99 protein-coding genes and 1 tRNA gene (2 of these 100 cut by a window edge) are annotated in these 115,343 nt (G+C 71.6%); 62 read left to right on the forward strand and 38 right to left on the reverse strand.

Annotated features, from left to right (window positions below):
- Positions 1-698, reverse strand: partial view of a Maf family protein gene (locus EDF33_RS11660; protein WP_132100103.1) — the 5' portion only. Its footprint begins 97 nt before the window's first position; 698 of the gene's 795 nt are visible here — the first part of the coding sequence; it begins with the start codon at positions 696-698; the stop codon falls past the left edge of the window.
- 14 nt (positions 699-712) lie between these two features.
- On the opposite strand from EDF33_RS11660, the gene EDF33_RS11665 reads away from it, so the two are divergent.
- The 4 genes from EDF33_RS11665 to EDF33_RS11680 all read left to right on the forward strand — a co-directional run bounded on the left by EDF33_RS11665 (position 713) and on the right by EDF33_RS11680 (position 5,275).
- Positions 713-1,972: a TRAM domain-containing protein gene (locus EDF33_RS11665; RefSeq protein WP_132100104.1), complete on the forward strand. Its 1,260-nt coding sequence runs from the start codon at positions 713-715 to the stop codon at positions 1,970-1,972.
- A gap of 131 nt (positions 1,973-2,103) precedes the next feature.
- Complete coding sequence (locus EDF33_RS11670; RefSeq protein ID WP_111086608.1) at positions 2,104-2,820, forward strand: response regulator transcription factor; 717 nt, start codon at positions 2,104-2,106, stop codon at positions 2,818-2,820.
- A gap of 242 nt (positions 2,821-3,062) precedes the next feature.
- A complete protein-coding gene (locus EDF33_RS11675) occupies positions 3,063-4,229 on the forward strand; it encodes a sensor histidine kinase (protein ID WP_132100105.1) in 1,167 nt (388 codons plus the stop codon).
- A complete protein-coding gene (locus EDF33_RS11680) occupies positions 4,226-5,275 on the forward strand; it encodes a hypothetical protein (RefSeq protein WP_123292196.1) in 1,050 nt (349 codons plus the stop codon). Before EDF33_RS11675 ends, EDF33_RS11680 begins: the two co-directional genes overlap by 4 nt.
- A gap of 659 nt (positions 5,276-5,934) precedes the next feature.
- Here the strand turns inward: EDF33_RS11680 and EDF33_RS11685 are convergent.
- Both EDF33_RS11685 and EDF33_RS11690 read right to left on the reverse strand, forming a co-directional pair.
- Positions 5,935-6,189, reverse strand: coding sequence for an acyl-CoA carboxylase subunit epsilon (locus tag EDF33_RS11685; RefSeq protein ID WP_123292197.1), 255 nt, complete (start codon positions 6,187-6,189; stop codon positions 5,935-5,937).
- Positions 6,190-6,202: 13 nt separating this feature from the next.
- On the reverse strand, positions 6,203-7,798 hold the full coding sequence (locus EDF33_RS11690) for an acyl-CoA carboxylase subunit beta (RefSeq protein WP_123292198.1): 1,596 nt from the start codon (positions 7,796-7,798) through the stop codon (positions 6,203-6,205).
- A gap of 74 nt (positions 7,799-7,872) precedes the next feature.
- Here EDF33_RS11690 and EDF33_RS11695 point away from each other — a divergent pair, with 74 nt between their 5' ends.
- The 4 genes from EDF33_RS11695 (at position 7,873) to EDF33_RS11710 (ending at position 12,027) form a co-directional block, all read left to right on the forward strand.
- A complete protein-coding gene (locus EDF33_RS11695; RefSeq protein WP_123938696.1) occupies positions 7,873-8,673 on the forward strand; it encodes a biotin--[acetyl-CoA-carboxylase] ligase in 801 nt (266 codons plus the stop codon).
- 4 nt (positions 8,674-8,677) lie between these two features.
- A complete protein-coding gene (locus EDF33_RS11700) occupies positions 8,678-9,226 on the forward strand; it encodes a PH domain-containing protein (protein WP_123292200.1) in 549 nt (182 codons plus the stop codon).
- A gap of 66 nt (positions 9,227-9,292) precedes the next feature.
- Complete coding sequence (locus EDF33_RS11705) at positions 9,293-10,600, forward strand: UDP-glucose/GDP-mannose dehydrogenase family protein (RefSeq protein WP_132100106.1); 1,308 nt, start codon at positions 9,293-9,295, stop codon at positions 10,598-10,600.
- Positions 10,601-10,641: 41 nt separating this feature from the next.
- Positions 10,642-12,027 carry a hypothetical protein gene (locus EDF33_RS11710; RefSeq protein WP_132100107.1) on the forward strand — a complete coding sequence of 462 codons (1,386 nt, stop codon included), beginning with the start codon at positions 10,642-10,644 and terminating at the stop codon, positions 12,025-12,027.
- On the opposite strand, the gene EDF33_RS11715 is transcribed toward EDF33_RS11710, so the two are convergent.
- On the reverse strand, positions 11,994-13,181 hold the full coding sequence (locus EDF33_RS11715) for a glycosyltransferase (protein WP_132100108.1): 1,188 nt from the start codon (positions 13,179-13,181) through the stop codon (positions 11,994-11,996). The two genes, EDF33_RS11710 and EDF33_RS11715, sit on opposite strands and share 34 nt — an antisense overlap.
- A gap of 48 nt (positions 13,182-13,229) precedes the next feature.
- On the opposite strand from EDF33_RS11715, the gene EDF33_RS11720 reads away from it, so the two are divergent.
- The gene (locus EDF33_RS11720) at positions 13,230-14,453 is read left to right on the forward strand and encodes a polysaccharide pyruvyl transferase family protein (RefSeq protein WP_165918798.1); all 1,224 of its coding nucleotides are present in this window, start codon (positions 13,230-13,232) and stop codon (positions 14,451-14,453) included.
- Positions 14,454-14,750: 297 nt separating this feature from the next.
- Here the strand turns inward: EDF33_RS11720 and EDF33_RS11725 are convergent, their stop codons facing one another.
- Complete coding sequence (locus tag EDF33_RS11725) at positions 14,751-15,776, reverse strand: GH25 family lysozyme (RefSeq protein WP_207906680.1); 1,026 nt, start codon at positions 15,774-15,776, stop codon at positions 14,751-14,753.
- Between the two features lie 107 nt (positions 15,777-15,883).
- Positions 15,884-17,176, reverse strand: coding sequence for an acyltransferase (locus EDF33_RS11730; protein ID WP_165918799.1), 1,293 nt, complete (start codon positions 17,174-17,176; stop codon positions 15,884-15,886).
- A 107-nt stretch (positions 17,177-17,283) separates the two neighbouring features.
- Here EDF33_RS11730 and EDF33_RS11735 point away from each other — a divergent pair, with 107 nt between their 5' ends.
- A complete protein-coding gene (locus EDF33_RS11735) occupies positions 17,284-19,155 on the forward strand; it encodes a hypothetical protein (RefSeq protein WP_132100110.1) in 1,872 nt (623 codons plus the stop codon).
- A 72-nt stretch (positions 19,156-19,227) separates the two neighbouring features.
- Positions 19,228-20,259 carry a lysylphosphatidylglycerol synthase domain-containing protein gene (locus EDF33_RS11740; protein ID WP_165901173.1) on the forward strand — a complete coding sequence of 344 codons (1,032 nt, stop codon included), beginning with the start codon at positions 19,228-19,230 and terminating at the stop codon, positions 20,257-20,259.
- A 179-nt stretch (positions 20,260-20,438) separates the two neighbouring features.
- Here EDF33_RS11740 and EDF33_RS11745 read toward each other — a convergent pair whose 3' ends face one another.
- Together EDF33_RS11745 and EDF33_RS11750 are read right to left on the reverse strand one after the other, a co-directional pair.
- The gene (locus tag EDF33_RS11745; protein ID WP_131922412.1) at positions 20,439-21,992 is read right to left on the reverse strand and encodes a DUF2142 domain-containing protein; all 1,554 of its coding nucleotides are present in this window, start codon (positions 21,990-21,992) and stop codon (positions 20,439-20,441) included.
- Complete coding sequence (locus EDF33_RS11750) at positions 21,989-22,474, reverse strand: GtrA family protein (protein ID WP_131881413.1); 486 nt, start codon at positions 22,472-22,474, stop codon at positions 21,989-21,991. The genes EDF33_RS11745 and EDF33_RS11750 overlap by 4 nt, the downstream gene beginning before the upstream one ends.
- Before the next feature lie 113 nt (positions 22,475-22,587).
- Between EDF33_RS11750 and EDF33_RS11755 the strand changes: the two genes are divergently transcribed.
- The 6 genes from EDF33_RS11755 to EDF33_RS11780 all read left to right on the forward strand — a co-directional run bounded on the left by EDF33_RS11755 (position 22,588) and on the right by EDF33_RS11780 (position 28,987).
- Complete coding sequence (locus EDF33_RS11755; protein ID WP_132100111.1) at positions 22,588-23,724, forward strand: 5-(carboxyamino)imidazole ribonucleotide synthase; 1,137 nt, start codon at positions 22,588-22,590, stop codon at positions 23,722-23,724.
- 122 nt (positions 23,725-23,846) lie between these two features.
- Positions 23,847-25,517 carry a glycoside hydrolase family 6 protein gene (locus EDF33_RS11760; RefSeq protein ID WP_165918800.1) on the forward strand — a complete coding sequence of 557 codons (1,671 nt, stop codon included), beginning with the start codon at positions 23,847-23,849 and terminating at the stop codon, positions 25,515-25,517.
- A 353-nt stretch (positions 25,518-25,870) separates the two neighbouring features.
- A complete protein-coding gene (locus EDF33_RS11765) occupies positions 25,871-26,968 on the forward strand; it encodes a hypothetical protein (RefSeq protein WP_132100113.1) in 1,098 nt (365 codons plus the stop codon).
- A 9-nt stretch (positions 26,969-26,977) separates the two neighbouring features.
- Complete coding sequence (purE, locus tag EDF33_RS11770; protein WP_111086008.1) at positions 26,978-27,490, forward strand: 5-(carboxyamino)imidazole ribonucleotide mutase; 513 nt, start codon at positions 26,978-26,980, stop codon at positions 27,488-27,490.
- A 212-nt stretch (positions 27,491-27,702) separates the two neighbouring features.
- Complete coding sequence (locus EDF33_RS11775; RefSeq protein ID WP_132100114.1) at positions 27,703-27,981, forward strand: hypothetical protein; 279 nt, start codon at positions 27,703-27,705, stop codon at positions 27,979-27,981.
- A gap of 250 nt (positions 27,982-28,231) precedes the next feature.
- Entirely contained in the window at positions 28,232-28,987 is a 756-nt protein-coding gene (locus EDF33_RS11780; protein ID WP_132100115.1) for a glycoside hydrolase family 16 protein, read from the forward strand.
- Positions 28,988-29,025: 38 nt separating this feature from the next.
- Here the strand turns inward: EDF33_RS11780 and EDF33_RS11785 are convergent, their stop codons facing one another.
- The 6 genes from EDF33_RS11785 to EDF33_RS11810 form a co-directional block, all read right to left on the reverse strand.
- The gene (locus EDF33_RS11785) at positions 29,026-30,168 is read right to left on the reverse strand and encodes a glycosyltransferase family 1 protein (protein WP_132100116.1); all 1,143 of its coding nucleotides are present in this window, start codon (positions 30,166-30,168) and stop codon (positions 29,026-29,028) included.
- 179 nt (positions 30,169-30,347) lie between these two features.
- Positions 30,348-31,199, reverse strand: coding sequence for a dTDP-4-dehydrorhamnose reductase (gene rfbD, locus EDF33_RS11790; RefSeq protein ID WP_131922427.1), 852 nt, complete (start codon positions 31,197-31,199; stop codon positions 30,348-30,350).
- Positions 31,196-32,182, reverse strand: coding sequence for a dTDP-glucose 4,6-dehydratase (gene rfbB, locus EDF33_RS11795; protein WP_111086003.1), 987 nt, complete (start codon positions 32,180-32,182; stop codon positions 31,196-31,198). The genes rfbD and rfbB overlap by 4 nt, the downstream gene beginning before the upstream one ends.
- Positions 32,179-33,843, reverse strand: coding sequence for a glycosyltransferase family 39 protein (locus tag EDF33_RS11800; protein ID WP_132100117.1), 1,665 nt, complete (start codon positions 33,841-33,843; stop codon positions 32,179-32,181). Before EDF33_RS11800 ends, rfbB begins: the two co-directional genes overlap by 4 nt.
- The gene (locus EDF33_RS11805; RefSeq protein WP_132100118.1) at positions 33,840-35,399 is read right to left on the reverse strand and encodes a glycosyltransferase family 39 protein; all 1,560 of its coding nucleotides are present in this window, start codon (positions 35,397-35,399) and stop codon (positions 33,840-33,842) included. The genes EDF33_RS11800 and EDF33_RS11805 overlap by 4 nt, the downstream gene beginning before the upstream one ends.
- Entirely contained in the window at positions 35,389-36,330 is a 942-nt protein-coding gene (locus EDF33_RS11810; RefSeq protein ID WP_111086000.1) for a glycosyltransferase family 2 protein, read from the reverse strand. Before EDF33_RS11810 ends, EDF33_RS11805 begins: the two co-directional genes overlap by 11 nt.
- A gap of 98 nt (positions 36,331-36,428) precedes the next feature.
- Here EDF33_RS11810 and rfbC point away from each other — a divergent pair, with 98 nt between their 5' ends.
- From rfbC to EDF33_RS11825, 3 genes are read left to right on the forward strand one after another with little or no spacing between them, the layout of a single operon-like run.
- Positions 36,429-37,037, forward strand: a complete 609-nt coding sequence (rfbC, locus tag EDF33_RS11815) for a dTDP-4-dehydrorhamnose 3,5-epimerase (protein ID WP_123292220.1) — start codon at positions 36,429-36,431, stop codon at positions 37,035-37,037.
- A 21-nt stretch (positions 37,038-37,058) separates the two neighbouring features.
- Positions 37,059-37,922 (forward strand): glucose-1-phosphate thymidylyltransferase RfbA, encoded by an 864-nt coding sequence (gene rfbA / locus EDF33_RS11820; protein WP_111085998.1) that lies wholly within the window; start codon positions 37,059-37,061, stop codon positions 37,920-37,922.
- A gap of 8 nt (positions 37,923-37,930) precedes the next feature.
- The gene (locus tag EDF33_RS11825) at positions 37,931-39,778 is read left to right on the forward strand and encodes a glycosyltransferase (protein WP_132100119.1); all 1,848 of its coding nucleotides are present in this window, start codon (positions 37,931-37,933) and stop codon (positions 39,776-39,778) included.
- 233 nt (positions 39,779-40,011) lie between these two features.
- Here EDF33_RS11825 and EDF33_RS11830 read toward each other — a convergent pair whose 3' ends face one another.
- The 5 genes from EDF33_RS11830 to EDF33_RS11850 form a co-directional block, all read right to left on the reverse strand.
- Positions 40,012-40,866 (reverse strand): glycosyltransferase family 2 protein, encoded by an 855-nt coding sequence (locus EDF33_RS11830; protein WP_123292223.1) that lies wholly within the window; start codon positions 40,864-40,866, stop codon positions 40,012-40,014.
- Positions 40,863-42,017, reverse strand: coding sequence for a glycosyltransferase family 1 protein (locus EDF33_RS11835; RefSeq protein WP_243692440.1), 1,155 nt, complete (start codon positions 42,015-42,017; stop codon positions 40,863-40,865). Before EDF33_RS11835 ends, EDF33_RS11830 begins: the two co-directional genes overlap by 4 nt.
- A gap of 74 nt (positions 42,018-42,091) precedes the next feature.
- Positions 42,092-43,231, reverse strand: coding sequence for a glycosyltransferase family 2 protein (locus tag EDF33_RS11840; protein WP_132100121.1), 1,140 nt, complete (start codon positions 43,229-43,231; stop codon positions 42,092-42,094).
- Complete coding sequence (locus tag EDF33_RS11845) at positions 43,150-44,379, reverse strand: ABC transporter ATP-binding protein (protein ID WP_132100122.1); 1,230 nt, start codon at positions 44,377-44,379, stop codon at positions 43,150-43,152. Before EDF33_RS11845 ends, EDF33_RS11840 begins: the two co-directional genes overlap by 82 nt.
- A 3-nt stretch (positions 44,380-44,382) precedes the next feature.
- The gene (locus EDF33_RS11850; RefSeq protein ID WP_123292227.1) at positions 44,383-45,285 is read right to left on the reverse strand and encodes an ABC transporter permease; all 903 of its coding nucleotides are present in this window, start codon (positions 45,283-45,285) and stop codon (positions 44,383-44,385) included.
- Between the two features lie 190 nt (positions 45,286-45,475).
- Here EDF33_RS11850 and EDF33_RS11855 point away from each other — a divergent pair, with 190 nt between their 5' ends.
- Entirely contained in the window at positions 45,476-46,069 is a 594-nt protein-coding gene (locus EDF33_RS11855; protein ID WP_132100123.1) for a hypothetical protein, read from the forward strand.
- Positions 46,069-48,618 (forward strand): hypothetical protein, encoded by a 2,550-nt coding sequence (locus EDF33_RS11860; protein ID WP_132100124.1) that lies wholly within the window; start codon positions 46,069-46,071, stop codon positions 48,616-48,618. Before EDF33_RS11855 ends, EDF33_RS11860 begins: the two co-directional genes overlap by 1 nt.
- Before the next feature lie 168 nt (positions 48,619-48,786).
- Here EDF33_RS11860 and EDF33_RS11865 read toward each other — a convergent pair whose 3' ends face one another.
- Positions 48,787-50,103 (reverse strand): glycosyltransferase, encoded by a 1,317-nt coding sequence (locus EDF33_RS11865; protein ID WP_165918801.1) that lies wholly within the window; start codon positions 50,101-50,103, stop codon positions 48,787-48,789.
- A gap of 137 nt (positions 50,104-50,240) precedes the next feature.
- Between EDF33_RS11865 and EDF33_RS11870 the strand changes: the two genes are divergently transcribed.
- Entirely contained in the window at positions 50,241-52,730 is a 2,490-nt protein-coding gene (locus EDF33_RS11870; RefSeq protein ID WP_132100125.1) for a glycosyltransferase, read from the forward strand.
- Positions 52,727-53,473: a polyprenol monophosphomannose synthase gene (locus tag EDF33_RS11875; RefSeq protein WP_132100126.1), complete on the forward strand. Its 747-nt coding sequence runs from the start codon at positions 52,727-52,729 to the stop codon at positions 53,471-53,473. The genes EDF33_RS11870 and EDF33_RS11875 overlap by 4 nt, the downstream gene beginning before the upstream one ends.
- A gap of 260 nt (positions 53,474-53,733) precedes the next feature.
- Here the strand turns inward: EDF33_RS11875 and EDF33_RS11880 are convergent, their stop codons facing one another.
- Positions 53,734-55,020, reverse strand: a complete 1,287-nt coding sequence (locus tag EDF33_RS11880) for an O-antigen ligase family protein (protein ID WP_123938722.1) — start codon at positions 55,018-55,020, stop codon at positions 53,734-53,736.
- A gap of 131 nt (positions 55,021-55,151) precedes the next feature.
- Here EDF33_RS11880 and EDF33_RS11885 point away from each other — a divergent pair, with 131 nt between their 5' ends.
- The gene (locus EDF33_RS11885; RefSeq protein ID WP_132100127.1) at positions 55,152-56,510 is read left to right on the forward strand and encodes a hypothetical protein; all 1,359 of its coding nucleotides are present in this window, start codon (positions 55,152-55,154) and stop codon (positions 56,508-56,510) included.
- A 44-nt stretch (positions 56,511-56,554) separates the two neighbouring features.
- Here EDF33_RS11885 and EDF33_RS11890 read toward each other — a convergent pair whose 3' ends face one another.
- Complete coding sequence (locus tag EDF33_RS11890; protein WP_132100128.1) at positions 56,555-57,934, reverse strand: O-antigen ligase family protein; 1,380 nt, start codon at positions 57,932-57,934, stop codon at positions 56,555-56,557.
- Positions 57,935-57,999: 65 nt separating this feature from the next.
- Here EDF33_RS11890 and manA point away from each other — a divergent pair, with 65 nt between their 5' ends.
- From manA to EDF33_RS11915, 5 genes are all read left to right on the forward strand, one after another.
- Complete coding sequence (manA, locus tag EDF33_RS11895; protein WP_132100129.1) at positions 58,000-59,208, forward strand: mannose-6-phosphate isomerase, class I; 1,209 nt, start codon at positions 58,000-58,002, stop codon at positions 59,206-59,208.
- 75 nt (positions 59,209-59,283) lie between these two features.
- A complete protein-coding gene (galE, locus tag EDF33_RS11900) occupies positions 59,284-60,246 on the forward strand; it encodes a UDP-glucose 4-epimerase GalE (RefSeq protein WP_132100130.1) in 963 nt (320 codons plus the stop codon).
- Between the two features lie 197 nt (positions 60,247-60,443).
- Positions 60,444-60,767: a WhiB family transcriptional regulator gene (locus EDF33_RS11905; protein ID WP_111085981.1), complete on the forward strand. Its 324-nt coding sequence runs from the start codon at positions 60,444-60,446 to the stop codon at positions 60,765-60,767.
- A 180-nt stretch (positions 60,768-60,947) separates the two neighbouring features.
- The gene (locus tag EDF33_RS11910; RefSeq protein WP_132100131.1) at positions 60,948-63,785 is read left to right on the forward strand and encodes a glycosyltransferase family 2 protein; all 2,838 of its coding nucleotides are present in this window, start codon (positions 60,948-60,950) and stop codon (positions 63,783-63,785) included.
- Positions 63,782-65,185, forward strand: a complete 1,404-nt coding sequence (locus tag EDF33_RS11915) for a DUF5719 family protein (RefSeq protein WP_123938727.1) — start codon at positions 63,782-63,784, stop codon at positions 65,183-65,185. Before EDF33_RS11910 ends, EDF33_RS11915 begins: the two co-directional genes overlap by 4 nt.
- A 37-nt stretch (positions 65,186-65,222) precedes the next feature.
- Here EDF33_RS11915 and EDF33_RS11920 read toward each other — a convergent pair whose 3' ends face one another.
- The gene (locus tag EDF33_RS11920) at positions 65,223-65,663 is read right to left on the reverse strand and encodes a metallopeptidase family protein (RefSeq protein WP_123938728.1); all 441 of its coding nucleotides are present in this window, start codon (positions 65,661-65,663) and stop codon (positions 65,223-65,225) included.
- A 78-nt stretch (positions 65,664-65,741) separates the two neighbouring features.
- On the opposite strand from EDF33_RS11920, the gene EDF33_RS11925 reads away from it, so the two are divergent.
- Positions 65,742-65,957, forward strand: a complete 216-nt coding sequence (locus EDF33_RS11925; protein ID WP_111085977.1) for a DUF3499 family protein — start codon at positions 65,742-65,744, stop codon at positions 65,955-65,957.
- Between the two features lie 104 nt (positions 65,958-66,061).
- Positions 66,062-67,540: an adenosylhomocysteinase gene (gene ahcY / locus EDF33_RS11930; RefSeq protein ID WP_111086022.1), complete on the forward strand. Its 1,479-nt coding sequence runs from the start codon at positions 66,062-66,064 to the stop codon at positions 67,538-67,540.
- Between the two features lie 16 nt (positions 67,541-67,556).
- On the opposite strand, the gene EDF33_RS11935 is transcribed toward ahcY, so the two are convergent.
- Complete coding sequence (locus EDF33_RS11935; RefSeq protein WP_132100132.1) at positions 67,557-68,426, reverse strand: RDD family protein; 870 nt, start codon at positions 68,424-68,426, stop codon at positions 67,557-67,559.
- Positions 68,427-68,468: 42 nt separating this feature from the next.
- Between EDF33_RS11935 and EDF33_RS11940 the strand changes: the two genes are divergently transcribed.
- Positions 68,469-69,467 carry a stage II sporulation protein M gene (locus tag EDF33_RS11940; RefSeq protein WP_132100133.1) on the forward strand — a complete coding sequence of 333 codons (999 nt, stop codon included), beginning with the start codon at positions 68,469-68,471 and terminating at the stop codon, positions 69,465-69,467.
- Between the two features lie 13 nt (positions 69,468-69,480).
- Here EDF33_RS11940 and EDF33_RS11945 read toward each other — a convergent pair whose 3' ends face one another.
- From EDF33_RS11945 to EDF33_RS11965, 5 genes are read right to left on the reverse strand one after another with little or no spacing between them, the layout of a single operon-like run.
- Positions 69,481-70,833, reverse strand: a complete 1,353-nt coding sequence (locus tag EDF33_RS11945) for a DUF58 domain-containing protein (protein WP_123292241.1) — start codon at positions 70,831-70,833, stop codon at positions 69,481-69,483.
- Complete coding sequence (locus tag EDF33_RS11950) at positions 70,833-71,861, reverse strand: MoxR family ATPase (RefSeq protein WP_132100134.1); 1,029 nt, start codon at positions 71,859-71,861, stop codon at positions 70,833-70,835. Before EDF33_RS11950 ends, EDF33_RS11945 begins: the two co-directional genes overlap by 1 nt.
- Complete coding sequence (locus EDF33_RS11955) at positions 71,858-73,090, reverse strand: DUF4350 domain-containing protein (RefSeq protein ID WP_132100135.1); 1,233 nt, start codon at positions 73,088-73,090, stop codon at positions 71,858-71,860. Before EDF33_RS11955 ends, EDF33_RS11950 begins: the two co-directional genes overlap by 4 nt.
- Entirely contained in the window at positions 73,087-73,728 is a 642-nt protein-coding gene (locus tag EDF33_RS11960; protein WP_132100136.1) for a DUF4129 domain-containing protein, read from the reverse strand. The genes EDF33_RS11955 and EDF33_RS11960 overlap by 4 nt, the downstream gene beginning before the upstream one ends.
- Positions 73,725-74,921 (reverse strand): glycerophosphoryl diester phosphodiesterase membrane domain-containing protein, encoded by a 1,197-nt coding sequence (locus EDF33_RS11965; protein WP_165918802.1) that lies wholly within the window; start codon positions 74,919-74,921, stop codon positions 73,725-73,727. The genes EDF33_RS11960 and EDF33_RS11965 overlap by 4 nt, the downstream gene beginning before the upstream one ends.
- 328 nt (positions 74,922-75,249) lie before the next feature.
- Here EDF33_RS11965 and mtrA point away from each other — a divergent pair, with 328 nt between their 5' ends.
- The 6 genes from mtrA (at position 75,250) to secA (ending at position 83,988) form a co-directional block, all read left to right on the forward strand.
- Positions 75,250-75,924: an MtrAB system response regulator MtrA gene (gene mtrA, locus EDF33_RS11970; protein ID WP_123292246.1), complete on the forward strand. Its 675-nt coding sequence runs from the start codon at positions 75,250-75,252 to the stop codon at positions 75,922-75,924.
- Positions 75,925-75,929: 5 nt separating this feature from the next.
- Entirely contained in the window at positions 75,930-77,651 is a 1,722-nt protein-coding gene (gene mtrB, locus EDF33_RS11975) for an MtrAB system histidine kinase MtrB (protein ID WP_243692441.1), read from the forward strand.
- A complete protein-coding gene (locus EDF33_RS11980) occupies positions 77,651-79,345 on the forward strand; it encodes a GerMN domain-containing protein (protein WP_123292247.1) in 1,695 nt (564 codons plus the stop codon). The genes mtrB and EDF33_RS11980 overlap by 1 nt, the downstream gene beginning before the upstream one ends.
- 100 nt (positions 79,346-79,445) lie before the next feature.
- The gene (locus tag EDF33_RS11985) at positions 79,446-80,174 is read left to right on the forward strand and encodes a phosphoribosyltransferase family protein (RefSeq protein ID WP_132100138.1); all 729 of its coding nucleotides are present in this window, start codon (positions 79,446-79,448) and stop codon (positions 80,172-80,174) included.
- A 160-nt stretch (positions 80,175-80,334) separates the two neighbouring features.
- Entirely contained in the window at positions 80,335-81,036 is a 702-nt protein-coding gene (gene raiA, locus EDF33_RS11990) for a ribosome-associated translation inhibitor RaiA (protein ID WP_123292249.1), read from the forward strand.
- Positions 81,037-81,207: 171 nt separating this feature from the next.
- Entirely contained in the window at positions 81,208-83,988 is a 2,781-nt protein-coding gene (gene secA / locus EDF33_RS11995; protein WP_123938737.1) for a preprotein translocase subunit SecA, read from the forward strand.
- A 151-nt stretch (positions 83,989-84,139) separates the two neighbouring features.
- Here secA and EDF33_RS12000 read toward each other — a convergent pair whose 3' ends face one another.
- Positions 84,140-84,580 (reverse strand): Rv3235 family protein, encoded by a 441-nt coding sequence (locus EDF33_RS12000; RefSeq protein ID WP_123938738.1) that lies wholly within the window; start codon positions 84,578-84,580, stop codon positions 84,140-84,142.
- Between the two features lie 118 nt (positions 84,581-84,698).
- Between EDF33_RS12000 and EDF33_RS12005 the strand changes: the two genes are divergently transcribed.
- Positions 84,699-86,198: a PAS domain-containing sensor histidine kinase gene (locus EDF33_RS12005; RefSeq protein ID WP_111085963.1), complete on the forward strand. Its 1,500-nt coding sequence runs from the start codon at positions 84,699-84,701 to the stop codon at positions 86,196-86,198.
- 264 nt (positions 86,199-86,462) lie between these two features.
- On the opposite strand, the gene EDF33_RS12010 is transcribed toward EDF33_RS12005, so the two are convergent.
- Complete coding sequence (locus EDF33_RS12010) at positions 86,463-86,711, reverse strand: WhiB family transcriptional regulator (protein WP_017888820.1); 249 nt, start codon at positions 86,709-86,711, stop codon at positions 86,463-86,465.
- Between the two features lie 260 nt (positions 86,712-86,971).
- Here EDF33_RS12010 and EDF33_RS12015 point away from each other — a divergent pair, with 260 nt between their 5' ends.
- On the forward strand, positions 86,972-87,394 hold the full coding sequence (locus EDF33_RS12015) for a hypothetical protein (RefSeq protein WP_111085962.1): 423 nt from the start codon (positions 86,972-86,974) through the stop codon (positions 87,392-87,394).
- A 73-nt stretch (positions 87,395-87,467) separates the two neighbouring features.
- Here the strand turns inward: EDF33_RS12015 and bcp are convergent, their stop codons facing one another.
- The gene (gene bcp / locus EDF33_RS12020) at positions 87,468-87,938 is read right to left on the reverse strand and encodes a thioredoxin-dependent thiol peroxidase (protein ID WP_123672221.1); all 471 of its coding nucleotides are present in this window, start codon (positions 87,936-87,938) and stop codon (positions 87,468-87,470) included.
- Positions 87,939-88,031: 93 nt separating this feature from the next.
- Here bcp and EDF33_RS12025 point away from each other — a divergent pair.
- Positions 88,032-88,107: transfer RNA gene (locus EDF33_RS12025), tRNA-Lys, on the forward strand.
- A 103-nt stretch (positions 88,108-88,210) separates the two neighbouring features.
- Here the strand turns inward: EDF33_RS12025 and EDF33_RS12030 are convergent.
- A complete protein-coding gene (locus EDF33_RS12030; protein WP_132100179.1) occupies positions 88,211-88,867 on the reverse strand; it encodes a YigZ family protein in 657 nt (218 codons plus the stop codon).
- A 70-nt stretch (positions 88,868-88,937) separates the two neighbouring features.
- Here EDF33_RS12030 and EDF33_RS20185 point away from each other — a divergent pair, with 70 nt between their 5' ends.
- The 8 genes from EDF33_RS20185 to EDF33_RS12065 all read left to right on the forward strand — a co-directional run bounded on the left by EDF33_RS20185 (position 88,938) and on the right by EDF33_RS12065 (position 94,864).
- Positions 88,938-89,378, forward strand: coding sequence for a hypothetical protein (locus EDF33_RS20185; RefSeq protein ID WP_159573933.1), 441 nt, complete (start codon positions 88,938-88,940; stop codon positions 89,376-89,378).
- Positions 89,375-89,836, forward strand: coding sequence for an ImmA/IrrE family metallo-endopeptidase (locus EDF33_RS20190; protein WP_111085958.1), 462 nt, complete (start codon positions 89,375-89,377; stop codon positions 89,834-89,836). Before EDF33_RS20185 ends, EDF33_RS20190 begins: the two co-directional genes overlap by 4 nt.
- On the forward strand, positions 89,833-90,759 hold the full coding sequence (locus tag EDF33_RS12040; RefSeq protein ID WP_132100139.1) for a hypothetical protein: 927 nt from the start codon (positions 89,833-89,835) through the stop codon (positions 90,757-90,759). Before EDF33_RS20190 ends, EDF33_RS12040 begins: the two co-directional genes overlap by 4 nt.
- 140 nt (positions 90,760-90,899) lie before the next feature.
- Positions 90,900-91,112 (forward strand): hypothetical protein, encoded by a 213-nt coding sequence (locus tag EDF33_RS12045; RefSeq protein ID WP_123938741.1) that lies wholly within the window; start codon positions 90,900-90,902, stop codon positions 91,110-91,112.
- Between the two features lie 82 nt (positions 91,113-91,194).
- A complete protein-coding gene (locus tag EDF33_RS12050; protein ID WP_123938742.1) occupies positions 91,195-91,872 on the forward strand; it encodes a response regulator transcription factor in 678 nt (225 codons plus the stop codon).
- A gap of 34 nt (positions 91,873-91,906) precedes the next feature.
- On the forward strand, positions 91,907-93,223 hold the full coding sequence (locus EDF33_RS12055; protein ID WP_207906681.1) for a HAMP domain-containing sensor histidine kinase: 1,317 nt from the start codon (positions 91,907-91,909) through the stop codon (positions 93,221-93,223).
- Positions 93,224-93,271: 48 nt separating this feature from the next.
- Positions 93,272-93,916, forward strand: coding sequence for a PepSY domain-containing protein (locus EDF33_RS12060; protein WP_132100141.1), 645 nt, complete (start codon positions 93,272-93,274; stop codon positions 93,914-93,916).
- Between the two features lie 108 nt (positions 93,917-94,024).
- Positions 94,025-94,864, forward strand: coding sequence for a VOC family protein (locus EDF33_RS12065; protein ID WP_123938745.1), 840 nt, complete (start codon positions 94,025-94,027; stop codon positions 94,862-94,864).
- 19 nt (positions 94,865-94,883) lie between these two features.
- Here the strand turns inward: EDF33_RS12065 and EDF33_RS12070 are convergent, their stop codons facing one another.
- Both EDF33_RS12070 and EDF33_RS12075 read right to left on the reverse strand, forming a co-directional pair.
- Positions 94,884-95,201, reverse strand: coding sequence for a hypothetical protein (locus tag EDF33_RS12070; RefSeq protein ID WP_131881479.1), 318 nt, complete (start codon positions 95,199-95,201; stop codon positions 94,884-94,886).
- Positions 95,202-95,271: 70 nt separating this feature from the next.
- Complete coding sequence (locus EDF33_RS12075; protein ID WP_132100142.1) at positions 95,272-96,834, reverse strand: amino acid permease; 1,563 nt, start codon at positions 96,832-96,834, stop codon at positions 95,272-95,274.
- Between the two features lie 430 nt (positions 96,835-97,264).
- Here EDF33_RS12075 and EDF33_RS12080 point away from each other — a divergent pair, with 430 nt between their 5' ends.
- From EDF33_RS12080 to EDF33_RS12095, 4 genes are all read left to right on the forward strand, one after another.
- The gene (locus tag EDF33_RS12080) at positions 97,265-98,632 is read left to right on the forward strand and encodes a glycine betaine/L-proline ABC transporter ATP-binding protein (protein WP_216834478.1); all 1,368 of its coding nucleotides are present in this window, start codon (positions 97,265-97,267) and stop codon (positions 98,630-98,632) included.
- A complete protein-coding gene (locus EDF33_RS12085) occupies positions 98,629-99,570 on the forward strand; it encodes an ABC transporter permease subunit (protein ID WP_132100143.1) in 942 nt (313 codons plus the stop codon). Before EDF33_RS12080 ends, EDF33_RS12085 begins: the two co-directional genes overlap by 4 nt.
- A gap of 131 nt (positions 99,571-99,701) precedes the next feature.
- Positions 99,702-100,616 carry a glycine betaine ABC transporter substrate-binding protein gene (locus tag EDF33_RS12090; RefSeq protein WP_123292260.1) on the forward strand — a complete coding sequence of 305 codons (915 nt, stop codon included), beginning with the start codon at positions 99,702-99,704 and terminating at the stop codon, positions 100,614-100,616.
- Between the two features lie 110 nt (positions 100,617-100,726).
- Positions 100,727-101,890, forward strand: coding sequence for a mechanosensitive ion channel domain-containing protein (locus EDF33_RS12095; RefSeq protein WP_123338999.1), 1,164 nt, complete (start codon positions 100,727-100,729; stop codon positions 101,888-101,890).
- Between the two features lie 82 nt (positions 101,891-101,972).
- Here the strand turns inward: EDF33_RS12095 and EDF33_RS12100 are convergent, their stop codons facing one another.
- On the reverse strand, positions 101,973-102,164 hold the full coding sequence (locus EDF33_RS12100) for a hypothetical protein (protein WP_111085947.1): 192 nt from the start codon (positions 102,162-102,164) through the stop codon (positions 101,973-101,975).
- 93 nt (positions 102,165-102,257) lie between these two features.
- Here EDF33_RS12100 and EDF33_RS12105 point away from each other — a divergent pair, with 93 nt between their 5' ends.
- Positions 102,258-103,409, forward strand: coding sequence for an SLC13 family permease (locus EDF33_RS12105; RefSeq protein WP_132100144.1), 1,152 nt, complete (start codon positions 102,258-102,260; stop codon positions 103,407-103,409).
- A gap of 43 nt (positions 103,410-103,452) precedes the next feature.
- Here EDF33_RS12105 and EDF33_RS12110 read toward each other — a convergent pair whose 3' ends face one another.
- Positions 103,453-104,424, reverse strand: a complete 972-nt coding sequence (locus tag EDF33_RS12110; RefSeq protein ID WP_123292263.1) for a magnesium transporter CorA family protein — start codon at positions 104,422-104,424, stop codon at positions 103,453-103,455.
- Positions 104,425-104,492: 68 nt separating this feature from the next.
- Positions 104,493-106,982 carry a hypothetical protein gene (locus EDF33_RS12115; RefSeq protein WP_132100145.1) on the reverse strand — a complete coding sequence of 830 codons (2,490 nt, stop codon included), beginning with the start codon at positions 106,980-106,982 and terminating at the stop codon, positions 104,493-104,495.
- A 135-nt stretch (positions 106,983-107,117) separates the two neighbouring features.
- Here EDF33_RS12115 and otsA point away from each other — a divergent pair, with 135 nt between their 5' ends.
- The 7 genes from otsA to EDF33_RS12150 form a co-directional block, all read left to right on the forward strand.
- Positions 107,118-108,710: an alpha,alpha-trehalose-phosphate synthase (UDP-forming) gene (otsA, locus tag EDF33_RS12120; RefSeq protein WP_123292265.1), complete on the forward strand. Its 1,593-nt coding sequence runs from the start codon at positions 107,118-107,120 to the stop codon at positions 108,708-108,710.
- Positions 108,703-109,485 carry a trehalose-phosphatase gene (gene otsB / locus EDF33_RS12125; protein ID WP_132100146.1) on the forward strand — a complete coding sequence of 261 codons (783 nt, stop codon included), beginning with the start codon at positions 108,703-108,705 and terminating at the stop codon, positions 109,483-109,485. Before otsA ends, otsB begins: the two co-directional genes overlap by 8 nt.
- 92 nt (positions 109,486-109,577) lie before the next feature.
- Positions 109,578-111,272, forward strand: a complete 1,695-nt coding sequence (gene ilvD, locus EDF33_RS12130) for a dihydroxy-acid dehydratase (RefSeq protein WP_123292267.1) — start codon at positions 109,578-109,580, stop codon at positions 111,270-111,272.
- A 47-nt stretch (positions 111,273-111,319) separates the two neighbouring features.
- Positions 111,320-113,143, forward strand: a complete 1,824-nt coding sequence (locus tag EDF33_RS12135) for an acetolactate synthase large subunit (RefSeq protein WP_132100147.1) — start codon at positions 111,320-111,322, stop codon at positions 113,141-113,143.
- Positions 113,140-113,640, forward strand: a complete 501-nt coding sequence (gene ilvN / locus EDF33_RS12140) for an acetolactate synthase small subunit (RefSeq protein ID WP_022907763.1) — start codon at positions 113,140-113,142, stop codon at positions 113,638-113,640. The genes EDF33_RS12135 and ilvN overlap by 4 nt, the downstream gene beginning before the upstream one ends.
- Positions 113,641-113,691: 51 nt before the next feature.
- Entirely contained in the window at positions 113,692-114,717 is a 1,026-nt protein-coding gene (ilvC, locus tag EDF33_RS12145; protein ID WP_111085939.1) for a ketol-acid reductoisomerase, read from the forward strand.
- Positions 114,718-114,929: 212 nt separating this feature from the next.
- A protein-coding gene (locus EDF33_RS12150; protein ID WP_123292269.1) for a mannitol-1-phosphate 5-dehydrogenase crosses the window boundary here: on the forward strand, positions 114,930-115,343 show its start. It continues 777 nt past the right edge of the window; 414 of the gene's 1,191 nt are visible here — the first part of the coding sequence; its start codon is at positions 114,930-114,932; the stop codon falls past the right edge of the window.

A 115,343-nucleotide genomic window follows, 5' to 3' on the forward strand; every position in this document is an offset into this window, starting at 1 on the left:
CCGTCGATGCGCGAGATGTACGCCGCCGCCCGCCCGTCGATGGTGAACGCCCCCGCGACCTCGAGCGGCTCGCCCGTCGCCACGTACGCGTCGATCTCCTCGGCGGACAGGTCGTCGGCGAACGTCAGCACGGCGCTGTCCACGGCGACCACGCGGTCGCCACCGGCGGCCAGGGCCGACCCGCCGGGCGCGACGTCCCCCAGCTCCGGCACGCCGGCAGGAGACGTCACCAGGCTGCGGACGGGAGGCGCGGGGCGGGCCGCATCCGGGCCTCCCGTCCGCCCCGTGGCCGGGTCCAGGTCGCGGCGCCGGTCGTCGCGTCGTCGATCGATCACGCAGTGTCCACTCCACAGCGTCCCGCCGCCGGCGGCGAGCATCTGCCGCCAGCGCTCCCGGGCCACCGACGGGTCGTGCGGCTTGCCGTACAGGCGCCCGTCGACCTCGAAGGCGGAGTCGCCGCCGAACACGAAGCCGTCGACCGGCGACCCGGCGACGTCGGCGTCCGCGACGGCCGACGCCTTGGCGACGGCCAGCAGCGACACGAGCTCCGGGCCGGTCAGGTCACGGCCGAGTGCGGCGGCGGCCGCGGACGCCGTGGCGTCCTCGTCGACCCCGGGCGACACGAGCACGGGCTCGATCCCGGACTGGGCGAGGAGTGCTCGGCGGGCGGGGGATGTACTCGCGAGGTACAGACGCATGGGACCATCGAACCATGGGTGAATCCGTCGGAACGCTGCTCGAACTCGACGTCACCGGGATCGCCCACGGCGGCATCTCGGTGGCACGGCACGAAGGCCGGGTGGTCTTCGTCACGGACGCGATCCCCGGGGAGCGCGTCGTCGCCCGGGTGACCGAGGACCGGAAGAAGTCGTTCTGGCGCGCCGACACCGTCAGCGTCGTCACCCCGAGCGAGCACCGCGTCGACCACGTCTGGGCCGAGGCCGCGCTCGACCGCGACCCCGAGACGCGCCCGGGCGGTGCCGAGTTCGGCCACATCGCCCTCGCACACCAGCGCACGCTGAAGCACGACGTGCTCGTCGACTCGTTCTCGCGGTTCGCGCACACGGACCTGGCATCGGTGCTCGGCTCGGACGTCGTCGTCGAGGCCGCACCCGGTGACGACGCCGCGAACGGCCTCGGCTGGCGCACCCGGGTCCGGCTGCACGTCGACGAGCACGGCACCGCCGGCCCGTTCGCCGCGCGCTCGCACTCCGTCATCCCCGTCACCAGCCTGCCGCTCGCGAACGACGCCGTGCAGGAGAGCGCGCCGCTCGGCCGTGGCGTGATGCCCGGCTCGACGGTCATCGACGTGCTGGCACCGAGCGGCTCCGAGGGGGCGCGCCTCGTCATCGACGAGCAGAAGCCCACCGTGGTGACCGAGGTCGTGGGGGAGCGCACCTTCGCGGTGGACGACAACGGCTTCTGGCAGGTGCACCGTGCCGCGGCGTCGGTGCTCACCGAGGCCGTGCAGGACCTGGTCGACCGCGACCGACTCGACCCCGAGGGCACCCATCTGGACCTGTACGGCGGCGTCGGCCTGCTCGCCGCCGCACTCGGCGACCTCGTCGGCCCGAAGGCGCGCCTCACGAGCGTCGAGAGCGCCGCACGCGCGACCGAGCACGCGCAGGAGAACCTCGCCGAGTGGCTCGGCGCGCGCGCCGAGACCGGCCGGGTCGACCGCTGGCTCGCGAACACGGTGGCGAACGCCTCGCGCGCCGAGAAGGACCGGTTCCGCGCCGGCACGATCGTCCTCGACCCGCCGCGCGCCGGTGCCGGTCGTCAGGTCGTCGAGCAGATCGCGGCCCTGCACCCGTCGCAGGTCGTCTACGTCGCCTGTGACCCGGTCGCGCTCGCCCGCGACGTCGCGACGTTCGCCGACCTGGGGTACAAGCTCGAGGCGCTGCGGGCGTTCGACCTGTTCCCGCACACCCACCACATGGAGGCCGTGGCGCGCCTGACGCCCGCGCGCTGACGGGCAACCGGGCGGTTTCGTCCGCGTGGCGCGTCCGGTTTCCCCGGACCTGAGTCCAGCCTGGGTATCCTGGGCGCTGATGGCGATCCGGTTTCAGGGGCCGGGGACGCACATCGGAACGAGAGGCCACAGTGGGAGCAGGAACGACAACCGCAGCCGAGACGTCGGGCACGGCCACCAGGCCGGTCCGGGTCGCGATCGTGGACGACCACGAGTCCGTGCGACTCGGGATCCAGGCGGCGTGCCAGAACGAGGGCTTCGAGGTGGTGCTCACCGCCGCGAGCGTGCCCGAGTACGTCCAGAACCTCGACGGGCGCGAGGTCGACGTCGTCGTCCTCGACCTGTCCCTCGGTGACGGCTCGACCGTCACCGAGAACGTCAAGGGTGTGCAGGGGACCGGCTCCGCCGTGCTCGTGCACTCCATCGCGGACCGCGTCGCCAACGTCCGTGAGGCACTCGCAGCAGGGGCTGCCGGTGTCATCCCGAAGTCGTCCGCCACGAAGACGGTGATGGCAGCGGTCGCCACCGTTGCGCGTGGTGACGTGCTGAACAACCTCGAGTGGGCGAGCGCCATCGACGCCGACCGCGACTTCGCGAAGGCCCAGCTCGGCCGGCGCGAGCGCGAGATCCTGCACCTGTACGCCTCGGGCCTGCCGCTCAAGCTGGCGGCGCAGCAGCTCGGCATCGGGTACTCGACGGCTCGTGAGTACCTCGACCGCATCCGCGTGAAGTACGTCGAGGTCGGTCGCCCGGCCCCGACGAAGGTCGACCTCCTGCGGCGGGCGGTCGAGGACGGCATCCTCCCCGGGCTCGACTCGGGCATCGACCCCGACGGTGACGGTCGCTGAACACGATGGCGAGCGCGGCTGAGCCGGCGTCGCGCCGGGGGAGCGGCCCGGGGACCGGTCGGGGGACCGGTCGGTGGTTCGGCCGCGGGTCGGGCGGCGCTGGTGCGGCGTCTGGCCATGCCGGCCGCGTCCCAGCAGGCTCGGGTCGTGCTCCCGGTGGCGACCCGGTCGGCTTCGGGGACGGCGCGCCGTTCGGTGCCGACCCGTCGCGCAGCGTCCGCGCGTCGATCACGCAGGCGTCGGTGGAGCGTGCCTTCGCGATCCTGCTGGCGATGACCGCGGTCGGCCTCGGCATCGTCGACACCCCGGCGGTCCTCGCCCAGTTGCCGTACCTCGACCCGTTCTGGGGCCCGGTCGTCGCGATCGCGCTCGGGGCGTCGTTCGTCCTGGTCGGGGTCTCGGCGTTCGTGCCGCGGGTGGCGCAGTTCGCGCAGATCCTCTGCGCCCTGCTCTTCCTGGTCGCGTTGACCACGTGGCCGCTCACGGTGCAGGACTCGATCCCGTCCACGCAGCAGCCGTGGCCGTGGTGGTTCTGCACCGTCGGCTCGACCGCGGCGGCCATGGGCTTCGCCACCTGGCGGGCCACGATCTACACCGCACTGGTGCCGGCGATCTACGTCGTCCTCCGGCTCACCCCGGTCGGCGGCGACGCCGGGCTCGTCCGTGCGCTGCTCGACGGCGTCTACACGGCGCTGCTCAGCGGTGCGGTGCTCGTCATCGCCGTGGTCCTGCGCCGTGCCGCTTCGTCGGTCGACACGGCGCAGTCGACCGCGGTCCGCCGGTACTCGCTCGCCATCCGCGAGCACGCGGTCGAGGTGGAGCGCGTGCAGGTCGACGCGATCGTGCACGACAGTGTGCTGACGACGCTGCTCTCTGCCGCACGGGCCGACACGCTCGAGGCGAAGACCCTCGCCGCCCGCATGGCACGGAACGCCATCGACCACCTCGAGGCCGCAGCGGCCGACGGCCCGGACGACGACACCCCGGTCACGCTCGCCGACCTCCGCACCCGCATCGGCGAGGCGATCGGTGCCCTCGCGGCGCCCGTCCGGCTCGTCCCTGCCCCGTCCGGGTCGGTCCGGCTGCCGGCGTCGGTCGCCGATGCCCTCGCGTCAGCAGCACTGCAGGCGGCCGTCAACAGCGTCCAGCACGCCGGTGGGCCCGACGTCGCCCGGTGGGTCCGCGTCGAGCAGCACGACGACGGCGTGCACATCGAGGTCGGTGACGACGGTCGCGGGTTCGACGTCGCGACGATCCCGTCCGAACGACTCGGGGTGCGGCGGTCGATCATCGAGCGCGTCGCCTCCGTCGACGGCCGTGCCGAGGTGCACACCGCCCCGGGCGAGGGCACGCGCATCGAACTGACCTGGTCGCACGTGACGCCCACGACGACGGGAGCCGCAGCGTGAAGGTCTCCCTGCCCGCGAGCATCGCGCTCGGCCTGGCATCGCTGTTCTCCGTCTACCACCTGGTCCTCGCCGTCGCGTCGCTGCAGCGCGTGCACGACGTCGGCCCCGTGATCGCCTGCATGGTCCTCTACGCCGCGGCCACCGGCACCGCGTTGTTCGTGCCCGGCAAGGTCCTGCCGGTCTGGACGGCGTGCTTCTCGCTCGCAACCGCGATCATGATGCCGCTCGTCGCGGCGCCGGTCGTCGACCTGGCGAAGGGCCCGGGGTCCGCCACGTGGTGGATCGCCGCCGTCGGCACCCTGATGGTCGTTCTCGTCGTGCGGGGACGCGGCCCGTTCGCCTGGGCAGGGGTCCTGTTCCTCGCCGTGTACACGGTCGCCTGGGCCGGTCTCGATGCGCTCGGCACACTCGGGGTGCTCGGGAGCGTGGCCTGGGTCGCGATCGCCACGGTGTTCGCCATCGCTATGAACCGCGCCATCCGGAACACCCGCGAGCTCATGCGCGCCGAACAGGAGACCGCCGACTGGCAGGCGGCGCAGGACGCCCACGTCTTCGAGCGGCAGTTCCGCCTGAGCCAGACCACGCGGATGGCCCTGCCGATGCTGCAGCGGATCATCGACTCGTGCGGTGACCTCGACGACGCGGACCGGGCCGAGTGCCTGCACCTCGAGCAGGCCATCCGCGACGAGATCCGCGGTCGCTCCCTGCTGTCCGAGGACGTCCGCGACGAGGTCATGCGCCTGCGCCGCCGGGGTGCGACGGTGCAGCTGCACGACGACGGCGGTCTCGACGAGCTCGAGGTCGACGACGTCCGCCGCATCCACGCCCGCATCGCCGAGGCGCTCCGCCAGGCCCGCGAGGCCGACAACGTCATCGTCCGCACCGTCAGCGAGGGGTCCGACTCCGCGGTGACGGTCGTCGGGCTCAAGCTCGACACGGCCGCGAGCGAGTCCGCCGCCCTCGGCGCGGGCATGGAGGACGACGACGGCGACGAGGACGACTCCGTGGCCCTCTGGCTCGAGATCCCGCGGCACGAGCCCGCCTGAGGCGCGCTGCGCCCGGTGCGTGCACATCTTGCGACGGACCACGAGGTGATCGACGCGTGGAATGTCGGAACATGCGCACGCATGCGGTGCGTACGCATGTTCCGACGGACCACGAGGTGATCGACGCGTGGAGTGTCGCGAAAGTGGCGCGCGCGGCGGTGGACGCGGGGCGTGGCGGCCGGGAGGCACGGGGCGGCGCCGCCACGGGCCTCCCGGCCGCACCGTGGTCGCGCCGGGCTGGCGCCGACGGCTGACGCGACCATTCCGACAACACACGAGTCGTTCGACGCGTGGAGCGTCGCGAAAGGGTTGCGCGCGCACGCCCCCGGAAACGGGGAACGGGCCGGTCGTATCCGACCGGCCCGTTCACGACCCGAGGCTGAGCGACAACCCGAATGTCGCCCTGCCTCGCAGCGGGCGGTGGCGTCGTACCCTAGTCGGCCACCGACCTGCGATGTTCTTCGTTGAAGGACACCGAACACCAGTAACTATGCCAACCCACAACCCCTGTGTCAGTCGTCATTATGGGGGACAAATTCGGCATTTCCGGTCCTCTTCGGCGTTTCGTGTCCCCCGTGCGAGGGGATACCGACCGGGAAGTGCAGCCTGCAACGTCCGCCGGGTCGGGGACACCAGGGGTACAGGGAAGCCAAGGTCCGTCAGCGGAGCGAGCGGCCCCAGGCGCCGGGGCCGTGGTCGAGCGGGCGACGCAGGCCGCGGGCCGAGGCCTGCCACCCGGTGCGCGGCTCGTCGACGACCTCGGCGCGACCGGCTGCCGCAGCCTCGTCGGCCTGACGCTGCAGCACGGCGACGACCGCTGCGAGCTCCTCGGGGGTGGGCTCACCGGAGACCACCCGGACGTCGGCCACCGAGGCGGGCTCGTCCGAGGGGACCGGAGCTGCGTGACGACCCATCAGTGCGCACCCATCAGAGGGGGATGTTCCCGTGCTTCTTGGGCGGCAGCGTCGCACGCTTGCCGCGCAGGGCACGCAGGGCCTTGATGACCGAGACGCGGGTGGCGTGCGGCTGGATGATGCCGTCGAGCTCACCGCGCTCGGCCGCCAGGTACGGCGACGCGACGTTGTAGGTGTACTCGTTCGCGAGCTTCGTACGGACCGCAGCGACGTCCTCGCCGGACTCCTCGGCGCGCTTGATCTCGGCGCGGTACAGGATGTTGACGGCGCCCTGACCACCCATGACGGCGATCTCGGCGGTCGGCCAGGCCAGGTTGATGTCCGCGCCGAGCTGCTTCGACCCCATCACGATGTACGCGCCGCCGTAGGCCTTGCGCGTGATGACGGTGACGAGCGGGACGGTGGCCTCGGCGTAGGCGTACAGGAGCTTCGCGCCGCGGCGGATGACGCCGGTCCACTCCTGGTCGGTGCCGGGCAGGTAGCCGGGCACGTCGACCAGGGTCAGGATCGGGATGCCGAACGCGTCGCAGAACCGCACGAAGCGGGCTGCCTTCTCACCGGCGTCGATGTTCAGCGTGCCGGCCATGGCCTGCGGCTGGTTCGCGATGATGCCGACGGTGCGGCCCTCGACCCGGCCGAAGCCGATCAGGATGTTCGGCGCGAAGAGCGGCTGGACCTCGAGGAACTCGCCGTCGTCGACGACGTGCTCGATGATCGTCGTGACGTCGTACGGCTGGTTCGTCGAGTCCGGGATCACGAGGTCGAGCTCGTGGTCGGCGTCGGTGGTCTCGAGCTCCGGGGCGACGTCGTAGGCGGGGGCGTCGGACAGGTTGTTGTCCGGCAGGAACCCGATGAGCGAGCGGGCGTAGTCGAGCGCGTCGGTCTCGTCCTCGGCCAGGTAGTGGGCCACGCCGGAGACCGCGTTGTGGGTCTGCGCGCCGCCGAGCTCCTCGAAGCCGACGTCCTCGCCGGTGACGGTCTTGATGACGTCGGGGCCGGTGACGAACATGTGGCTGGTCTTGTCGACCATGATCACGAAGTCGGTGAGGGCGGGGGAGTACACCGCGCCGCCGGCCGCCGGGCCCATGATGATCGACAGCTGCGGGATGACGCCGGACGCCTGGGTGTTGAGGCGGAAGATCTCGCCGTACTTGCCGAGCGCGACCACGCCCTCCTGGATCCGGGCCCCGCCGGAGTCGAGGATGCCGATGATCGGCACGCCCGTCTTCAGCGCGTGCTGCATCACCTTGATGATCTTCTCGCCGGCGACCTCGCCGAGCGAGCCGCCGAAGACGGTGAAGTCCTGCGCGTACACGGCGACGTTGCGGCCGTGGATCGTGCCGACGCCGGTGACGACCGCGTCGCCGTAGGGGCGCTTGGCGTCCATGCCGAACGAGGTGGTGCGGTGGCGGACGAACTCGTCGAACTCCACGAAGGAGTTCTCGTCGAGCAGCTGCTCGATGCGTTCGCGCGCGGTGCCCTTGCCCTTGGCGTGCTGCTTGGCGATCGCGGACTCGCCCGCAGCGGTCACGGCCTCGTGGTACCGCTCGCGGAGGTCGGCCAGCCGGCCTGCCGTCGTCGAGAGATCGGGGGTGTCTCCTGAAGTCACCCGCTCACCCTACCGGCGGCGACGTCGGGGCCGGTTGGAGGACCCCCACGGTTCCTGCCCGTACATTTGCGTGCATGTCCACATCCCCGTCGTCGTCGTTCCCCGCCACCAGCGAAGCGGTCCGGTCGACGGGCGCGACCCTCACCGTCCCCGACGAGACCGGCTCCACCAACGCCGACCTGCTCGCCGTGGCACCCGAGCAGCAGCACGGCAGTGTGGTCGCGACGCTCCACCAGACCGCGGGCCGGGGGCGCCTCGACCGCACGTGGAGCGCACCGGCGGGCGAGGCGCTGGCCGCGAGCCTGCTCGTGCGCGCCTCCCTCGCCGACCACGACCGTGGCTGGCTGCCCCTCGTCGCGGGTGCCGCCATGCGTGACGCGATCGCACGGGTGCTGCCCGCCGGCGCCGACGTCGCCGTCAAGTGGCCGAACGACGTCCAGGTCGCGGGCGACAAGGTGTGCGGCATCCTCTGCCAGGTCGCCTCCGACCGCAGCATCGTGGTCGGCGCCGGCGTGAACCTCACGATCCCTGCCGACCGCCTGCCGACCCCGACGTCGACGTCCCTGCTCGTGGCGGGCGCGGTCGACGACGCCTCCGCGTTGGCCGACGCGGTCCTGTCCGCCTTCCGGGCAGCCGTCCTGGAGGCCGTGGCCGGCCTGGTCGCCGGTGGTCCCGCCGCCGAGTCGGTCCGGTCCCACGTCCGCGCCGCGTGCGGCACGATCGGTCGCCGCATCCGCCTCGAGCTGCCCGACGGCACCGTGGAAGAGGCCGACGCCACCGGCATCGACGACGAGGGCCGCATCACGATCCGGGATCGAGCGGGTGACTCCAGGGGCGTCGCCGTGGGGGACGTCACCCACCTGCGGTATGCATGACGGCATGACCGCCGAGCCGCCGCCCGAACGCGTCGTCGCTCGCCTGCGACCGCACGCTCGTCGGCTCGTGCGCCCGGCGGTGTTCGTCGTGCTGGTCGTGGTCGCCGGCGGGTTCGGGTTCGGGGTGTTCCAGGCGCAGCTGGCGTGGCTGAACGCCGTCGTCGCCGGACTCGTCGTGGTGCTCGTGGTGTTCGGCGGCGCCGTGCCGCTCTTCCGCTGGATGTCCGAGCGGTACGTCGTCACGACCCGGCGGCTCGTCGTCGTGCACGGGCTCGGCACCCGTACCCGGCAGGAACTCCTGCACTCCCGCGGGTACGACGTGACGGTGCGCCGGCGCGGGCTCCAGGGCGTGTTCCGCTCCGGCGACGTCCTGGTGTTCCCGGGCGACGACCCCGCCGTCGTGCTCGCTGATGTCCCGCACGCCGACCTCGTGGTGGCCGTCCTGCACGACCTGGTCGAGGCGTACGAGGCCCGGCGGCGGCACCGCGAGCCGGACTGGGACGAGATCGTCGGCGGCCCGGACCGACCGCCGTGGGGCGACGTCCGCGCCTGACGCCGCCGCGACACCCTGGCTGCCGGGGTGCTGGAACTCCCACGAGAAACCGGTACCTTCTTCGTCGTGCGTATCTCTGTCATCGGCTGCGGGTACCTCGGTGCCGTGCACGCCGCCTCCATGGCCAAGCTCGGACACGAGGTCGTCGCCGTCGACGTCGACCCGGCGAAGATCGAGCGGCTCGCTGCCGGCGAAGCCCCCTTCTTCGAACCCGGGCTCCCGGAGATCCTGACCGAGGCGCTCGCCTCCGGCCGGATCCGCTTCACCACCGACATGGCCGAGGTCGCCGGTGCCCGCGTGCACTTCCTCGCCGTCGGAACCCCGCAGAGCCCGACCGGTGCCGCGGACATGACCTACGTGAACGCCGCGGTCGCCGCGCTCACCCCGCACCTGTCCGCCGGCGAGTTCGTCGTCGGCAAGTCGACCGTCCCCGTCGGCACCGCCGCACGCCTCGCCGCCGAGGTGTCCGAGGCCGTACCCGGGGCGACGCTCGTCTGGAACCCCGAGTTCCTGCGAGAGGGCTTCGCCGTGCAGGACACCATCAGCCCGGACCGCTTCGTCTACGGTGTGCCGGACGGTGCGGCCGGGCAGGCCGCCGTCGACGCCCTCGACGAGGTCTACGCCGAGGCGCTCGCGTCCGGCACCCCCCGGCTCGTCGTCAACCTGCCCACCGCCGAGCTCGTCAAGATCAGCGCGAACGCGTTCCTCGCCACGAAGATCTCGTTCATCAACTCGATGGCCGAGATCGCCGAGGTCGCCGGCGCCGACGTCACCGCGCTCGCCGACGCCATCGGCCACGACGCCCGCATCGGCCGCAAGTTCCTCAACGCCGGCCTCGGCTTCGGCGGCGGCTGCCTGCCCAAGGACATCCGGGCGTTCCAGGCCCGGGCGAACGAGCTCGGCGTCGGGGAGTCCCTGGCGTTCCTGGCCGACGTCGACGCCACGAACCTGCGTCGTCGTGCGCACGTCGTCGAGCTGGCGCAGGAGATGCTCGGCGGGGTCGTCAGCGGCAAGCGCGTCGCGGTCCTCGGTCTGGCCTTCAAGCCGAACTCGGACGACGTCCGTGACTCGCCCGCCCTCGACATCGCTGCGCGCCTGCACGAGCTCGGTGCCACGGTGTCCGCCTACGACCCCGAGGCCGTCGTCACCGCGCGTCGCGTGCACCCGGAGCTCGACTTCGTCGAGACGGCGGCGGACGCGCTGTCCGGCGCCGACCTGGTCCTGGTGCTGACCGAGTGGACCGAGTTCCGCGAGCTCGACGCGACCACGGTGGCGTCCCTGGTGTCGAGCCCGGTCGTCATCGACGGCCGCAACTGCCTCGACCGCGACGCCTGGACCGCCGCCGGGTTCACGTACCGCGGCATGGGGCGCTGACGCCGATCGTCGCGGACCGGCTCCGGCTGCTGTCCTCCGCCGTGCTGCGTCCCGCCGGGAGACTCCGCGGGCGCGACTGGGCGACCCCGGTCGTGCTCGCCGCCACCCTGCTCGTCCTGACGGCCTCGGTGGCGCGGACGTTCTCGTCGATGCCGCTCGCGAGCGTCGACGAGTCGGCCCACGTCGACTACGTCCTGCGCGTCTGGCACGGCCAGCTGCCGGTCCTGTCCGACGGCATCCGGTTCCGTCCGGGCTTCGGCGGGACACCGCCCGTCCAGTGGGTCGCACAGCACCCCCCGCTCTACTACCTGCTGCTCGCCCCGGTGATGGGCCCGCTCGTCGACGCCGGGCACCCGGTGCAGGCCGTGGTGCTCGGCCGTCTGGCGAACGCCGTGTTCGTCGCCGCGATCGTGCCGGTCGCGGCGTGGGCTGCGGCCCGGTGCTTCCCCGGGGTCGTGCGGCTCCCCGGCACCATGGCCGTCGTGACCGCGTCGACGAGCGTCCTCGTGGTGCAGGGCGGTGTCGTGTACAACGACTCGCTCGCAGCGCTGACCTGTGCGCTGGCGTGCGGCGTCGCCGGAGCAGCGCTGCGGTCCGGCGTGGGACCGGGGCTCGCCGTCGGGGGAGCGCTCGTGGCGGCGGCCGGCACGACCACCCGCCTGTCGTTCGCCCTGTGGCTCGTGGCGATCGTCGTCGCGTTCGCACTGGCCCGCACGGTCCGGTTCGGCCGGCTCCGCAGTGTCTGGGCCCGCGTCGTCGTCGCGGCGGTCCCGGTGCTCGCCGCCGCGGCCGCCTCCGGGTGGTTCTGGCTGCGGAACCAGGCCTTGACGGGCTCGTTCAGCGGCCGGCCGACCGCCTGGCCCGGGTACACCCCGCGGCCGCACTACTCCGAGGCCGAGGTCGTCTCGATGCTCGGCTTCTGGCGGCAGCTCTTCGCCCTGTACCGCGGCTCGTTGCCGATCGCGAGCCCGCTGCCATGGGTGCTGCTGCTCATCCCGGTGCTGTTGTTCGCCGCGGCCCTCGTGCTGCGGCGACTGCGCCCCTGGGCGCCCGCCGACGACGACCGGTGGCCGCGCCGCCTCGTCGTCGCGATGCTCGTCGTGGTCACGCTGCTGTTCGTCGTCGTCGAGATCCGTTACACCGCGGGGGGTGGCGCACCGCTCAACCGGTACACGCTCACGGTGCTGCTGCCGATCGCGTTCGCGATGGCGGCGGGCTTCCTCGCCTGGCGTCGTGCGGCGACGTGGCTCGTGCTGGTGTGGGGTGCCGCGGCCGTCGTGCCGACGTGGTCGCTCGTCCGGTTCGAGGGCTCCGAGCTCGTCGGGCACTCCGGTGCCGTCGTCGTGGTCGCGTTCGCAGCGGCGGTCGTGTGCGCCGCCGGGATGCTGGTGGCCTACGCGATGGCCGCGCGCAGCACCGCCCGGTAGCGCTCGCCGATCCGTTCGGTGGAGAACTCCGCCGCCGACACCACGGCCTGCTCCTGGTAGCGCGCCCGTGCGGCGTCGTCGGTGAGCACGCGCTGCAGTGCTGTCCGCAGCGCGGGGACGTCACCGGGGGGCACGAGGACCCCGGACACGTCGTCCTGCACGACGTCGCGGATGCCGGGCAGGTCGCTCGCGACGATCGCGGCACCGACGGCAGCGGCCTCGAGCAGGGTGACGGGCAGTCCCTCTTGGTCGCCGTTCGCCGCGGGGATCGACGGCACCGCCACGACGGTGGCCGCAGCCAGGGTCTCGAGCACCTCGGTGCGCCCGCGCTGGCCCAGGAACGTCACGGGCAGTCCGGCGGCCTGCTGCTCGAGCTGTGCCCGGTACGGACCATCACCGACGACGGTGAGTCGCCACGGCACGTCGTCGCCGAGGCTCCGCAGCGCCTCGATCAGGTTGCCGAAGCCCTTCTTCTCGACGAGCCGGCCGACCGCCACGACGTGGTGCTCCTGCGCGGGGACGCGGGCGCGGGTGTCACGGGCCGGGCCGAGGTCGACGCCCATCGGGATCACGGTCGACCGGGCCTCGGGCACGCCCCACTCGGTCAGCCGCTCGCGCATCTCGGAGTTCACGGTGGTGACGTGCGCCGAGCGGCCGAACACCCAGCGCTTCAGGCGGACCAGGGGAGCGGCACGGAGGGCGTAGATGTCCCCGCCGTGCGTCGTGACGACGATGGGGACGCCTGGGGCCGCCAGCGTCGCGACGAGTGCCTGCGGGATCGCCCAGTGCGCGTGGATGACGTCGGGTTTCGCGGAGCGGACCACGCGGCGGATCGCGAACCACTGCGCGAGCACCAGGGCCGGCACCTGCACGATGCGCGACCGGCGTTCCTTGAGGTTGTCGAGGATCGCGCCGTCGGCCAGGTCCTCGAACGCCTTCGGGAAGTACGGGAACCGCCGGACGCCGACGTCGCCGATGCGTTCGGTGGTGGCACCGCCCGGGACCCGCGGCGTGAGCACCATCGTGTCGAACTCGAGCGCCTCTTGGTGCGCGAGGTCGAGCACGAACGCCGGCACGCCGTCGTCCGGACGGGCCGGGAACGTCGAGCCGAGGACGAGCAGGCGGGGACGGGCGGAGGGGGTGGGGCGGGACATCGTGCCTTTCCGGGGGTCGCGGGGGACGGTCCGGTAGGCTCTCCACCCGTGCGCGTTCTGATCCACAATAGCGATTCGCCCCACAACCGCGGGGACCGGGCGATCCTCGCCGGCAACGTCGAGCTGGTCCGCAGGCGGTGGCCGGACGCCGAGATCGTCTCCCTGTCGCAGTACCCCGAGCGGGACGCCGCCTGGTTCGGGATCCGGTTCCTGCCGGTCTCGCCGTACAGCACCGGCATCGGCGACCTGTTCGCCCTGCTGCGTGCCGCGCGCAGCGCCGACGTCATCCTGTGGGGCGGCGGCGAGATCCTCAAGGACTACACGAACAAGCTCGGCCTCGTGTACTGGTTCGGCAAGATGCTGCTCGTCCGCGCGGTCAACAAGAACCTGATCGGAGCCTTCCAGGGCATCGGTCCGACCACCGCCGGCGTCAGCAAGCGCCTGATCCGCGCCACCGTCGACCTGTGCCGCTCGTTCGCCGTCCGCGACGACGAGTCCCGCGAGAAGCTCCTGGCGTGGGGCGTCCGCACGCCGATCGTGTCGTCGTTCGACCCGGCCGTCGTCGGGACCGTCACCACGCCCGACGCCGACGTGCTCGGACGGCTCGAGCGCACCACCGGACTGACCGCCGAGCGCCTCGAGGGCTCGATCGGCTTCGGCGTCCGCCGCTGGTTCCACTACAAGCGCAGCGGCTGGATCCCGTTCCGCTTCCTGCCGAAGCGCTTCCGACAGACCGGCGTCGACAGCGACAAGCTCGTCACCTACCGCCAGGCCGTCGCCGACCTGGCCGACCGCGTCATCGACCGGTGGGACGCCGACGTCGTGTTCTACCCGATGCACATGGAGGCGTCGGAGGGCGACGCCGCCTTCGCCCGCGAGGTCATCGCCCTCATGCGGCACGCCGACCGCACCCACGTGGTCGAGGCCGACGAGTTCTCGCCGTCCGAGTACGCGGGCCTGATGTCCCGCAGCCGCCTGTTCCTGGCGAGCCGCCTGCACTCCGCGATCGTCGCGACCATCGCCGGCGTCCCCGCCGCGGTGCTCTACTACGTCGACAAGGGCCGGCTGTTCTTCGAGCAGATGGGCCAGCAGGAGTTCTCGAAGCCGATCGAAGCAGCACTCGAGCCGACGTTCGTCGACGACGTGACGGCGCAGCTGGAGCGGCTCGACGCCGACCGCGACGCGGTCCGCGCGCAGCTCGCCGAGGGCGTGGCCCGGATGGCGACCGCGCTCGACGCCGACTTCGCCGAAGCGACCCGCGACGTCCGCTGACACCAGCGGCTCGCGATCGTGAGCCGATGACGGACGGGAGGCCCGTGGCGACACCGCCACGGGCCTCCCGTCCGTCCGGGCGAAGCTCGCCGGCGCGTGGTGCGTGGGCTGCGCACCGTGCGTGCATGGTCGTTTGGTGCGGGCTTGCCCGCTTGGTGCGCGGTTGTGTGTCGGCATGGGGCGTGCAACGGCGCACCGGGTGTCGGAGTCCGCACCGTGCGGCGGACGGGAGGCCCGTGGCGACACCGCCACGGGCCTCCCGTCCGTCATCCGCACCCGTTCAGGGCGTGACGCGCGTCACTCGGTCTTGGCCGCGAAGCGCTTCAGGTACGTGATGTCGTTCCGGTAGACGTCCTGGTCACCCGGGAGCACCCCGCTGGACGCCCACTGCCAGAAGGTCCACTTCGACCAGCTGCGCCCGAGCGTACCCGGCGTGGTGAAGTTCTTGACCGGGTAGATCGCGACGAACAGCGGGTTCTTCGAGAACTGGTTGCTGTTGTTCGTGCAGCGCTTCCACCAGTCGGTGGTCGTGTAGATCGCGGGGTAGCGGTGGATCTTCTTGTAGACGGTGTTCGAGAAGTCCTTGATCCAGCTGCGCATCTGGCCCCAGGTCTTGCCGTAGCAGGTGCCCTGGGCCGCGCTGCCGTACTCGATGTCGAGCAGGGGCGGCAGGGTCTTGCCGTCCTTGCTCCACTGCCCGCCGTGCGCGAAGAAGTAGTTCGCCGTCGCGGCGCCGCTCGCCTGGCTCGGCTGCGCGTACACGTAGCCGCCGCGGTACAGGTTCCGCTGCTTGGCGGTGGCGTACTGCTGCTTGTAGGTCGAGCTGACGTACGAGGTGCCCTCGGTCGCCTTGACGTAGGCGAACCGGGCGCCGTTGCGGTACGCCTGCAGGAAGTTGACGCTCGGCTGCCAGGCGCTGATGTCGAAGCCCTGGACGCGTCCTGGTGGTGGGCCGGAGGCGGTGGCGGCGGAGGAGGTGCTCAGCGACTGGGCGCTCACGCCACCGGCGGCGCTGTCCGGCGCGGTGACCGTGACGTGTGACTCTCCGGCGTGGGCGGCGATGCCGGCCCCCATGGTGTGGTTCCCGGTGCGGTCCATCTCGGCGATGGAGAGCTGCTCGGCTGCGGGTGCAGCGGGTGCAGCGGGTGCAGCAGGTGCAGCGGATGCAGTGGGGGCGGGGGTCGCCGCCGCTGTCGTCGTGGCAGTCGGTGCCGGCGTTGCCGGGGCGGTCTCGGCGACCGCCGTCCCGCTGCCGAAGGTGATGGCCCCGGCGACGGCGGCAGCGGTGCTGAGTCCGAGGATCTTGGTGATCGGTGCGCGCATGTGGTCTCGTCTTCCCTGTCGAGATGCCGTGGGCCCCTGATCACCCACGCCGCGGTCCGAGCGATGCTACCTGGCGAGCGACCGTGCTGTCCGCCACGCGCAGGACGTCAGCGCGCGGTGCGGCTGCTCGCGTCGGTGGCGGCGTCGTCGCTCTCGACCTCGGGCAGGCGGCCGCGGTGCGAGACCTCGGCCGTGGCGTGCTTCTGCCGGCGGTTCATGAAGTTGCGCTCGACGAGCCACCAGAAGCCGATGCAGATGCCGATCACGACCGGGATCACGACGAACACCATCATCAGGAACTGGTACTTCGGGTACAGGCCGAGGGGCAGGAGCAGCAGGTTGCCGAGGCCCAGCAGCGGGCTGTGGAACAGGTAGATCGAGTACGACACCAGACCGGCGAGCACGAACGGCTTCCAGGCGAAGAAGCGGGCGAGCCAGGTGTGGTTGCCGGTGACCGCCTGGCGTCCCATCCAGGTGAGCAGGATGCCGGCGAGGATGCCGGTGACGACCTCGGACGGCCAGGTCTGGTGCTGCCAGTAGTCGCGGTTGCGGAAGAACACGAGCAGGGTCCCGAGGGCCATCGCACCGACGAACGCGCCGCTCGCCCACCGCGGGCCACCGAGCTTCGAGCGCTCGCGGACCACGCCGGACAGGTGCTCGTCGCGGGCCTTGACGGTCAGTTCGGCGGCGAGCATCCCCACCGCGAACAGGCCGACGAACCACGGGTGCATGAACGAGTAACGGCTCTCGGCGCCCATCCACATGCCGATGAGGACCAGGCTCGACGCCGTCGCCCACCCGCCGAAGACCCGCCACAGCGGCAGGATCAGCAGCGGCATCAGGAAGTAGATCTGCCACTCGACCGCGACCGTCCACATCGGGCCGTTGATCTTGCCGATGTACTGCGGGAAGAAGTCGTGCACCAGGAAGAAGTGCGTCAGGAACGTGCCCCAGCCCATCGGCAGCTTCGTGTCCCACTGCGTGCCGCCGGGCTGGCCGAGCACGGGGACGAACAGGATCAGCAGGGCGAACAGCACGAGCGACGCCCAGTACGGCGGGATGATGCGGCGGGCGCGACGCCAGACGAACTTCCAGAACCCGCCGGGCAGACGGTAGCGGTCGAAGCGGGTCAGCACCGGCAGCATGAGCACGTAGCCGGACAGCACGATGAAGAGCGGGACGCCGAGGTAGCCCCAGCCGATGATCGGGCGCAGCCAGGGCAGCTCGGTCGGGCCGGTGCCGGTCGTCCCGGTGAAGAGGTACGCGTGGTAGAAGACCACCGCGAGTGCGGCCAGCCCCCGGAGTCCGTCCAGGTAGGGGAACTCGAGTCGGCCGCCGGCGCGGGGCGCGGGGGCAGCGGAGTCGGCTGCGGGTACTGCGGCGCGGGTTTCGGTGGCCAACGATCGTCCTCGTGGTGGTCGGAGCGGGGTCGCAGGCAGTCTCCCACACGCCGACCCGGCGCCGCGATCAGGCACCCTGTGCCTGGTGTTTCGGTTCGGATGTCATGATGAAGCACGTGACCTCGACGAGCGCAGCCGCAACGCAGATCACCCACGAGCCCGTCCACCGGCGTTCGGGGGCGGTTCCGAGGCGGTACAAGCACGTCGTCGCGCCGGTCATCCTGGCGGTGCTCGTCGTCGTCGGCGTCGGGCTCAGCGCCGCCGTGGCGTACCACAACCGCCTCGGCGTGACGAACGTCGACGGCATCTCCTACATGGGCATCGCGCGCGAGTACGCGAACGGCTGGCTGCCCGACGCGATCAACGCCTACTGGTCGCCGATGGTGTCCTGGATGATGGCGCCGTTCATCGCGGCCGGCCTCGGCATGCAGACGGCCTTCGCGGTCGTGAACTGCTTCGCGGTCGCCGTCGTGCTCGGCATCGGCGGCTGGCTGGTGTGGTCGCAGAACCACCGCATCGTGCCGGCCGTCCTCTTCATGGTCACCGCGATCCCGGCACTGATGAGCGCGGTGTCGGTGCAGACCCCCGACCTGCTCGTCGTCGCGTGGGTCGTCGGCTACCTGTGGGCACTCCGGTGGGCCGACCAGGCGCTGCACGGTTCGACGCGGGCCCGGTTGGTCTCCGGTGGGGTGCTCGGCGCGGTCGCGGCCATCGGGTACTTCGTCAAGCTGTTCCTGCTGCCGGTGGCGGTCGGCGCGGTGATCCTGTGGCTGCTGCTCCGGGTCTGGTCCGCCCGACGCCGTCGCGAGCCGGTACTGCACTGGTGGACGTCGCCCGTGGCCACGATCGTGGTCTTCGCCGTCGTCATCGCGCCGTGGGTGGGTGCCCTGACCATGAAGTACGGCTCGCCGACCCTGGGCTCGTCGCTCTCGGTGAACATCGGCTCGAAGTTCGACGACGGCGGGCGTGCGACCGACTGGCCGTTCCTGCCCGTGCCGCCGAACTCGCACGCGTTCTCGCCGAACGAGGACTTCACCCCGTCGGTCTACAAGCAGGGCCCGATGGAGAACCCGGACCCGTCCGTGGTGCCGCCGACGACCGAGTCGACCACCGAGGACACCGCGCCGAAGGTCACCAAGGACTCCGGCATCGCTGCCCGCGCCGGCTACTACCTGCACGAGCGCATGCTCGCGCTGCCCTACTACCTGCAGAAGATCAGCACGTTCGCGCCGTTCGCGGCACCGATCGCCCTGCTCTTCGCCGCCGCCCTGGTGATCGGCGTGGTCCGGTTCCGCCGGTACGCGTTCACCTGCATCGTCGCGGCGACGACCCTGGTCTACTTCGTCGGCTACGGCATGATCACGTCGTCGTCGAGCGGTGGCGGGAACGCGCGGTACTACTGGCCGCTGTTCTACCTGACGGCGATGATCGGCGCGCTCATGCTGCCGGCCGTCTGGCGGTTGGTCCGACGACGCGGCGTGGTCCGGACGATCGTGGCGTGCGTCGCGATCGCCGTCGTCCCCGTGGCGTCGTTCACGCAGAACTGGATCGGGTCGCCGGCGCCCTTCTACCCGTCGGTGAACCGCACCGAGGCGCTTCGTGTCACCGGCCCGACCGACGTCCCCGAGATCGTGCGGCTCGCCGACCAGATCCGGGCGAGTGGTGCCCTGCCCGAGGACGCCACCGTCATCGGCTCGAACTACCGGTCGCTGTCCTCGTTGGCGTTCCTGACCGACACGCGTGTGTACGGTCGTTCAGGTCAGGGCTACACGTACCACTCGGACGCGATGCGCAAGCTGTTCATCGACGAGGGCGTGCAGTACTTCGTGCAGTTCGACCCCGCCAACGCGCCGGCACGCGACTACTCGATGGCCGGGAAGCTCGTCGGCACGTACAACGCGACGATCTCGTGCAGCGCCGACCGGTCCACCGATCCCGAGATCCCCTGCCGCGTCCAGATCGTCAAGTTCGCCAAGTAGCCGCCGCTCCAGGGAGCGCGCCACACCAGCGTCTACGATGACCTGGTCCCGAAGCCCGGCAGGAGACCACGTTTGTCAGGAACCACCAGCGACACCCCCGCGCCCGAGGGGAAGCGTCCGCCGACCTGGCGACGGTTCCTCGGCAAGGCGATCCCCATCGTCTTCTACGTGCTGCTCGCGGTCTTCCTCGTGCTGTACGTGCGGAGCGTCGACTGGGGACAGCTCGCCGGGCTGGACTGGCAGTGGGGCTGGGTGATCCTGGCGACCGTGATCAGCCTGGGCTTCCGCTACTGGGGCGTCGGCATCTGGTTCTACCTGCTGCGGCGGCTCGGTGCGACCGGCCTGAAGGGCAGCGGCGTCACGCTGACCTACGTGTACGCGAAGTCCTGGATGGGCCGCTACATCCCGGGGGCCGCGACCTGGATCATCGGCAAGGTCTACTTCGCCTCGAAGCACGGCGTCTCGAAGGCCCGGCTCGGCGTCAGCGGCCTGCTCGAGGGCGCGCTGCAGATCGCCGCCACCCTCGCCCTGGCGCTCGTCCTGCTGCTCATCGACCCCCGCACGCACGCGCTCAGCCCGTGGCTCATCGCCCTGATGATCGCGGCGTTCGTCGCCTGCGTCGTGTGCCTGATCCCGCGGGTCTTCGTGTTCCTGATCGGCATCGCGCTGAAGATCCTGCGTCGCAAGCCGCTCGAGGCCGACGTCCGCCCGAACCTCGGCACCGTCCTCGGCGGCGCCGGTCTGTACGTCGCCGGTGCGATCCTGTCGGGCACGGCGTACTACTTCATCACCCTCGGGGTGTACCCGTCGCTCAAGCTCAGCGACGCGGCGTTCGTCATCGGTGCCGCGAGCATGGCCTCGGCGATCAGCATGCTGGCCGTGTTCGCCCCCGGCGGCCTCGGCGTCCGCGAGGGCGTGCAGGCCCTGCTCCTCACCCTCGTCATGCCGCCGGGGATCGCCCTGGTCGTGGTCGTCGTCACCCGCGTGTGGAGCCTGGCGGTCGACGGCCTGTTCCTGCTCTGCGCCGCAGCGCCGACCTGGTTCCGCCGTGGTCGTCCGACCGACGACCCGTCGGCCGTCGAGGGCAGCGCCCCCGCCGCCTGACGCGCACTTCGTGAGCAGGAATGGTCGGGTCCGCGGTGCGCGACCCGACCATTCCTGCTCACCATCCGGGGGCACGCGACGCGCGTGACGACCGACGGGAGGCCCGGTGCCAGCTGGCACCGGGCCTCCCGTCCGTCTGGTGGGGCGTCCACCCCGTCAGCCGCACGCCCGACGTGTGGTCAGGACGCGGGGGCGTCCACTCGACGGTCGGCACGGGCGACCTGGACGACCGACGCGACCAGGCCGACGGCCACCAGCGCGACCACGGCCACGAGCACTGCGGGCGGCACCGGCCCGATCTCCGTGTAGCGGAGCAGCCCGCGCCCCGTCACCGGGAACAGGGCGGCGTTCCAGAACCACGCCGACGCCACCGCGAAGCCGTACACGCCCACGGCGGGCAGCAGGACGGCCAGCGCCACCGCGACCCACGAGCGTGCGCGTCCGGCGGGCACCAGGCGACGCCAGGCCAGGGCGCTCAGCACGATCAGGCAGACGATCGCGGGGAAGTAGTAGCGCCCCTGGGTCGCGGCGACCTCGGTGGTGGTGAGGTACGAGTGCGCGCTCGTCCGGTTCTGGATGCCGATGAGCAGCGCCGGGAACACCGCCAGGCACAGGGCCACCCGCAGGTCGGGGCCGCGCCGGAACGCCCAGCCGACGAGCACGACGAGCGCGATGACCGTCAGGACGGCCGTGAGCAGGTCGCCCATGCTGACCTGTGCCCGACCGCCGAAGCTGCCCCAGAACGTGCGCGCGAGCGTGCCCCAGCTGACGTCGAGGAAGTGCCCGAGCGTCGGGTGCTCGCCGGGCGGGAAGTCCTTCGGCGGACGCATCGCCGTGTAGCCGTTCGGCTGGATCCGGCCGTAGGCGAACCAGTTGTGCACCCACCACCACGCCCCGATACCACCGGACACGGCCATCGTCACCACGGTGCGGACCACCCGTTGCCGCAGCGACAGCACCCCGGCGCCGGCGAAGAGCACGACCACCGCCACGAACGGCACGGCGGGCAGCCCGGTGCCCTTGATCCAGACCAGGGCGCCGAGCACCACCGCGAGCGCGATGGTGGTGCGCCACCGGGTGTCACCGGTGAGCAGCCGGGTGGCGAGCCACACGACGATCCCGGCGACGAGCAGGACGGGGGCGTCGTTCGAGAACGAGGAACCGATGGACGCGAGCTCGGGCGTCGCGAACACGGCGAGCCCACCGACGAGCGCGGCCCGCGGCGACCGGGTCACCCGGCGGACGGACGCCCACGCCAGCAGCGGCAGTGCGGTGACGGCGAGGACGTCGGCGAGCCGCAGCGCGGTGAACGCCCGGTCCCACCGCAGGTCGCCGAAGTCCACGGCACGGAGCACGGCGGCACCGGCGAGGTAGGCGGTCGGCGGGTGCTGTGTCATCTGGTTGACGGTCGACGACGGCCCGGGGGCGTTCTGCAGCAGCTCGCTGACGGTCGACCACTCGCTGGACGGCTTCGTCGCCTGCTCGACCTTCGCGGCCTGCACCGCGTTGGTGACGTACAGGTCGCCCGGGGCGGCCCAGGCGTCTCCGAGCGCGACGTGCACGGCGGCGTCGATGTGCGCCGTCTCGTCCGGGGCCTCGAAGACCGGGACGATCAGCGCCCAGGCGACGAGCCACAGGCCGAAGGTCGCCGTGACGACGGCGATCGCCACACGCTCCCAGCGGGCGGTGCGGGGTGGTGCGGTGGTGCTGGTGGTGGTCTCGTGGGCCGTCACCCGGTCGAGTCTAGGGCGCGTCCCTCGGGTGCGACGTCGGCGGCCGCGGGCTCGGAGCCGGTCCGCTCGGGGTGGTACACCCACACCTTGTAGAGCCAGAAGCGGAAGACCGTGCCGAGCACCAGGCCGACGATGTTCGCGACGTTGTCGGCGAAGACGGAGGTCAGTCCCATCACGTAGTGGGACACCCCGAGGCACGCGAGCGCGATGACCATGCCGCCGAGCGAGACGACGACGAACTCGATGCCCTCGCGGGTGGCGACGGCTCGGCGCTGCTCGCGGAACGTCCAGTACCGGTTGCCCATCCAGTTGACGAAGATGGCGATGACGGTGGAGATCACCTTCGCCCAGAACGGCCCGGAGTGCACCTCGTCGGGGTTCAGGACGGTGATGCGCAGCACGTTGAACACCGTGGTGTCCACGACGAAGCCGACGGCACCGACCACGCCGAAGCGTGCCAGTTGGGCAATGAGGCGCCGCACGTGCCCTCCAGGATCCGTAGAGTTGTCGCGGGCCGTGCACAACGCGACCCGAACAGCGATTGTAGACAACGCGTTCACCCCGGATGGTGCGAACGCCGGAAGGATCACACAGCATGGCGTTGCGCGTCGGGGTCATCGGTGGGGGACAGCTGGCACGGATGATGGTGCCGGCGGCCGTCGAGCTGGGGATCGACATCCGGGTCCTCGCCGAGGGGCCGGGCATGTCGGCCGCCATCGCCGCCACGGCCGAGGGCGACTACCACGACGCCGCGACGGTGCTGGCGTTCGCCCGCGACGTCGACGTGGTGACGTTCGACCACGAGCACGTGCCCCAGGACGTCCTGCGCGCCCTGGTCGACGCCGGCGTGGCCGTCCGCCCCGGACCCGGACCGCTGGCCGTCGCCCAGGACAAGATCACGATGCGCACGAAGCTCTCCGAGCTCGGCCTGCCGGTGCCGGACTGGGCCGCGGTGCACGACCCCGACGAGCTCCGGGCCTTCCTCGACGAGCACGGCGGCCGCGCGGTCGTGAAGACGCCCCGCGGTGGCTACGACGGCAAGGGCGTCCGGGTCGTGTCCGACCCCTCGGACGTCGACGACTGGTTCATCGCCGTCGCCGAGGCCGGCGGCGGGCAGGCGCTGCTCGCCGAGGAGCTCGTCCCGTTCACCCGCGAACTCGCGCAGTCCGTCGCCCGCCGCCCCTCCGGCCAGGTGGTGGCGTGGCCGCTGGTCGAGACCGTGCAGCGCGACGGTGTCTGCGCCGAGGTCATCGCCCCCGCGCCCGACAGCGCTGGACGCATCGCCGACGTGACGGAGTCGATCGCGGTCCGGATCGCCGAGGAGCTCGGGGTCACCGGGGTCCTGGCCGTCGAGCTGTTCCAGACCGCCGACGAGCGCATCCTCATCAACGAACTCGCGATGCGACCGCACAACACCGGTCACTGGACCATCGACGGTGCGACGACGAGCCAGTTCGAGCAGCACCTGCGTGCCGTCCTCGACCTGCCGCTCGGTGCCACCGGGTCGTTCGCCCCGGCCGCCGTGATGATCAACGTGCTCGGCGGACCGGCCGACGGCGACCTCGCCGCCCGGTACCCGGCCGCGCTCGAGGCGTTCCCCGAGGCGAAGTACCACTTCTACGGCAAGGCCCCCCGGCCGGGTCGGAAGATCGGCCACGTGACGGTGATCGGCGACGACGTCGACGACGTCGTCTACCGGGCACGCGCGGCCGCGGCGCACTTCGACGACTGACAACGGGTGTCGGCACTGTTGCCGACACCCGCTCGGGTGCCACCCGCACTGGCGGCTGGCCGCCACTGCGGGCGCATGGTGCCATGGACGGGTCAGGGGTCCGATCGTCCAGGGGAGTGTCCATGCGCCGCCGTCCGCGCCGTGTCGTCGTCTGCGGCGCCGCCGTCGCACTCACCGCCCTCGTCGGCGGGCTGCTGCCCGTCGCGTTCGGGTCGAGCGCCACCGCCGCGACGTCCGCGACGACCATCCGCTCCGCATCGGCTGCGTCGCTGTACGGTGCCGGTCCGTACCGGTCGCCCACGAGCGAAGCAGCGAAGGCGGCCACCGCGCTCGCCGCCTCGGACCCCGCTGGTGCCGCCGCGGCGTCGACCATCGCCCGGTACCCCGTCGCGACGTGGCTCGGCGAGTGGACGCAGGGGACCCAGCTGACCAAGACGATCAGCACGGCGGTCTCGGGGGCCGAGCAGTCCGGCACCACCCCGGTGTTCGTGCTGTACGCGATCCCGGACCGGGACTGCGGCGGGTACTCCGCCGGCGGGTTCTCCGAGGCCTCCTACGACGCCTGGGTCGACCAGGTCACCGCGGCACTCGCCGGACACCGCGCCGCCGTGATCGTCGAGCCGGACTCCCTCGCGATGCTCAGCAACGCGAAGTGCAGCACCACGCTCGACGAGCAGCGCTACCGGATCCTGTCCCGCACCGTCGCCGGGCTCACCGCCGCCGGGGTGCCCGCCTACCTCGACGCCGGCAACTCGAACTGGGTGCCGCCCGCGACGATGGCCGCACGGCTGAACAGTGCCGGCGTGCAGCGGGCCCGCGGGTTCTTCACGAACGTCGCGAACTACTACCCGACCGCGCAGGAACAGGCCTACGCGCAGAAGGTCTCCAGTGCGACCGGGGGATCGCACTACGTGATCGACACTTCGCGGAACGGGCAGGGCTGGCGGGGAACCTGGTGCAACGGACCCGGCGCCGGACTCGGCACCTCGCCCCGGGTCGCCACCGACGGCACCGCGCTCGACGCCCTGCTGTGGGTGAAGACCCCCGGCGCGAGCGACGGCACCTGCAACGGTGCCCCCACCGCGGGCAAGTGGTGGTCCTCCTACGCCCAGGCCCTCGTCGCGAACGCCCGGCTCGGGGTCCCCGCGGCCGACCTCGCGCCGCAGGGTTCGCTCGAGGTCGTCGCCGGCACCGGTGGCGGCGTCCGGGTCCGGGGATGGGCCTTCGACGAGGACGACCCCACGCAGCCCGTCCGGGTCCGTGCCACCGTCGACGGCGTCGCCGCTGGAGCCGTGACCGCCGGACTCCGCCGCACCGACGTCGACGCCGCCGCGGGCGTCGGGGCGACCCACGGCTTCGAGGCCGTCGTCCCGACTGCCGCCGGCGCTCGCCGGGTCTGCGTGACCGCGGTGAACATCGGCGCCGGGTCGGACACCACGCTCGGGTGCGCCACCGTCCGCGCCTTCCGGCACGACCCCTACGTCGCGCTCGATTCGGTGACGGGGAAGAAGGGCGGCATCAGCGTCCGTGGCTGGGCCTTCGACGGTGACGCCGTGTCCGCCGCCAGCACGGTCGCGATCACGGTCGACGGTAAGCGGGTGACGTCGTTGTCGGCGGGACGCGTGCGCGCCGACGTCGACCGGACGTGGGGCTCTGGCACGAAGCACGGCTTCGCCGGCACCGTCGCGCTCAAGGCCGGCAAGCGGACCGTCTGCGCGGTCGCGCGCAACACCGGCACCGGGAAGGACCGGAAGTCGAGCCCCTGCCGGACGGTGACGGTGGCGCGGCGCTGACCGCTCGGGCCCGTTCCGCTGGCAACCCCGCACCGTGCGAGGTGCGAGGTGCCGGTGCTGCCGTCGCACGGTGCGGCACTGCTCAGTCGGTACGAGGTTGATCGCTGGGTGCGGTCATGCAGGCTCGCACGGAGCGGTCAGCGACGACAGGAGTGGCGAACGTGCCACGGTGCTCGCCTGTTCTCCTCCCTGCGCACGGTGCGGCACTGCTCACTCGGTGCGAGGTTGATCGCTGGGTGCGGTCATGCAGGCTCGCACGGATCGGTCAGCGGGCTCCCCGGCGACGAACTCCGCACGGTGCGCGTCCGATCACTGCGTACGAGCCCGGTCGTCCGGTGCGAGAGGATGGGCACATGCCGCGTGATCTCGTCCGCCGGGCCGCTCGTCGACTCCGCCGGGTCGTCGCCGGGACGCCCCCCGTGCCCGTTCCGCTGCCGGTCCTCGGCTACGTCGTCGCGGGCGGTGACGGCGCCCACCCCGCATCCGCCCACGTGCGCGTCGTCCGGCGCACCGAGCACCTGGCGGCCAGCGGCACGGCCGAGGTCCGCCAGGTCGACCCCGTCGCGTTCGTCGACGGGACCGACACGACGTCGTACGCCGCCGTCCTGGTGCAGCGCGACATCCTGCCGCGCGACGCCGTGCAGCCCTTCCTCGCGGCGGCTGCGGCCCGCGGCGTCCGCGTCGCCGGCGAGGTCGACGACGACTTCTTCACCGAGTCCGGCCGCCAGCGCCTCGCCCGCGCCGAGTACGACCCGGACCGCCTCGCCTCGATCGACGCACTGGTCCGCGGTGCCGACACGGTCGTCGTGAGCACACCGGAGCTGGCCGAGGTCGTGCGCCCGGTCGCCCGCGACGTCACGGTCGTGCCGAACGCCCTCGACCCGGGGCTGTGGACCGCTGGCGTGACCGAGGACGACGACGATCGTCCCGGAGCAGAGCACCGGGTGCTGTACATGGGCACGCTCACCCACGCCGCCGACCTCGAACTCCTGCGCGACGTCTTCACCGACCTGACGACCACCGACGGCACGCCGATCCGGCTCGAGGTCATCGGTGTGACCGACGAGGGCGGCGCCGACTGGTTCCGCCGCATCGAGGTGCCGGACGGCCACTACCCGGCGTTCTCCCGCTGGCTCGTGGCGCACCGGGAGCGCTGGCGTGCCGGTGTCGCGCCCCTTCGTGACGAGGAGTTCAACCGCGCGAAGAGCGACCTGAAGTTCCTCGAGTACACCGCACTCGGACTGCCGGCAGTGGTCTCGGACCGGCCCTCCTACGCCGTGGCGCGGGCCCACGGGGCCGTCGCGGTGCCGGACGACGTCGGGGCCTGGCGTGGTGCGGTGCGCGCCGCTGTCGAGCGCGGGACCGCCGACGAACGGGCGGTCCGGTGGGTCACGGGGGAGCGCACGATCGGCCGTGACGACGACGCCTGGCGCCGCGTGCTGCTCGGCTAGGCTCGTCGCGTGACCGACACCGACGCACCCGTCCAGCCGCTCGTCTCGATCATCATGGGTTCGGACTCCGACTGGCCGACGATGCGCGCTGCGGCCGACATCCTGGCCGAGCTCGGCATCCCGTTCGAGGCGGACGTCGTGTCGGCGCACCGCACGCCCGACAAGATGACCCGGTTCGCCCGCGGCGCCGCCGAGCGTGGCATCCGCGTCGTGATCGCCGGTGCCGGTGGCGCCGCGCACCTGCCGGGCATGGTGGCCTCGATGACGACGCTGCCGGTCATCGGTGTCCCGGTGCAGCTCGCACGCCTCGACGGCCTCGACTCGCTGCTGTCGATCGTGCAGATGCCGGCCGGCATCCCGGTGGCGACGATGGCGATCAACGGTGCCGCGAACGCCGGACTCCTCGCTGCGCGGATCATCGGCACCTCGGAGCCCGCGGTCGCGGCTCGCCTGACCGAGTACGCCGACGGCCTCGAGCGACTGGTCGAGGAGAAGGCCGCGCGTCTGCGCGACTCCCTCTAGCGTTCCGCGCGCCTGCGCGACTCCCTCGAGCGTTCCGCGCGGGTGGCCCCTGGACCGTCGAACGGGTTCCCGCCGTTCAGGACGCCGTACGCGATCGCGTTCGTCCGGTCGGCGCAGGCACGGTCGAGCGTCCGCGTCGCTGTCCGGACGACCTCGCCGGTGATCGGTCGGCCGCATTCCTCGCATCGGGTCATGCGCGCTACGGTACCGCCATGCCCGCTCGTCTCCGTCGCCACACCACCGCCCTCGTCCTGGTCGGTGTCGCGGTCGTCGCAGCCGTGGTGTGCGCCGTCGCCGCACGGGGCGCCGGCCCGGTGTCCTGGTGGATCCGAGGCACGGACGAGCACGTCGTCGCGACGAAGTCGCAGTTCGAGTCGTGGCTCCTAGCGTTGCACGTGGCCGAGGTCGCAGCGGTGGTCGCGGTCGTCGCCGTCCTCGCCGCGGTCGTCACCGCCGTCGTGTCGTCACGCCGCCGTCGCACGCGGGTCTGAACACCACCGACTGCCGGAGCCCACGAGTCGCCGGCAGCCCCAGAACGGGGGACGCAACACGGCGCTGATCAGCACTTCTTCGACGTAGACGGAACGTTCTGCAACCCCCGCGTACTGGGGATAAAGCGGTTCTGTCAACCCCGCGCGCGGGCTGCATTTCGCAACTACGGTGAACGGCGGGTGGTCGAGATCCGGCCGCCCGGCACCCACGGGAACGGGTGCGAACCGTCACGTCAGGGAGTGACAGCTCATGCAGAAACGTGCAACCAAGCGGGCCGCACTCACCGTCGTGCTCCTCAGTGCCGCACTCGTCGCAGTACCGCTCGGCACGGGAACCGCAGCGTCCGCCAGCTCGGCACCGATCGGCAACGTCGGGAACTTCAAGCAGACCTTCCGCGAGAACTTCAGCACGGCGGCGGCCGCCAAGGGGAAGTTCGCCAAGACCTACGCGAAGTCGTGGCAGCCCTACCCGGACGGCACCGGGGGCATGTACTACTCGGGCGCCCAGATCAGCTCGCACAACGGGTACATGGACGTCAAGCTGGACGGCAAGCACGGTGCTGCCGGCACCTTCGGCACCCCGTCGGGTGCATGGGGGCACAAGGGCGGCAAGTTCATCGTCCGCGCCAAGGCGACCGGCGGCGACGGGAACGGCGCCGCGTTCATGCTCTGGCCGTCGTCCGACAAGTGGTCGGACGGCGAGATCGACTACCCCGAGGCGAACTTCGAGCAGCAGCCGATGCTGCACCACCACTCGATGACCCCCGGCCAGGAGGTCAACGCGACGAGCCTGAGCACCGGCGTCTCGTGGCGGTCGTGGCACACGTACTCGATCGAGTGGATCCCGGGGAAGTCCGTGCGCTACCGCCTCGACGGCAAGGTGATCAAGACGATCACGAAGCACGTGCCGAAGACCGCGCACCGGTACATGTTCCAGGTCGGCAACTGGGGCGCCACCGGTCACCTGTACATCGACTGGGTCAGCACGTACACGTACAAGAAGTGACGTACACCTCCGAGGAGTGACGTGACGCCCGCGCCGGCTCAGAGGTCGGCGTGCAGCTGCCAGGTCTCGGCGGCGGAGTCGCTCCAGTCGTACATCCGGGCACGGTCCGGCCCGGCGACGGCGAGCTGTCCGGCGAGCAACGGGTCGTTGACCACCTGGTACACCGCCTGCGCGATCCGCTCCGGGTAGGAGTCCCGCGGGTTCCGGGCGACGGTCACCCCGGCGTCGGACGCGACCTCGGCCACCGCAGGGTCGTCGGAGTGGATGACCGGGGTACCGAAGCTCATCGCCTCGATCACGGGCAGGCCGAAGCCCTCGGCGAAGCTCGGGAACACGAACACCGTCGCGCGGTCGTAGACCACGGCGAGGTCGGCGTCGTCGATCCGCCCGAGCACCTTCACCCGGTCGCGGGCGAGCCCGGCGCGCTCGGCGGTGCCGTACACGTCGATGTCACCCCAGCCGTCCGGGCCGGAGATCACGAGCGGGATGTCGGCGGGGGCGTCGGGGTGCGCGAGCGCCTCGATCAGGGACCCGAGCGCCTTGCGTGGTTCGAGCGTGCCGACGGCCAGCACGTAGCGGTCCGGCAGGCCGAGACGCTCGGCGCGCAGGTCGGCGTCGACGGGCAGCCGCAGCCGACCGCTCGGAGCTCCGCCGATGACGCGCAGTCGGTCGTCGAACCGGTGGATCTCGTTCAGTGCGCTCGCGACCGCGTGGGTGGGCACGACGACGGCGTCGGCGTGCTTCCACGCGCGCTTCACCATCGCCTTGTGGAAGTGGACGCCGCGGGGCGTCAGGGTCTCGGGGTTCGTCCACGGCACGGTGTCGTGCACGGTGACGACGGTCTGCCGGCCCGGGTCCTGGAACCGGTCGTGCTTGACCAGGGGAGCGAGGACGCTCGGCGCGTGCACCATGCCCTTCGCGATGCCACCGACGAAGCCGCCCTGCCACGCGAGCGAGAGTTCACGACGGGCCAGCGGCAGACGCTGCAGGTCGGACAGACCGGGCAGCAGGGTGCGCAGATGCGCCATCTCGTCGGAGCTGACCGCGGACACGACCCCGGCGACGTCGCAGCCGCTCGGCGCGTTCGCGACGAGGTGCCGGGCGAGCTCTTCGGCGTACCGCCCGATGCCACCCGGAACGGGTGCGACGACCTGGTCGACGAGGACGTGGAGGGTGGTCATGGTGCTGCTCTCCTCGTCGTGGTGATGGGGCCGAGGACCGGCCCGGCGCCCGGCTGCCCGACCCTACCAGGGCCGGTGGGCCGCCCCCTGGAAGCCGCGGCAGGAGACCGGGACGGGAGGCCCGGATCACGTTCGCGACGCGGCGGACGTGATCCGGGCCTCCCGGTCGACTGCCGTGCCTACTTCGTCAACGCTCCTGCGGCCACCGCGGCGCGCAGCGCCTCGCGCCAGTCGCGCATCGGCGCCAGGCCGGCGCGCGACCAGCCGTCGTGGCCGAGCACGCTGTACGCCGGGCGCGGCGCCGGCCGGACGAACGCGGCGCTGTCGGTCGGCAGGACGCGCTCGGGGTCGAGTCCGAGCTCGGTGTAGATGGCGCGGGTGAAGTCGAACCACGACCCCTGCCCGGCGTTGGTGCCGTGGTAGACGCCCGCGGGGGCGTCGCCGTCGACGAGCTCGACGATCCGCGCGGCGAGGTCGCCGGTCCACGTCGGCTGACCGACCTGGTCGGTGACGACGCTCACGGTGTCGTGCGAGCCGGCCAGCCGGAGCATCGTCGCGGCGAAGTTCGGTCCGTGCGCGCCGTAGATCCAGGCGGTCCGGACGACGTACGACGTGTCCGGGGCGATCTCGCGCACGAACGCCTCGCCCGCGGCCTTGGTGCGGCCGTAGGCGTTGATCGGGTCGGTCGGGGCGTCCTCGGCGTACGGGGCGGTGCCGTTGCCGTCGAAGACGTAGTCCGTCGACACCGTGACGAGCTTCGCACCGTGGCGGACCGCGGCCTCGGCCAGGAGCTTCGGGCCGGTCGCGTTGACGGCGAAGGCGTCGTCCTCGTGGTCTTCTGCGTCGTCGACCTTCGTGTACGCGGCGGAGTTGATCACGACGTCGTGTCCGGCGACGGCGGCGTCCACCGTGGCCGGGTCGGTGATGTCGAGCTCGGCGCGCGAGAGTGCCGTGACGTCGCGGCCGGCGAGCGCGGCCCGGAGGTCACGGCCGAGCATGCCGGCGGCGCCGGTGATGAGGTACCTGGTCATGCGATCGCTGCGCGCTCCTTGAGCGGCTCCCACCACGAACGGTTGTCGCGGTACCACTGCACGACGTCGGCCAGGCCCTGCTCGAAGGGGACCTGCGGCTCGTAGCCGAGCTCGGCCTGGATCTTCGAGATGTCGACCGAGTAGCGCAGGTCGTGGCCGAGACGGTCGGCGACGCGGTCGACGTACGACCAGTCCTTGCCGGTGGCGTCGAGGAGCAGCTGCGTGAGCTCCTTGTTGGTGAGCTCGGTGCCGCCACCGATGTTGTAGATCTCGCCGGCGCGGCCACGGGTCAGGACCATCGCGATGCCGCGGGTGTGGTCGTCGACGTGCAGCCAGTCGCGGATGTTGTTGCCCTCGCCGTACAGCGGGACGTGCACGTCGTCGATGAGGTTCGTGACGAAGAGCGGGATGACCTTCTCGGGGAAGTGGTACGGCCCGTAGTTGTTCGAGCAGCGCGTGATCGAGAGGTTCAGCCCGTGGGTGCGGTGGTAGCTGCGGGCGAGCAGGTCGCTGCCGGCCTTCGACGCCGAGTACGGGGAGTTCGGCTCGAGCGGTCGTTCCTCGTCCCACGAGCCCTCGCTGATGGAGCCGTAGACCTCGTCGGTGGAGACGTGCACGAAGCGCTCGGTGCCGTGGCGGAGCGCAGCGTCGAGCAGGCGCTGGGTGCCGACGACGTTCGTCTCGACGAAGATGCCGGAGTCGCGGACCGACCGGTCGACGTGGGACTCGGCGGCGAAGTGCACGATCGCGTCGACCGTCGGGACGACCTCGTCGAGCTTCGCGGCGTCGCGGATGTCGCCGTGCACGAAGGTGTAGCGGGGGGAGTCGGCGACCGGTGCGAGGTTCGCTTCGTTGCCGGAGTAGGTCAGCGCGTCGTAGACGACGACCTCGGCGCCCTCGAGGCCGGGGTACGCGTCCTCCAGGGTGCGGCGGACGAAGTTCGAGCCGATGAAGCCGGCTCCTCCGGTGACGAGGATCTTCACGAGTTCTCTTTCCTGACGGTCGGTTCGTGGGTCGGCGGCGATTCTAGCGGGAGCCCGGTGACGGGGGCGGTCGTGGTGCTCGGCACGGCGGCCGTGGTGCCCGGCACGGCGGCCGTGGTGCTCGGCACGGCGGCCGCGCGCCAGACGAACACGGCGGCTGCGACGGCGGCGACGAGGAACAGTGCCCCGGCCAGCGCGATCGGGAGCGGCCCGGCGAGCGAGCCACCGGCCATCGCCGACAGGCCGCCGGGGGTGACCCGGAACTGGACGTTCTCCCACGCGCCGCGGTACGCGATGCCGATGCCGTACAGGGCGATGGCGAACGAGCCGACGGCGGCGATCCGGGCGAGCCGGCGGCGCAGTTCCGGACGGACGACCAGGGCACGCCACGCCACGGCCTGCGACAGCACGAGGGCGACGACGGCCACGAACAGGAACCGGCCCTGCAGCCCGTTGCCCTGGTGCGTGCCGAGGTAGTTCCGCCAGTTGTAGGCGAGGGTCGCGACGACGACGAGCGCCGGCCAGACCAGGGCGATGGTCATCACCCGGCGTCCGGCGCCGCGACGCGCGTACGACCAGCCGAGGGCGACGAGACCGATGATCGCCAGGGCGTCGACGACCATGGGCGGCAGCGGCCACTGGTTCGCGCCGAAGTCCCCGAAGAACGAGGCGGTCAGGCCGTCCCACTGCCGACCGGCGAACGCGCCGGGGTTCGCGCCGCCCGACGGGTACGGCTGCACCGTGGTGACGCCGCGCAGGGCGTCCGGCAGCAGGGTCCCGCTGACGAGCAGCGTGCGGACCCACCACCAGCCGGACACCGCGGCGGCAGCGACGACGACCACGCCGGCGTGCAGGGCCGACCGGCGCCACGGACGTGCGGTGCGCTGGTCGCGGTCGCGGTCGCGGTCCCGGTCGCGCTCGCCGCGCTCGCCGCGCTCGTCGCGGGCCAGCGCGAACACGAGGACGACGAACGGCACCGCCAGCAGACCGAGCGCGCTGATCGCCGCGAGCCCGGTCACCGCCACGGCCAACCCCGCCGTGGTCCACCACGACCGGTCACCGGTGAGCACCCGCACGCTCAGCCACACGAGCACGGCGCCGAGCAGGATCATCGGTGCCCACGACGTCACGCCGGCGCCGACCTGCGCGAGCTGCGGCACCGCGAAGAGCAGCAGCGGTGCGACCAGGGCGGTCCGCGGCGACCGCGTCACCCGGCGGACGGTCGCCCACACGAGCACCGGCAGCGCGGTCACGAGCACGACGTCGAACAGGCGCAGGACGAGCACTGAGGTGGCCCAGTCGTGCGCCCCGAAGCGGATCAGGCGCAGGATGCCCGCGGCGACGAGCCAGTACGTCGGCGGGTTCTGCGACATCGGGTCGATCGCGGGGGAGTCGCCGGGGACCGCCGCCAGGAGCGCGTCGACCGTGGGGCGGTCGACGGCGGGCACCGGGTGCTCCACGATCTGCCGGATGGCGGCGAGGTAGTGCATCTCGCCGCCGTGCGGCCACCCGAGGCCGAGCGCCAGCCGGAACGCGGCGTCGACGTGCGCGGGCTCGTCGGGGGCGCCGAACGCCGGGGTGAGCAGGGCGAAGCCGAGCAGCAGGCCCAGCCACGCGACGGTGATCGTGCCGAGCACGACCCACTCGCGGCGGGCGGTCACGCCGTCACCGCCGTCCGGCGCACGAAACGCACCAGCAGGACCGCCGTGGCGATCAGCGCGACCGCTGCCACGGTGGCCAGCGTGAAGTTCCCGCCGGCAGCGAGCATGCCGTACTGGTCGAACTTGACGATCGAGAACTCGTCGATCCAGAACGCGGCGTCACGGCCGAACGCCCGGAGCGCGTAGACGACGCCGTAGAGGGCGATGGCCGTCGCCGCGACGGACATGCCGACGGCCAGTCGTGTGGCGCCGGCCGCGGTGACGGTCACGCGCCGCCAGGCCAGGGCGCTCAGGGCGATGAGGGCGATGAGGGTGGGGTAGTAGTAGCGGCCCTGGGTGCCGGCGACGATCGTGTTCCGCACGTAGCCGCCCCACCCGCTCTGCATGTGCAGGGCGATCAGGATGACGGGGTACGACGCCAGGACGATCGCGGGTCGCAGCGACGGGCCGCGGCGGAACGCCCAGATGACGATGCCGGCGATCGACACGATGGTCAGGCCGTCGATCAGGAACTGGGCGAACTGGAACTGCGTCAGACCGCCGACGCTGCCCCAGAACGTGCGGGTCACGCCGTTCCAGTAGTCGCGCAGGAAGACCTCCGGACTGGCCGCGGTGTCGTCCGGGAACGGCATCGACGGACGGGCGTAGGCCATGCCGTCGGGCTGGATCGCGTGGTACACGAGGATGTTCCGCAGCCACCACCACCCACCGACGACGCCGGCGATCCCCAGCGTCCAGGTGGTGCGCAGCACGTTCCGCCAGACGGTCGCGCGGGTGCAGCCCGCCGCCATCACCGCGATCCCGACGAAGGGGACCGCGGGCAGGGCAGTTCCCTTGGTCAGCAGCATCGCGCCGAGCAGCAGGCCGATCCACACCGTGGTCCGCACCCGCTGGTCGCCCGTCAGCAGCCGGACGACGAAGTACACCAGCGCACCCGCGAGGGGCAGCATCAGGGCGTCGTTCGTCACCGAGGTACCGATCGACGCGACCTCGGGGACGGCCAGGATCGCCGCCCCGCCGACCACGGCAGCCCGGGGCGAGCCGGTCAGCCGACGCACGGTGGCCCACGCCAGGAACGGCAGGGGCAGCACGAGCAGGGCGTCGAACAGCCGCAGGGCCATCACGGCGTGGTCCCACCGCAGGTCCTCGAAGTGCACCAGGTGGAGCACCCCGGCGGCCAGCGCGTAGTACGTGGGCGGGTGCTGCGACATCTGGTCGATGCTCGTCGGGTGCACGCCGGGGAACTCCCGCAGCAGCTCGCCCCACGTCGCGTTGTCGGACGCCGGCTGTCGCAGGTTGCTGATCTGCGTGTCGTGCGTGGCGTTGAGGTAGTGCATCGCGCCCGGCTCCGGCCAGGCGTCACCGATCGCCAGGTGCAGGACGGCGTCGACGTGCGTCGGCTCGTCCGGCGCCTTGTAGGTGGTCGTCACGATCGCCCAGACCGCCAGGACGGCGGCGAACGCGACCGTCAGGGCGATGACGACGACGCGCTCGGCACGGCCGACCCGTGGGCGGGCGACGGTGCCCGACACGGCCGAGGCCGTGTCAGTCGCCATACCGCTGCAGTTTCTGCAGGTCGAGCTGCTCCTCGGCCAGCGTGCGGTTGAGGCGGGTGAGGTCGGCGACGACGCCGATCACGATGGAGAGCAGCGCCGTGATGAGCAGCACCACACCCAGGATGATCGACTGCAGGTGGTTGCCGGGGGTCTGCATCGCGAGCAGCACCAGGTAGCGGACGAGCGGCCAGAGCCCGAGCCCGCCCAGGATCACGCTGACCCAGGCGAAGAGCGCCATCGGCCGGTACATCAGGTAGACCCGGGCGATCGCGGAGCCGGACTCGAACATGTGCTGGAAGATGTTGCTGAACAGCCGGGACTCGCGGGTCTTCGGGTTCGTCGTGATCGGCACGGACGCGATCGCCAGGCGCTTGTAGCCGGCCTGCACGATGGTCTCCATGCAGTAGCTGAAGCGCGTGACGATGTTCAGGCGGATCAGCGAGTACTTCGAGTACGCGCGGAACCCGCTCGCGGCGTCGGGCAGGTCGAGCCCGGCGGCGCGGCTGGCGACCCACGACCCGAAGCGCTGCATGAGCTTCTTGAAGCCGGAGAAGTGCTCGATCGTGCGGGTCTGCCGGTCGCCGATGACGATCTCGGCTTCTTTGCGCAGGATCGGCTGGACGAGCTCGGCGATCTGCGCCTGCGGGTACTGGTTGTCGCCGTCGGTGTTGACGACGATGTCGGCACCGTGCAGCAGGGCGTAGTCGACGCCGTCGCGGAACGACCGGGCGAGCCCCATGTTGGTCGTGTGGTGCACGAAGTGCTTGACGCCGTGTTCCTTGGCGACCTCGACGGTGCGGTCGGTGCTGCCGTCGTTGATGACCAGGATCTCGATCTCGTCGATGCCGTCGATCTCACGCGGGATCGAGTCGATGACGCTGGCGAGGGTGTTCTCCTCGTTGAGGCAGGGGATCTGGACGAATAGCTTCACGGGCTCGCTTGGTCTCGTTTCGGGAGTCGCAGCGCGCGGGGCGCGGGGCACAGAACCAGGACAGCCTATGCGATGCGCCACCTTGCTAGGCTTCCCCGGTGCAGATCCGCGAACTGAAGATCCCCGGCGCGTGGGAGTTCACGCCCGTCCAGCACGGCGACGCACGAGGAGCATTCCTCGAGGCGTACCGGGCCGACGTCCTCGAAGAGACGGTCGGTCACCCGCTGGACCTCCGCCAGGTGAACATGTCGATCTCGTCCGCCGGCGTCGCGCGGGGCATCCACTACGCCCTCGTCGCCCCGAGCCAGGCGAAGTACGTCACCGCCGTCCGTGGCGCCTTCATCGACTACATCGTCGACATCCGCGTCGGTTCGCCGACGTTCGGGCAGTGGGACTCGGTCCGCATCGACGACGTCGACCGCAAGGCCGTGTACCTGTCCGAGGGCCTCGGCCATGCGATCGTCGCGCTCGAGGACCACTCCACGGTGAACTACCTGGTCAGCGCGCACTACGACCCCGAGCGCGAGAAGGGGATCACGATCCTCGACCCGACCGTCGGGCTCGAACTGCCGGACGGCATCGGTGAGCCGGTGCTCTCCGAGAAGGACACGAGCGCCCCGACGCTCGAAGCGGCCGCCGCCGCCGGTCTGCTGCCGACGTACGAGGAGTGCGTGGCCTACACCGAGTCCCTCCGCACGACGAAGTAACGAAGGAAGGAAGCGATCCCGATGAAGGGCATCATCCTCGCCGGTGGATCCGGCACGCGCCTCTGGCCGATCACCAAGGGCATCAGCAAGCAGCTCATGCCGATCTACGACAAGCCGATGGTCTACTACCCCCTGTCGACCCTGATGATGGCCGGCATCCGCGAAGTGCTCGTCATCACGACGCCGGAGTACAACGAGCAGTTCAAGGCCCTGCTCGGCGACGGCTCCGCCTTCGGCATGGAGATCCAGTACGCCGTGCAGCCGTCCCCGGACGGACTCGCGCAGGCCTTCGTCATCGGCGAGGACTTCATCGGCGACGACAGCGTCGCACTCGTCCTCGGCGACAACATCTTCCACGGCACCGGCCTCGGCACGAACCTGCGGAAGAACACCGAGGTCGACGGCGCGACGATCTTCGCGTACCACGTGGCCGACCCGAAGGCCTACGGCGTCGTGGAGTTCGACGACGACTTCACCGCCGTCTCCATCGAGGAGAAGCCGGCCGAGCCGAAGTCGAACTACGCCGTCCCCGGCCTGTACTTCTACGACAACAAGGTCATCGAGATCGCGAAGACGATCGAGCCGAGCGCCCGTGGCGAGCTCGAGATCTCGACGGTCAACGAGCGCTACCTCGAGGCCGGTGAACTCGGCGTCCAGGTCCTCGACCGTGGCACCGCGTGGCTCGACACCGGCACGTTCGAGTCGATGATGCAGGCGTCCGAGTACGTCAAGGTCATCGAGGACCGTCAGGGCTTCAAGATCGGGTGCATCGAGGAGATCGCCTGGCGCAACGGCTGGATCGACGACGCGCAGCTCGCCGAGCTCGCCGCACCGCTCGTCAAGGGCGGCTACGGCGTCTACCTCCAGCGGCTCCTCGGCGCCTAGCACCGCCCGTGGCGTCCGGTTCTGGGTGGTTCGGTCGCCGTCGTCGCGACACGACGGCTGCCGACCACCCCGACCGGGAGGCCCGTCCCACGCCCGCAGCGACGACCGACGTCGTCCGCGTGGCCGGCTTCGACGGCCCCCTGCCGCACCTGGACCAGGACGTCACGGTCCTCGTCACGACCCGGTCGGACCGGCACGCCGAGGTCGCGCGCCTCGTCGCCGTCGCCCGCGAGGCCTTCGGCCGTGGCGCTGACGTCCGCGCCGTGAGCTACGTCGCCGACGCCTCGCCGCGCGATCCGTTCGGTCGTCGCCTGCCGTGGGTGCGGAGCGTGCCGGTCGACGGCCTGGGGTCCGCGATCAACGCCGGCCTCGCCGCCGGGGTCGGACGGGTCCTCGTGCTCGTCGACACCTCGGTGACGATCGATGCCGCCGGCCTCCGGGCACTCGCCGAGACCGGAGTCCACCGCCTGGTGCAGGCCTCGGTGCGCACGGCGGACGGTTCAGCGCGGAACGGTGCACTGCTCATCCGTCCCGGCGCACTCCCGTGGTCCGACGACCGTCCGTTCGGCACGGGGGACTCGGTGTTCGGTGCCGATCAACCCGTGCTCGCTGTGCCCCGGGCCGCGATCGTCCCTGCGCCCGTGCTCACGGACGAGCCGACGACGCTCGTCGGGTGGACGCACGCGTGCGCCGTGCGCCAGCGACCGCAGTCGGGTCCCACGATCCTGGTGAAGGACGTCGGTGAGACCGTCCGACTCGCTGAACCCGGGCGGACGATCGACGCTGCCACCGTGGACGTGTTCTCGTCGTGGCGGGACGCGAGACGGGACTCGGTCGACGGCCGGGGCGCTGCAGTCTCCGCCGGGCCGCCGCTGCCGCCGTGGGGAGCGCGACCGGTGACACCGGTCCGCCGGACGACCAGCAGCGCCACCGACCCGCTCACCTGGTCGCTGAAGATCGCCGCTCCCGCCGGGCCCGAGGGTGACGGCTGGGGCGACGTGCACTTCGCCGCCGAGCTGGCCGGGGCCCTCGAGCGGCTCGGGCAGCGCGTCCGGATCGACCGCCGTGACGCCCACGTGCGGGACGACGATGCCGCGGACGACGTGACGCTCGTGATCCGCGGGCTCGACCGGGTGCCGCCGAACCCTGCGTCGGTGAACCTGCTCTGGGTGATCAGCCACCCCGACGACGTCTCCGACACCGAGCTCCGGTCGTTCGACGCGGCCTTCGCCGCCGGGCCGGTCTGGGCTGCTGCGGCCGCAGCGCGGTCGGGGGTCCCGGTCCGCACGCTGCTGCAGGCGACCGACCCCGCGGTGTTCCACCCGGGCGCGCGGGCGACGACGAGCCCCGATGCCGACCGGGTGGTCTTCGTCGGCTCGACCCGCGGCGCCGCGCGCCCGGTGGTCGCCGATGCCGTGGCGCTCGGAGCCGACCTTCGCGTGCACGGCCCGGCGTGGCAGGGCGTGGTCCCCGACGCAGCGCTCGGCGAACCGTCGCTGAGCCGGGCCGAGGTCGCCACGGCCTACGCCTCGGCGCGCGTGGTGCTCAACGACCACTGGGCGGACATGGCGGCCGGTGGCTTCGTGTCGAACCGGGTGTTCGACGTGCTGGCGTCCGGGGGAGTCGTCGTCACCGACGAGGTCGCCGGGCTGACCGAGGTGCTCGACGTCCCGACGCTCGCGGTGGCGCGTTCCCGTGACGAGCTCGCTGCGCTCCTGGACCCGGCACGAGTGTGGCCGACTGCTGCCGAGCGGGCGGCGGTGGCGTCGCGCATCGCCGCAGAGCACTCCTTCGACGCCCGAGCCGACGTGCTGCTGGACGCAGCCCGAACCGAACGCGCCCGCCTCCGCGCCTGACCCGCTGCCCGCGTCCCCGCCGCGCGACGCTCCGCACAACCAAAGTGCGGTCGAGCCGTGCAATCCCGCGGTTCACGTGCACTTCGGTTGTGCGGAACGCGATCGAACCGGGGCCTCCGAAGCTGCGACCGATGTGCGCGCCCCGCTGCGGTCGTTGCGCCCCGGGGAGTCGGGGCGCAACGACCGTGCGGGGGCGCGATGGCAGAACCCCGCGCGCAAAGACCCCGACCGGGCTACTTGCGTGTGACCCAGCGGGCGCGGGCGGAGAGGCCCGCGTGCAGGGCGACGCGCAGCGGCCAGAGCCACCACGCCCGGTACTTCCGCGACAGGAACCGGTACGCGCTGCGGTGGTGCTCGATCTCCATCCGGCGCCGGTTGGACGACGTCGAGTGCGCCCCGGTGTGGGTGACCACGGCCGTCGGCACGTACACGTTCGCGCGACCGGAGCGACCGACGCGCTGGCCCAGGTCGACGTCCTCGAAGTACATGAAGTACGACTCGTCGAACCCGCCGAGCTCGCGGAACACCGACGTCCGGATGAGGAAGCACGCGCCGGACAGCCAGCCGGCCTCGCGCTCGACGACCTGCGTGGTGGACCAGTACCGCTGGCTCCACGGATTGGCGGGCCAGAACCGCGAGAACGCCGCGTGGCCGAGCCCGGTCCGGAGCGACGGCAGCTGGCGTGCGGACGGGTACGTCTCACCCTGCTCGTCGAGGATCCGCGGCCCGAACGACCCGCCGGACGGCAGCCGGTCGGCGGCGCGGACGAGTTCGTCGATCGAGCCGGGTGCGAGCACGACGTCGGGGTTCGTGACGAGCAGGAACTCGGGGCGGACGTCGGGCAGGACGTCGTCGAGGGCGCTCAGTGCGGCGTCGATGCCCCCGCCGTAGCCGCGGTTGCCCCCGGAGGACACCACGACGGCACCGTAGGACTCACCGATCGCCCGCAGTGCGTCGATGTCGGCGGAGCCGTTGTCGGCGATCACGACGGCGACCGGCTCTGAGGACGCCGCCGCGACGCTCGCCAGGAACGGCCGGATGGTCTCGCCGGTGTTGTAGGTGACCGTCAGCACGGCGACGCGGATCACCGGGTACCCCCGGCCCGCGCGTCCCGGGCCACGGCCGAGTAGGCCTCGACGTGCACGGCTGCCGTGGCCTCCCACGTGAACGAGGCGGCCCGGGCCAGCGCGGCCGCCCGGTGCGACGCGACGAGCGACGGGTCGTCGAGCAGCTGCGTCATCGCGGACGCCAGTGCGGAGGCGGACGGCTCGGTGTACACCGCTGCGTCACCGCCGACCTCGGGCAGCGACAGCCGCCGGGTGGTCAGGACGCAGGCGCCGGAGGCCATCGCCTCGACCACCGGCAGCCCGAAGCCCTCGCCGAGCGACGGGTAGACGACGAACTCCGCGCCGCCGAGGTAGCCTGCCAGGTCCTCGAGTGGCAGGTAGCCGGCCTCGATCACGTGGTCGTCCGGCTGCAGCGCGTCGAGCCGGGCGATCGCGGACTCGTCCCAGCCCCGCGCTCCGGACAGCACGAGCCACGGGGCGTCCGCGCGCGCGGAACGCACCGCGGCGTAGGCATCGAGCAGCGCGGTGACGTTCTTCCGCGGTTCGATCGTGCCGAGGAACGCGATCCAGGGCGCACCCTCGGGCAGCGTCGCGGCGATCCGGGCGTCCTCGACCTCGGCGGTGGACGGCTCGTGGAACACGGCACCGTCGACGCCGAGCGGTGCGACCCGGACGTCGGCGCGGATGCCGGTCACGACCCGTGCGGCCTCGGTCGCGGTGGCCGCGCTCGGCACGATGACGACCGGGCGGGAGCGCAGGGACCGGCGGCTCCACCAGGTGAAGAACGTCCGCTTCAGGCGGGAGTGCCACTCGGGGTTCGAGAAGAACGTGGCGTCGTGCAGGGTGACGACGGATCCGCCGCGCCAGCCGAGCGGGAACGTGTAGTGCGGGGAGTGCAGCACCTGCGCGCCGAGTCGTCGGCCGAGCGCCGGCAGCCCCGTCTGCTCCCACAGGAACCGGAGCGGCACCGAGTCGGTCCAGCCCGGCGCGGTGTGCACGGTCGCGTGCGGCGCGACGGCGGCGAAGTGCGGAGCGTGCACGGGTCGGACCACCAGGTGGACGTCGAGCCCCGGGTCGGTCAGGTGCGACACGACCCCCTCGACGTAGCGGCCCACACCGCCGAGTGCACGCGGTACCGCGGTCCCGTCGACGAGGACGGTGAGCTGCGGCACGCGAGGGTCCTTCCGAACGGGGGCGCCACGGTCGGGTCCGTCGGCGGGGGAGTGACCAGGATAGCCCTCCGCGCTCATGCGCCCGGGTCCACGCTGCGGCGCGGGACGGACGCGCGCCGCGACTCGCGGAGCCGCCGCGCGAGGTGCGACGGGAGCGCCCCGACGACGTCCGCGAACGCTGCCAGGACGAGCCGGGCCTCCCGTCGGGTGGGAGCAGTGAGCAGTCCGCGCAGGCCGCGGAAGAGGGTCCGGGCGCTCGCCCGCAGGACGGTGCCCCACGGCGCGTGCCAGAGCGCGACGACCATCCGGTTCCGCGCGTTGCGGAAGAGGAACAGGTCGCTCTGCACCCCGGACGACGCCGAGTGGTCGTGCTCGACGACCGCGTCGGCCGCGTGTTCCACGCGCCAGCCGCGTCGGCGGAGTCGCCACGCGAGCTCGGTGTCCTCGTAGTACATGAAGAGCGACTCGTCGAGCAGGCCGACGTCGTCGAGCGCGCTCCGCCGCAGGGCGGAGGCCCCACCGGAGAACCCGAAGACGTCGACGTCCGCGACGCGGTCGACGGGCGCGAACCAGTCGCGGTCCATGCCGTTGCCGTCGCGGTCGATGCGCACGCCGGTCGAGTTGAGGCGCACCTCGCCGTCGGGCGACGGCGTCCACAGACGGCCGTCGTGGCCCTGCAGCACGCGCTGGCCGGGTGCTGGTGTCGCGCCGACCGGGAGGCCCGTCCAGCGTCCGGCGAGCACGATGCGGCCCGTCACGGCCGCGACCTCGGGCCGCGCCTGCGCCAGGTGGTCGCGGAGCGCCGCGACGAAGCCCGGCGCGGGGACCGCGTCGTTGTTGAGCAGCACGACGACGTCGGCGTCCGCGTGCCGGATGCCGGTGTTCGCGCCGGCCGCGAACCCACCGTTGTGCTCCCGCGCGACCACGTCGACGTCGGGCAGGTCGCGGCGGAGGACGGCGACGGAGTCGTCCGACGAGCCGTTGTCGACGACCACCACCTGGTCGGCCGCGCCCTCGGCGAGCACGGCGCGGACGGCCGCGGTCGTCAGGTCGGCGCGTTCCCAGTTGACGACGACGACCGCGGTGCGCGGGACGCCCGGGGTCCGGACGTCGGTGCCGTCGTCGGTCGGGCTCAGTCCAGCTCCTCGATCGAGGGCTGCGCGTAGACCGTGCCCACGGCGTTCTCGAACCCGGGCACCTCGAACGAGTCGCACTCCGGCATGTCGTGCAGGTGGCGGCCGGCGGAGTCCATCATCGACACGTTGATGAAGTACTTGCCGGTGCCGAACGCGGTGTCGGCGATCCGCAGGCGGAGCTTCCGGCGACCGTGCAACGGCTGCAGTTCGAGGCCCATGATGCCGGTGGTGGTGCCGTACACGACCTGGCCGCCGGCGTTGTTGATCTGCACCGCGGCCTCCCAGTCGGCGATGCCGTCCAGGTGCTCGAACTCCATGTCCACGACGAGGTCGTCGCCGGGCATGACCTCGGCGCGGGGCCCCTTGCCGTCGACGTGCACGCTCGCGCCGAGGACCTTGCCGCGGCCGACGGCGACGTCGGTGCTGAGCTCGCCCTGGCGGCGTTCCTCGAGGACCTCGCGGAACATGCTCACGGCCTGGACGGGATCGCCGTCGTGCAGCACCTTGCCCTTGTTGAGCAGGACCACCCGGTCGCACATCTCCTGCACCTGGCTGAGCGAGTGCGTGACGATGATGATCGTCTTGCCCGCCTCTTGGAAGGTGCGGATGCGGTCGAGGCACTTGCGCTGGAACGCCTCGTCGCCGACGGCGAGCACCTCGTCGACGAGCAGGACGTCGGGGTCGGTGTGCACGGCGACGGCGAAGGCGAGTCGCACGTACATGCCGGATGAGTAGAACTTCACCTGGGTGTCGATGAAGTCGCCGATCCCCGAGAACGCCAGGATGTCGTCGAACTTCTCGTCGGTCTGCTTGCGGCTCAGCCCGAGCAGCGACGCGTTGAGGTAGACGTTCTCGCGCCCGGACAGGTCGGGGTGGAAGCCGGCGCCGAGCTCGAGCAGGGCAGCGAGGCGACCGCGGCGGGCCACCGTGCCGGAGGTCGGCTGGATGATGCCGCCGATGGCCTTGAGCAGGGTCGACTTGCCGGAGCCGTTCTGGCCGATGAGGCCGACCGTGGAGCCGGCCTGGATCGACACGGTGACGTCGTCGAGGGCCCAGAAGTCCTGGCGGTGCTTGCGGCCGGCGCGACCGAGGGTGACGATGCGCTCGCGCAGGGTGTTGTCCTTGCGGACCGTGAAGCGCTTGCGGACGTGGTCGATGACGATGACGTCCGGGCGCTCGGCGGTGCCCTCGGTGGGCGTCGGGGCGACGGGGGTGCTGATGGCCATGGTCTACAGCTCCTGCGCGAAGTTGCCCTGCAGACGGGAGAACACCCGCTGCGCGCCGAGGAGGCAGAGGACACCGATGACGAACGCGATGCCGAGGCGCAGCATCAGGTGGTCCGGGTACGTGACGTCGGCCGGGTCGTGCAGCCAGATCGCGTTCTGCATGCCGAGCACGGCCAGCGTCAGGGGGTTGTTCGTGTAGGCGGTGATGAGCCAGTCGGTGTTGACGGTGGCGACCACCCGCGAGTACGAGTACACGATCGGCGAGGCCCAGAGCAGGACCATGAGGCCGACGTCGATGACGAACTGCACGTCGCGCAGGTACACGTTGAGCGCGGACAGCACCAGGCCGATGGCCGCGCCGTAGACGAGGATCACCGCGAGCGACGGGATCAGGTAGACGAGCCCCTCGTGGAACGGGAAGACGCCGATGACCACGGTCGCGGCGAGCAGGATCGCGAACTGGATGGTGAAGTTCACCAGGGCCGCGCCGACGCTGGCGAGCGGGAAGACCTCGCGCGGGACGTAGACCTTCTTGATCAGCCCGGAGTTGCCGACGATCGAGCCGGTCGAGCCGGCGACGATCTCGCTGAAGAGCGTGTAGGCGGTCAGGCCGGTGAAGACGTAGATCGCGAAGTTGTCGATGCCGTTGGCGGCGCCGAGGACCTTGCCGATGACGAAGTAGTAGATGAGCAGCTGGGTCAGCGGGCGCACCAGCGTCCACACGAACCCGAGCGCTGAGTCCTTGTACCGCGCCTTCAGGTCGCGTCGGATGAGCATCCCGAGCATCTCGCGCTGCCGGAAGACGTCGCGCAGCTCTCGCCAGGTTCCGCGGAAGGCGCTCGTCGGAGCGCCGATCACGACGAGGGGTTCCTTCGCGAGCGCCGCCATGCGGGCTTGATCGACCATACGTCTCTTCGTTCGTGGGGGCAGGACCGGAACAGCATACTCACCGGGCCCGCGCGGCAGGGATGGGCGACGGCCGTCGTGCACCCCGAGCGGGGGTGATTCCGGACCGATCCAACCCTCAACCTTCACTTTGGGGTTACCGTTGTCGCAACCCGGACCCTTGTCAACATCCACAGGACGGCCCGTCAGCATGCTCCTCGCATCCAGGCCGATCGCTGCGTTCGCGGTGGTCGGTGCCCTCAGTGTTCTCTTGGCCGGTTGTTCCGGTGGTGGCGACGACGCCACCCCGTCGCCGTCCGCGTCAGCGACCCGCACCGCGAGTCCGACCCCGACCGCCGACGACCCGGCGACCACGGAGCCCACCGGCACCGCGTCGTCGCCCGCGTCCGAGGCCACCGACGACCCCACCGCCTCGGACGACGACACCCCCGGTGCCTTCCCGGGGAGCGGCTCGACCAACGAGCCGGACACCGACCCGTCGGACTTCCCGGCGACCGCCGTCGTGACCTACAGCGGCTGGGACACGGCCTCGAAGACGCTGCAGGCCGGCGGACTCGTCTCCGGCACCACCGACACCAGCGGGACCTGCACGTTCACCGCGAAGAAGGGGAGCGTCACGCGCACCGCCACGAGCGCGGCGCAGGCGAGTGCTTCCTCGGTCAACTGCGCGCAGGTCGCGTTCCCCGCGGCCCAGGTCCCCAGCGGCACCTGGTCCGTCACCCTGACCTACGCCGTCGGCTCCGCGTCGACGACGTCCGACCCGATGCCGGCGGAGGTGCCGTGATGCGTTCCATCCAGACCGAGTCGGACGGGCGCCGTCGCCGACCCTTCCGGACCTCCCTCGCGATCGTCGCGGCACTCGCCGTCGCCGTCAGCGGGCTGACCTTCGGCACGATCCTGTCCGAGCAGACCACGACCGAGTCCGCCTCGGCCGCCGTCGCCGGCGACTTCGACCCGGGCAACATCATCAGCGACGCCAACTTCTACAACGGCTCGGCGATGAACGCCGCGTCCGTGCAGTCGTTCCTGACGAGCGTCGCCCCGAACTGCCGGAAGTCGTCGAGCGGACCCGCTTGCCTGAAGGACTTCTCGCAGAAGATGAGCGCGATCGGCGCCGTCTCCGGCCGGTGCAGCGCCATCGCCGGCGGCACCAAGTCCGCCGCGACGATGATCGCCCAGGTCGGCGCCGCGTGCGGCATCAGCCAGAAGGTGCTCCTCGTGCTCCTGCAGAAGGAGCAGGGCATCGTCACGACGTCCTCGCCGACGTCCTACATGTACCTGCACGCCACCGGCTTCGCGTGCCCCGACACCGCCCCGTGCGACCCGGCGTACTTCGGCTTCGGTCAGCAGGTCTACGCCGCCGCGCTCCAGTTCAAGCGCTACCAGTCGTCGCCGACCTCGTGGGCGTACCAGGCGGGTCGGACCAACTCGATCCTCCTCAACCCGAACGCGGCCTGCGGCCGCAAGTCCGTCTACATCCAGAACCAGGCGACCGCAGGGCTGTACATCTACACCCCGTACACCCCGAACACCGCCGCGATGTCGAACCTCTACGGCACCGGCGACGGCTGCTCGGCGTACGGCAACCGCAACTTCTGGCGCATGTACACCGACTGGTTCGGCTCGGCGACCGGCGGCGGCAACCCGTACGGCAACGTCGACGCGGTCACGCCGAGCTCGACGTCGTCGATCACGGTCAGCGGCTGGGCCGTCGACCCGGACACCACGAGCGCGCTCCGCGTCGCGTTCTACGTCGACGGCGCCGGGGCGAAGACCGTCACCGCGAACGTGAACCGGCCCGACCTGTCCGCCACCCTCGGCGCGAACAACCTCAAGCACGGGTTCTCGACCGAGCTGACCGGGCTGAGCGTCGGCAAGCACTCGGTGTGCACCTACGCCATCAACCAGGGCAAGGGCAGCAACACGCTGCTCGGCTGCTACACCCGCACGGTCGTGAGCGCAGCCCCGAAGGGTGCACTCGACACCGTCACCGGCAGCGCCGGCACGATCACCGCGACCGGCTGGGCGCTCGACCCCGACTCGGCGAAGCCCGCCCCGTGGAAGATCCTGGTCGACGGCGTCAGCAAGGCGACCGGCACCACCGACCGCACCCGCACCGACGTCGCCAAGGTCTACAAGGGCGTCGGCAGCACCCTCGGGTTCTCGAAGACGATCGGCGGCATCACGCCGGGGACCCGCACCGTGGCGCTGTACACGCAGGACAAGCCCGGCACCGACTACGTCAAGGTCGCGTCGAAGTCCGTCACCGTCAGTGCCCCCACCACCGGCAAGACCGGCAAGACCGGAGCGCTCCGCGGCTCGTACGAGTCCGTCACCGGCGGCGCTGGCACGGCCACGGTGCGCGCGTGGGCGATCGACCCGGACGTCTGGGACCCCGTCAAGTACAAGGTCCACGTCGACGGCGTCAGCACGAACAGCGGCACCGCGAACGCCACCCGCACCGACGTCGAGGCGAAGCACCCGTCCTGGGGTTCCGACGTCGGCCTGGCACTCCGCCTGACCGGGCTGAGCGCCGGCAACCACACCGTGCGGGTCTACTTCCAGGACCTGCCGAGCGGCACCTACAAGAGCTTCGGCACGAAGACCGTGAAGGTGACGTCGGCCACCGCCCCGTCGTCCGGCACGACCGGCAAGACCGGCAAGACCGGCGCGGTGACGGGCTCGTACGAGTCGGTCACCGGCGGCGTCTACAGCGCGACGGTCAAGGGCTGGGCGATCGACCCCGACGTGTGGGACCCGGTCAAGTACAAGATGCACCTGGACGGCGTCGCGATCGACCCGGGCGTGGTGAACGCCAAGCGCACCGACGTCGAGGCGGTCCACCCGGGCTGGGGCTCCGACGTCGGCCTGTCCGTGCAGCTCACCGGTCTGAGCGCGGGCACGCACACCGTCCGCGTGTACTTCCAGGACCTGCCGAGCGGCACGTACAAGAGCTTCGGCACGAAGTCCTTCACGGTCATCGACCCGCCCGCGACGGGCAAGACCGGCAACACCGGCGCGGTGAAGGGGTCGTTCGACTCCGTCACCGGCGGCAAGGGGACCATCACCGTCAAGGGCTGGGCGATCGACCCCGACGTGTGGGACCCGGTCAAGTACAAGATGCACCTGGACGGCGTCGCGATCACCCCCGGCACGGTGAACGCGACCCGCACCGACGTGCAGAAGAACTACCCGAACTGGGGTTCGGACGTCGGGCTGTCGCGGGTGCTCACCGGGCTGCAGCCCGGCACGCACACCGTGCGGGTCTACTACCAGGACCTGCCGAGCGGGACGTACAAGAGCTTCGGGACGAAGACGGTGACCGTGCAGTAGACGGTCGCCGAGACGGACGGGAGGCCCGTGGCGGATCCGCCACGGGCCTCCCGTCCGTTCCGTGGTCGCGCCCACGGCGGCGGATCGTGAGCAGCAATGGTCGGGTCCGGTGGACGGACCCGACCATTCCTGCTCACGAAGTGAGCGCGTGACGCGTGACGCGTGACGTCAGCGGCGCACGCGCCGGGCCATGAGGCCCACGCCGTGCAGCAACCGGTACTCGGGGGAGCGGGTGAGGCCCGCGAACCGCGCCGCGATCTGGTCGCGCTCCGCCTCGGCCTGGCGGCGGGCCGTGTCGTACGCGCCGACCTGCTGCTCCGACGCGACGAGCCGCCGGTTGATGTCCTGCACCCCGGACAGGTGGACGTCACGATCGTGCTCGGCCTGCCGCAGGACCTCGCGCTGCGCGGTCGCCCAGCGCAGGAACGCGTTCCGCTCGCCGGACCGACCCGAGGCGACCGCGACGGCCGCGTCCAGGACCGGACCGACCTGCTCGGCGCGCGCACGGAACGAGTGCCGCTCGACGACCACGGCACGGAGTCGGGCCGTCAGGGCCGTGCGCTCGGCGCGGGGCATCGCGAGCACCCGCTCGAGCGACGCGGCGTCGTCGAAGACCGGCACGTCGGACAGGCCGAGCTCGTCCAGGCCGAGCGCGCAGTCCGTCACCGGCAGCGCCCCGGACGCGAGTGCCTCGTACAGGCGCGAGTTCAGGGTGCCGTACTCGGCGGCCGGGGCGATCACGTCGTCGACGACGAAGCCGGCGGCGCGGTACACCTCGGGCAGCGCGAAGTAGGACACCGCGGGCCGGAGCTCGACGCCGGCCGTGGCCTCGACGTGGTCGACGTTCGCGGCGAACCACACGATCGGCTCGGCCGGGGCGACCTCGGCGAGCACGTCCTGCACGCGGCGGCGCACGCCCCAGAAGTTGACGGTCGTGACGGCACGGTCCGTGCGCTCGGACGCCGTGGCGGGCGCGGTCGTGCCGGCCTCGTGCGGTCGCTCGTCGGTGAACAGGTCCAGATCGACACCGATCGGGACGACCTCGACCGGACCGTCGTACTGCGCGGCGACGGCGTCGCGGGCGATGCCGGACGACGTCCACACCGCGTCGAACTCACCGAGGTAGGGCAGGGCCGCCCACTTCGCGGTCCAGTTCCGCACCCACGCGACCAGGGCGGTGCCGGCGGGGACGTACCCGGGGACGAACGACTCGATCATGCTGACCACGACGGCGGTGTCGGCGGGGACCGCTTCCCCCCAGCGCTCGAGCGGCCACATCGCGACGCCCCAGCCCTCGGCACGGAGCGCCCGTGCGAGCCCGAGTGCGACGAACAGGTCGCCCTTGCCCTCGGTCGGGTCGGCGGTCGACACGGCGAACCGGACGGTGCCGCGCGGCCCCTCGGCGTGCGCACCGGCCGCGATGGCCGCGTACTCCGGTGCGAGGGGCGAGGACAGGGGAGTGTTCGGGATCACTGCGGCAGTCACGCGGCCCATTCTGCACGAATCGGCGACGGCCACAGGGGAGTGGCGGGGCGCGCCTTGTAGGGTGTCATCGGCTCGCGGCACCCCGTGGGCCGAGCCACCGATCCGCGCCGTGCGCGGCAGCTGCTGGAGGAACTCGCGTGACAGAGCGCAAGCCGGGAGTCGTGTCCGTCATCCTCGTGAACTACAAGGGCACGGACGACACCCTGACGAGCATCGCGGAACTCCGCAAGCAGGACTGGCCGCAGGACAAGCTCGAGGTGATCGTCGTCGAGAACGGCTCCGGTCCGGAGCACCTCGGTCGGCTGCAGGCCTCCGACCTCGACTTCACCCTGATCGACGCGGCCGCCAACCTCGGCTTCGCCGGCGGGTGCAACCTCGGCGTCGAGAAGTCCTCCGGCGAGGTCGTCGCGTTCCTCAACAACGACGCCCGTCCCGACACCGGGTGGGTGCGCGAGGCGATGGCCACGTTCGCGTCCGGCGCCGACATCGGTGCCGTGGCGTCGAAGGTCCTCGACTGGGAGGGCGTCAACATCGACTTCACCGAGGCCGCGATGACCTGGTACGGCATGGGCTACAAGCCCTTCGCCGGGTCACCGGACACCGGCCGCTGGGAGAGCGAGACCGACGTCCTGTTCGGCACCGGCGCAGCGATGTTCATCCGCGCCGAGCTCTTCGAGCAGCTCGACGGTTTCGACGACCGCTACTTCATGTTCTACGAGGACGTCGACCTCGGCTGGCGGCTCAACCTGCTCGGCTGGCGCTTCCGCTACCAGCCGAAGTCGGTCGCGTTCCACAAGCACCACGCGTCGATGAACAAGTTCGGCGACTTCCGCGAGACCTACCTGCTCGAGCGGAACGCCCTCTTCACGCTGTACAAGAACCTCGGCGACGAGCAGCTCGCCGCCGCCCTGCCCGGCTCGCTGGCGCTCGCCGTCCGCCGTGCCGTGGGCCGCGGGGAGCTCGACTCCACGGAGCTCGACCTGCGGAACCCCGGCGACGACAGCGTCCCCACCATCCCGGTGCCGAAGACGAGCATGGCCGGCATCTACGGCGTCGACCAGTTCGTCGAGCAGCTGCCGTCGATGACCGAGTCGCGTCGCGCGATCCAGGCCACGCGTGTCCGCAGCGACCGCGAGCTCCTGCGCCTGTTCGGCAACCGCGACGAGCCCGCGTACCCGATCGAGAACTACCTGGCCGGCTACGACAAGATCGTGCACTCCCTCGGCGTGCTCGAGGTCGGCACCCGTCGTCGCATCCTCATCATCACGGGCGACTCGATCGGCGCGAAGATGGCCGGACCCGCGATCCGCGCCACCCAGATGGCGAAGCAGCTCGCGTCCGAGCACGACGTGCGCGTGGTCAGCCTGACCCGCTCGTCGCAGATCGACCCGTCGTACGACGTCGTCACCGTGCCGCACCGCCACCCCCGTCAGATGGTCGAGCACGAGGGCTGGGCCGACGTCATCATCGTGCAGGGCCACGCGCTCCGGCTGTTCCCGGTGCTCGAGTCGACGAGCAAGATCCTGGTCGTCGACGTGTACGACCCGCTGCACCTCGAGCAGCTCGAGCAGGGCCGCAGCGACGACGTCGACCAGTGGAACCGTCAGATCCTCGACGCCTCGGACACGCTCAACCACCAGCTCGAGCTCGGCGACTACTTCATCTGCGCCTCGGAGCGCCAGCGCATGTTCTGGCTCGGCCAGCTCGCCGGTTCCGGCCGGGTGAACGCCCGCACGTACTCGCGTGACGCCGACCTCCGCTCGCTCATCGGTGTCGTGCCGTTCGGGCTGTCCTCGACCCCGCCGGTGCACGACCAGCCGCGGGTCAAGGGCGTGGTGCCGGGTATCGGCAAGAACGACAAGCTCGTCGTCTGGGGCGGTGGCATCTACGACTGGTTCGACCCGATCACCCTGGTCCGCTCGATCGCCCAGCTCGCCGCCCGTCGCCCGTCGGTGAAGCTCTTCTTCATGGGCGTGCAGCACCCGAACCCCGACGTGCCCGAGATGGACATCGTCGCGAAGGTCCGCGCCGAGGCCGACGCCCTCGGTCTGACCGGCAAGCACGTGTTCTTCAACGACTCGTGGATCCCGTACGAGGAACGCGGTGCCTACCTGCTCGAGGCCGACGCCGGCGTCTCGACGCACTACGAGCACCTCGAGACCACGTTCTCGTTCCGCACCCGCATCCTCGACTACCTGTGGGCACGCCTGCCGATCGTCACGACGGCCGGCGACTCCTTCGGTGACCTGGTCGCCGAGCAGCAGCTCGGCGTCGCGGTGCACGAGCAGGACGTCGACGGCCTGGCCGCGGCGCTCGAAACGGCGCTCTTCGACAAGAAGGCCCGGGCCCAGTTCATCGCCAACGTCGACCGCGTGCGCGAGCAGTTCACGTGGGAGAACGTCCTGGCACCGCTCGTCGAGTTCTGCCGGAACCCGATCCGCGCGGCGGACAAGTCGGTGCGCGACACCAGCACGAAGCTCGCGCCCCACACGATGCGCGTGCGCGTGCCGGACCGCAAGAAGCTCTCGGGCGTCCGCTACGACGTCGGGCGCGCGGTGCACTACTTCCGCACCGAGGGCCCGCGCAGCGTCGCGGGGAAGATCAAGCGACGCCTCGGCAACCGGTGAACCCAGCCGAGACCACGGCCCTCGTCATCGTCCCGACGTACGACGAGGCCGAGAACATCCGAGCCATCGCCGACGCGATCCTGACGGCGTCGCCCGGTGCCCACCTGCTCGTCGTCGACGACGGCAGCCCGGACGGCACCGGCGACATCGTGCGGTCCATCGCGGCCGACGACGATCGGGTGCACCTGCTGCAGCGGTCGGGCAAGCTCGGGCTGGGCACGGCCTACGTCGCCGGGTTCCGGTGGGGCCTGGAGCGCGGGTACCCGCTGCTGGTCGAGATGGACGCCGACGGCTCGCACCCGGCCGAGCGGCTGCCCGCGCTCATCGACGCGGTCACCTCGTCGGACGACGTGCTGCTCGCGATCGGGTCGCGCTGGGTGCGCGGTGGGTCGGTCGTCGACTGGCCGCTCCGTCGCCAGGCCCTGAGCCGCGGCGCGAACACGTACGCGCGGTTGGTGCTCGGGATCCACGTGCGGGACATCACCGCCGGGTACCGCGTCTACCGTTCCGACGCGATCGCGCGGATGGACCTCGGGTCGATCGACTCGAAGGGGTACTGCTTCCAGGTCGACATGACGCTGCGCGTGGACGCGCTGGGCGGCCGCATCGTCGAGGTGCCGATCCGGTTCCGCGACCGCGTGCACGGGGTCTCGAAGATGAGCCGGTCCATCGTCGTCGAGGCGATGCTCCGCGTCACGCAGTGGGGCCTGCAGCGCCGCCTGGGTCGTCCGACGCGCCCGTAGCGCGCGCGTGCGCGTGCGTGCGCGTGTGTGCGGCCCCGAGGTTCCGAGATCTCGGAACCTCGGCGCTCACACCGCCGCTCCGTGGAACCTCGGCGACACACGGGCGGCATGTCGTGGAACCTCGGCGGTCTGCGCACGAGCAGGCATGACGACGGCGGTGGCCGGCGCTTCGTGAGCAGAAATGGTCGGGTCGCCGCGGCGGACTCGACCATTCCTGCTCACGAAGTGCGTCACACGCCGTGCCTGCGCCCCCGCGGCACCTACGCCCGCGGCAGGTGCCGGCGCCACGAGCGCCGCCGCGCCGCGATCACGAGCACGGTCACGAAGAACATCAGGCCCGCACCGTGCAGCAGGTAGCTCTCCGCCGTGCTCGTCACCGCGAGCAGCACCAGCACCGCGGCCGGCCACACGTAGGCCACCCCGGGGAACGTCGTCGCCGTCACCCATGCCCGAGCGAAGGCCAGCAGCGCGGCGATCCCCAGGATGATCGTGCCGGCGACCCCGAGCTGCAGCCACGCGTCGACGAACGCGTTGAGGCCGGACGTGAACCGCGCGCCGGACGGGTCGATGAGCGTGACGTACGGCACGACGGGCTCGGTCGGCCACGTCCCGACCCACCCCCAGCCCTGGATCGGGTAGCGCTCGGTCAGGACGCGGATCTGCGACCACAGGTCGATGCGCGTCGCCGTGCCCCCCGCCGCACCGATCTCCGCGAGCAGCCGGTGCCGCGCGAACACGGCCACGACCAGGGTGAGCAGGACCGCGCCGCCGAGGACGCCGTTGACCACCGGTCTGGTGGCGGGTCGTGCGTGCCGGAGCGACCAGAGGGCCAGCGCGGTGACGGCGAGGGCGATCATCGCGAGGCCGGTGATGGGGGACTGCACGAGCATCAGCGCGATGACGGCGAGGGCGGTGGAGCCGATCGCCCGCCACATGGTGACCGAGCGGGTGAGGAACTCGACGACGAAGGTGACCAGGGCCATCGCGGCGATGAACCCCATGAAGTTGCGGGTGCCGCCGATGCCCTGGATCGGGCCACCGTAGGCGATGTCACCGCGGATCCCGAAGGCCGGCAGCGGGACGTCGAGCACCAGTCCGGACAGGACCTCGAGGCCGAGGGCGACGACGAGGAGGATCCGGAACGCGTCACCCGACGCCCGGATCACCTGCACCAGGTCCCGCCCGAGCGCCAGGTAGAGGCCGAGTCCGATGAAGCAGACCGTCTGCACGAGACCGCGCAGGGCGACCCACGAGTACTCGCTCCAGAGCACGCTCAACGCGCAGTACCCGACGAACGCCAGCAGCGACAGGGGCAGCACACCGTGCCACTCGATCCGGTACCGCTGCCCGAGCAGGCTCAGCCCGGCGAGGACGAACAGCGTCACGAGCACGGCCCACGTGCCCGACCGGCCGACGAGGGCCTGGACGGTCGGCTGCCCGAACCCGAACAGCACGATGACCGTCGCGAGCGCCTGGCTGAACCGTCCACCGGCCGAGAAGCCGATCCAGGCGGAGAGGTACCGGCGCCCGAGCACGTGTCTGCTCACCCGGCCGTCCGTCACGCGTCCATCTTGGCGTACGACCTTGTGACGAGTCGCCCGCATCGCGGAACGGCTGTATCGACGATCCGCGGTGTGGCGTCATCGACGATGCGCGATGCTGACCTAGCTTCACTGCAATGGACCCCCTGCGGAGGGCCGCCGGCCTGCCGCTGGTCGCGGTCGTCATCGGCTTCGCCGCCGCCGCGCTCGCCTGGTACCGGCTCGGCCCCGTGCCCCGGAACACCGTCTGGGCCGAGGACGGCGGGGTCTTCCTGCGGGAGCGCATCGCCCTCGGCCCCGTGGACACCCTGCTGCACCCGTACGCCGGGTACGTGCACCTGCTGCCCCGGATGGTGGTCGACCTCGGGTACGCACTGCCGACCGCGCGGTACGCCCAGGTCGTCTCGCTGTCGTCCTGCCTGGTGGTCGGGGCCGTGTGCGCGCTGGTCTTCGTCCTGTCCCGCGACGTGGTCCGACCGTGGCCGTTCCGCCTCGTGCTCGCCGCGGTGCCCGTCGTGCTGCCGCTCGCGCCGTACGAGATCAGCGGGAACGCCGCCAACCTGCACTGGTACCTGCTCGTGCTGGTGCCGTGGGTCTTCGCGCACCGCAGCCGGACCTGGTGGGGAGCCGTCGGGCTCGCCGTCGTCGCCGGACTCGCGGTCCTCACGGAACCGCAGACGATCCTGTTCACGCCGCTGCTCCTGCTCGCGTGGCCGCTGCGTCGTCCTGGGGGCGACGGGTCTCGCCGTGCGCGCATGCTCCCGCTGCCCGTCACGGTCGCGGCGCTCGCCGGGGCCGTCGTGCAGGTCGTCACGACGCTCACCCACCCGCGCGACCTGACCCCCGGCGCTCCCGCGTTCCACGACGTGCTCGCCGGGTTCCTGCTCCGGCCCGTCGCCGGCGCGTGGGACCCGCACCTCGGCGTCGTGGTCTCCACGGTCGTCGAGCACGGCTGGGCGCCGGTCCTCGTGCCCGTCAGCGCACTGGTGCTGGTCCTCGTCGCCGGTGTCGTCGTCGGGCCGGCCCGCTCCCGGTGGATGGTCGTCGCGCTGACAGTCGCGTCCGGTGCCGTGTGGTGGGCGGCGCTGCTGGCGAACGACGGTGCCGGGCAGCCGTGGGCGAACCCCACGGCCGCCATGGCGGCGATCCCGCCGCAGCGGTACGCAGCCGCGTCCGGCCTGCTGCTCGTCAGCGCCGCGGTGGTCGCCGCCGCCGCGCTGGTGGACACCGACCGGTGGTCGCGTGTCGCGCAGCGGACGGGAGGCACGGGTCGCCTCGTCGGGGCGCTGGCCGCCTGGTGCGTGGTCGCCGCCGTCGTCGCGTCGGCCGTCCTGCACGTCGCGCCGGCGGACACCCGGCGCAGCGACGGGCCGGTGTGGGCGGAGCAGCTGCCCGCGGCCGCCGAGGCGTGTCGCGCCGACCCGACGCTCGAGGTCGTGCGGGTGCGCTCGAACCCGTGGTCGTCACCGGTCGCGTGCGCGTGGCTGTTCCGCTGACGCGGGACGCTGACGCGGGACCGCCCACTGCGGGCCGCTGACGATCAGCGCGTGGTGGCCCAGCGGAACTCGCGCTTCGCGGGCGGGGTGCGCGGGCCGTCGCCGGTCGACGTCGGTTCCTCGCCGGTCAGGACGATCCGGGTCTTGATGGCGATGAGCGCGAAGAGCACCCAGTTCCCCTGGTAGAGCAGCCGCGACTCCGCGACGGACTGCACGAGCAGCGCGACGACGACGAGCAGCGGCAGGAGCGACACCGGGTCGAACGTGCGCGGACGGAGTGCGGCGTCGTAGCCGATCCGGGTCGCGCACGCCCACGAGCGCGACAGCGTCGTGACGACGTACAGCAGGAACAGGACGAGGCCGATGATGCCGGTCTGCATCCACACGTCGAGGTAGGCGTCGTGTGCCTGCAGGTACGTGACGCCCTTGCGGTGCGCCAGGTCGGCCAGGGTGGGGATGCCGGGCCACCAGTAGCCGATCCAGCCCCAGCCGACGACGGCGTGCTGGTCGATCAGACCGAGCACCTTCGCCCAGATCTCGCCGCGGCCGGTCGCGTCCGACCCCTTGCCGAGCAGCTCCGAGACCGGACCGCGCAGCACGAACGCCGCGCCGGCGACGACGACCGCGCCGACCGCGAGCAGCAGGTAGCGCGGGGTGCGTCGCTCGGTCGGGACCCGGCGCATCCACACGGCGACCAGGGCGACGACGGCGACGACCAGCGCGGCCGCGATGACCGTGGAGGAGCGGGTCAGGACGAACCCGAGGACGGCGACCACGAGCCAGCCGGTGGCCCGCTGCCGGCGCATCCGGCCCTCGGCGAGCTGCAGCACGACGACGATCGCGACGAGCAGCGCGACCATCGCCAGCAGGTTCGCGTTGCCCGGCAGGCCCTGGATGCGGCCACCGGTGAAGAGCTCGGCGCGTGAGAAGTAGAAGGCGTCCGGGATGTCGGCGTCGCCGTAGTCGGTCCAGATCGGCGCGATGGGGTGCCGCACGAACACGGCGACGACGGCCTCGAACAGGATCGAGAGCAGCAGCACCCAGCGGAGCGCGAGGCTGAGCGCGTCGAGGATCCGGCGCCAGGTCAGGGTGGACGCGATCGTGAAGGCCACGGCGGCGCAGACCACCTGCACGGTCAGGCTCGAGATCGTGGCGAACCGCCAGTGTGACCAGACGACGGACAGCAGGCACCACCCCAGGAAGGCCCAGAGCGGCCAGGGGGAGCGCACGAGCGGCGGCTTCGCCCGGACCAGGATCGTGATGCCCCAGGCGGCGACGAGCGCCCACAGGACGCCTGCTCCGACCCAGGTGAGGGTGTTCGGGACGGCGTCCCCGGCGAACAGCACGAAGATCGTGGTCGCACCGAAGGCGAACGCCTCGCGCTCGGGTACGGTCCCGCGTGCCAGCGGCCAGGTGTTCGTCACGACGTCAGGCTACCGGCGGCGGCGGGCCACCGGAGTCCCCGGATCCCGCCGGTAGGCTCTCGCCCATGTTCCTCGGCATCACGAACACCCCCCGCGACTACGCCTGGGGCTCGGTCACCGCGATCCCGGAGCTCCTCGGTCGCACCGTCACCGGCGCCCCGCAGGCAGAGCTCTGGCTCGGCGCCCACCCGGGCAGCCCGAGCGTGGTCGTCAACCCGGCGATGGTCGGCGGTGCCGACACACTGCTCGACTGGATCGCCGCCGAGCCGCAGGACGCCCTGGGCGGCGACCGAACCGGCCTGCCGTTCCTGCTGAAGGTGCTCGCAGCGGCGGCGCCCCTGTCGCTGCAGGCGCACCCGACGCCGGAGCAGGCCGAGGCCGGCTTCGCGCGCGAGGAGCGCGAGGGCATCGCGATCGACGACCCGGCGCGCAACTACAAGGACCCGTTCCCGAAGCCCGAGCTCGTCGTCGCGCTGAGCGAGCGGTTCGAGGCCCTGAGCGGCTTCCGCCCGGTCGAGGAGACCCTGGCCGAGGTCCGCGTGGTCGACGCCGGCAGCGGTCGGCTCGGCCCGCTCGAGGTGCACCTGCAGCACGGCCTCGAGGACACCGTGCGGTGGCTCGAGACGGCCGACGACTCCGCGCTCGCCGTCGTGCAGGCCGCGAGCGACCTCGCCGTCGCCCTCGACGACGACCTGGTCACCCCGAACACGGCGACGGTCCGCGACCTGGCGACGAGCTGGCCGGGCGACCCCGGCATCGTCGTCTCCCTGCTCATGCACCGGGTGACGCTCACCGCGGGGCAGGCGATGTACCTGCCCGCCGGCAACATCCACGCCTACCTGGACGGCCTCGGCATCGAGCTGATGGCGCCGTCCGACAACGTGCTGCGCGGGGGACTGACGCCGAAGCACGTCGACGTCCCCGAACTCCTGCACGTGCTCGACTTCACGGCCTACCCGGCACCGGTCCTCGAGCCCGAGCGCCTGGCCCCCGGCGTGGACCGCTTCGCACCGGAGGACGTCGGGTTCGCGCTGCTGCGGGTCGACGGCGACGGACGACCGGTCGGCCTGAGCACCGGCGGGGTGGCTCCGCTGGCTGGCCCGTCGATCGCGATCTGCACCGAGGGCGTCGTGACGCTCGTCGGCGCGACGTCCGCCACGCTGCTCCGCCAGGGCGAGTCCTGCTTCATCACACCGGACGAGGGCGACGTCACGGTCGAGGCCGACTCGTCGAACGGCGTGACGTCCACGGTCTTCATCGCCACCGGCCGGTAGCGCGGAGCCGCACCCGCTGGCGCGGTCCCGCACACCGCGACCGGGGTGCACCGTCCGTCCGCTAGCGTGGCGACCATGAGTTGGCTGGTCACCGGCGGTGCCGGGTACATCGGGTCCCACGTCGTCCGAGCACTGCGCTCGGCCGGCATCGACACGGTCGCGTTCGACGACCTCTCGAGCGGCTTCCGCGCGTTCGTGCCGGACGACGTGCCGTTCGTCGAGGGAACGATCCTGGACGGCGAGCTGGTCGCCCGCACCCTGCGCGAGCACGACGTCACCGGCGTGGTGCACGTCGCGGGCTTCAAGTACGCCGGCGTCTCGGTCGAGCGTCCGCTGCACACCTACGAGCAGAACGTCACCGGCATGGCGACGCTGCTCCGTGCGATGGCCGAGAACGGCGTCACGAAGGCCGTCTTCTCGTCGAGCGCCGCGGTCTACGGCACCCCGGACGTCGACGTCGTCGTGGAGTCGACCCCGAAGGCACCAGAGTCCCCGTACGGCGAGTCGAAGCTCATCGGCGAGTGGCTGCTGCGCGACATGGAGGTCGCCGCGGGCTTCACGACGACCTCGCTCCGCTACTTCAACGTCGTCGGCTCCGGCGAACCCGACCTGTACGACGCCAGCCCGCACAACCTGTTCCCGCTCGTGTTCGACGCCCTGCTGGCCGGCCGCACGCCGCGCATCAACGGTGACGACTACGCCACCGAGGACGGCACCTGCGTCCGTGACTACATCCACGTCGCCGACCTCGCGCACTCGCACGCCGTCGCGGCGCAGAAGCTCGAGGCGGGGGAGTCGCTCGAGCAGGCGTACAACCTCGGCAGCGGCGACGGTGTGAGCGTCCGGCAGATCATGGACGCCATGGCGAAGGGCACCGGGATCGCCTTCGACCCGGAGATCGCGCCCCGCCGCCCCGGCGACCCGGCGCGCATCGTGGCCACCGGCGAGGCCGCCACGCGCGACCTCGACTGGGCGATGCGCCACACGCTGGACGAGATGGTCACGAGTGCGTGGGAGGCCCGCCGCAGCGTCTCCTAGCGGCTGAGGACGTGTCAGTTGTCCCCCGAAACCCCGACAGACCGGGCGCGACACGCCCAGACGGGGGACATGACACGCCGAAGCGGTCAGTGCCTTCTATGATCCGCGACTTGACTCAGGCGAATGACACCGCTGTAATTACAGGCAACGACTTCAATCGTTGTGGTCCCGTTATCGAGACGTCAGGGGTGATCAGGGTGAACGGTTCCGACTTCCACGCCGGAGTTCCGGAGGACTGGCACGTCGACCCCGTGGCGCTCGGCGTCCCGGGTGTTCGACGGCCGGAGACGGACGACGAGGAGAACCCGCTCGCGTGGCAGGTCGACTCGCTGTGCGCACAGACCGACCCGGAGGCGTTCTTCCCCGAGAAGGGCGGCTCCACGCGCGAAGCGAAGAAGATCTGCACGTCGTGCGAGGTCCGGGCGCAGTGCCTCGAGTACGCGCTCGAGAACGACGAACGCTTCGGCATCTGGGGCGGCCTGTCCGAGCGCGAGCGTCGCAAGCTCAGGAAGCGCGCGTAGCCGTCCAGGAGGCACGGTGCGCGCCCGGCGCACACCGTGCGGTCCCGAATCCTCGTCGCAGGCTCCTCGGCGCGACCTCGCACGGCGCTGGCGCGCCGTGACCGCTCGGCCGCGCAGGTTCACGGCGCGCCGCCGTCCGCAGCGGACGCCGTGCCTCCAGACCGTAGAGTGACGCCCGTCATGCAGCCCAGAGTCACCGCGATCCTCGTCGCCGCCAACGGAGCGGCCCACCTCGACCGGACCCTGGACGCACTCGCGGCCCAGACCCGCCACCCCGAGAACCTGGTGGTCGTCGACGTCGGATCGACCGACGGCTCCACCGCCGGCCTGTCCTTCGGCGGGTCCGCCGAGCTCCTGCGCCTGCCCGCCGGACGCCCCTTCGGCGAGGCCGTCGCCCGCGGGGAGCGCGAGGCCCCGCCCGCCGTCGTGGACGAGCCCGTCGACGAGTGGCTGTGGCTGCTCGGGCACGACAACGCGCCGTCGCCGACCGCACTCGCCGACCTGCTCTCCGCCGTCGAGATCGCGCCGTCCGTGGTCGTGGCCGGCCCGAAGCTCGTCGCCGACGACGACCCCTCGCTCATCCGCGCGTTCGGCGAGAGCATGACGCGCTTCGGCCGATCGATCGGTCTCGTGCAGGACGAGCTCGACCAGGGCCAGCACGACCGGCACACCGACGTGCTCGGCGTCGCCGCCGGCGGCATGCTCGTGCGCCGCTCGGTGTGGACCGAGCTCGCCGGCTTCGACCCGGCGCTGCCCGACGTCGACGCCGCCCTCGACTTCTGCGTCCGGGTGCGCCTGGCCGGGCACCGCGTCGCCCTGGTCCCCGAGGCGAAGGTCACCACCGCCGGTCCGGTCGAGGAGTTCGGCCGCAAGCGCGTCTCCGAGGCCCGCCGTGTCCGCATGCACCGGCAGGCGCAGCTGCACCGCCGGATGACCTACGCGCCGGGCGGACTGCTCTGGCTGCACTGGCTCACCCTCGTCCCCTTCGCACTCGGCCGGGCGATCGGCCACCTCGTCGCCAAGCACCCCGCGGCCGTCGTCCCCGAGCTCGCCGCGGCGTTCGCGGTGGCCTTCGGCGGAGGCACCGGTCGGGCGCGCAGGAACCTCGCCCGCACGAAGAAGCTCGGTTGGGCCGCCGTCGAACCGCTCCGGGTCAGCTGGCGTCGGGTGCACGAGCACCGCACCACCTCGCGCGACGTCGAACTCGCCCGGGTCGAGGACGCCCCGATCGCGCGGGCGTCGTTCCTCGGCGACGGCGGGATCTGGGTCGTGCTGGCCGCGGCCGTCCTGAGCGTCGTCACGCTCTACCCCCTGCTCGGCTCACCGGCGCTGACCGGCGGTGGCCTGCTGCCCCTCAGCACGAGCGTTGGGCAGCTCTGGCAGAACGTCGGGTACGGCTGGCACTCGCTCGGCACCGGGTTCACCGGTCCGTCCGACCCGTTCGCCGCCGTGCTGGCGGTCCTCGGGTCGATCGTGTTCTGGTCGCCCTCGACGTCCGTCGTGCTCGTGATGCTCGTCGCGTTCCCGGTCTCCGCCCTCGGCGCCTGGTTCGCGGTCCGCAAGGTCACCACGCGCAAGTGGGTGCCGGTGATCGGTGCCGCGCTGTACGCCATCGCGCCCTCGCTCGTCGGCGCGGTCACGACGGGCCACCTCGGCGCCGTCATCGCGCACCTGGTGCTGCCGTGGCTGTTCGTCGCCGTGCTCGAGGCGCACCGCTCGTGGGCCTGGGCCTCTGGTGCCTCGCTGCTGTTCGCGGTCGTGGCGGCCTCGGCGCCGTCGTTGCTGCCGGTCCTGCTGATCGGGTGGCTCGTCGCGCTCGTCGTCGGCTGGCGCCGTGCACACCGTCGGGCCTTCATCCCGGTGCCGACCGCCGTGCTCTTCCTGCCGCTCGTCCTCGCCCAGGTCGCGCGCGGCAACGTCCTCGCCGTCTTCGCGGACCCCGGCGTCCCGTCCGCCACGCGTGCGCCGTCCGCACTGCAACTGGCCATCGGTCAGCCGCTGCCGGACTGGAGCGGGTGGCTGCCCGCCACGTCCGGGCTCGCAGCCGTCGGCACGTGGCTGCCGATCGTGATGGCCGTCCTGGCCGTCCCGATCGCCGCCGCGGCGATCGGCGCGATGCTCGGACACCGCTGGGCCGTCGCCGGCTCGGCGCTCGTCGTCGCACTGCTCGGGTTCGGCACCGCGTTCGCCGCCACCCACGTGACCGTCACCGGCGTCGGGTCGACCACCACCATCGTGTGGCCGGGCAGTGGGCTGTCGGTGTACTGGCTCGCGATCGTGGTCGCTGCCTGCATCGGGATCGACGTGCTGCCCAAGGCCGCCCCGGTCACGGGACTCGTCGCGACGGTGCTCGCCGGTGTGGCGGTGGCCCCCGCCTTCGCCGCGTTCTACCTCGGCAACGCCGCCATCCAGCCGACCACCGGCCGGGTGCTCAGCGCGTACGTGAACGCCGAGGCGCAGGCGAACCCCGACGTCGGCACGCTCGTCGTGGTGCCGCAGGACGACGGGTCGCTCGCGGTCGCGCTCGAACGCGGCCAGGGAGCCACCCTCGACGACCAGTCGACCCTCGACGCCACCGCCCTGCGGTTGAGCGAGTCCGGCGCCCGGCTCACGACGCTCGCCGGCAACCTGGCGAGCCGCAGCGGCTACGACCCCCGGCCGGCACTGCAGGAACTCGGCATCAGCTTCGTCCTGCTCGACGACGCCGGTGACGACCCCGAGGCGCAGACCGTGCACGACCGTGCCGCTGGCGCGATCGGGCAGAACGCGCTCTTCACGAGCATCGGTGAGACCACGAACGGCCAGCTGTTCCACTACGAGGGCGACGTCGACCGGACCACCACCGGGTCCGCCGCCGCCCGTGCCACACACGTCCTGTACCTGGTCGTCCTCGGCGTGGTGTTCGGGGCGGCCGCCCTGCTCGCCGTGCCGACGGCCCCGCGCCGTCGCCGCGCCACCTCGAACGTCATCGAGGCCGAGGAACCCGCGACCACCTTCGACGAGGAGCGCGACGAATGAGCACCACCACCCGCTCCGTCCGACGCTGGGTCGTCCGCGGCACCGCGACCGCGATCGCCGTCGTCGTGGCTGCCGGCGCCGTCACGGCCGCGCACGCCTACGGCACCGCGGCCGAGCCGGGTCGCCCGGCCGGCCGCACCGTCACCCCGGTGCCCGCCGACGCCGAGCGCGTCTGCGCCGGCAGCGCCCTGCGCCTGTCCGACGACTCCGGCAACGACGCCACCCAGGCGAGCACCGTCGGGTCGGCGACCGTGGCCACTGCGACGACCGGCTCGACCGTCGAGCGCACCTCGCTCGACCCGTCGTCCACCGGTGGCAGCGACCCGCGCCTGCTCACCGCCCCCGCGGGCGACACGACACCGCAGGTGGCGGGCAGCAGCTACCAGAGCGTCTCCAGCGGCGACCTGGTCGGTGCCGGCGCGGCGTCGTGCGACGACCCGTCGCAGTCGACCTGGCTCGTCGGCGGCTCGACCGAGACCGGGCGCACCAGCCTCGTCACCCTGTCGAACCCGACCGACGTGAACGCCACCGTCGACCTGGCCATCTACGACGGCACCGGCACGGTCAGCGCCCCCGGCACGACCGGCATCGTCGTCGCCCCGAACACCCAGAAGGTCGTCCCGCTGTCCGGCTTCGTGTCCGACCAGGGATCCACCGTCGTGCACGTGTCGTCCTCGGGCGGGCAGATCGTCGCCCACATGCAGGAGACCGTCGTCCGCACGCTGACCCCCGGTGGCTACGACATCGTCTCCGGCGGCGCCGCTCCCTCGCGGTCGCAGGTGATCCCCGGCGTCGTGCTCGCCGGCGCGCAGGAGGCACAGCGCGGTGACGACACGGCGGACGCAGCCCCCGTCGTCCGGCTGTTCGTCCCCGGTACCGAGTCGGCACGCGTCACGCTCGGCATCAGCACGGCGGACGGCGGCGGCACGACCGTGAACGCCACCGCCGAGCCCGGGGTCGTGACCGACGTCGCGCTCGACGACTTCCCGGACGGCCGCTACTCGTTCACCGTCACGTCGACGCAACCCGTCGTCGCCGGTGCCCGCACGACCTCACCGACGGCCGACGGCAACAGCGACCTCGGTTGGTTCGCCTCGGCCGAGCCCCTGGGCGACCAGGTCATCACCGCGGTGGCACCGGGGGAGGGCGTCCGCATGAACTTCGTGAACCCGACGCGTGAGGACCGTGCGATCACGATCCGCTCCGGCGACGAGAAGCGCACCATCACGGTGCTGTCGGGTGCCACCGCCACCATGCCCGTGCAGACCGCGAAGCAGCTCTCGATCTCCGGCGCCGAAGGGGTCGTGGTGGGCGTGACCTACCGCGGGGACGACGGCATCGCCGGGTTCCCGGTCCGACCGTCCACCCAGGTGTCCACGCCGGTGCGCGTCTACCCCTGACGGTGACGTCGGTGCGGTGCCCCCGGGTGCCGCGTCGTCACCAGTGGCGGTAGCGGTCCGGCGCCAGGTCCCACGGGTCCTTGCCGATCAGCTCGCCGACGGCGCGGAACACGGCCGTCTCGATGATGATCCGCCGGTCCGCGTCGTCCTTCTCGGGGCTGCGGTTCACTCGCTCGACGGGGATCCGGAACACGGTGACCCTGCGGGTGTCGCGGTCGATGCGCCAGCGGGGCATCGCGTCGGGCAGGGTGGCGTCGGTCGGCATGTCGGCCACCTGGAACACCACGCCCGACAGCTCGTCGGGCCAGAGCCCGATCAGGTAGTGGGCACTGTCGCCGACGATGCGGTCGAAGGCCTCGGCGCGGGTGGTGATCGGTGCGAGCTCGGGACCGGTCACGCTCGACCGCCCGCCGCGTCCGTGCCGGGAGCGGCCTCGACCGCGGTCGACCGGAGTGACGAGGCGGGGCTTGCGACGCATCCCCACATCGTACGCGTGCCGTCGTCACTCCCGGTCGCTGCGGTCGCTCGTGCGCGCTCCGCTAGGCTCCCTGACGACATGGACGTGAGGATCTGCAGCAAGGTCGCGTGCGCCGCGAGCGCTTCGGCGACCCTGACCTACGACTACGGGGACTCCATGGTCGTCGTCGGGCCGCTCTCCACGCGGGTCGAACCGCACGGCTACGACCTCTGCGCCCGGCACGCGGCCGGCCTGCGCGTCCCGCGCGGCTGGCAGGTGGTGCGGCGCGAGCCGCTGCAGCGCGAGACCGACTGACGGCTCGCGTCCGCGACGCACCAGCGGTGGTGGACGGGAGGCCCGTGGAACGTGACCGACGTCGGCTGGGGACCCGCGCCTCCCGGCATGGAAGACTGATGGGCATGCCCACCGAAGCCCAGACCGCAGCACCGTACCGCGTCGCCGACCTCTCGCTCGCCGAGGCGGGCCGTCACCAGATCCGCCTCGCCGAGAACGAGATGCCGGGCCTGATGGCCCTGCGTGAGGAGTTCGGTGCGTCGCAGCCGCTGGCCGGCGCGCGCATCGCCGGTTCGCTGCACATGACGGTGCAGACGGCCGTCCTGATCGAGACGCTCGTCGCCCTGGGTGCGCAGGTGCGGTGGGCGAGCTGCAACATCTTCTCGACGCAGGACGAAGCCGCCGCGGCGATCGCGGTCGGGCCGACCGGCACGCCGGACGCGCCAGCCGGCGTCCCCGTGTTCGCGTGGAAGGGCGAGACGCTCGAGGAGTACTGGTGGTGCACCAGCCGCATCTTCGACTGGACCGCCGAGGCCGCTGCCGTCGGAGCCGACTGGGCCGGTCCGAACCTGATCCTGGACGACGGCGGTGACGCCACCATGCTCGTGCACACCGGAGCCGACGCCGAAGCCGCTGGTGCTGCGCCGGTCGCCGGTGCCGATGCGAGTGCCGAGTGGAAGATCGTGCTCGACACCGTCGCGGCGTCGCTCGAGACGTCGTCCGACCGCTGGACCCGCATCGCCGCGGACATCGAGGGCGTCACCGAGGAGACCACCACGGGCGTGCACCGCCTGTACGAGCTGTCGCGCAACGGACAGCTGCGGTTCCCCGCGATCAACGTGAACGACTCCGTGACGAAGTCGAAGTTCGACAACAAGTACGGCATCCGCCACTCCCTGCCCGACGGCCTCAACCGTGCGACCGACGTCCTGATGGGCGGCAAGGTCGCGTTCGTGGTCGGGTACGGCGACGTCGGCAAGGGTGCGGCAGAGGCACTGCGCGGCCAGGGCGCGCGCGTCATCGTCAGCGAGGTCGACCCGATCTGCGCGCTGCAGGCCGCGATGGACGGCTACCAGGTGGCCCGTCTGGCCGACGTCATCGAGACCGTCGACATGGTCATCACGTGCACGGGCAACCTCGGCGTCGTGGGCGTCGACGAGATGCTCGGCCTGAAGCACCTGGCGATCGTCGCCAACGTCGGCCACTTCGACAACGAGATCGACATGGCCGGGCTCGAGTCCCTGCCCGGTGTGGAGAAGGTCGAGATCAAGCCGCAGGTGCACGAGTGGCGCCTGCCGACCGGCCGCTCGATCCTGGTGCTGTCCGAGGGGCGGCTGATGAACCTCGGCAACGCCACCGGGCACCCGTCGTTCGTGATGAGCAACTCGTTCACGAACCAGGTCCTGGCGCAGATCGAGCTGCACACCCGTCGTGACGAGTACCCGACCGGGGTCTACGTGCTGCCGAAGCACCTGGACGAGAAGGTCGCACGCTTGCACCTCGGCGCCCTCGGGGTGGAGTTGACGACGCTGCGCCCGGAGCAGGCGGCGTACATCGGCGTGCCGGTCGAGGGCCCCTTCAAGCCCGAGCACTACCGGTACTGAGCCGGGGTGCACCGCGCTAGCGCGGGAAGCCCGGGGGCCGCGCCGACGCCGACGCGCCCGCCTCGGTGAGCAACCCGACGCGGGAGCGCAGCGCCTGCACGTCCCGCCCACGGCGCAGCACGACGACCCCGGCGAGGAACACCTCGGCGGGCACCGGCGGCACCGGGTGGGCGAAGGGTGCGACGTCCGCTGCCAGCGCCCGGGCGGCGGACTCCCGGAGTTCGGGGCGCATCACGGCGGCCCCGCGGAAGAACGCGCCGAGCCGGTTCTCGAGCCGCTGCGGCAGCGCCGAGACGTCCGCGACCGTGGCCCAGGCCGTCAGCTCGGGTGGCAGCACCACCTGGGGGTCGCGCTGCTTCGGCAGCCGCTCGTGCTGCACGACGGTGCCGGCGAGCAGGTCCCCGAGGCGCCGCGGACGACTGCCGAACAACGCCACGAGCAGCGCCACCGACCCGAACGTCATCCACAGCTCGAACAGCCCGACGAGCGCGCGGGTGAAGGCGTGCCGGAACCCGATCGCACCGCCGTCGACCCGGACGACCCGCGTGCCGACGGCGTACCGGCCGACGCTCCGGCCCCGGGTCACCGTCTCGACGGCGGCCGGCACGAGCACGAGCACGGCGACGAACAGGGCGAGGCTCAGCGCGGCGCCCCACGCCTCGTCGAGGCCACTCGGCCACAGCCGGGACACCCCGAACACGAGCAGCAGGTACAGGACGAGCAGGCACACCCCGTCGAGGAGCGCCGACGCCAACCGCAGGACGAGTCCGGCCGGCTGCACGTCGAGCGCGACCGCCTCGCCGACCACGAGCTCGTCGGCGGTCTCGTCCAGGGCGAGCGAGAACCGGGCATCGGCGAGGTCGCGCGGCGTGCTGGGCTTCGACATGGGATCATTCTGTCGGAAGTCGGCCGACACGAGGGGGAACACGTGGACCTGGACGCCTACGCCGAGGTGCACCGCGATCGGTGGCAGGAGCTCGACCGCCTCGCTCGCGCTCGGCACACCACCGGTGCCGACGTCGACCAGCTCGTCTCCGGCTACCAGGCCGCCGCGACTGATCTCGCCCGCATCCGGGGCGCCGCACCCCGCACCGCGACCGGCGACCGGCTGTCCCTCACCCTGTACCGCGCCCGCCTGCGCTTCACCGGCACTCCGGTCGACCCGCTCACCGCGGTCGCCCTGTTCTTCACCCGGCAGCTGCCCGCGGCGCTGTACCGGATCCGCTGGGTGACGATCTGGGTGGCGCTGGCCACCGTCGCGATCGGCGCGATCGTCGCCGTCTGGATCACGACCACTCCGGGGGCGACGGCGACCTTCGGCACGCCGGAGGCGCTCCGCCAGTACGCCACACAGGACTTCGTCGACTACTACTCCGACCACGGCCTGGGCGCGTTCACGGCGCAGGTGTGGACGAACAACGCCTACATCGCGGCCACCATGGTCGCGTTCGGCATCACGGGCGTCTTCGTGCCGTTCTCGATCATGCAGAACGCCGTCGGGCTCGGGGTCTCCGCGGCGATCATGCACTCGCAGGGCCGCCTGGGCGACTTCTTCCTCTACATCGCCCCGCACGGCCAGCTCGAGCTGTACTCGGTCTTCCTCGCTGGCGGCGCGGGCCTGATGATCTTCTGGTCGTGGGTCGCTCCGGGGTCGCACCGGACCCGTGCGCAGGCCCTCGCCGAGGACGGCCGAGCCCTCATCACGATCGCGGTCGGCCTGACGCTGACGCTGCTGCTGTCCGGCCTGGTCGAGGGCATCGTCACCCGTCAGGACTGGCCGTGGCCGGTCAAGATCGGCATCGGGACGATCGCCCTCGCTGCGGTCCTGGCGTACCAGTGGGTGCTCGGCGGTCGCGCGTACCGGGCCGGGGAGCGTGGCGACCTCGACGAGTTCGAGCGCGGCACCTCCGCCCTGGTCGCCGGGTAGCGTCCGTCCCGTTTCAGAGCCGGCCGGTCGCCTTCGCGCGCAGGTAGGCGTCGGCCACGAGCGGTGGGACGTCCTCCGGTGCGCCACGGACGACCTCGGCGCCGCTCCGGCGTGCGACGTCGGCGACGCCGTCGGCATCGAGCAGGGTGCGTTCGGCGGCGGCCCGCCGGTACACGTCGCGCTCCGCGCCGGTGGGGAGGCCCGGCACGCGTCCGCCCCGCGCGGTGCGGATCGTCGTCGCCGGGTCCACCCCGCCGCGTGCGGTCCGCTGCACCGCCGGGTCCTCGATGCTCGTCACCACGACGGCGTGCCGCCGGGTGAGCCGGGGCAGTACCGCCAGCAGGTCACCGGAGGCACCGACCGAGTCGAGACTCGACGCCAGCACGACGAGCGCCCGTGAGGTCGTGATCGAGTCGACGAGCGCCGGCACGGCGGACCAGTCGGTCGCGGCGAGTCCGGGTTCCGCCATCGCGAGGGCCTCGCCGAAGCGCTGGACCACGTCGGTGCGGGTCGCCCCGTGCACACGGTCGTGGACGGTGTCGTCGAGGACCGCCAGGTCGACCCGGTCGCCGGCGGCCGCGGCCAGGGCACCGAGGAGCAGTGCGGACTCGATGAAGGTGTCGAGGCGTGGTTCGTCCGCGACCCTACCGGCCCCGGCGCGTCCGGCGTCGACGACGACCACGACCCGACGGTCGCGCTCCGGGCGCCAGGTGCGGACCACGAGGTCCTGCCGTCGCGCGGTCGCTCGCCAGTCGATGGAGCGGACGTCGTCGCCCCGGACGTAGTCGCGCAGCGAGTCGAACTCCGTGCCGTGGCCGCGGAGCTGCAGGGTGGTCTCACCGTCGAGTTCGCGCAACCGGGCCAGCCGTGACGGCAGGTGCCGTCGCGAGCGGAACGGCGGCGTGACGACGAGTTCGCCCGGCGCCGTGACGACCCGCTGCCGGGCGGCGAGACCGAGCGGGCCGAACGCCCGGACCGCCACGCCGGCCGTGCGGCGTCGACCGCGGCGGAACGGGGTGAACCGCATGCGGGCGGTCCGTCGTTCGCCCGCGGGCACCGTCATCCGGACCCGGCGCGGCCGGTGTCCGGCCGAGGGCTCCCACATGTCGCGGACGATGCCCCGGAGCACCCGCCCGCCGTCGTTCGCGAGCACGAGCGTGCCGTCGGCGGTGCTGTCCCGGCGGGCCAGTCGCGGCATCCGCCGTTCGACCCGCACGCGTGCCAGGTCGGCGGCGAGCAGGACGTCGAGGGCCGCGGCGAGCAGCACGACGACGACCCACGCCAGGCCGGCCCACCCGCTGGCGAGCAGCACGGTGGGCACGACGGCGACGGCGAGCAGCGCGACGAACCGGCCGGAGACCGCCACTAGATCGGCACCCGCACCTGCTCGAGCACCTGCTGGAGCACCCCGTCGGCGCCGACGCCCTCGAGCTCGGCGTCGGCGGCGACCCGGAGCCGGTGCCGCCAGACCGGCAGGGCCATCGCCTGCACATGGTCGGGCGTGATGGCGTCGTAGCCGGTGAGCCACGCCCAGGCCTTCGCGGCGGCGAGCAGGGCCGTCGCACCGCGCGGGCTGACCCCGACCCGGACGGACGGTGCCTGACGGGTGGCGCGGGCGAGGTCGACGATGTACGCCAGCACGTCGTCACGAGCACCGACGGCCCGGACGGCGCGCTGCGCGGCGAGGACCTCGTCGACGCCGACCACGGGGGTGATGCCCGCCGACCGGACGTCCCGCGGCACGAAGCCGTCGGCGTGCCGGCGGAGGACCTGCCACTCGACGTCGCGCGGCGGGATGTCGAGCGTCAGCTTCACCAGGAAGCGGTCGAGCTGCGCCTCGGGGAGCGTGTACGTGCCCTCGAACTCGATCGGGTTCATGGTCGCGGCGACGAAGAACGGGTCGGGCAGCAGCCGGGCGTCGCCGTCCACGCTGACCTGGCGTTCCTCCATCGCTTCGAGCAGGGCTGACTGGGTCTTCGGGGGCGTGCGGTTCACCTCGTCGGCGAGCAGCACGTTCGTGAAGACGGGGCCCTCGCGGAACGGGAACGTGCCGGTGGAGGCGTCGTACACGAGCGAACCGCTCACGTCGCCGGGCATCAGGTCCGGCGTGAACTGGATCCGCTTCGTGTCGAGGGACATCGCGGCGGCCAGGCTGCGGACGAGCAGGGTCTTGGCGACGCCGGGCACGCCCTCGAGCAGCACGTGCCCCTGCGCCAGGAGTCCGACGATCATGCCGGACACCGCGCCCTCCTGCCCGACGACGGCCTTGGCGACCTCGGCCCGGACCCGCCCGAAGGCGTCGCGGAGCCCGGGGTCGTGCTGGTTCCGGTCGTGCGGGGCGCGGTCGCCCGGTGCGGGGACGTGCTGGTCGGGGGCAGCTGGCAGGTCGGTCACGGTCGTGCTCCTGGTCGGTCGTGGTCGGTGCTGGGACGGTCGCCCGAGGTGGATCGTCGGACGGCCCGTTCGAGGTCGTCGAGTGCCCTCGTGCCGTCGACGAGCGCGCGGTCGTCGGAGGTCGGACCGCCGACGAGGACGGCGCCGACGCGGTCGTGCGGGATGCTGGTGGCGCGGGCCGCTGCGCGGACGACGTCGTCGACGTGCGCGGACCGGGGGAGTCCGAGCAGCCGGCCGATCCGGCGCACCGCGGCGACGCGGAGGGTGTCCAGGGCGTGGGTGCGGTCGTGGGTGCGGGCGTACATCCGGGCCCGGCCCTCGGTGGTCTCGGCGGCGCGGACCACGACGGGCATCCGCTCGACGACGAGCGGCCCGAGACGTCGGCCCCGCCACACCGCGGCGGCGACGGCCACCAGGGCGAGCAGCGCGAGGCTGCTCGGCACCCACGGTGGTGCGAGCTCGCCGAGGGTCGGGGCGGCGTCTGGGGCGCCGACGGTCGGCGTGTACCAGGTGAGGCGGTCGTCCGAGCCGAGCAGCCCGAGGGCGAGCGCGGCGTTCCCGGCGGTCGTGATCGTGTCGTTGCGGAACGCCGAGGTGGTGCCGACGAGGGTGACGTCGCCGCCGGGCGTCGCAGTGCGGACGAGTCCCCAGGCTCGGTCGTCGCCGCTGCCGGACGGCGCGCAGCGATCCGCGTCGGGGTCGTCCACCGTGTAGCCGTACCCGGCGGTGGACACCCGCGCAGCCGACGCCGCGGCCGGGATCGCGCAGGACGCGGTGGACACGGTGTCGTCGCCCTCGGGCGCGGTGGCCGTGGTGACGTCGAGGCCGAACGACGCGAACGGCGTGGAGTCGACGCCCACCAGGACCACGTGGTCGGCGGTCCGGGCGAGGCGCTCGGCGACGCCTGGGTCGAGGACGCCGTCGGAGTCGTCGACGAACACCGTGCCACCGTCGATCCCGTCGGCACGGTCGGTCACCCGGACGGAGGTGCCACGCTGCTCCAGGACCCGGACCAGCGCCGCCGATCCGCTCGCGGTGGTCGAGGTGGGGTCGAGCGGCCGGCGGTCCGGTCCCTCGGCGCCCTGCACCACGGCGGTGAGCACGGCGAGCACGAGCCCGACGAGCACGATCGCGATCCAGAAGCCGAACCGGAACCGGCGGCCCTCTGGCTGGTCCTCCGACGGCGCACCCGTGCGCGGCGCAGCGGCGGTGGCGGTGCTGGCGGTCATGCCGGTACCACCGGCCCCGAGGACCTGGCCGGACGAGCCTGGCGCACGGCGCGCTCGGTGTCGAGGACCCGGCGAGCGGTGCCCTCGTCGGCGTCGAGCCCGAGGTAGCGGACGGCGTCGAAGGCCGTCGCCGCGTCGTCGAGCGCCGCGGCCTCGGCGGGGAACGGCGCGGCACCCCGCACCGCGATGGTGCGTGCGGTGGCCCCGGGGATGTCCGGGACCAGGTCGCGCTCGCCGAGGCCGCGGGCCGTCGCACGGAAGCCGTCGAGGACCGCGGCCGACCAGTCGCCCCGGCGGATCGCGGACTGCGCGGCGTCGAGCAGTTCTCGGGCGGAGCGCAGGTCGTCGTCGTCGAACACTCCGCCGGTGTCGTCCGCGCCGCTGCGTGCACGACGTCGGGGGAGCCCGCGGGCCACGACGACGAGCACGACGACGGCGACGAGCACCACGATCGCGATCACCAGGGCCGTGCGTGCCACGACGGGGGAGTCGAGTCCGTCGGCGCGGAGCGACCCGAGCCAGTCCAGGAACGTCCGTGACGCGCGGTCCCACCAGGTCACGTGCGCGCCGTCGTACGCGGGCCGGTCGAGTTCGCGTTCGAGCAGACGGCGGGCCTCGTCGGGGTCGACCGCGGTCATGCGGTCCCGTCCGGCGGGCGGTGCTGCCCCTGCTGCGGCGGGTGTTGCGGCCACGGTTGCTGCTGTCCGGGCCAGGGCTGCTGCGCCTGCTGCTGTCCGGGCCACGCCTGCGGGGGCTGCCCGGCCCACGGCTGCTGCGCCCACGGCTGCTGCTGCCCGGCCCACTGCTGCGGCGGCCACGGCGGTCGGGCGACCGGTGCGGACGGTGCGAACGGGTCGGCCGGCTGCCCGGTGTCGAGGTGCGAGGCGATGCGCTGGTCGAGGGCCTCGGTCCGGATCCGCCGGTCGATGGTCAGGAAGGTGACGACCGCCGCGCTCAGCACGTCGGTGACGCACTGCACCGCGATCGCGAGCAGGCTGCCGATGACGATCAGGACGAGGGCGCCCGCACCGATGCCCGAGGACGCGTCGGTCTGCCCGAGCGGGTCGAACACGCCGCCGACGAGCACGGCCCCGATGGTGAGCGGCGCCGTGGCGATCGAGGCCGCGACGCCGAACATCACCTGCACGAGCAGCAGGATGCCGAAGGTCCGCCAGAACGCACCGCGGGTGAGCCGCCACGACTGCGCGGCGGCGGCGAAGACCGGTCGGCCCTCGAGCGCGATGGTCGGCACCGTGAAGGCGAAGCGGATGCCGAGCCACGTCAGCACGACACCGAAGCCCAGGACCATCACGAAGACCGCCAGGACGAACCACCCGGCGCCGGCGTCCCCGGCACCGAGCGCCGCGAAGAACCCGAAGAACACCACCGCGACGATGATCCCGACGACGAGCCCCGCGCCGATCTGCACGAACATCCACCCGACGACCGGCCACCGCCGCCCGGCGAGCAACGCCCACAGGCCCCGGAAGGTCGCGCGACGGCCGAGCACCCGCTGGCCGGTGTCCGCGGCGACCGGTGCGACCAGGAAGCCGCGCCCGAGGTACGCCAGGAACGGCAGGCCGATCGTCAGCAGGATCCACAGCGTCACCGAGCCCGCGACGATCGTGTCGCCGCCACCGCTGCCGTCGAACGCCGTCATCATCCGCGACTGCAGCGCCTGCTGGCCGAACGTGCTGACGAGGGTGGAGAGCAACCCGAGCACGCCGCTGAGCAGCACGCTCCAGAGCAGCAGGACGCGGGCGTTGCGGCGGAAGACCGTGAAGGCGCCGCCGAGCACGTCACCGAACCCGAGCGGGCGCAGGGGGATCACCGGACGCGAGCCGGACGGCGGACGACCGCCGGGGGGTCGACCCGGCCCCGGGGCGGGCGGCGGCGGTGCGGAGAAGCGGGGCGGGCCTCCCGGCTGTCCCTGCCACGCGCCCTGCTGCCCGGCACCCTGCTGCCCGGCCCCCTGCTGACCACCGCCAGGCGTCTGCCAATCGGACATGACCTCGGCCCCCTTCGTCGTGTCGGTCCGCGCTGCGACGCGCGGTCCACCTCCATCCTGGCGGAAAACGCCGCGTGACGGGGCCTCGGCTATCGTGTGGGGACACGTGCCGACCCGGCACCACCCGCACGCCACACGGAGTCCACATCACATGACACCGCGCATCCTCGTCGTCGACGACGACCAGGCCCTCGCCGAGATGATCGGCATCGTCCTCCGCTCGGAGGGCTACGAACCCGAGTTCAGCGCCGACGGCAACGACGCCGTCGACGCGTTCCACAGCACGAAGCCGGACCTCGTCCTGCTCGACGTGATGCTCCCGGGCATCGACGGCATCGAGGTCTGCAAGCGCATCCGTGCCGAGAGTGGCACGCCGATCATCATGCTCACCGCCAAGAGCGACACCGCCGACGTCGTCCTCGGCCTCGAGAACGGGGCCGACGACTACGTCGTCAAGCCGTTCAACCCGAAGGAGCTCGTCGCCCGCATCCGCACGCGGCTGCGGCCGAGCGCCACCGACGCCACGGTGCTGCACGTCGGCGACGTGACGGTCGACGTCGCCGGGCACGAGGTCCGCCGCGGTGACACCGTCATCGCGCTCACCCCGCTCGAGTTCGACCTGCTCCGCGCGCTCGCCGAGAAGCCGAACCAGGTCTTCACCCGCGAGATGCTGCTCGAGCAGGTCTGGGGCTACCACTACAAGGCCGACACCCGCCTGGTGAACGTGCACGTCCAGCGCCTGCGCGCGAAGATCGAGCACGACCCGGACAACCCGAAGACCGTCACCACGGTCCGCGGCGTCGGGTACCGGGCCGGAGGAGCCTGACCACCGTGCCGCCCGCCCCGCCCGCCGGCACCGCTCCCGGCACGGCAGCCGGTGCCGCCCCCGGCACGGCCACCGTGTCGATCGGGGTGGTCGGCCGTGGCCGACGACGGATGCGCCGCTGGGTCCGCCGTGGCTGGCGGCCCGTCGCGTACGTGTGGCGTCGGTCCCTGATGTTCCGCTCGGTCGCCATCACCGTGATGACGACCGGACTGGCGGTCGGGATCATCGGCACCGCCGTCATGGTGAGCATCTCGACGAACGTCTACTCGCAGCGCCGCGACCAGATCGAGTCCGAGTCGGCCCGCGCGACCATCGTCGCGCAGGGGATCTTCGACGCCGCCACCGCGGCCGAGGACAACAACCAGTCCGAGCTCGAGACGCTGCAGAACGAGGCGCAGCAGGCGATCCTGTCGAACACGACGAGCCCCGGCGGCACGAGCATCGCGATCGAACGGAGCCCCGACCAGTCCACCCCGCAGACGCTGCAGACCATCGCGAGCCAGGACTTCCCGGACGCCGTCATCACGGACGCCCTGCGCAAGGAGGTCGGCGCGAACACCGGCAAGCTCAGCCTGCAGCCGGTGCAGCTCGACGACGACGGCCGACGCGTGCCCGGGCTGGCCGTCGGCTCCACGCTGCAGATCCCGAGCGCCGGCCAGTACGAGCTGTACCTGGTCTACGACCTGTCCGATGCCCAGCAGACCCTCGACTTCGTGTCGCAGACGCTCTCGATCGGCGGCGTCGCGCTCATGGTGCTCATCGCCCTGGTGACCTCGCTCGTCGTCCGGCTGGTCGTGGTCCCGATCCGCGAGGCAGCGGAGACGAGCCGCAAGATCGCGGCCGGACGCCTCGACGAACGCATCCCGGTGCGCGGCCAGGACGACCTGGCGACCCTCGCGCGGAGCTTCAACGGCATGGCCGAGGCCGTCAGTCGGCAGATCACCCAGCTCGCCGAGCTCTCCCGCGTGCAGCAGCGCTTCGTGTCGGACGTGTCCCACGAGCTGCGCACGCCGCTCACCACCATCCGGCTCGCCGGCGACATGCTCTTCGACTCGCGGCACGCGTTCGAGCCGTCGGTCGGGCGCTCGGCCGAGCTCCTGCACGCCCAGGTGGAGCGGTTCGAGCTGCTGCTCGCCGACCTGCTCGAGATCTCCCGCTACGACGCGCAGGCCGTGCAGCTCGACACCGAGCCGTCGGTGCCGGCGGCGCTCGCCGCGGACATCGTCGAGGAGTTCCGCCCCCTTGCCGAACGCGCCGGCATCGACCTGCAGCTCGCCACCCCCGGCGGCCACACCACGATGCGGCTCGACGCCAAGCGCGTCCGCCGCATCCTGCGCAACCTGGTCGGCAACGCGATCGAGCACGGTGACGCCAAGCCCGTCCAGGTCGTCGTCGACAGCGACGCCCGCACGGTCGCCATCGCGGTGCGCGACCAGGGCGTCGGCATGCCGCCGGAGGACGCAGCACGGGTGTTCGACCGGTTCTGGCGCGCCGACCCGAGCCGCAAGCGCACCATCGGCGGCACCGGCCTGGGTCTCGCGATCAGCCTGGGCGACGCGAAGTTGCACGGCGGTCGGATCGACGTGTGGTCGCGCCCCGGTCAGGGATCGACCTTCGTGCTGACGCTGCCCCGCAACGAGCAGGTCACCGCCGCGACGTCGGCGATCCCGCTGCCCGAGCTCGACGAGTCGTACGACGGCCCCCGCGCCGTGCGAGAGGAGTCCTGATGCGCCCCCGTCTCCGCCCCCGCTTCCGGCACGTCGTCGCCGCGGCGCTGGCGGCCGTCAGCGTGCTGGCGCTCACCGCCTGCGCCGCCATCCCCGTCGACGGCGCCGTCCGCACCGGGCAGACGATCAAGGACGAGTCGCTGTCCGGCGTCGACTTCCGGCCGGACAAGCCGATCACCGGCTCCGACCAGACGGCGATCCTGCGCGGGTTCATCGCGGCGGCCACCGGTGCACAGGACAACTACGCCATCGCCCGGCAGTTCCTCGCCTCGGACTTCTCGCAGCAGTGGAACCCGCGGCAGGGCGTCACGATCCGCGACGGCAGCGGCACCGTCGAGCGCGCCGACGACCGCGAACTGACGTACACGCTCACCGCGAGCGCGACGGTGGACTCCGAGGGGGAGTACACCCAGGCGGTCCGCCCGACCTCGTCCACGCTGACGTTCCAGTTCACCCGCGAGGACGGCGAGTGGCGCATCGCCTACGCCCCGGACGGCATCATCCTGTCCCCGGTGAGCTTCGACTCCGTCTTCCAGCAGCACGCCCTGTACTTCTACGACCCGACGTTCCGGTTCCTCGTGCCCGACGAGCGCTGGTTCCTCGCCCGCTCGTCCACCAGCACCCGCATCGCCAGCGCCCTGATGGCCGGTCCCGCCGACTGGTTGAAGGGCGCCGTGGTCTCGTCGTTCCCCGAGGGCACCCAGCTCTCCCTGAACGCGGTCACCATCGACAGCGGCACGGCACTCGTCGACCTGTCCAGCGACGCCCTGCGGGCCAGCACCGTCGACCGCGTCCGGATGCGCGAGCAGCTGAGCAAGTCGCTCGCCTCGGTCGCCACGATCTCGTCGGTGTCGATGACCATCGAGGGCGCGAGCCTGTCCGTCCCGGACTCGAGCGGGGCGAACGCGCAGCAGAACCCGGACGTCGACCCCCGCCCCCTCGTCGACGAGGACGGTGTGGTCGGCTACGCGGCCACGGGCACCGGCAAGGTCTCGAAGCTCGGCGGCGGCGTCGGCGACACCGTGGCCGGCCTCGACCCGACCTCGATCTCGCTGTCCGCCTCCGGCACCACGGCCGCCGTCGGCAACCGCGACGGTGCCGTCGTCGTCCGCGGCGACGACCACCTGCGCGTCGACGCCCGCGAGGACCTCGTCGCCCCCGCGATCGACGACCTCGGGTTCGTGTGGGTCGGCCAGTCGTCGGACACCCGCCGGATCACCGCCTACGGCCTCGGCGGCGACCCGCACCAGGTCGCGACGTCGTTGCCGCGCGGCGACCTCGTGTCGTTCCAGGTCTCCCGCGACTCGACCCGGGCACTCGCCCTGATCCAGACCGCCGACGGCCCCGGCCTGTACGTGATGGCGATCATCCGCGGGTCCGACCGGTCCCCGACGTCGTTCGGCGCAGCCGTCCGGGTGCAGGCAGCCACCGGCGACGCGGTCGGGGCGACGTGGGTGAACGACACCGACGTGGCCTCGGTCGGGCAGACCACGGCCGGGCCGAACGTCGTCCGGACCACCATCGGCGGGCAGTCGAGCACCCTGCCGAAGCCGGACGGTCGTGCGACCTCGATCAGCGGCGGGAGCGGTGGTGCTCTGCTGCTCCGGATGTCGAGCGGGTCGGTGCTGCAGTCGACCGGCGGCGGTTGGGACACCACCGGCGTGACCGCCGACGTGCTCGGCGTCCAGCGCTGACGTCGCGGTCACCCCTCCACACCCACCCCGGCCAGGAGGCCCGTCCACCGTCCGCACGGTCGGCCCACTACCGCCGTCCGGTCGCCACCACACTCGTCGCATGCGCACCGAGGACCCGCCCACCGAGGACCGGTCCACGGCGGGCCCGCTCACCGGGGACCGGTCCACCGCGGACCCGCTCACCCCGTGGCGCGACGCGGCGCTCGCGGTGCTCGGCCTGTTCCTGCCGGTGGACTGCCTGGGCTGCGGACGCCCCGACCGTGCGCTCTGCCGGGCCTGCCGCGCCGCCCTGGCCGCGCGCCCGCGCCGGGTCCGACTCGTCGCGGGCGTGCGGCTCGACGCCGCCTTCGAGTACGAGGGACTCGTCCGGACCCTGCTGCTCGAGCTAAAGCTCCGCGGTCGGGTGGACGTCGCACGACCGCTCGGCGCTCGCTTCGGCTCGCTCGTGCGTGCCGCGCTCGCCGAGGCACCCGTCGGCACCGTCGTGCTGCGGGTCCCGCCGTCGCGGGCGGGGGCACGGCGTCGGGGGTTCGACCCCGTGGTGCTGCTGCTCGCCCGCGGCGGCGTCCGTGGCACCGGGCGGCTCCGACGGGTGCGGGTCCGGGGTGGACCGGCGAGCGGGGGGCCGGGCCAGAAGGAACGGACGGCGATCGAGCGGGTCGCCGCGACCGTCGGGACGCTGCGGGCGTGCGGGGTCGACGGGCGGGACGTGGTGCTCGTGGACGACGTCGTGACGACCGGCGTCACGATGGCCGAGGGGGTGCGGGCGGTCCGCGCCGCGGGCGGCCGGGTCGTCCGGTGCGTGGCCGTCGCGAGCGTCGAGGACTGACGGCTCGGTGAACACCGGGTGACCGCTGTGCGTCCGGTGGGTGTCCGGCAGACTCGCCGACGCACCGTGACGCGGGACCTGCGGCGGGTCTAGCCTCGCGGCAAGGCGTTCGGGTTCGCCGGATGGAGGCGACGCGCCGAAGCTCGATGGGAGCCGCGACATGGACGTGACGATCACAGGCCGGAACGTCGGGGTCACCGACCGATTCCGCACCTACGTCGAACAGAAGTCCGAGAAGATCGACGTGCTCGCTGACCGTGCGCTCGCCTTCGAGGTGCGCATCAGCCGCCACCACGAGAAGTCGGGCGGCAGCCAGGGCGAGGACCGCATCGAGCTGACGCTCATCGGTCCCGGGCCCCTCGTGCGGGCGGAGTCCGCGGCGTCCGACAAGTACGCCGCCTTCGACCTCGCCTTCGCCCGCATCATGGAACGGCTGCGTCGTGCTCGTGACCGGCGCAAGGTGCACCGCGGTCGTCACCGCCCGACCTCGGTGGCCGAGGCCGCAGGCAGTGGCTTCGACGGCATGGGGGTGGTCCCCGCTGACGGCCGCCTCATCGAGGACGTCGCCACCGGCGCGGTCACGGTCGTCGACGCCGACGCACCGGAGGACGAGGACGACGAGGTCTACAGCCCCGTGGTCATCCGGCACAAGGTCTTCGAGGCCGCCCCGATGACCGTCGACGACGCCCTGTACTTCATGGAGCTCGTCGGACACGACTTCTACCTGTTCGTGGACGCCGAGACCCACCGCCCGAGCGTCGTCTACCGACGCAAGGGCTGGGACTACGGCGTGATCGGCATCGACGACCAGACCGGTGCCGCGGCATCGGTGGACGCCGAGCCGGCCGCCGCGCTCGCCTGACGCGATCGCTGCGGACACCGTCCGACCCGTGTGTGCGCGGTCCGTTCGCGGGCCGCGCACACCGCTGCCCCCACACCGACGCCCCTCACAGCGCACGGCACCGGGGGGTTGCTAGCATGACTGGTCGATCGGGCGCGCAGGTCGCGCACGACGACCCCGTAAGGAGCTCACGTGGCAAACGTGCTGGAGAAGGTCCTCCGCATCGGCGAAGGACGCACCGTCCGCCGGCTGAAGGCGTACGCCTCGGCGATCAACGACCTCGAGGACGACTTCTCGAGCCTCACCGACGAGGAACTCCAGGACGAGACGAAGGAGCTGCGCGAGCGGTACGCCAACGGCGAGACCCTCGACGACCTGCTCCCCGAGGCGTTCGCCGCCGTGCGGGAAGCAGCGAAGCGCACCCTCGGCATGCGGCACTTCGACGTGCAGCTCATGGGCGGGGCGGCCCTGCACCTCGGCAACATCGCCGAGATGAAGACCGGTGAGGGCAAGACCCTCGTCGCGACGACGGCGGCGTACCTCAACGCGATCCCGTCGCGTGGCGTGCACGTCATCACGGTCAACGACTACCTGGCGTCGTACCAGTCCGAGATCATGGGTCGCGTCTTCCGCGCCCTCGGCATGACGACCGGCTGCATCATCGCCAACCAGACGCCGGCCGAGCGCCGCGAGCAGTACGCGGCGGACATCACCTACGGCACGAACAACGAGTTCGGCTTCGACTACCTGCGCGACAACATGGCGTGGCAGGCCTCCGACATGGTGCAGCGCGGCCACTTCTTCGCCGTCGTCGACGAGGTCGACTCGATCCTCATCGACGAGGCCCGCACGCCGCTCATCATCTCCGGCCCGTCCTCGGGCGAGGCCAACCGGTGGTTCACGGAGTTCGCCTCGATCGCCAAGCGCCTCACGCCGGGCGAGGACTACGAGGTCGACGAGAAGAAGCGCACCGTCGGCGTGCTCGAGCCCGGCATCGAGAAGGTCGAGGACTACCTCGGCATCGACAACCTGTACGAGTCGGCGAACACCCCGCTCATCTCGTTCCTCAACAACTCCATCAAGGCCGTCGCCCTGTTCAAGCGCGACAAGGACTACGTCGTGATGAACGGCGAGGTGCTCATCGTCGACGAGCACACCGGCCGCATCCTGATGGGCCGTCGCTACAACGAGGGCATCCACCAGGCGATCGAGGCGAAGGAGAACGTCGAGGTCAAGGCGGAGAACCAGACCCTCGCCACGGTCACGCTGCAGAACTACTTCCGGCTGTACCAGAAGCTCTCCGGCATGACCGGTACCGCCGAGACCGAAGCGGCCGAGTTCATGTCGACCTACAAGCTCGGCGTGGTCCCGATCCCGACGAACAAGCCGATGCAGCGCATCGACCAGACCGACCTGGTCTACAAGAACGAGAAGTCCAAGTTCGAGCAGGTCGCCGAGGACATCGCCGAGCGCCACGAGCAGGGCCAGCCCGTCCTCGTCGGCACCACGAGCGTCGAGAAGTCCGAGTACCTGTCGAAGCTCCTCGCCAAGAAGGGCGTGAAGCACGAGGTCCTCAACGCGAAGAACCACGCGCGTGAAGCCGCGATCGTCGCCCAGGCCGGTCGCCTCGGCGCCGTCACCGTCGCGACGAACATGGCCGGCCGAGGCACCGACATCATGCTCGGCGGCAACTCCGAGTTCCTGGCGGTGCAGGAGATGCACGCCAAGGGCCTGTCGCCGACCGAGACCCCCGACGAGTACGAAGCCGAGTGGGACGAGGTCTTCGCCCGCGTCAAGGCCGAGGTCGAGGTCGAGGGCGACAAGGTCCGCGAGGCCGGTGGGCTCTACGTCCTCGGCACCGAGCGCCACGAGTCGCGCCGCATCGACAACCAGCTGCGCGGTCGTTCCGGTCGTCAGGGTGACCCGGGCGAGAGCCGCTTCTACCTGTCGCTCACCGACGACCTCATGCGCCTGTTCAACTCCGGTGCCGCCGAGAGCCTCATGGGCCGCTCGAACGTGCCGGACGACCTGGCGATCGAGAACAAGCTCGTCGGCCGCGCGATCCGTTCCGCCCAGGCGCAGGTCGAGGGCCGGAACGCCGAGATCCGCAAGAACGTCCTGAAGTACGACGACGTCCTGAACCGGCAGCGCGAGGCGATCTACAGCGACCGCCGCCACATCCTCGAGGGCGACGACCTGCACGACCGCGCGCAGTCGTTCCTCAAGGCCGTCATCGACGACGTGATCGACACCCACACCGGCGAGGGCTCGCCGGACGACTGGGACCTCGACGCCATGTGGACCGAGCTCGGCACGCTCTACCCGATCTCGATCTCGATCGACGAGGTCATCACCGAGGCCGGCTCGAAGGGCAAGGCATCGCGTGACTTCCTCGGCCGCGAGATCCTCTCCGACGCCAAGCTGGCGTACTCCACGCGTGAGGAGCTCCTCGGCGACGAGGCGATGCGCGAGCTCGAGCGTCGTGTCGTCCTGTCGGTGATCGACCGCCGCTGGCGCGACCACCTGTACGAGATGGACTACCTCAAGGACGGCATCGGCCTCCGCGCGATGGCGCAGCGTGACCCGCTCGTCGAGTACCAGCGCGAGGGCTACGCGCTGTTCCAGACGATGATGGGCCAGATCCGCGAAGAGTCGGTCGGCTACCTGTTCAACCTCGAGGTCCAGGTGCAGTCCGACGGCGAGAACGCCGTCATCGAGGCCAAGGGTCTCGGCGAGGACGAGGTCTCCGGCCTCGAGTACTCGGCACCGTCGATCGACGGCGAGGTCGAGGTGCGCGACGAGAAGGGCCGCCTCGAGCAGGCCGCCACGGCGCGTGCGCAGCAGGCCCAGGCCGAGGCCGAGGCAGCTGCCGAGCCCGAGCAGGGCTCCGCGTTCGGCAACGCGGCCACGGCCTCCGGCCAGGCTGCCGCGGCCGGCAACCGTGCCGAGCGTCGTCAGGCGTCGAAGAAGTAGTCCGCGTGCGCGCGAGCGCATCGTGAGCAGCAATGGTCGGGTCCCGCGTCGGGACCCGACCATTGCTGCTCACCAAGCGCACCACGCGCACCGACGACGGACGGGAGGCCCGTGGCGGCACCGCCACGGGCCTCCCGTCCGCGTCAGGCACCTACAGGACGCCGATCGCGGTCGCCCGCCACCTGCCGTCCCGCGTCTCCAACCGCATCGCCACGGCGCGTGCATGACTGCGCGTGTGCACGACGACGGTCGCCTCGGCGACGCCGTCCGCCGGTCGGCAGACGAGCACGCTGCCGACCCGCAGCACCGCTCGGCTCCGCGACCGTCGGCGCACCGAGCGGGCGTGCGCGGCCACGGCTGCACGTTGCTGCAGGTGTCGGTGCACGTCGTCGGTGATCCAGCGGGCGATGCTGTCGACCTCGCGGGCCCCGGTCAGGACCTCGGCGACGCACAGTCCCAGGGCGCGTGCGGTGTCCGCCGGGTCCGGAGGGCCGCTCGCCGGTTCCTCGACCGGTTGCGGTTCGACGATCGTCAGTGGCGGCGAGTGTGCCGTCGTCGTCGTGTGGTCGATCCGGCGTGCCTGCTCCGCCACCCCTGCCCCTTCCGTTGCTGGAGCGAGCGTATGGGGCGTGCAACATGAGAAATACAAAGCTGCTGGGCCTGTGGAGAGGACGACGTTCTCCACAAGTCGGCGCACCTAGACTGGCTGGGTGTCGACCCTCAGTGACCTCGTCCTCGCGCAAGGCCGTTCCTCCGAAGCCGACGTGGAGTGGCTCCACCTGCTCGTGGGGGACTGGCAGCTCCTCGCCGACCTGTCCTTCGCCGACATGGTGCTGTGGGTGCCGACTGCCGAGGACGGCTCGTTCGTCGCCGTGGCACACGCCCGACCGAGCTCCGCCGCCACGCTGTTCTACCGCGACATCGTCGGCCAGGAGATCCGCGAGGAGTGGCGCGGTCAGGTGACCGAGAGCTTCGCCGGCGCCCGCGTCGTCGACTCCGCTGAGCCCGACTGGTACGAGGACACCCCCACCCGGGTCCGTGCGATCCCGGTGCTGCGGCGCCTCAGTGCCAAGAGCGCAGAGACCACCGAGCGGCCGATCGCCGTCGTCACGCGGCACTCCAACCAGGACGAGATGCGGACGCCGAGCCGTCAGGAACTGAACTTCACCGCGAGTGCGAACGACCTGTTCGGCATGATCGCGACGGGCGACTTCCCGGACCTCGGAGCACCGGCCGGTCCGCGCCGCGGCGCCCCGCGCGCCAGCGACGGTCTGCTGCGCCTCGACACCGCCGGCATCGTGACGTTCGCCAGCCCGAACGGCCTGAGCGCCTTCAACCGGATGGGCTTCGAGGGGGAGCTCGAGCGGAAGTCCCTCGCCGAGGTCACCACCGAGCTCATCGGCGCGCAGCTCGACGTCGACGAGTCATTGCCCCTCGTCGTCACCGGTCGCGCTCCGTGGCGGGCCGACATCGAGTCGAAGGGCGTGACGGTGTCGCTGCGGTCGATCCCGCTCCGCGACCACGGCGACCGCATCGGAGCGATCGTGCTCTGCCGCGACGTGTCCGAGCTCCGGCACCAGGAGCGCGAGCTCATCACCAAGGACGCGACGATCCGCGAGATCCACCACCGCGTCAAGAACAACCTGCAGACGGTGGCGTCGTTGCTGCGCATCCAGGCTCGCCGGACACACTCCGACGAGGCACGCACGTCCCTGCAGAACGCGATGCGCCGCGTGGCAGCCATCGCGGTCGTGCACGACACGCTGTCGAGCGGCCTGAGCCAGACGGTCGACTTCGACGACGTCTTCGACTCGGTGCTCAAGCTCGTCACCGAGGTCGCCGCGTCGCACAACACGACCGTGCACCCGAAGAAGACCGGCGAGTTCGGGGTGCTGCCGTCCGAGGCTGCCACGCCGCTCGCACTCGGGCTCACCGAGCTCGTCACGAACGCCGTCGAGCACGGACTGGACGGCCGCGACGGTGAGGTCGAGATCGTCGCCCGCCGGTTCGACGACCACCTGGAGATCGAGGTCCGTGACAACGGCGTGGGTCTGCCCGAGGGGAAGGTCGGGTCGGGCCTCGGCACCCAGATCGTCCGCACGCTCATCCAGGGTGAACTCGGCGGCACGATCGACTGGCACACCCTGACCGGCAGCGGCACCGAGGTGACGATCACCATCCCGTTCCGCTGGCTGACCGCTCCCGCCTAGCCCGCGCGCTGCGCCGCGCCGCGCCCGCGGGAGTCGCGCGTCGGGTCCGCGCCCGCTCGTGAGGTTCCGAGATCTGCGCATCTCGGCGGGCGATCGCGCGTGTTGTGGAACCTCGACGGTCGGCGCGCGGCGAGTTGTGGAACCCCGAGGACCAGCGCACGGCGTGCCGCCCCGCCCCGCGCCCCGCGCCCCGCGCGCACGACGACGCCCGCCGCCCCCGGAGGGACGACGGGCGTCGGTGTGTCCTGCGGGAACCGGCCCGGGTCAGGAAGCGCGGCGGGCGCGGGCGGCGCGGCGCTTCAGCGCACGACGCTCGTCCTCGCTGAGGCCACCCCAGACACCGGAGTCCTGGTTGTTCTCGAGGGCGTACTGCAGGCACATCTCGGTGACCGTGCAGCGTGCACAGACCGACTTGGCCTTCTCGATCTGATCGACGGCGGGCCCGGTGTTCCCGACGGGGAAGAAGAGCTCGGGGTCCGCGGTGAGGCAAGCTGCCTTGTCACGCCAGTCCATGTGTGGTGCTCCTTGATGTCGATGCTCGAACGGCAGGCCGGGGCCGGGGTTCGGGGGATCGGAACGCTGACCATGCATGAGGCATGAGGGGACAACTGTGGGGAGGAGTCCGCTGGAAGCGAGTCTGACGCCCGCGTGACGCTCGGGGGAGGAGCGACGAACCACGGGAGACGCACACCACATCGTGCCGTCCAAACGACCTCGAATATCGTTCCATACTGGTAGGGGCAAATCAAGGGTTCCGATGCTGGAGGATCACTGTGCACGATGACGACCCGACCGCGGTCGACCGTCCTGAGCGACGCTCACGCGCGCTGATCGGCCTGCTGGTGGTGGTCGGCCTCGAGTTCGCGGCGCTCGTCGTGGTCACGGTCGTCCTGGTCGTCGAGCTGATCGTCGCGCCGGCGTCGAGCCTGGCGTCCGGGATCGCCCTGACGATCCTGTCGGCCGTCGCGGCGCTCTGGCTCGGTGCGCTCCTGAACGGCCTGTGGAAGCGTCGCGCCTGGGTGCGCTCGGGGATCATCGTCTGGCAGGTCCTGCAGGGTGCGATCGCGATCGGCGCGTTCCAGGGTGTCTTCCGCGAGCCGGCGGTCGGCTGGGTCCTGCTGATCCCCGCACTGCTCGGCATCACGTTCGTGCTGTCGCGGTCGGTGACGGCCGCGCTCGCGCGTCCCGTGGAGTGAACGCGACCGACAGACGGACGGGAGGCGCGGTGCCAGCTGGCACCGCGCCTCCCGTCTCGCTGTGGTCCGGTCCTCAGACCAGGCCGAGCTTCTTCCGCAGGCTCGCCACGTGTCCGGTCGCCTTGACGTTGTAGAGCGGCAGCTGCACGCTGCCGTCCTCGTCGACCACGATCGTGGAGCGGATCGTGCCGGTGACGATCTTGCCGTAGTTGTTCTTCTCGCCCCATGCGGCGTAGGCCTTGTGCACCGCCAGGTCGGGGTCACTCAGCAGCGGGAACGTGAGTGCCTGCTCGTGCTGGAAGGTCTTGAGCTTCGCCTGCTCGTCCTTCGAGACGCCGAGGACCTCGTAGCCGGCTGCCTGCAGCGACGACATGTTGTCGCGGAAGTCGCAGGCCTCGGTGGTGCAACCGGGGGTGGACGCGGCCGGGTAGAAGTACACGATGACCTTCTTGCCCCGCAGTGCGGCGAGCGAGTGTTCGACGCCGTCCTGGTCCGGCAGCGTGAAGTCGGGGGCGGTGTCGCCGGCGGCGAGACGGTCGGTCATGGTGCTCCTGTTCGCTTGGTGCCCACGAGTGGTCGTGAGCGCGCAGAACCCATGCTATTGTTGATTCCCGTTGCGGCACGGAAGCCGGAACATGCACCTCTAGCTCAATTGGCAGAGCAACTGACTCTTAATCAGTGGGTTCTCGGTTCAAGTCCGAGGGGGTGCACCACAACCACGAAGGCCCCGACTCATCGAGTCGGGGCCTTCGTGCGTTCCGGGAGTGTGTACGCGTTCCGAGCGGGACACGCCCGAGGTACTTCCGGCGGTCGGATTCAGTCGGCGGCGACGTCGACGATCCGTTCCGGGCCGACGACGAGGTCGACGGCGCCGGCGGAGGCCGATGCGAGGTCGGCGGTCAGGGTCCCGAGCGCCTCGGCGGGCACCCAGACCTCGAACGTCGCCGTACGCCCGTAGGTCGTCGCACCGAGCGTCGCGTGGTGGTGCCGGACCCAGTCGCGCAGGACGTTGTCGAGCCGGCCGGCCTCGGCGTGCGGGGCGTCGAAGTGCACCTGCGTGAGCGCCTCGCGCCGGACGAGCGCGGCGGTGTCGAGGGCCTCGGAGACCGAGGTCGAGTAGGCGCGGACGAGTCCGCCGGCGCCGAGCTTCACGCCGCCGAAGTAGCGCGTCACGACGGCGACCACGTCGGTGAGGTCGCGGCGGCGGAGCACCTCGAGCATCGGTACGCCCGCCGTGCCCGACGGTTCTCCGTCGTCCGACGACCGGGCCTGGTCGCCGAGCGTGCCGGTGACCATCGCGGTGCAGTTGTGCCGGGCGTCCCAGCGGCGGCGTTTCACCTCGGCGATGACCCGCTCGGCGTCCGCGACGTCCGACACGGGGGCGACCGTGGTGATGAACCGCGACTTCGTGATGACGATCTCGTGCTCGACCGGGTCGGCGATCGTCGCGGGGAAGCTGCGGGCCATGCCCACGAGGCTAACGGCGTGCACCGCGTCCGCCGCGCTACGATGTCGTGCACGCACGGCTGGGGAGGAGTCCGACATGGAGACCGGTGATCCGAGGGGCGGGGTCCTGGACGCCGCCGAACTCGCACGGCGCATCAACCTGCTGCTCGACTTCGAGGAGTCCCAGCGCGGTGCTCCGGTGCCGTTCGCCTCGATCGAGGAGTACGTCGCCGCCCACGGCGGTTCGCTCTCGCGGGCGAAGTGGACCTACATGCTCTCCGGCGACGGCCGACGCAACCGCGACACCGAGCTCCTGCGGCTGCTCGCGGGGTTCTTCGAGGTCGACGAGCGCTTCCTGCTCGAGGACAGCGACGTCCCCGAGCGCATCGGCGCCCAGCTCGCCCTCGTCCGCTCCCTGCGTTCCGCCCGCGTGAGCGGGTTCGCTGCACGCACCTTCCCCGGCGAGCTCTCACCCGAGGCGCTGCGGCGCATCGCCGAGGTGCTCGAGGAGGAATCACAGCGCGGGAGCGTGGCGTGACCGACCCGCTGCTCGAGTCCTTCTGGGCACGCGGTGCGGTCGAGGGGTGGTCCGACGTCGACCAGGCCGTCGCAGCCGCAGCCGTCGTCGTGGACAAGCCCATCGTCGTCCGCGAAGAGGCGTTCCTGGCGACGGAACCCGTGTGCGGCTTCGTCGCGACGCTCGAGCACGCCCACCTGATCATGATCTCGCCGACCGCGTCGCCGACCTTCCGGGCGTTCGTCATCGGCCACGAGCTCGGCCACGTCCTGCACCGGCACCAGGAGCACGCGCCCCAGTCGGCCTACATCCGCGACGTCATCCCGGACCTGCCCGAGTACAAGGTCGAGCGGGCGCTGGCGCGGGGGATGTTCTCGAACGCGTACGAACACGAGGCCGAGGTCTTCGCCGACGCACTCGCGACGCTCATCCGGCGACACCGCGGCCGCCCGAGCGCCTTCCGCGGGGTCTTCGGGTGATCGTCGCCGTCGTCCAGGCGGTGCTGCTCATCGCCGGGACGATCGCGCTCTTCGTCCTGCAACGCGGGCAGGACCGCACCCTGGCGGTGACCTTCCTGCTGTTCGCCGGCACCATCGTCACGAACGTCGACCCGCTGTACCGGTGGCTCGACCCACTGCTCGGTGGCTTCAACGTGGTCACCGTGGTCAGCGACTGCCTGATGGTCGCCGGCACGAGCACGCTGCTCTGGGGCGTGGCGAAGGCGGTCGGGGCAGCGCGGCCGTGGCTCCGGAACGCGATCGTGGCGTCGTGCGCCGCGGTGGTGGTCGTGGTGGTCGTCGCCTTCTCGGTGCTGGACAAGCCCGCCACCACGACGACGTTCATGCTCGACGCCGGGTCGCACCCGGCCGCGACCGTCTACTCGATCGCGCAGACGGTGTACCTCGGGGTGGCGCTCGGCGCGACGGGCCTCATCTGCGTCCTCCGCCTGCGCGAGGCCCGGACGACGACGGACCTGGTCGGGCTGTGGGTCCTGGTGCTCGGCGGCGTGCTGGGGGTCGTCCGGATGGTCGTCGTCGTGGTCATGGACCTGGCGCACGTCACGGGGGACCTCGACCGGATGCGCTCCCTCGCGCTGCCGTACGACGTCACGACGCCCGGCGCCGTGATCTGCGTCTCGACGGGGATGCTGCTGCTCGTCGTCGGACACCGGGTCTCGCGACGTCGACACACCCGGCGGGTCGACGCGGCGCTGCGGCGTCTCGCGCCGCTGCACGAGCGGATCGGTGCCGACAACGCCTACCCGTCGACCGAGGACCCCGCGACGCGGTTGAGCCGCGCGATCGTCGAGGTCAACGACGGGCTCCGGCGGACGCGTACGCCGTTGACCGATGCCGAGCGAGCCGTCCTCGCCGAGGCCGAGTCGGCGCTCGACTCCGCGTAGCCCGAAGGGGTGACTCGACGGTCTCCCGACGCCCGTGTAGGGTTTGTAGCAAGTGCTACAGATCCTGTGGCTCGTCGGTGGGACTCGGCCGCGTTGGGGGCGGCCGAGCACCACCGACACTCGTTGTCTAGACTCGGACGGTGCTCGTCTTCGCCGCAGTCGTCCTGTTCATCGGTGCCGTCTTCAACGTCGTCACCTGGCCGCGCTTCTTCCAGCGCGTCGCGAAGGACACCCGCGCGCGTGACGCCGCGGGCAAGCCGACGACGTTCTACACGGTGCACCTCGTGCTGCTGCTCATCGCGCTCGCGATCGCCGTGGCCGCGGTCGTCGCCGGGGTCCTGCTGCTGGTCTGAGCCATTCGCCGATCGCCGATCGCCGATCGCCGTCGGGCGTCGCTTCAGCGCTGCTTCAGGGCGGCACGGCAGGATCGTCGCCATGCGTGTCCTGGTGGTCGATGACGAGGTGCGGCTCGCCGACGGCGTCCGTCGCGGCCTCGAGGCCGAGGGGTGGGCGGTCGACGTCGCCCACGACGGCGTCGACGGCCTGTGGCACGCCCGCGAGTTCCGCTACGACGCGATCGTCCTCGACCTGATGATGCCGGGGATGAGCGGATGGGCGGTCTGCGCCCAGCTCCGGGCCGACCAGGACTGGACGCCGGTGCTCATGCTCACCGCCAAGGACGGCGAGTGGGACCAGGTCGAGGCCCTCGACGCCGGCGCCGACGACTACGTCACGAAGCCCTTCTCGCACCCGGTCCTCGTCGCCCGGCTGCGCGCGCTCGTCCGCCGCGGTGCTCGGGAACGCCCGGCGGTGCTGACCCTCGGCGACCTGGTCGTCGACCCGGCCGCACGGACCGTGGCGCGTGCCGGGACCCCCGTCGACCTGACGAGCCGGGAGTTCGCGGTGCTCGAGTACCTCGCGCGGCGCTCCGGGCAGGTGTGCTCGAAGCGCGAGGTGATCGAGAACGTCTGGGACGTCGACTTCGAGGGTGACCCGAACATCGTCGAGGTGTACGTCGGGCACCTCCGACGCAAGCTCGACCGGCCGTTCGGACGGACGTCACTCGAGACCGTCCGCGGTGCGGGCTACCGACTGGCGGCCGACGGTGGCTGACCGGGGGACGGGGCGCACGCGCCGCTTCCGGTCCGTGCGCGCGCGGACCACGCTCGGCGCCGGCGTGGTCGTGCTCGCCGCCCTGGTCGTCGGTGCCGTGGGGTTCGTCGTGGTGCTCCGCCTGGTGCTGCTCGACGGGGTGCGGACGTCCGCCGAGGCCGGACTCGAACAGGTGTCGTCACGGGTCGAGTCCGACGGTGCCGGTGCGGTGACCGACTACGAGGACGTCCTGGTACAGGTGGTCGGTGCCGGCGGCTCGGTCCTCGCACACGGTGAGGACGCCGACGCTCCGGCCCTGTCGACCGCCGACGAGTCCCGGTGGTCGCACGACGGCGAACGCTGGCTGCTCGTCGCCGACGACGTCGACCTGCCCGGTGGGGGTGAGGCGACCCTGGTGTACGGCGTCTCCCTCGAGCAGACCGAGACCGCCATCCGGACCGCCGTGGTGCTCCTCGCCGTCGGGGTGCCGGTCCTCGTCCTCGTGCTCGGGATCGTGACCTGGTCCGTGACCGGGCGGTCGTTGCGTCCGGTGGAACGGATGCGCACCGAGGTCGAGACGATCCGTGCCGCGCAGCCCGATGCCCGCGTGGTCGTGCCGGACACCGGCGACGAGATCGCCCGGCTCGCGACCACCATGAACGCCATGCTCGACCGGCTCGACCGATCCGCGGTGGGGCAGCGGCAGTTCGTGTCCGACGCCTCGCACGAGCTGCGGTCGCCGATCGCGTCGCTCCGCCAGCACGCCGAGGTCGCCGTCGCGTACCCGGGCCGGACGGACGTGGCCGAGTTCTCCGACGTCGTGCGGTCCGAGGCCGTGCGCCTGCAGGACCTCGTCACCGGGCTGCTCGAGCTGTCGCGGCTCGACGAGGGCGGCGCGGGTGTCCGTCGTCCCGTGGACCTCGACGACCTCGCACTCGACGCCGTCGCGCGGACGCGGGCCCGGGTGCCGGGTGGTTCGACCGGTGACCGTGCGATCCGGGTCGACGGCTCGGGGATCTCCGCCGCACGCGTGCTCGGCGACGAACGGCTGCTCACCGGCGTGGTCCGGAACCTCGTCGACAACGCCGTCCGGCACGCGACGTCACGCGTCGCGGTGGCCCTGGTCGAGCAGGACGGCGCCGCGGTGCTGACCGTGGACGACGACGGCTCCGGGATCCCGGCGGCCGAGCGCGACCGGGTGTTCGAGCGGTTCGTCCGGCTCGACGAGGCCCGCAGCCGCGACGCCGGTGGTGCCGGCCTCGGTCTGGCGATCGTGCGGGACGCCGTCCGGGCGCACGGCGGCGAGGCGACGGTGGCGGACTCGCCGCTCGGCGGGGCGCGGTTCGTCGTGCGCATCGCACTCGGCGGCTGAACAGGCGGCTTCAGGTCTGCTTCAGCACCCCGACGACATGCTCGTCCCATGACCTTCCGCACCCAGCTCCAGAAGCCCTCCGCCCGCCGCGTCGCCGCCCTCGCCGCCCTGCCCGTCGTGGCCGCGCTCGCCCTCACCGGCTGCTCCACCGACGGGTCGTCCGACTCGGCGGCGTCGTCCTCGAACGGATCGGCCGCGACGGGCGCCACCACCGGCACGTCGGGTGGCGCGTCCGCGACCGCCGCCTCGGCCACGTCGAACGACGCCCTGCTCGCCGCCGTCGCGACCGCACGCGGGAGCGTCGGCTCCGGCACCGTCATCTCGGTCGAGCAGGAGCAGCGTGGCAGCGCGTACGAGGTCCTCGTCGTGACGAAGGACGGCACCGAGCACGAGGTGCACACCGACGCCGCCGGCACCGGGGTGACCGGTACCCCGCAGACCGAGACCGCGGACGCCGACGACCGTGCCGAGCACGACCGGTTCGTCGCAGCGGCCGACGTCGACGTCAGCAAGGCCGTCAGCGCCTTCGAGGACCTGCACGCCGGTGCGATCACCGAGCTCGGCCTCGACGACCACCTCGGCAAGGTGGTCTGGGAGGGTGACGTCGTCGACGGGTCCGGCACCAAGCACAGCGTCCGGATCGACGCCGGTTCGGGCGACGTCGTCACCGACCAGGTCGACACCGACGACTGACCCGACGACTGACCCGACGAACGACCCGACGACCGACCCGGCCGACGTCGGCGGTCAGCGGTAGACCTGGGGCATCCGACCTGGGCGTCGGCGACCCCGGGAGACACCATGACGGACCAGACCCCTCGCACCTACCCGCAGGGCGTGCCGAGCTGGATCGACGGACGACACCCGGACCCCGACGCCGCGCAGGCGTTCTACGGCGGTCTGTTCGGCTGGGACTTCGAGGAGCGCCTGCCGCCCGGAGCCCCCGGCTCGTACCGGATCGTGAGCATCGACGGGCGCGAGGTCGGCGCGATCGCCTCGGGTGACGAGCCCGCGTCGTGGACGACGTACATCGCCGTGGACGACGCCGACGTGGGGGCCGCTCGGGTCGTCGAGCTCGGTGGCACCGCCGCTCCGGCGGAGGACGCCGGGCCGGGTGGCGCCGCGGGCCGCAGCGTCGACTGCGTCGATCCGCGCGGTGCGGCGTTCGGACTCTGGCAGGCGCGCGAGCGGCTCGGGTCGCAGCACATCAACGCCCCCGGCGGCTGGGTCTTCAGCGACCTCCGCTCGACCGAGCCGGAGCAGGCGATCTCGTTCTACGAGCAGCTGTTCGGCTGGCGGGTCTCCGGCATCGAGGAGGGCCCGAGCGCCATGGTCCGGCTCCCCGGCTACGGGGACCACCTCGCGGCCACCTCCGACCCCGACATCCGCGAACGGCAGGTCGGCGCACCGGAGGGCTTCGCGGACGTCATCGGCGCCCTCGCCCGACTCGACGACGGGCCGGACGACTGGCACGTGTCGTTCAGCGTGGCGGACCGTGACGCCGCCGCCGCACGGGCCGAGGAGCTCGGCGGCGCCGTACTCGGCACCTGGCAGGGTCCGTGGACGCGTGCGGCCGAGCTGCGGGACCCGCAGGGCGCGACGTTCCGCGTCACGCAGTTCGCCCCGGAGGGCGACGCCTGAGCGCAGCGCCCGTGGATCGTCAGCCGGTGGTGAGCGGCGGTCCGAGCACCTTCTGGATCGCCAGCGCGGCGAGCTGCTCGTCCGAGGTGTCGAGCAGCACGCGGAATGTCTCCGGCTCCGTGACGAACTCGACGCAGACGGCGTCCTCGTCGCACGGGCCGAGGCGCCATCCCGACACCGCGTCCATCGGCACGGAGACCCGCGCCTCGCGCTCGTAGTCGGTCTCGGCCTCGAGGCGGTCGGGGAACACCCGGAGGTGTCCGTACGCGCCTCGCCAGCTGAGCCGGAGATCGAGGGTGGGTGGGACTGACGCAGGGGAGACAGAGCGGTCCGGCACCCGCCGATCGTACCGACGGGAGCCGGACCCACTGCACTCGGCGCGCGATGTGCTGCGCTCCGGGGACAGATCAGACGGTGTCGTCGGACCCCTTCTGCTCGTCGCCGTCCTCGCCGTCGCGACGGACCTGGTTCGCCGGGTCGCGGACACCGATCGGGTACGGACCGGTGACGCCCTGTCGGAGCGACGCGATGCGCAGGATGCGGTCGCGCTGCAGGAACCAGCCGACGATGAGCAGCGGGATGACGATCACGAGGGACGCGATCGTGTAGGTGCCGACCGGGTAGTCGATCGCCATCAGCACGATGACCGACGCCAGGAACGCCAGGGTGAGCCAGGCGGTCACCGGGGCACCCGGCAGCTTGAACGACGGCTCCTTCGCCAGTCCCTGCTTCGCCCAGGACCGGAGCCGCATCTGGCAGAGGATGATCGTGCCCCACGCGGTGATGATGCCGAGGCTCGCGATGTTCAGCGCGATCTCGAACGCCTGGCTCGGGACGAAGTAGTTGAGGACGACCCCGGCGACCGTGAAGCCGGCGGTGAGCAGGATGCCGGCGTACGGCACACCGCCCTTCGACATCTTGGTGGTCCACTTCGGCGCCGAGCCGTTCATGCCCATCGAGTGCAGGGCGCGACCGGTCGAGTACAGGCCGGCGTTGAGCGACGACAGTGCCGCCGTGAGCACGACGAAGTTCATGATGCCGCCGACGATCGACCCCACCTGCGGGTTGCCGAGCGACGAGAAGAACGTCACGAACGGGCTCTCGCCCTCCTTGTACGCGGTGTACGGCAGGAGGAGCGAGAGCAGGATGATCGACCCGACGTAGAAGACCGCGATGCGGAACACGACGGAGTTGATAGCGCGGGGGATGACCTTCTCGGTGTTCTGCGTCTCACCGGACGCGGTGCCGACGAGCTCGATGGCCGCGTACGCGAACACGACACCCTGGATCACGATGACCGCGGGGAGCAGCCCGTTCGGGAACAGCCCGCCGTTGTCCCCCCAGATCGAGAAGCCCGTGCGGACGGCTTCGCCGCCGGCCTCGACCGGGAACGCGAAGACGAGCCAGATGATCGCGACGACGAGGAACGCGACGAGTGCCGCGACCTTGATGAGCGCGAACCAGAACTCGAGTTCGCCGAACACCTTGACCGCGACCATGTTGGCGGCGAGCACGACGACCAGGGCGATCAACGCGAGGAGCCACTGCGGTGCGGCGGTGAACGCGGACCAATACTGCAGGTAGATGGCGACGGCGGTGGTGTCGACGATCGAGGTCATCGCCCAGTTCAGGAAGTACATCCAGCCGGCGGCGTAGGCGAACTTCTCGCCGTAGAACTCACGCGCGTAGGAGATGAACGACCCCGACGACGGACGGTGCAGCACGAGCTCGCCGAGGGCGCGCAGGATGAAGAACGCGAAGATGCCGCAGATCAGGTAGGTCAGCGCGAGCGCGGGGCCCGCGGTGTGGAGTCGTCCACCCGCACCGAGGAAGAGTCCGGTACCGATGGCCCCACCGATCGCGATCATCTGCAGCTGCCGGGGCTTCAGACCGTGCTGGTAGCCCTCTTGCTCGTGCGAGAAGTCGTTCGCCGGAGCACGGTTCACGCCCGTGTCGTTCTGCGCTGTCATGCGCGCCAACCTACATGCGCACGGAACCGGGGCGGCACACAAACCTCCGAACGAGCTGATCTGTAACGAGACGGTCACGATCGTGATCCCCATGTGCGTGGGCGACACGCCGACGACGGGGTACAGCGATGCCGGGATTCCGGCGGACGTCGATTGTGATCGGGGGACAGGAAGCCGTTAGGTTTGAACGTCCCCACAGGCCCGACGGCCGGGGGCACGACGACCAGAACGCGTCCGCGGCCAGCAGCGCCGTGACCGTACGGTCGGCCGGACCGGGACCGCCCCGAGCGTGGTCCCTGCGTGCGTGTTCGCTCGCCCTGCGCCGTTGCGCGGGCTGACGTGGGCCGTGCGCGCCGTCCCGGGCGACCCGTTCGCAACCACACCGTCACCGCACGTGCGCTCCGGCGCCGCGGCGACGCGAGGAGTCCAGTTGTCCATTGCCCCATCCGAGATCCGGCACGACACGTCGCCGGACGGCACGGGCGCCGCGCTCAGTGTGCGCGGTGTCTACAAGGTGTTCGGCCGCCGACCCGGCGACGCCGTCCGCCGCCTCGCCGCCGGCGCCACCCGCGACGAGGTCCGCGAGCAGGGATCCGCCGCGGTCATCGACGCGTCCTTCGACGTCCGCCCCGGCGAGATCTTCGTCGTCATGGGACTGTCCGGCTCCGGCAAGTCGACCCTCATCCGGATGCTCAACGGCCTGCTCGAGCCCAGCGCCGGCAGCGTCGAGATCGGCGGGCGCACGGTCACCAAGGCGAGCGCCAAGGAGATCCGCGAGATCCGTCGGTCGAGCGTGTCGATGGTGTTCCAGCACTTCGCCCTGCTGCCGCACCGCACCGTGCTCGAGAACGTCGCGTACGGCCTCGAGGTGAACGGTGTCGACAAGACCACTCGGCTCGCGAAGGCCCGTGAGGTCATCGACCTGGTCGGCCTGGACGTCTGGGCCGATGCGAAGCCCGACGAGCTGTCCGGCGGCATGCAGCAGCGCGTCGGCATCGCCCGCGCCCTCGCCGCCGAGACCGACGTCCTGCTGATGGACGAGGCGTTCAGCGCGCTCGACCCGCTCATCCGCCGTGAGATGCAGGAGCAGCTCGTCGACCTGCAGCAGCGGCTCGGCAAGACCATCGTCTTCATCACGCACGACCTCAACGAGGCGATGTTCCTCGGTGACCGGATCGCCGTGATGCGCGACGGCCGGATCGTGCAGATCGGGTCGCCGGAGGACATCCTCACCGACCCGGCGAACGACTACGTCGCCCAGTTCGTGCAGGACGTCGACCGCGCCCGTGTGCTCACCGCCGCGAGCGTCATGGAACCGGCGCGCGCGGTCGTCCCGTCGACGGCGGGCCCACGTGGCGCGCTCCGGGTGATGCGCGACCTGCAGACCGCAGCGGTGTTCGTCACCGGGCGTGGTCGCACGCTCGACGGATGGGTCCGCGATCGCCACGTGATGCGACAGGTCAAGGCCGGCGACACGAACCTCGACGCCATCGTGAACACCGAGTACGCCCGGGTCTCACCCGACACCGCGCTCACCGATCTGTTCGAGCTCGCCGTGGAGTCGCCCCTGCCGATCGCCGTGGTCGACGACGAGGACCGCCTGCTCGGCGTCGTGCCGCGGGTCACACTGCTCGCAGCGCTCGGCAACGTGCCGACCGCGACCATGCCGATCCCGGTGCTCGAGCCGGTCACGCGCATCTCGGATTCGGATCTCGACGCGACCCTGGCCACCGGGGAACAGCCCGTCGTGAGCGATCCGACCATCATCTCGACCGACCGCACAGGAGCCGACGCATGACCACTCTCTTCGGATTCCGACTGCCGCTCGGCGACGCGGTCGACGCGATCGTCGAGTGGATCACGACCTACCTCGGTGGCGTCTTCGACGTCATCGCCGCGATCTTCACGTTCTTCTACGAGTGGATCGAGTACTTCCTCACGACGCCGCCGTTCTGGGCCGTGATCGTCGTGCTCGTCGCCGTGGCCTTCTGGGCGAAGGGCTGGAAGCTCGCGCTCGGCACCCTGGTCGGCCTGGCTGTCATCGTGAGCATCGGCGAGTGGAGCTACGCGATGGAGTCGCTCGCCCTCGTCGTCGTCGCCGCCGGTATCGCCGTGGTGCTCAGTCTGCCGCTGGGCGTCTGGGCGGCGCGCTCCGACGCAGCGAGCCGGACGATCAAGCCGGTCCTCGACTTCATGCAGACGACCCCGGCGTTCGTGTACCTGATCCCCGCGCTCATCCTGTTCGGCATCGGGCCGGTGCCGGGCATCGTCGCGACGATCGTCTTCGCGATGGCGCCGGGCGTCCGCCTCACCGAGCTCGGTATCCGCGGCGTCAGCTCCGAGGTCGTCGAAGCCGGTGCTGCGTTCGGCTCGAGCCCGTGGCGGATCCTCCGTCAGATCCAGCTGCCGCTCGCTCGTCCGAGCATCATGGCCGGCGTCAACCAGGTCATCATGCTCTCGCTGTCCATGGTCGTCATCGCGGGCATGGTCGGCGCCGGGGGACTCGGCGGCCAGATCGTCGCCGCCCTGAACCGCATCGACGTCGGTCTGGGCTCCGAGGCAGGCATCTCGGTCGTGATCCTCGCGATCGTGCTGGACCGGATGACCGCAGCGTTCGGTGGCGACCGCAAGAAGCGCGCTCCGAGCCGGACGACGGCGGCCACCGCGCCCACCGGCGACGACGACCAGGAGTCGGCGACCCAGCAGGCGGAGCAGCCCGTGCCGGTCGGCGCCTGACGGCTGGAGCGCCGTCGCGCACCCGGTCGACCAGATCATCCAGACCCCACAGACCGCACGGTGACAGCACGCCGTGTCGACGACGCCGAACCCGGTCCGCCGGTGCCGAGCGTCGAACCAGGAAGGAAACCATGAACACCCGAACCAAGATCCTGTCGGCCATCGGACTCGGTGCCGCCGCGGCCCTCGCGCTCAGCGCCTGCTCGCCGCCCGGCTCGAGCAACGCGTCCGACACGGTGGACAACGGCGACAAGCAGGCGATGAAGATGGTCGTCTTCAACGGCTGGGACGAGGACACCGCAGCAAGCGAGCTCTGGAAGTACGTCCTCGAGAAGAAGGGGTACGACGTCGAGCTCGACTACGCGGACCCCGCGCCGGCGTACCAGGGGCTGGCTCAGGGCGACTACGACGCCGTGCTCGACACCTGGCTGCCGAACACGCACAAGGCGTACATGGACAAGTACGGCGACGACCTCGAGGACCTCGGGTCGTGGAACGACCAGGCGTCGCTCGAACTCACCGTGAACGCGGACGCTCCGATCGACTCGCTCGCCGACCTCGCCGCGCACAAGGACGACTTCGGCGGACGGATCGTGGGCATCGAGCCCGGCGCGGGCGAGACGAAGATCGTCAAGGAGAAGGTCATGAAGGCCTACGGGCTCGACGACTGGGAGCTCGTCACGAGCTCGACGCCGGCGATGCTGTCCGAGCTGAAGAAGTCCGAGAAGGACGGCAAGGACATCGTCGTCACCCTCTGGCGTCCGCACTGGGCCTACAACGCCTTCGACGTGAAGGACCTCGAGGACCCGAAGAACGCCCTCGGCGACAACGAGAGCATCCACACGATCGTGAACGAGGACTTCGGCGACGACTTCCCGCAAGCGCAGAAGTGGCTGCAGGCGTTCAAGATGGACTCCGACACGCTCTACTCGCTCGAGGACGCGCTCGTGAACAGCGGCGCGGACCAGTCCGAGTACCAGTCGATCGTCGAGAAGTGGGTTGCCGACAACGAGGACTACGTGGACTCGCTCACCGCGAGCAAGTAGCGGTTCCGGTCGGACAGGAGGCCCGGTGCGCGTCGTGCGCACCGGGCCTCGGCCGCGTCCTGGGCCGGTTTTCTGAACGACGCCTGTCGTTTCGTTGCTTGCATGGAGGGATGGACATCCTCCTCCGACTCCTGGTCGCGATCGGGTTCGCCCTCCTCATCACCGCCGTCGCCGCGGTCGTCCTGCACCTGGTGCTGCGAACGGTCGCGCGACGGGAACGGTGGGCCGGCGTGCTCTCGCGCCGGGCGAAGCACCCGTTCCGCACCACCCTGCTCGTGGTCCTGCTCTGGATCGCGTTCACCTCGAGCGTCCCGCGCGACGCCGACGCGTACCCGTGGCGTGACGAGGTCGTGCACGGGTTCCTCATCGTCACGATCGCGGTGGGCTGCTGGCTGGCGTGCCAGATCGCGATCTTCCTCGAGGACCTCGGCCTGCACCGGTTCCGCATCGACGTCCCCGACAACCGCCAGGCCCGCCGCATCCGCACGCAGGTCCTCATCATCCGGCGGCTGACCGTCGCCGTGCTCGTCATCATCGCCGTCGGCGCGATCCTGCTCACCTTCGACGGGGTCGAGGCCGCCGGCGCGAGCGTGCTCGCGAGCGCCGGACTCATCTCGGTCGTCGCGGGTCTGGCGGCGCAGTCGACGCTCGGCAACGTCTTCGCGGGCATGCAGCTCGCGTTCTCCGGGTCGATCCGCGTCGACGACGTCGTCGTGGTCGAGCAGCAGTGGGGACGGATCGAGGAGATCACCCTGACCTACGTGGTCGTGCACCTCTGGGACGACCGGCGCTTCGTGCTGCCGTCGACGTACTTCACGAGCACCCCGTTCGAGAACTGGACGCGCACGAACAGCGAACTGCTCGGTGCCGTCGAGATGGACCTGGACTGGCGGGTCCGCCCCGGGGAGATGCGCGAGGAACTCGACCGGATCCTCGACCGCACCGAGCTGTGGGACCGCCGCGTCAAGGTGCTGCAGGTCACCGACGCCGTGCAGGGGTACGTGCGGGTGCGGGTCCTCGCGACGTCGCACGACGCCCCGTCGCTGTTCGACCTGCGCTGCTACATCCGCGAGGAACTCGTCGAGTGGATCCAGCGCACCCACCCCGACGCCCTGCCGGTCCAACGCGTGCTCATGGTCGACGAGACCGCACCGCGGCGGCGCACGGCGTCGACCGCTGCCGACTCGGCGCTGTTCGCGCCGGGGCAGGAGGACCGCGCGGCACTCTTCACCGGTCCGATCCAGACGTCCGACATCCCGCCTGCGGAGCGCTGACGGGCTCCGGACCCGACACGGGACGGACGGGAGGCCCGGTGCCAGCTGGCACCGGGCCTCCCGTCCGTCAGATGGTCGCGACCTACGGCTGGCGCGCCTTGACGGCGCGGTCGTCCTCGACCACCGTGCCGATCGCCACGATCGTGGTCGCGATCCACGCGACCCACGTCAGGGCGAGCCGCCAGTCGCGGGGTCCCTGGCGGGTGGTCTGGAGCACGCTGTAGCCGCTGATGAGCGAACTCCACACCGCACCGTTGAACATGAACTTGCGCACAGAGGCCTCCTGTCGTCGTACTGCCAACGCTACCGGTCAGTACATTGGAGCGCCGCCGGACACCCTGCCCGGCGCACTCGTGGAGGAACGCCCGTGCGTCAGGCCGTCATCGGAGCAGTGCTGCTCGTCATCGGCGCGGTGTGCGTCGCGCTCGGCCTGCTGCCGCTCGACGACCTCGGGGTCCTAGCCGAACGGGTCCTGCCTGTCCTCGGGTTCGTCCTCGGGCTGACGATCGTCGCCGAGCTCGCCGCGGACGCCGGGGTGTTCGACCGGCTCGCCGACGTCGCGGCACGTGTCGGCGGCGGACGCACCATCGGGCTGTGGGGCGCGGTCGTGGTCCTCGCCGTGCTCTGCACCGTGTTCCTCTCGATCGACACGACCGCGGTGCTGCTCACCCCGATCGTGATCTCACTGGCGCGCCGGGTCGGGCTGCCGCCGATGCCGTTCGCGCTCACCACCGTCTGGCTCGCGAACACCGCGTCCCTGCTGCTGCCGGTGTCGAACCTGACGAACCTGCTCGCCGTCGACCGGATGGGCCTCGGTGGTCCGCTGCCCTTCGCCGGGCTGATGGCGTGGCCGGCCGTCGCCGGGGTCGTCGTCCCGTGCGCCGTCCTGCTCGTGGTGTTCCGCGGCAAGCTCTTCGGGCGCTACACGCCGGTGTCGGTGCGGCGTCCGTCCGACCCGGTGTCGTTCTGGGCGGCGTCCGGTGTGCTCGTCGCGCTCGTCGTGGCGCTCACCGCCGGGGTGACGGTCTGGATCGCGGCCGTGGCCGGTGCCCTCGTGCTCGTCGTCGTCGCGGCGTTCCGGTCGCCCGCCGAGCTCCGGCCGTCGCGGGTGCCGTGGTCGACGCTGCTGTTCGCCGCCGGGCTCTTCGTCGTGGTCGAGACCCTGCACAGCACCGGGCTCACCGACCCGATCGTGCGGGCGCTCGGCGACGGCACCGGGACCGGACCGCTCCTGCTGCTCGGCGCCGGGGGAGCGGTGGCGGCGAACGCGATCGACAACCTGCCCGCGTACCTGGTGCTCGAGCCCGCTGCCGGTCACGAGGCCGTGCGGTACGCGGCGCTCCTCATCGGCGTGAACGCCGGGTGCCTGGTGACGCCGTGGGCCTCCCTCGCCACCCTGCTGTGGCACGCACGGCTGTCGGCCGAGGGCGTGCACCTGTCGTGGGGCAGGTACATGCTGCTCGGGTGCATCGCGGCGCCGCTCACCGTGGTCGCCGGGGTGCTCGCGCTCGCGATCTGACGCGGGGCCGCTGGGGTGCTCGCGCTCCGACGCGCGGTCGCGGTCAGAGCCAGTCGCGGGCCTTGAAGACGCGGTAGAGCACGAGCGACGACGCGACGATGAGCGCGAGCGAGACGTACAACCCGCTCCACGCACCCTCGCCCGGGAACGTCACGTTCTGCCCGAAGAAGCCGGTGATGGCGGTGGGGATCGCGATGATCGCGGCCCAGCTCGTCACCTTCTTCATCACGGTGTTCTGCCGGTTCGACGCCAGGTTGAGGTTCGTGTCGAGGACACTCGAGACGGCGTCGCGCAGTTGCTCGACGGAGTCCGAGATCGACACCAGGTGGTCCTCGACGTCGCGGAAGTAGGGCCGGATGCCGTCCGAGATCGTCTCCGCGTCGCCGTGCAGCAGCGATGCGACGCTGTCGCGGGTCGGGACGACGAGCCGCCGCAGCACGCCGAGGGCCTTGCGGAGGCGGAACGACCGGCGTTGGATCTGCTGTTCGCGGGCGTTGCCCCGCTCGAACAGGTCGTCCTCGAGGTCGTCGATCCGTCGCTCGATGTCCTCCACGGTCTCGGTGGCGTGGTCGACGACGGCGTCGAGCAACGCCCAGACGAGCCACGGCACACCGTGCTCGGCCACGTCCGCGTTCGCGTCGAGCCGGTGCTCCATCGCGGCGGTGTCGACGTCGGCCCCGTGGATGGTGACGAGGGCGTGCTCGGTGACGAACGCCTTCACCTCGTGGGTGACGAGCTCACCGTCCTCGCCGAGACCGCCGACGTCGTAGACCACGAGGAACAGGCTGTCGCGGTACCGGTCGAGCTTCGGGCGCTGGCCCTGCTCGACGGCGTCCTCGACGGCGAGGGCGTGGATGCCGAGCTCCTGTTCGACCTGCACGAGGTCGTCGTGCACGGGGTCGGTGTAGTCGACCCAGACGAAGGTGTCCGCGTCAGCGACGAGGTCCGAGACCCGGTCGACCGGGAAGTCCCGTTCCGCCGCGTCGCCGTTCCGCCACGCCCGTGTCCTGACCATGCGCGTCAGCCTAGTGAGACGGCCGGCCCGGGGATCCCAGGCCGGCCGTCGTCGCGTTCGGTGGTGCGTCAGTAGGCGGAGACGAGCTTCCCGTCCTCGACCTTCAGGTACTGGTACACATCGAAGCTGTCCTCGCCGTGCTCCTCGTCCCCGAAGTACGAGGTGTAGTCGTACTCGACGACACCGTCCTTCGTGCTCTGCACCATGACCGTGCCCGAACCGGAGGCCTCGACCTCGACCTCGGGCATCGTCGTGACGTCGTAGCGCACGGCACCATCAGCGTCGTACGGGCCGTACCAGGGGCACCCGCTCAGCGCGCTGAGGTCGGTCTTCGTGGCGCAGTCGTCGATCAGGTCGGTCACGTACTGCTCGGCGTCCTGCTGCAGCGCCTTCGTGGCGGTGGGGGTGAAGTCGACGTACCCGGACGACGTCGCACCGACCGACACCTGCTCGGTGCCGCCGGTGAAGTACTTCGTCCCGCCGACCTGCACCTCGTAGGTGCCGGGGTAGGCGAGCGAGGTGAACCGGCCGTCGCTGATCTCACCGATCTCCTTGCCGCCGACCGTGACCGGGGCGCCCTCGAGCACCTCGGACGCGGTCAGGGTGACGGTCTGGGCGAGCGGCTCGGTGACGCGCCACTCGTCCTTCACCAGGAACGAGGTGCCGGTGCGCCGGAGGCTGACCTGGCCGGAGCGGTTCTTGCCGTCCTGGGTGTAGCTGATGGTGGCGAGGGCGCTGTCTCCGCTCGTCGAGACGCGGCCGACGCGGATGTCCGACGGGCGGTCCTTCGCGCTCTTCAGCACCGCGGTGTCGAGCATGGCGGCGTCGGACGGCACCTCGCTGAGTCGGGCGGCGGTGTCGGCGTCGCCGCTCGCGATGGCCTGCACGTAGGACTTCACGGTCGGAGCCGGCCCCCACACGTTGGCACGGAGCACACCGGTGGTGACGGCTCCCGCGATGACGACGACGACCACGGCGCCGCCGGCGATGAGCGAGCGGACCAGGACCTTCTTGGCGCGCGGCGACATCGGAGCGGGCGTGGGAGCGCCGCCGCCGACGAAGGGCTGTTCCGGCTGACCGGGGTGGCCGACGCCGGGCGTCGCCGCCCACGCTGCTGCTGCCGGGTCGCCCGCGGGCGCCGCCGACGGGAACGCGTGGTCGGCCGGCGGGAACGCCGGGCCGGCCGGCGGGAACGCCGGAGTCGCTGCCGGGGAGGTCGGTGCGGCCGCCGGGCGCGGGTCCGCTCCGACGAGGCGCGAGGTCCGCAGCACGACGCCACCGCCGAGGCGGGGGAGCAGTGAGGGCGCGAGGTACCGTGCCACGGCCTCGATCGCGCCGCCCCACAGCGCGAACACGAGCGGCGTCCACGGTGCGATCCCGATCGAACCGGTCCCGCTGACGGCGCTGATGCCCGTCGCCTGGTAGGACACCAGCCCGGTGCCGAGCACGAAGAGCAGGAGCCCGAGGGCGAACCAGACGACCGGGGTCACGACCCAGTCCAGCGTGGTGCGGAACCGGTCGTTGCGGCGGACGGCGAGTGCGAGGCCCGCGACGACCGAGGTCACGACGACGAGCAGGACGACGAGCCAGGTCCAGCCGCCGGCGCCGCCGAAGACCGACGCCGTGCTGCCCGCCGAGCCGAAGCCGGACAGCCCGACGCCGCCGAGGAACCCGAGGGCGGTGAGGCCGACCGCGACGTTGCCGACGAGCACCGGCAGCGCTGCGCCCCACGAGGGCTGTGCGACCAGGGCGACGACGATGACGACGACCGTCACCAGCACGACGAGCACCGTGAGCTGCGACGCCGCGACGCGCAGCGTGCCGAGGACGCGACCGGCGAACACGTTCCGGCCGAGCAGGGCCGACGGGCGTGCGAGCACCGCGGCGAGTGCGCCGATCACGAAGGCCCCGAGGATGCTGCCGAGGCCGACCGCGTGCACGGGGTCGATGGAGGCGCCGGAGACGGCGGGGAACCGGATGGCGAGGATGCCCGCGGCGGCGTTGGTCAGCACCGTGGTCACCAGCCCGGACAGGACGGCGGTCAGCAGGATCGGGGTGCGCCCGAGGCCGCGGGTGCGGATGCGACGGGTGAGCACGACGGCCAGCACGACCTGCGCGGCGAGCACGAGCGCCGGGACGACCGCGAGTGCGCCCGACCCCGACCCGAGGAAGCCGATCGAGCCGGACAGGTGCAGACGGCCGAGGTCGGCGAGGGCGACGAGCTGGGCGGGGGTGCCGAGCAGGACGCTGACCCCGGACAGCAGCGACTGGACGTCGGGGGTGCTCCCGGCGCCGAGGTCGGTCCCGGTGCCGGTCGACCCCGACCCGACGGAACCGGAACCCGATCCGCCCGCTGCCAGCACGGCGACGGTGAGGAGCAGCGAGATCGCGGCGACCACGTAGGCGGCGACCCAGCCGCCGAGGGCGGCGAGCACGGCGGCCAGCCAGTCACGGCCGGACACGGACCGCAGCAGGCGACCGAACGCATCCGACGACTGCGGGCCGGGCTGCCCCGGCGGGACGGGCGGGACGGGCGGGTTCGGCGGGTTCTCGCTCATGGCTGGTGGGTCCTCTCCGACCGGGAGGCCGATGCCGCACGCCAGCACCCGTGTCCCCCCGACACGCACCCGCAGCGTACCGGAACCCGCCGATCCGCCGTGAATCCGCTGTCCGGGCGCTGGTAGGTTCCCACCGTGTCTGCGCCTTCTCGTTCCTCCACCAAGTACGCCTTCGTCGTCGCCTCGAACCGCCTGCCGGTGGACCGGGTCGTCGACCAGGACGGCAACGAGGGGTGGCGGCACTCGCCCGGTGGCCTCGTCACCGCCCTCGAGCCCGTGATGCGCGCGAACGACGGGGCCTGGGTCGGCTGGGTCGGCCAGCCCGAGGTCGAGGTCGAGCCGTTCGACAACGAGGGCATCCACATCGTGCCGGTGCCGTTGTCCGACGACGACGTCGAGGAGTACTACGAGGGCTTCAGCAACGACACCCTCTGGCCGCTGTACCACGACGTCATCGAGCACCCGAGCTACCACCGCGACTGGTGGAACGCCTACAAGCGCGTCAACGAGCGCTTCGCCGCCCAGATCGCTGAGATCACCGAGCAGGACGGCATCGTCTGGGTGCAGGACTACCAGCTGCAGCTCGTGCCGGCACTGCTCCGGGCCAAGCGTCCCGACCTGACGATCGGCTTCTTCAACCACATCCCGTTCCCGCCGGTCGGCATCTACGCCCAGCTGCCCTGGCGCGCGCAGATCCTGGACGGCCTGCTCGGCGCCGACGTCATCGGCTTCCAGCGCCACGACGACGCGAGCGACTTCCTCCGCGCGGTCCGTCACATCAAGGGCTACACGACGAAGGGCCAGACGATCGACGTCCCCGTCGACGACCCGGACGCACCGCGCAGCCGCAAGGGGATCACGGTCCGCCACGTCGAGGCCCGGCACTTCCCGATCTCGATCGACGCCGAGGCCTTCGAGGACATCGCGCGCCGTCCCGAGGTGCAGGAGCGTGCCCGCGAGATCCGCGAGAGCCTCGGCAACCCGAAGACGGTGCTGCTCGGGGTCGACCGCCTCGACTACACCAAGGGCATCCGGCACCGCATCAAGGCCTTCGGCGAGCTCGTCGAGGACGGCCGCATCAAGGTCGAGGACGCCGCCCTCATCCAGGTCGCGAGCCCGAGCCGCGAGCGCGTCGACACCTACGCCACCCTCCGTGACGAGATCGAGCTGAGCGTCGGCCGCATCAACGGCGACCTCGGGGTCATCGGCCACCAGCCGATCTCGTACCTGCACCACGGCTACCCGCGCGAGGAGATGGTGGCGCTCTACCTGGCCGCCGACATCATGCTCGTCACCGCGCTGCGCGACGGCATGAACCTCGTCGCGAAGGAGTACGTCGCGGCCCGCTTCGACAGCGACGGGGTGCTCATCCTGTCCGAGTTCGCCGGTGCCGCCGACGAACTGAAGCAGGCCGTCATCGTCAACCCGCACGACATCGGCGCGCTGAAGGACAGCATCGAGCGCGCGATCGAGATGCCGCGCCGCGAGCGCTCGACACGCATGCGTGCGCTCCGGAAGCGGGTGCGCGACAACGACGTGGCGCGCTGGTCGCGCTCGTTCCTCGAGGCGCTCGACCGGCACGCGCCGCGGAACGCCCAGCTCGACCCGTCCGCCACCGACCCGGCGGACCGACACCGTGAGGCGCAGACCGACAACATGTCGATCTTCGACCAGGACGCCCAGTCCGCCAGGGCTGCCGAGGACACCCGGGAGGCACGTGATGACTGAGACCACCACCGACCAGACCGCCATCGACACGGCTCTCGAGACGCTCGCGGCTACGCCGCGACTCATCGTCGCCCTCGACTTCGACGGCACGCTCGCGCCGTTCGCCGACGAGCCGTCGCAGGTCGGCGCCCTGCCGGGCTCGTGGGCAGCGGTCCTGACCCTGCACCGCGCGAAGGACACCGAGGTCGTGCTCGTCTCCGGTCGCCCGCTCGGCAGCCTCGCGGCCGTGTCGCACGCGCCGCAGGACATGGCGCTGGTCGGGTCGCACGGCGTCGAGTGGCGCGTGGACGGCCACGACGAGGCCGCCCTGACCGACGACGAGGTCGCCCGGGTCGCACGCATCGGTGCGGCGCTCGACGAGGTCGGCGCGCGGTACCCGGGCGTCGTCATCGAGCACAAGCCGGCCGGTCACGGGGTGCACACCCGTCGCGTGAGCGCCGAGGTCGCCGCGCAGGCGAACGCCGACGCGAGCCGTGCGGCGCACGAGGCCGATGCCGACGTGCTCGAGCGTGGCGGCAAGGACATCGTCGAGTTCGCCGTCCGGCACGTCACGAAGGGTGACGCGATCGCCCGGCTGCGCGAGCTCCACGGTGCCGACGCGGTGTTCTTCGCCGGTGACGACGTCACCGACGAGGACGGCTTCCGCGTGCTCGGGGACGGCGACGTCGGCGTGAAGGTGGGCCCGGGGGAGACCCGTGCCGGGTACCGCATCGCGGACCCGGCGGCCCTGACCGGCGTCCTGAAGCAGCTCGCGCGCCTGCGTGCGACGCGCTGACAGGGTGATCCGGGCCTCCCGTCCGCCACGCGGAAGCATGCGAACGCATGAAGGTGCGCGACTGGTATCCCAATCGGTCCTAGACTCGCTCCATGCCTGATATCGACGTCAAGCCGCGCAGCCGGGTCGTCACCGACGGGATCGAAGCAACCACCTCGCGTGGCATGCTGCGGGCCGTCGGTATGGGAGACGAGGACTGGAGCAAGCCGCAGATCGGCATCGCGTCCTCGTGGAACGAGATCACGCCCTGCAACCTCTCGCTCGACCGCCTCGCACAGGGCGCCAAGGAAGGCGTCCACTCCGGCGGCGGCTACCCGCTGCAGTTCGGCACCATCTCCGTCTCGGACGGCATCTCGATGGGCCACGAGGGCATGCACTTCTCGCTCGTCTCGCGCGAGGTCATCGCCGACAGTGTCGAGACCGTCGTCAACGCCGAGCGCCTGGACGGCACCGTCCTGCTCGCCGGCTGCGACAAGTCCCTGCCGGGCATGCTCATGGCCGCCGCGCGCCTCGACCTGGCGAGCGTGTTCCTGTACGCGGGCTCGGTCATGCCGGGCTACGTGAAGCAGGCCGACGGCACGATGAAGGAAGTCACGATCATCGACTCCTTCGAGGGCGTCGGTGCCTGCAAGGCCGGCACCATGTCCGAGGAAGAGCTGAAGAAGATCGAGTGCGCCATCGTCCCGGGCGAGGGCGCCTGCGGTGGCATGTACACGGCCAACACCATGGCGAGCGTGGCCGAGGCCCTCGGCATGTCGCTGCCGGGCTCCGCCGCCCCGCCGAGCGCCGACCGCCGCCGTGACTACTACGCGCACCGCTCCGGCGAGGCCGTGGTGAACATGCTCGAGCACGGGATCACCGCCCGCCAGATCCTGACGAAGGAAGCCTTCGAGAACGCGATCGCCGTGGCGATGGCCCTCGGCGGCTCCACCAACGTCATCCTGCACCTGCTCGCCATCGCCTACGAGGCCGAGGTCGAGCTGTCGCTCGACGACTTCAACCGCATCGGTTCGAAGGTCCCGCACCTGGCCGACATGAAGCCCTTCGGCAAGTACGTCATGGTCGACGTCGACCGCAACGGCGGCATCCCGGTGATCATGAAGGCGCTGCTCGACGCCGGCCTGCTGCACGGTGACTGCCTCACCGTCACGGGCAAGACCGTCGCCGAGAACCTGGCCGAGATCGACCCGCCGGCGCTCGACGGCGAGGTCTTCCGCACGCTCGACAACCCGATCCACGAGACCGGCGGCCTGACCGTCCTGCAGGGGACCTTCGCCCCCGAGGGCGCCGTGGTGAAGACCGCGGGCTTCGACGCCGAGGTGTTCGAGGGCCCCGCGCGGGTGTTCGACCGCGAGCGTGCCGCGATGGACGCCCTCACCGAGGGCAAGATCCAGAAGGGCGACGTCGTCGTCATCCGCTACGAGGGCCCCAAGGGCGGCCCGGGCATGCGCGAGATGCTCGCCATCACCGCAGCCATCAAGGGCGCGGGCCTCGGCAAGGATGTACTACTCTTGACCGACGGACGATTCTCAGGCGGCACAACCGGCCTGTGCATCGGCCACATCGCACCCGAGGCAGTGGACGCAGGTCCAGTTGCCTTCGTGCGCGATGGCGACCGCATCCGTGTCGACATCGCGGCTCGCTCGCTCGACCTACTGGTCGACCCGACCGAGCTGGAGGCCCGCCGTGACGGCTGGGCCCCGCTGCCCCCGCGCTACACCCGCGGAGTCCTCGCGAAGTACGCCAAGCTCGTGAAGTCCGCCGCCCAGGGCGCGGTCACGGGCTAGCGTTCGACACACGCACCATCGCCACCTCTCCAGGCAAGGACCACCTCATGCCCACGGAAGCAACTCCGCTGTCCGCGGCCGCCGGTGCACGCCGGTCGCCGGAGATCCTGACCGGCTCGGGAGCCGTCCTCCGGACGCTCGAGCACCTCGGGATCACCGACGTCTTCGGCCTGCCGGGCGGTGCCATCATCCCGTTCTACGACGAGCTCATGGCGTCGAAGACGATCCGCCACATCCTCGTCCGCCACGAGCAGGGCGCCGGCCACGCCGCCGAGGGCTACGCCTCGGCGTCCGGCAAGGTCGGTGTCGCCATCGCGACATCCGGCCCCGGTGCGACGAACCTCGTCACGGCCATCGCCGACGCCTACATGGACTCGGTGCCCTTCATCGCGATCACCGGCCAGGTGTTCTCGACGCTGATGGGGACCGACGCGTTCCAGGAAGCCGACATCGTCGGCATCACGATGCCGATCACGAAGCACTCGTTCCTGGTCACGGACCCGGCCGACGTGCCGGCGACCCTGGCCGCGGCGCACCTCATCGCGACGACCGGTCGGCCCGGCCCCGTGTTGGTCGACATCACGAAGGACGCTCAGCAGAAGTCGGCGCCCTACGTCTGGCCGCCCAAGATCGACCTGCCCGGCTACCGACCGGTCACCAAGGCGCACGGCAAGCAGATCACCGCGGCCGCGCAGCTCCTGGCCGAGGCCGAGCGCCCGGTGCTCTACGTCGGCGGTGGCGTGATCCGCTCCCGGGCGACCGCCGAGCTGCTCCGCTTCGCCGAGGCGACGGGTGCGCCCGTCGTGACGACGCTGATGGCGCGCGGTGCCTTCCCGGACTCGCACCCGCAGCACCTCGGCATGCCCGGCATGCACGGCACCGTCCCGGCGGTGCTCGGTCTGCAGGACAGCGACCTCATCATCGCGCTCGGTGCCCGCTTCGACGACCGCGTGACGGGCAAGGCCGACGAGTTCGCGCCGAACGCCAAGGTCGTGCACGTCGACATCGACCCGGCCGAGATCTCGAAGATCCGCTTCGCCGACGTCCCGATCGTGGGCGACGCCCGTGAGGTCCTGGTCGACCTGCTCGACGCGTGGGGCGGCATCGCCGTCGACGACCGCGCCTTGACGGCCGACTGGTGGACGAAGCTCCGCCAGCTCAAGGTCGACTTCCCGCTCGGGTACGCCGAGCCGACCGACGGGCTGCTCGCCCCGCAGGCCATCATCAAGCGCATCGGCGAGCTCTCCGGTCCCGAGGCCGTCTACGCCTCGGGTGTCGGGCAGCACCAGATGTGGTCGGCGCAGTTCATCAAGTACGAGCGCCCGAACGCCTGGCTGAACTCCGGCGGCGCGGGCACGATGGGCTACTCCGTCCCCGCCGCGATGGGCGCGAAGGTCGCCCAGCCGGACCGCGTGGTCTGGGCGATCGACGGCGACGGCTGCTTCCAGATGACGAACCAGGAACTCGCGACCTGCGTCATCAACGACATCCCGATCAAGGTCGCGATCATCAACAACTCGTCGCTCGGCATGGTGCGGCAATGGCAGACGCTGTTCTACGACGGCCGCCACTCGTTCACCGACCTCGAGACCGGCCACGACTCGCGCCGCGTGCCCGACTTCGTGAAGCTGGCGGACGCGTACGGTGCCCTCGGCATCCGCGTCGAGAAGGCCGACGAGGTCGACGCCGCCATCCAGCTCGCACTCGAGACGAACGACCGCCCCGTGGTGATCGACTTCGTCGTGAGCCGTGACTCGATGGTCTGGCCGATGGTCCCGCAGGGAGTCAGCAACTCGTCCATCGAGTACGCCCAGGCCCTCGCACCCACCTGGGACGACGAGGACGCCGACATGACGGGGGAAACCGCATGAGCCACGTCCTGTCCCTCCTCGTCGAGGACAAGCCCGGTCTGCTGACCCGTGTCGCGGGCCTGTTCGCCCGCCGCGGGTTCAACATCGAGTCGCTCGCCGTCGGCAACACCGAGGTCGACGGCCTCAGCCGGATCACCGTCGTCGTCGACGTCGAGGACCTCCCGCTCGAGCAGGTGACGAAGCAGCTCAACAAGCTCGTCAACGTCATCAAGATCGTCGAACTGGACTTCTCGCAGTCCGTCCAGCGCGAGCACATGCTCGTGAAGGTCCGCGTCGACAACCAGACACGGTCGGCCGTGCTCGAGGCAGTGAACCTGTTCCGCGCACAGGTCGTCGACGTCGCGAACGACTCGCTCATCGTCGAGGTGACCGGAGACCCCGGCAAGATCCAGGCGATCCTCCGCGTCCTCGAGCCCTACGGCATCAAGGAGCTCGCCCGTGCGGGACTCCTCGGCATGGGTCGCGGACCGAAGAGCATCACCGACCGGGTGCGCTGACCAACGGTCCGCCACCCCCACAATCCACCAGAACCAAGGAGACACACCCTCGTGACTGACATCGTGTACGACGCCGACGCCGACCTGACGCTCATCCAGGGCAAGAAGGTCGCCGTCATCGGGTACGGCTCGCAGGGCCACGCCCACGCCCTCAACCTCCGTGACTCGGGTGTCGAGGTCAAGATCGGCCTCAAGGAGGGCTCGAAGAGCCGCCAGAAGGCCGAAGAGGCCGGCTTCGAGGTCCTCACCCCGGCCGACGTCACCGCCTGGGCCGACGTCGTCGTCATCCTCGCGCCGGACCAGGTCCAGCGCATCGTCTACGCCGACGACATCCGTCCGAACCTCAAGCCGGGCGCCACGCTCGTCTTCGGCCACGGCTTCAACATCCGCTTCGGCTACATCGAGGCGCCCGAGGGCGTCGACGTGTCGCTCGTCGCCCCGAAGGGCCCGGGTCACACCGTCCGTCGCGAGTACGAGGCCGGCCGTGGCGTCCCCGTGATCGTCGCCGTCGAGGTCGACGCGTCGGGTTCCGCCTGGGACCTCGCCTGGTCGTACTCGAAGGCCATCGGTGGTCTGCGCTCCGGCGGCATCAAGACGACCTTCACCGAGGAGACCGAGACCGACCTGTTCGGCGAGCAGGCCGTCCTGTGCGGTGGCACCTCGCAGCTCATCCAGTACGGCTTCGAGACCCTGGTCGAGGCGGGCTACCAGCCGCAGATCGCGTACTTCGAGGTCCTGCACGAGCTCAAGCTGATCGTCGACCTGATCTGGGAGGGCGGCCTCACCAAGCAGCGCTGGTCGATCTCCGACACCGCCGAGTTCGGTGACTACGTCTCCGGCCCGCGCGTGATCTCGCCCGACGTCAAGGAGAACATGAAGGCGGTGCTCGCGGACATCCAGAACGGTGCCTTCGCGAAGCGCTTCATCGACGACCAGGACGCCGGCGCACCCGAGTTCAAGGCGCTGCGCGCCAAGGGCGAGGGCCACCCGATCGAGGCGACCGGCCGCGAGCTCCGCGCGCTCTTCGCGTGGAAGCAGAACGACGGCGACTACGTGGACGGCTCGGCAGCGCGGTAGTCTTCCGAGGAACACTCGATGACGAGGCGGCGGTGCAGCCCTTGCACCGCCGCCTCGCGACGTGACCCGAACGTTATGCAGCAGCTCTTCTCCAGCCCCGACGCCGTGGACCGGCGTCCCGTCGGCGTGCGCCCGGACGATGTGCGACAGCCGTCGTCCGCGGTCCGCACGAGCGGTCAGGGGCGGACCGACCAGCATGGGATGATCATCGGATGGCGGTGACGAAACGAGCGGTCCACATCGGCGCCGGCAAGATCGGGCGTGGGTTCGTGGGCCAGTTCCTCGTGGCGAGCGGCTACGAGCTCACCTTCGTCGACGTCGACGACCGTGTGGTGTCCGCGTTGAACGAAGCCGGACGCTTCGTGGTGCACGAGGTCGGCGAGATGCCGGTCGAGCACCTCGTCTACGGCTTCCGGGCGCTCAGCAGCAAGACCGACCGCGACCGCGTGATCCAGGCGATCGCCGAGGCGGACGTCGTGACGACCGCCGTCGGTGCCCGGACGCTCCCGCTCGTCGCACCGCTCATCGCCGAGGGTCTCGCGGCACGTCCGCTCGAGCGCGGCGACGTCACGATCGTGGCGTGCGAGAACGCGTTCAACGCCACCGATTCGCTGCACGCGAGCATC

It is taken from the genome of Curtobacterium sp. PhB146 (assembly GCF_004342995.1).
Lineage (GTDB): Bacteria > Actinomycetota > Actinomycetes > Actinomycetales > Microbacteriaceae > Curtobacterium.

Coding starts and splice junctions, on each gene's coding strand:
- EDF33_RS11665 (WP_132100104.1), top strand. CDS start 713: ATGGGTGAATCCGTCGGAACGCTGCTCGAACTCGACGTCACCGGGATC.
- EDF33_RS11685 (WP_123292197.1), bottom strand. CDS start 6,189: ATGGGTCGTCACGCAGCTCCGGTCCCCTCGGACGAGCCCGCCTCGGTG.
- EDF33_RS11695 (WP_123938696.1), top strand. CDS start 7,873: ATGTCCACATCCCCGTCGTCGTCGTTCCCCGCCACCAGCGAAGCGGTC.
- EDF33_RS11700 (WP_123292200.1), top strand. CDS start 8,678: ATGACCGCCGAGCCGCCGCCCGAACGCGTCGTCGCTCGCCTGCGACCG.
- EDF33_RS11715 (WP_132100108.1), bottom strand. CDS start 13,181: ATGTCCCGCCCCACCCCCTCCGCCCGTCCCCGCCTGCTCGTCCTCGGC.
- EDF33_RS11725 (WP_207906680.1), bottom strand. CDS start 15,776: ATGCGCGCACCGATCACCAAGATCCTCGGACTCAGCACCGCTGCCGCC.
- EDF33_RS11735 (WP_132100110.1), top strand. CDS start 17,284: ATGAAGCACGTGACCTCGACGAGCGCAGCCGCAACGCAGATCACCCAC.
- EDF33_RS11755 (WP_132100111.1), top strand. CDS start 22,588: ATGGCGTTGCGCGTCGGGGTCATCGGTGGGGGACAGCTGGCACGGATG.
- EDF33_RS11760 (WP_165918800.1), top strand. CDS start 23,847: ATGCGCCGCCGTCCGCGCCGTGTCGTCGTCTGCGGCGCCGCCGTCGCA.
- EDF33_RS11765 (WP_132100113.1), top strand. CDS start 25,871: ATGCCGCGTGATCTCGTCCGCCGGGCCGCTCGTCGACTCCGCCGGGTC.
- EDF33_RS11775 (WP_132100114.1), top strand. CDS start 27,703: ATGCCCGCTCGTCTCCGTCGCCACACCACCGCCCTCGTCCTGGTCGGT.
- EDF33_RS11780 (WP_132100115.1), top strand. CDS start 28,232: ATGCAGAAACGTGCAACCAAGCGGGCCGCACTCACCGTCGTGCTCCTC.
- EDF33_RS11785 (WP_132100116.1), bottom strand. CDS start 30,168: ATGACCACCCTCCACGTCCTCGTCGACCAGGTCGTCGCACCCGTTCCG.
- rfbD (WP_131922427.1), bottom strand. CDS start 31,199: ATGACCAGGTACCTCATCACCGGCGCCGCCGGCATGCTCGGCCGTGAC.
- EDF33_RS11805 (WP_132100118.1), bottom strand. CDS start 35,399: ATGGCGACTGACACGGCCTCGGCCGTGTCGGGCACCGTCGCCCGCCCA.
- rfbA (WP_111085998.1), top strand. CDS start 37,059: ATGAAGGGCATCATCCTCGCCGGTGGATCCGGCACGCGCCTCTGGCCG.
- EDF33_RS11845 (WP_132100122.1), bottom strand. CDS start 44,379: ATGGCCATCAGCACCCCCGTCGCCCCGACGCCCACCGAGGGCACCGCC.
- EDF33_RS11850 (WP_123292227.1), bottom strand. CDS start 45,285: ATGGTCGATCAAGCCCGCATGGCGGCGCTCGCGAAGGAACCCCTCGTC.
- EDF33_RS11855 (WP_132100123.1), top strand. CDS start 45,476: ATGCTCCTCGCATCCAGGCCGATCGCTGCGTTCGCGGTGGTCGGTGCC.
- EDF33_RS11860 (WP_132100124.1), top strand. CDS start 46,069: ATGCGTTCCATCCAGACCGAGTCGGACGGGCGCCGTCGCCGACCCTTC.
- EDF33_RS11885 (WP_132100127.1), top strand. CDS start 55,152: ATGGACCCCCTGCGGAGGGCCGCCGGCCTGCCGCTGGTCGCGGTCGTC.
- manA (WP_132100129.1), top strand. CDS start 58,000: ATGTTCCTCGGCATCACGAACACCCCCCGCGACTACGCCTGGGGCTCG.
- galE (WP_132100130.1), top strand. CDS start 59,284: ATGAGTTGGCTGGTCACCGGCGGTGCCGGGTACATCGGGTCCCACGTC.
- EDF33_RS11910 (WP_132100131.1), top strand. CDS start 60,948: ATGCAGCCCAGAGTCACCGCGATCCTCGTCGCCGCCAACGGAGCGGCC.
- EDF33_RS11915 (WP_123938727.1), top strand. CDS start 63,782: ATGAGCACCACCACCCGCTCCGTCCGACGCTGGGTCGTCCGCGGCACC.
- EDF33_RS11920 (WP_123938728.1), bottom strand. CDS start 65,663: ATGCGTCGCAAGCCCCGCCTCGTCACTCCGGTCGACCGCGGTCGAGGC.
- EDF33_RS11925 (WP_111085977.1), top strand. CDS start 65,742: ATGGACGTGAGGATCTGCAGCAAGGTCGCGTGCGCCGCGAGCGCTTCG.
- ahcY (WP_111086022.1), top strand. CDS start 66,062: ATGCCCACCGAAGCCCAGACCGCAGCACCGTACCGCGTCGCCGACCTC.
- EDF33_RS11935 (WP_132100132.1), bottom strand. CDS start 68,426: ATGTCGAAGCCCAGCACGCCGCGCGACCTCGCCGATGCCCGGTTCTCG.
- EDF33_RS11955 (WP_132100135.1), bottom strand. CDS start 73,090: ATGACCGCCAGCACCGCCACCGCCGCTGCGCCGCGCACGGGTGCGCCG.
- EDF33_RS11960 (WP_132100136.1), bottom strand. CDS start 73,728: ATGACCGCGGTCGACCCCGACGAGGCCCGCCGTCTGCTCGAACGCGAA.
- mtrA (WP_123292246.1), top strand. CDS start 75,250: ATGACACCGCGCATCCTCGTCGTCGACGACGACCAGGCCCTCGCCGAG.
- EDF33_RS11980 (WP_123292247.1), top strand. CDS start 77,651: ATGCGCCCCCGTCTCCGCCCCCGCTTCCGGCACGTCGTCGCCGCGGCG.
- EDF33_RS11985 (WP_132100138.1), top strand. CDS start 79,446: ATGCGCACCGAGGACCCGCCCACCGAGGACCGGTCCACGGCGGGCCCG.
- raiA (WP_123292249.1), top strand. CDS start 80,335: ATGGACGTGACGATCACAGGCCGGAACGTCGGGGTCACCGACCGATTC.
- EDF33_RS12010 (WP_017888820.1), bottom strand. CDS start 86,711: ATGGACTGGCGTGACAAGGCAGCTTGCCTCACCGCGGACCCCGAGCTC.
- bcp (WP_123672221.1), bottom strand. CDS start 87,938: ATGACCGACCGTCTCGCCGCCGGCGACACCGCCCCCGACTTCACGCTG.
- EDF33_RS20185 (WP_159573933.1), top strand. CDS start 88,938: ATGGAGACCGGTGATCCGAGGGGCGGGGTCCTGGACGCCGCCGAACTC.
- EDF33_RS12050 (WP_123938742.1), top strand. CDS start 91,195: ATGCGTGTCCTGGTGGTCGATGACGAGGTGCGGCTCGCCGACGGCGTC.
- EDF33_RS12060 (WP_132100141.1), top strand. CDS start 93,272: ATGACCTTCCGCACCCAGCTCCAGAAGCCCTCCGCCCGCCGCGTCGCC.
- EDF33_RS12065 (WP_123938745.1), top strand. CDS start 94,025: ATGACGGACCAGACCCCTCGCACCTACCCGCAGGGCGTGCCGAGCTGG.
- EDF33_RS12075 (WP_132100142.1), bottom strand. CDS start 96,834: ATGACAGCGCAGAACGACACGGGCGTGAACCGTGCTCCGGCGAACGAC.
- EDF33_RS12085 (WP_132100143.1), top strand. CDS start 98,629: ATGACCACTCTCTTCGGATTCCGACTGCCGCTCGGCGACGCGGTCGAC.
- EDF33_RS12090 (WP_123292260.1), top strand. CDS start 99,702: ATGAACACCCGAACCAAGATCCTGTCGGCCATCGGACTCGGTGCCGCC.
- EDF33_RS12095 (WP_123338999.1), top strand. CDS start 100,727: ATGGACATCCTCCTCCGACTCCTGGTCGCGATCGGGTTCGCCCTCCTC.
- EDF33_RS12110 (WP_123292263.1), bottom strand. CDS start 104,424: ATGGTCAGGACACGGGCGTGGCGGAACGGCGACGCGGCGGAACGGGAC.
- EDF33_RS12115 (WP_132100145.1), bottom strand. CDS start 106,982: ATGAGCGAGAACCCGCCGAACCCGCCCGTCCCGCCCGTCCCGCCGGGG.
- otsB (WP_132100146.1), top strand. CDS start 108,703: ATGACTGAGACCACCACCGACCAGACCGCCATCGACACGGCTCTCGAG.
- ilvD (WP_123292267.1), top strand. CDS start 109,578: ATGCCTGATATCGACGTCAAGCCGCGCAGCCGGGTCGTCACCGACGGG.
- EDF33_RS12135 (WP_132100147.1), top strand. CDS start 111,320: ATGCCCACGGAAGCAACTCCGCTGTCCGCGGCCGCCGGTGCACGCCGG.
- ilvN (WP_022907763.1), top strand. CDS start 113,140: ATGAGCCACGTCCTGTCCCTCCTCGTCGAGGACAAGCCCGGTCTGCTG.